This window comes from Nostoc sp. (genome assembly GCF_036917275.1).
Taxonomy (GTDB): Bacteria; Cyanobacteriota; Cyanobacteriia; order Cyanobacteriales; family Nostocaceae; genus Nostoc.
Window position 1 is genome coordinate 1 of sequence record NZ_JBALDF010000002.1, and the last position, 115343, is coordinate 115343.

General features: G+C 41.7%; 98 protein-coding genes, 2 tRNA genes and 4 pseudogenes. 55 read left to right on the top strand and 49 right to left on the bottom strand.

Annotated elements, in window-relative coordinates; translation table 11 throughout:
• From V7K35_RS00210 to V7K35_RS00220, 3 genes and pseudogenes are all read left to right on the top strand, one after another.
• Positions 1-223 (top strand): annotated as a pseudogene (locus V7K35_RS00210) (hypothetical protein); the annotation flags it as partial.
• A gap of 726 nt (positions 224-949) precedes the next feature.
• On the top strand, positions 950-3922 hold the full coding sequence (gene pruA / locus V7K35_RS00215) for an L-glutamate gamma-semialdehyde dehydrogenase (RefSeq protein ID WP_335075392.1): 2973 nt from the start codon (positions 950-952) through the stop codon (positions 3920-3922).
• A 60-nt stretch (positions 3923-3982) separates the two neighbouring features.
• Positions 3983-4459 carry a GNAT family N-acetyltransferase gene (locus V7K35_RS00220; protein ID WP_334794505.1) on the top strand — a complete coding sequence of 159 codons (477 nt, stop codon included), beginning with the start codon at positions 3983-3985 and terminating at the stop codon, positions 4457-4459.
• Between the two features lie 144 nt (positions 4460-4603).
• Here V7K35_RS00220 and V7K35_RS00225 read toward each other — a convergent pair whose 3' ends face one another.
• On the bottom strand, positions 4604-6049 hold the full coding sequence (locus V7K35_RS00225; RefSeq protein WP_335075394.1) for an MFS transporter: 1446 nt from the start codon (positions 6047-6049) through the stop codon (positions 4604-4606).
• A 384-nt stretch (positions 6050-6433) separates the two neighbouring features.
• A complete protein-coding gene (locus V7K35_RS00230) occupies positions 6434-8659 on the bottom strand; it encodes a hybrid sensor histidine kinase/response regulator (protein ID WP_335075396.1) in 2226 nt (741 codons plus the stop codon).
• Positions 8660-9225: 566 nt separating this feature from the next.
• Between V7K35_RS00230 and V7K35_RS00235 the strand changes: the two genes are divergently transcribed.
• Positions 9226-10152: a cobalamin-binding protein gene (locus V7K35_RS00235; protein ID WP_335075398.1), complete on the top strand. Its 927-nt coding sequence runs from the start codon at positions 9226-9228 to the stop codon at positions 10150-10152.
• A gap of 287 nt (positions 10153-10439) precedes the next feature.
• Here V7K35_RS00235 and V7K35_RS00240 read toward each other — a convergent pair whose 3' ends face one another.
• The 3 genes from V7K35_RS00240 to V7K35_RS00250 form a co-directional block, all read right to left on the bottom strand.
• On the bottom strand, positions 10440-10742 hold the full coding sequence (locus V7K35_RS00240; RefSeq protein ID WP_273763475.1) for a TMEM165/GDT1 family protein: 303 nt from the start codon (positions 10740-10742) through the stop codon (positions 10440-10442).
• 41 nt (positions 10743-10783) lie between these two features.
• Positions 10784-11215, bottom strand: a complete 432-nt coding sequence (locus V7K35_RS00245; RefSeq protein ID WP_334794511.1) for a TMEM165/GDT1 family protein — start codon at positions 11213-11215, stop codon at positions 10784-10786.
• 359 nt (positions 11216-11574) lie between these two features.
• Entirely contained in the window at positions 11575-11925 is a 351-nt protein-coding gene (locus V7K35_RS00250; protein ID WP_335075400.1) for a YkgJ family cysteine cluster protein, read from the bottom strand.
• A 231-nt stretch (positions 11926-12156) separates the two neighbouring features.
• Here V7K35_RS00250 and V7K35_RS00255 point away from each other — a divergent pair, with 231 nt between their 5' ends.
• Together V7K35_RS00255 and V7K35_RS00260 are read left to right on the top strand one after the other, a co-directional pair.
• The gene (locus V7K35_RS00255; protein WP_335075402.1) at positions 12157-13920 is read left to right on the top strand and encodes a mechanosensitive ion channel family protein; all 1764 of its coding nucleotides are present in this window, start codon (positions 12157-12159) and stop codon (positions 13918-13920) included.
• Between the two features lie 221 nt (positions 13921-14141).
• Entirely contained in the window at positions 14142-14843 is a 702-nt protein-coding gene (locus V7K35_RS00260; protein WP_335075404.1) for a hypothetical protein, read from the top strand.
• A 243-nt stretch (positions 14844-15086) separates the two neighbouring features.
• Here V7K35_RS00260 and V7K35_RS00265 read toward each other — a convergent pair whose 3' ends face one another.
• Complete coding sequence (locus V7K35_RS00265) at positions 15087-15716, bottom strand: hypothetical protein (protein ID WP_335075406.1); 630 nt, start codon at positions 15714-15716, stop codon at positions 15087-15089.
• A 276-nt stretch (positions 15717-15992) separates the two neighbouring features.
• Here V7K35_RS00265 and psb30 point away from each other — a divergent pair, with 276 nt between their 5' ends.
• Positions 15993-16136 carry a photosystem II reaction center protein Ycf12/Psb30 gene (gene psb30 / locus V7K35_RS00270; RefSeq protein ID WP_190939758.1) on the top strand — a complete coding sequence of 48 codons (144 nt, stop codon included), beginning with the start codon at positions 15993-15995 and terminating at the stop codon, positions 16134-16136.
• 126 nt (positions 16137-16262) lie between these two features.
• Here the strand turns inward: psb30 and V7K35_RS00275 are convergent, their stop codons facing one another.
• The 7 genes from V7K35_RS00275 to V7K35_RS00305 form a co-directional block, all read right to left on the bottom strand.
• On the bottom strand, positions 16263-18386 hold the full coding sequence (locus V7K35_RS00275; RefSeq protein WP_335075407.1) for a single-stranded-DNA-specific exonuclease RecJ: 2124 nt from the start codon (positions 18384-18386) through the stop codon (positions 16263-16265).
• Between the two features lie 76 nt (positions 18387-18462).
• Positions 18463-18888: a hypothetical protein gene (locus V7K35_RS00280; RefSeq protein WP_335075408.1), complete on the bottom strand. Its 426-nt coding sequence runs from the start codon at positions 18886-18888 to the stop codon at positions 18463-18465.
• Positions 18889-19150: 262 nt separating this feature from the next.
• Positions 19151-19978 (bottom strand): phosphate ABC transporter ATP-binding protein PstB, encoded by an 828-nt coding sequence (gene pstB / locus V7K35_RS00285; protein WP_335075410.1) that lies wholly within the window; start codon positions 19976-19978, stop codon positions 19151-19153.
• Between the two features lie 52 nt (positions 19979-20030).
• Entirely contained in the window at positions 20031-20930 is a 900-nt protein-coding gene (gene pstA, locus V7K35_RS00290; protein ID WP_335075412.1) for a phosphate ABC transporter permease PstA, read from the bottom strand.
• A 7-nt stretch (positions 20931-20937) separates the two neighbouring features.
• Positions 20938-21879 carry a phosphate ABC transporter permease subunit PstC gene (gene pstC / locus V7K35_RS00295; protein ID WP_335075414.1) on the bottom strand — a complete coding sequence of 314 codons (942 nt, stop codon included), beginning with the start codon at positions 21877-21879 and terminating at the stop codon, positions 20938-20940.
• 38 nt (positions 21880-21917) lie between these two features.
• On the bottom strand, positions 21918-22919 hold the full coding sequence (locus V7K35_RS00300) for a PstS family phosphate ABC transporter substrate-binding protein (RefSeq protein ID WP_335075416.1): 1002 nt from the start codon (positions 22917-22919) through the stop codon (positions 21918-21920).
• An 84-nt stretch (positions 22920-23003) separates the two neighbouring features.
• Entirely contained in the window at positions 23004-24158 is a 1155-nt protein-coding gene (locus V7K35_RS00305; RefSeq protein ID WP_335075418.1) for a sulfate ABC transporter substrate-binding protein, read from the bottom strand.
• Between the two features lie 508 nt (positions 24159-24666).
• On the opposite strand from V7K35_RS00305, the gene V7K35_RS00310 reads away from it, so the two are divergent.
• From V7K35_RS00310 to V7K35_RS00340, 7 genes are all read left to right on the top strand, one after another.
• Positions 24667-24882: a hypothetical protein gene (locus V7K35_RS00310; RefSeq protein ID WP_335075420.1), complete on the top strand. Its 216-nt coding sequence runs from the start codon at positions 24667-24669 to the stop codon at positions 24880-24882.
• Between the two features lie 7 nt (positions 24883-24889).
• Positions 24890-25315, top strand: a complete 426-nt coding sequence (locus tag V7K35_RS00315) for a type II toxin-antitoxin system VapC family toxin (RefSeq protein WP_334972677.1) — start codon at positions 24890-24892, stop codon at positions 25313-25315.
• A 99-nt stretch (positions 25316-25414) separates the two neighbouring features.
• Positions 25415-26986: a metallophosphoesterase family protein gene (locus V7K35_RS00320; protein WP_335075422.1), complete on the top strand. Its 1572-nt coding sequence runs from the start codon at positions 25415-25417 to the stop codon at positions 26984-26986.
• A gap of 312 nt (positions 26987-27298) precedes the next feature.
• Positions 27299-28057 carry a YebC/PmpR family DNA-binding transcriptional regulator gene (locus V7K35_RS00325; RefSeq protein ID WP_335075425.1) on the top strand — a complete coding sequence of 253 codons (759 nt, stop codon included), beginning with the start codon at positions 27299-27301 and terminating at the stop codon, positions 28055-28057.
• Between the two features lie 427 nt (positions 28058-28484).
• Positions 28485-28772, top strand: a complete 288-nt coding sequence (locus tag V7K35_RS00330; protein ID WP_335075427.1) for a hypothetical protein — start codon at positions 28485-28487, stop codon at positions 28770-28772.
• 610 nt (positions 28773-29382) lie between these two features.
• A complete protein-coding gene (locus V7K35_RS00335) occupies positions 29383-29538 on the top strand; it encodes a hypothetical protein (RefSeq protein WP_335075430.1) in 156 nt (51 codons plus the stop codon).
• 225 nt (positions 29539-29763) lie between these two features.
• Positions 29764-31041, top strand: coding sequence for an FAD-dependent hydroxylase (locus V7K35_RS00340; protein WP_335075432.1), 1278 nt, complete (start codon positions 29764-29766; stop codon positions 31039-31041).
• Here the strand turns inward: V7K35_RS00340 and V7K35_RS00345 are convergent.
• Together V7K35_RS00345 and V7K35_RS00350 are read right to left on the bottom strand one after the other, a co-directional pair.
• Positions 31023-31643, bottom strand: coding sequence for a Uma2 family endonuclease (locus tag V7K35_RS00345; protein ID WP_335075434.1), 621 nt, complete (start codon positions 31641-31643; stop codon positions 31023-31025). The two genes, V7K35_RS00340 and V7K35_RS00345, sit on opposite strands and share 19 nt — an antisense overlap.
• Positions 31644-31679: 36 nt before the next feature.
• Positions 31680-31886 (bottom strand): annotated as a pseudogene (locus V7K35_RS00350) (tyrosine-type recombinase/integrase); the annotation flags it as partial.
• Positions 31887-31992: 106 nt separating this feature from the next.
• On the opposite strand from V7K35_RS00350, the gene V7K35_RS00355 reads away from it, so the two are divergent.
• The 4 genes from V7K35_RS00355 to V7K35_RS00370 all read left to right on the top strand — a co-directional run bounded on the left by V7K35_RS00355 (position 31993) and on the right by V7K35_RS00370 (position 38852).
• Complete coding sequence (locus V7K35_RS00355; RefSeq protein WP_335075436.1) at positions 31993-33987, top strand: MASE1 domain-containing protein; 1995 nt, start codon at positions 31993-31995, stop codon at positions 33985-33987.
• Positions 33988-34018: 31 nt separating this feature from the next.
• The gene (locus V7K35_RS00360) at positions 34019-34354 is read left to right on the top strand and encodes a hypothetical protein (RefSeq protein ID WP_335075438.1); all 336 of its coding nucleotides are present in this window, start codon (positions 34019-34021) and stop codon (positions 34352-34354) included.
• Between the two features lie 78 nt (positions 34355-34432).
• The gene (locus V7K35_RS00365) at positions 34433-35827 is read left to right on the top strand and encodes a carotenoid oxygenase family protein (protein WP_335075440.1); all 1395 of its coding nucleotides are present in this window, start codon (positions 34433-34435) and stop codon (positions 35825-35827) included.
• Between the two features lie 808 nt (positions 35828-36635).
• Positions 36636-38852 carry a lytic transglycosylase domain-containing protein gene (locus V7K35_RS00370; protein ID WP_335075442.1) on the top strand — a complete coding sequence of 739 codons (2217 nt, stop codon included), beginning with the start codon at positions 36636-36638 and terminating at the stop codon, positions 38850-38852.
• A 533-nt stretch (positions 38853-39385) separates the two neighbouring features.
• Here V7K35_RS00370 and V7K35_RS00375 read toward each other — a convergent pair.
• Complete coding sequence (locus V7K35_RS00375) at positions 39386-39790, bottom strand: hypothetical protein (protein ID WP_335075444.1); 405 nt, start codon at positions 39788-39790, stop codon at positions 39386-39388.
• A gap of 1195 nt (positions 39791-40985) precedes the next feature.
• Between V7K35_RS00375 and V7K35_RS00380 the strand changes: the two genes are divergently transcribed.
• Positions 40986-41270: a DUF427 domain-containing protein gene (locus V7K35_RS00380; RefSeq protein WP_335075446.1), complete on the top strand. Its 285-nt coding sequence runs from the start codon at positions 40986-40988 to the stop codon at positions 41268-41270.
• Between the two features lie 266 nt (positions 41271-41536).
• Here V7K35_RS00380 and V7K35_RS00385 read toward each other — a convergent pair whose 3' ends face one another.
• Positions 41537-42373, bottom strand: a complete 837-nt coding sequence (locus V7K35_RS00385; protein ID WP_335075448.1) for a PEP-CTERM sorting domain-containing protein — start codon at positions 42371-42373, stop codon at positions 41537-41539.
• 619 nt (positions 42374-42992) lie between these two features.
• On the opposite strand from V7K35_RS00385, the gene V7K35_RS00390 reads away from it, so the two are divergent.
• Entirely contained in the window at positions 42993-43178 is a 186-nt protein-coding gene (locus V7K35_RS00390; RefSeq protein WP_335075450.1) for a hypothetical protein, read from the top strand.
• 52 nt (positions 43179-43230) lie between these two features.
• Here V7K35_RS00390 and V7K35_RS00395 read toward each other — a convergent pair whose 3' ends face one another.
• The 7 genes from V7K35_RS00395 to V7K35_RS00425 all read right to left on the bottom strand — a co-directional run bounded on the left by V7K35_RS00395 (position 43231) and on the right by V7K35_RS00425 (position 52258).
• On the bottom strand, positions 43231-43425 hold the full coding sequence (locus tag V7K35_RS00395; protein WP_335075452.1) for a hypothetical protein: 195 nt from the start codon (positions 43423-43425) through the stop codon (positions 43231-43233).
• A 266-nt stretch (positions 43426-43691) separates the two neighbouring features.
• The gene (locus V7K35_RS00400; protein WP_335075454.1) at positions 43692-46727 is read right to left on the bottom strand and encodes a hybrid sensor histidine kinase/response regulator; all 3036 of its coding nucleotides are present in this window, start codon (positions 46725-46727) and stop codon (positions 43692-43694) included.
• A 262-nt stretch (positions 46728-46989) separates the two neighbouring features.
• The gene (locus V7K35_RS00405; RefSeq protein ID WP_335075456.1) at positions 46990-49818 is read right to left on the bottom strand and encodes a methyl-accepting chemotaxis protein; all 2829 of its coding nucleotides are present in this window, start codon (positions 49816-49818) and stop codon (positions 46990-46992) included.
• Between the two features lie 61 nt (positions 49819-49879).
• Complete coding sequence (locus V7K35_RS00410) at positions 49880-50377, bottom strand: chemotaxis protein CheW (protein ID WP_334797399.1); 498 nt, start codon at positions 50375-50377, stop codon at positions 49880-49882.
• A 4-nt stretch (positions 50378-50381) separates the two neighbouring features.
• The gene (locus tag V7K35_RS00415) at positions 50382-50759 is read right to left on the bottom strand and encodes a response regulator transcription factor (RefSeq protein ID WP_335075458.1); all 378 of its coding nucleotides are present in this window, start codon (positions 50757-50759) and stop codon (positions 50382-50384) included.
• 34 nt (positions 50760-50793) lie between these two features.
• Positions 50794-51159: a four helix bundle protein gene (locus V7K35_RS00420; protein WP_335075460.1), complete on the bottom strand. Its 366-nt coding sequence runs from the start codon at positions 51157-51159 to the stop codon at positions 50794-50796.
• A gap of 31 nt (positions 51160-51190) precedes the next feature.
• Complete coding sequence (locus tag V7K35_RS00425) at positions 51191-52258, bottom strand: response regulator (RefSeq protein ID WP_335075462.1); 1068 nt, start codon at positions 52256-52258, stop codon at positions 51191-51193.
• Positions 52259-52913: 655 nt separating this feature from the next.
• On the opposite strand from V7K35_RS00425, the gene V7K35_RS00430 reads away from it, so the two are divergent.
• Entirely contained in the window at positions 52914-53171 is a 258-nt protein-coding gene (locus V7K35_RS00430) for an HAD family hydrolase (RefSeq protein WP_335075464.1), read from the top strand.
• Positions 53172-53301: 130 nt separating this feature from the next.
• Here V7K35_RS00430 and V7K35_RS00435 read toward each other — a convergent pair whose 3' ends face one another.
• From V7K35_RS00435 to V7K35_RS00450, 4 genes are all read right to left on the bottom strand, one after another.
• Positions 53302-53598, bottom strand: a complete 297-nt coding sequence (locus tag V7K35_RS00435) for a hypothetical protein (protein ID WP_334797403.1) — start codon at positions 53596-53598, stop codon at positions 53302-53304.
• Positions 53599-53929: 331 nt separating this feature from the next.
• Positions 53930-54073 (bottom strand): hypothetical protein, encoded by a 144-nt coding sequence (locus V7K35_RS00440; protein ID WP_335075466.1) that lies wholly within the window; start codon positions 54071-54073, stop codon positions 53930-53932.
• A gap of 121 nt (positions 54074-54194) precedes the next feature.
• Positions 54195-54611, bottom strand: coding sequence for a Pepco domain-containing protein (locus tag V7K35_RS00445; protein WP_335075468.1), 417 nt, complete (start codon positions 54609-54611; stop codon positions 54195-54197).
• 28 nt (positions 54612-54639) lie between these two features.
• Entirely contained in the window at positions 54640-54852 is a 213-nt protein-coding gene (locus V7K35_RS00450) for a DNA-binding domain-containing protein (protein WP_298910263.1), read from the bottom strand.
• 120 nt (positions 54853-54972) lie between these two features.
• On the opposite strand from V7K35_RS00450, the pseudogene V7K35_RS00455 reads away from it, so the two are divergent.
• A pseudogene (locus V7K35_RS00455) lies at positions 54973-56824 on the top strand (SUMF1/EgtB/PvdO family nonheme iron enzyme).
• Positions 56825-57263: 439 nt separating this feature from the next.
• Here V7K35_RS00455 and V7K35_RS00460 read toward each other — a convergent pair.
• Positions 57264-57345, bottom strand: a tRNA-Leu gene (locus tag V7K35_RS00460).
• A 90-nt stretch (positions 57346-57435) separates the two neighbouring features.
• Positions 57436-58623, bottom strand: a complete 1188-nt coding sequence (gene alr / locus V7K35_RS00465) for an alanine racemase (RefSeq protein ID WP_335075470.1) — start codon at positions 58621-58623, stop codon at positions 57436-57438.
• Between the two features lie 249 nt (positions 58624-58872).
• On the opposite strand from alr, the gene V7K35_RS00470 reads away from it, so the two are divergent.
• The 12 genes from V7K35_RS00470 to V7K35_RS00525 all read left to right on the top strand — a co-directional run bounded on the left by V7K35_RS00470 (position 58873) and on the right by V7K35_RS00525 (position 72279).
• Positions 58873-59370 carry an HNH endonuclease gene (locus V7K35_RS00470; RefSeq protein WP_334797409.1) on the top strand — a complete coding sequence of 166 codons (498 nt, stop codon included), beginning with the start codon at positions 58873-58875 and terminating at the stop codon, positions 59368-59370.
• A gap of 641 nt (positions 59371-60011) precedes the next feature.
• Positions 60012-61295 (top strand): DHH family phosphoesterase, encoded by a 1284-nt coding sequence (locus V7K35_RS00475; RefSeq protein ID WP_335075472.1) that lies wholly within the window; start codon positions 60012-60014, stop codon positions 61293-61295.
• A gap of 626 nt (positions 61296-61921) precedes the next feature.
• Entirely contained in the window at positions 61922-62416 is a 495-nt protein-coding gene (gene sixA / locus V7K35_RS00480) for a phosphohistidine phosphatase SixA (RefSeq protein WP_335075474.1), read from the top strand.
• A 108-nt stretch (positions 62417-62524) separates the two neighbouring features.
• Positions 62525-63661, top strand: a complete 1137-nt coding sequence (locus V7K35_RS00485) for a citrate synthase (protein ID WP_335075476.1) — start codon at positions 62525-62527, stop codon at positions 63659-63661.
• 387 nt (positions 63662-64048) lie between these two features.
• Positions 64049-65167: an NADH-quinone oxidoreductase subunit NuoH gene (gene nuoH / locus V7K35_RS00490; protein ID WP_334797416.1), complete on the top strand. Its 1119-nt coding sequence runs from the start codon at positions 64049-64051 to the stop codon at positions 65165-65167.
• Positions 65168-65261: 94 nt separating this feature from the next.
• Positions 65262-65846, top strand: a complete 585-nt coding sequence (gene ndhI / locus V7K35_RS00495) for an NAD(P)H-quinone oxidoreductase subunit I (RefSeq protein ID WP_334797417.1) — start codon at positions 65262-65264, stop codon at positions 65844-65846.
• Positions 65847-65979: 133 nt separating this feature from the next.
• Entirely contained in the window at positions 65980-66594 is a 615-nt protein-coding gene (locus V7K35_RS00500) for an NADH-quinone oxidoreductase subunit J (RefSeq protein ID WP_334797419.1), read from the top strand.
• A 59-nt stretch (positions 66595-66653) separates the two neighbouring features.
• Positions 66654-66959: an NADH-quinone oxidoreductase subunit NuoK gene (nuoK, locus tag V7K35_RS00505; protein WP_006199065.1), complete on the top strand. Its 306-nt coding sequence runs from the start codon at positions 66654-66656 to the stop codon at positions 66957-66959.
• Between the two features lie 6 nt (positions 66960-66965).
• A complete protein-coding gene (locus tag V7K35_RS00510) occupies positions 66966-67886 on the top strand; it encodes an NAD(+) kinase (RefSeq protein ID WP_335075478.1) in 921 nt (306 codons plus the stop codon).
• 398 nt (positions 67887-68284) lie between these two features.
• Positions 68285-69079 carry a GNAT family N-acetyltransferase gene (locus V7K35_RS00515; protein ID WP_334797422.1) on the top strand — a complete coding sequence of 265 codons (795 nt, stop codon included), beginning with the start codon at positions 68285-68287 and terminating at the stop codon, positions 69077-69079.
• Positions 69080-69647: 568 nt separating this feature from the next.
• The gene (locus V7K35_RS00520) at positions 69648-71333 is read left to right on the top strand and encodes a glycosyltransferase family 39 protein (protein ID WP_335075480.1); all 1686 of its coding nucleotides are present in this window, start codon (positions 69648-69650) and stop codon (positions 71331-71333) included.
• A 226-nt stretch (positions 71334-71559) separates the two neighbouring features.
• Positions 71560-72279, top strand: coding sequence for a DUF4079 domain-containing protein (locus V7K35_RS00525; protein WP_335075482.1), 720 nt, complete (start codon positions 71560-71562; stop codon positions 72277-72279).
• 368 nt (positions 72280-72647) lie between these two features.
• Here V7K35_RS00525 and V7K35_RS00530 read toward each other — a convergent pair whose 3' ends face one another.
• Together V7K35_RS00530 and cobU are read right to left on the bottom strand one after the other, a co-directional pair.
• Complete coding sequence (locus V7K35_RS00530) at positions 72648-73067, bottom strand: hypothetical protein (protein WP_335075484.1); 420 nt, start codon at positions 73065-73067, stop codon at positions 72648-72650.
• A 97-nt stretch (positions 73068-73164) separates the two neighbouring features.
• The gene (cobU, locus tag V7K35_RS00535; RefSeq protein WP_335075486.1) at positions 73165-73737 is read right to left on the bottom strand and encodes a bifunctional adenosylcobinamide kinase/adenosylcobinamide-phosphate guanylyltransferase; all 573 of its coding nucleotides are present in this window, start codon (positions 73735-73737) and stop codon (positions 73165-73167) included.
• Positions 73738-74050: 313 nt separating this feature from the next.
• Here cobU and V7K35_RS00540 point away from each other — a divergent pair, with 313 nt between their 5' ends.
• The 5 genes from V7K35_RS00540 to V7K35_RS00560 all read left to right on the top strand — a co-directional run bounded on the left by V7K35_RS00540 (position 74051) and on the right by V7K35_RS00560 (position 78547).
• A complete protein-coding gene (locus V7K35_RS00540) occupies positions 74051-74875 on the top strand; it encodes a hypothetical protein (protein ID WP_335075488.1) in 825 nt (274 codons plus the stop codon).
• Positions 74876-75075: 200 nt separating this feature from the next.
• Positions 75076-76008 (top strand): glycosyltransferase family A protein, encoded by a 933-nt coding sequence (locus tag V7K35_RS00545; RefSeq protein ID WP_335075490.1) that lies wholly within the window; start codon positions 75076-75078, stop codon positions 76006-76008.
• Between the two features lie 23 nt (positions 76009-76031).
• Positions 76032-76988, top strand: a complete 957-nt coding sequence (locus V7K35_RS00550; protein ID WP_334797430.1) for a glycosyltransferase family 2 protein — start codon at positions 76032-76034, stop codon at positions 76986-76988.
• A gap of 10 nt (positions 76989-76998) precedes the next feature.
• Positions 76999-77586: a hormogonium polysaccharide biosynthesis acetyltransferase HpsU gene (gene hpsU / locus V7K35_RS00555; protein WP_335075492.1), complete on the top strand. Its 588-nt coding sequence runs from the start codon at positions 76999-77001 to the stop codon at positions 77584-77586.
• Between the two features lie 484 nt (positions 77587-78070).
• Complete coding sequence (locus V7K35_RS00560) at positions 78071-78547, top strand: hypothetical protein (RefSeq protein WP_334797433.1); 477 nt, start codon at positions 78071-78073, stop codon at positions 78545-78547.
• Positions 78548-78670: 123 nt separating this feature from the next.
• Here the strand turns inward: V7K35_RS00560 and V7K35_RS00565 are convergent, their stop codons facing one another.
• From V7K35_RS00565 to V7K35_RS00575, 3 genes are all read right to left on the bottom strand, one after another.
• The gene (locus V7K35_RS00565) at positions 78671-79066 is read right to left on the bottom strand and encodes a nuclear transport factor 2 family protein (protein WP_335075494.1); all 396 of its coding nucleotides are present in this window, start codon (positions 79064-79066) and stop codon (positions 78671-78673) included.
• Between the two features lie 38 nt (positions 79067-79104).
• The gene (locus V7K35_RS00570; RefSeq protein WP_335075496.1) at positions 79105-80112 is read right to left on the bottom strand and encodes a zinc-binding dehydrogenase; all 1008 of its coding nucleotides are present in this window, start codon (positions 80110-80112) and stop codon (positions 79105-79107) included.
• A 312-nt stretch (positions 80113-80424) separates the two neighbouring features.
• Positions 80425-81219, bottom strand: coding sequence for an aspartyl/asparaginyl beta-hydroxylase domain-containing protein (locus V7K35_RS00575; protein ID WP_335075562.1), 795 nt, complete (start codon positions 81217-81219; stop codon positions 80425-80427).
• Positions 81220-81336: 117 nt separating this feature from the next.
• Between V7K35_RS00575 and V7K35_RS00580 the strand changes: the two genes are divergently transcribed.
• Complete coding sequence (locus tag V7K35_RS00580) at positions 81337-82857, top strand: amidohydrolase family protein (protein ID WP_335075498.1); 1521 nt, start codon at positions 81337-81339, stop codon at positions 82855-82857.
• 4 nt (positions 82858-82861) lie between these two features.
• Here V7K35_RS00580 and V7K35_RS00585 read toward each other — a convergent pair whose 3' ends face one another.
• From V7K35_RS00585 to V7K35_RS00595, 3 genes are all read right to left on the bottom strand, one after another.
• Positions 82862-83764 carry a DUF4437 domain-containing protein gene (locus V7K35_RS00585; RefSeq protein WP_335075500.1) on the bottom strand — a complete coding sequence of 301 codons (903 nt, stop codon included), beginning with the start codon at positions 83762-83764 and terminating at the stop codon, positions 82862-82864.
• A gap of 17 nt (positions 83765-83781) precedes the next feature.
• Entirely contained in the window at positions 83782-84081 is a 300-nt protein-coding gene (locus tag V7K35_RS00590; protein WP_335075502.1) for a protealysin inhibitor emfourin, read from the bottom strand.
• A gap of 164 nt (positions 84082-84245) precedes the next feature.
• The gene (locus V7K35_RS00595; RefSeq protein WP_335075504.1) at positions 84246-85331 is read right to left on the bottom strand and encodes a M4 family metallopeptidase; all 1086 of its coding nucleotides are present in this window, start codon (positions 85329-85331) and stop codon (positions 84246-84248) included.
• Positions 85332-87191: 1860 nt separating this feature from the next.
• On the opposite strand from V7K35_RS00595, the gene V7K35_RS00605 reads away from it, so the two are divergent.
• The 3 genes and pseudogenes from V7K35_RS00605 to V7K35_RS00615 form a co-directional block, all read left to right on the top strand.
• Positions 87192-88424: a sedoheptulose 7-phosphate cyclase gene (locus V7K35_RS00605; RefSeq protein ID WP_335075506.1), complete on the top strand. Its 1233-nt coding sequence runs from the start codon at positions 87192-87194 to the stop codon at positions 88422-88424.
• 4 nt (positions 88425-88428) lie between these two features.
• Entirely contained in the window at positions 88429-89262 is an 834-nt protein-coding gene (locus V7K35_RS00610; protein WP_335075508.1) for an O-methyltransferase, read from the top strand.
• Positions 89263-89690: 428 nt separating this feature from the next.
• A pseudogene (locus V7K35_RS00615) lies at positions 89691-89959 on the top strand (ATP-grasp enzyme); the annotation flags it as partial.
• Positions 89960-90143: 184 nt separating this feature from the next.
• On the opposite strand, the gene V7K35_RS00620 reads toward V7K35_RS00615, so the two are convergent.
• The gene (locus V7K35_RS00620) at positions 90144-91139 is read right to left on the bottom strand and encodes a nodulation protein NodZ (protein WP_335075510.1); all 996 of its coding nucleotides are present in this window, start codon (positions 91137-91139) and stop codon (positions 90144-90146) included.
• A gap of 577 nt (positions 91140-91716) precedes the next feature.
• A complete protein-coding gene (locus V7K35_RS00625) occupies positions 91717-93987 on the bottom strand; it encodes a RelA/SpoT family protein (RefSeq protein ID WP_335075512.1) in 2271 nt (756 codons plus the stop codon).
• Positions 93988-94281: 294 nt separating this feature from the next.
• Between V7K35_RS00625 and patD the strand changes: the two genes are divergently transcribed.
• Positions 94282-94635: a heterocyst frequency control protein PatD gene (patD, locus tag V7K35_RS00630; RefSeq protein WP_335075514.1), complete on the top strand. Its 354-nt coding sequence runs from the start codon at positions 94282-94284 to the stop codon at positions 94633-94635.
• Positions 94636-94791: 156 nt separating this feature from the next.
• Here patD and V7K35_RS00635 read toward each other — a convergent pair whose 3' ends face one another.
• Positions 94792-95388 carry a TetR/AcrR family transcriptional regulator gene (locus V7K35_RS00635; protein WP_335075516.1) on the bottom strand — a complete coding sequence of 199 codons (597 nt, stop codon included), beginning with the start codon at positions 95386-95388 and terminating at the stop codon, positions 94792-94794.
• 299 nt (positions 95389-95687) lie between these two features.
• Between V7K35_RS00635 and V7K35_RS00640 the strand changes: the two genes are divergently transcribed.
• The 10 genes from V7K35_RS00640 to trxA all read left to right on the top strand — a co-directional run bounded on the left by V7K35_RS00640 (position 95688) and on the right by trxA (position 107559).
• Entirely contained in the window at positions 95688-97277 is a 1590-nt protein-coding gene (locus V7K35_RS00640) for a DHA2 family efflux MFS transporter permease subunit (protein ID WP_335075518.1), read from the top strand.
• 759 nt (positions 97278-98036) lie between these two features.
• Positions 98037-98762 (top strand): phosphoadenosine phosphosulfate reductase, encoded by a 726-nt coding sequence (gene cysH, locus V7K35_RS00645; protein WP_335075520.1) that lies wholly within the window; start codon positions 98037-98039, stop codon positions 98760-98762.
• A 417-nt stretch (positions 98763-99179) separates the two neighbouring features.
• Positions 99180-100202 carry a helix-turn-helix transcriptional regulator gene (locus V7K35_RS00650; RefSeq protein ID WP_335075522.1) on the top strand — a complete coding sequence of 341 codons (1023 nt, stop codon included), beginning with the start codon at positions 99180-99182 and terminating at the stop codon, positions 100200-100202.
• A 454-nt stretch (positions 100203-100656) separates the two neighbouring features.
• On the top strand, positions 100657-101514 hold the full coding sequence (locus tag V7K35_RS00655; RefSeq protein WP_335075524.1) for an AMIN domain-containing protein: 858 nt from the start codon (positions 100657-100659) through the stop codon (positions 101512-101514).
• Positions 101480-101920, top strand: a complete 441-nt coding sequence (locus V7K35_RS00660) for a TonB-dependent receptor domain-containing protein (RefSeq protein WP_335075526.1) — start codon at positions 101480-101482, stop codon at positions 101918-101920. Before V7K35_RS00655 ends, V7K35_RS00660 begins: the two co-directional genes overlap by 35 nt.
• Before the next feature lie 237 nt (positions 101921-102157).
• Positions 102158-102346, top strand: coding sequence for a PepSY-associated TM helix domain-containing protein (locus V7K35_RS00665; protein WP_335075564.1), 189 nt, complete (start codon positions 102158-102160; stop codon positions 102344-102346).
• 446 nt (positions 102347-102792) lie between these two features.
• Positions 102793-104046: an exonuclease SbcCD subunit D gene (locus V7K35_RS00670; RefSeq protein WP_335075528.1), complete on the top strand. Its 1254-nt coding sequence runs from the start codon at positions 102793-102795 to the stop codon at positions 104044-104046.
• A 661-nt stretch (positions 104047-104707) separates the two neighbouring features.
• Positions 104708-105238, top strand: a complete 531-nt coding sequence (locus V7K35_RS00675) for a YdcF family protein (RefSeq protein WP_335075530.1) — start codon at positions 104708-104710, stop codon at positions 105236-105238.
• Between the two features lie 511 nt (positions 105239-105749).
• Complete coding sequence (locus V7K35_RS00680) at positions 105750-106913, top strand: GuaB3 family IMP dehydrogenase-related protein (protein WP_334726358.1); 1164 nt, start codon at positions 105750-105752, stop codon at positions 106911-106913.
• A 322-nt stretch (positions 106914-107235) separates the two neighbouring features.
• Entirely contained in the window at positions 107236-107559 is a 324-nt protein-coding gene (trxA, locus tag V7K35_RS00685; protein WP_273763647.1) for a thioredoxin, read from the top strand.
• 154 nt (positions 107560-107713) lie between these two features.
• On the opposite strand, the gene V7K35_RS00690 is transcribed toward trxA, so the two are convergent.
• Complete coding sequence (locus V7K35_RS00690; RefSeq protein WP_334797457.1) at positions 107714-108307, bottom strand: MarC family protein; 594 nt, start codon at positions 108305-108307, stop codon at positions 107714-107716.
• 210 nt (positions 108308-108517) lie between these two features.
• Between V7K35_RS00690 and V7K35_RS00695 the strand changes: the two genes are divergently transcribed.
• Entirely contained in the window at positions 108518-109330 is an 813-nt protein-coding gene (locus tag V7K35_RS00695) for a carbon-nitrogen hydrolase family protein (RefSeq protein ID WP_335075532.1), read from the top strand.
• Positions 109331-109572: 242 nt separating this feature from the next.
• On the opposite strand, the gene fba is transcribed toward V7K35_RS00695, so the two are convergent.
• The 7 genes from fba to V7K35_RS00730 all read right to left on the bottom strand — a co-directional run bounded on the left by fba (position 109573) and on the right by V7K35_RS00730 (position 115306).
• Entirely contained in the window at positions 109573-110652 is a 1080-nt protein-coding gene (gene fba, locus V7K35_RS00700; protein ID WP_334726355.1) for a class II fructose-bisphosphate aldolase, read from the bottom strand.
• A gap of 674 nt (positions 110653-111326) precedes the next feature.
• Positions 111327-111875, bottom strand: a complete 549-nt coding sequence (locus V7K35_RS00705) for a hypothetical protein (protein WP_335075534.1) — start codon at positions 111873-111875, stop codon at positions 111327-111329.
• Positions 111876-112186: 311 nt separating this feature from the next.
• Positions 112187-112372: a hypothetical protein gene (locus V7K35_RS00710; RefSeq protein ID WP_335075536.1), complete on the bottom strand. Its 186-nt coding sequence runs from the start codon at positions 112370-112372 to the stop codon at positions 112187-112189.
• 63 nt (positions 112373-112435) lie between these two features.
• Positions 112436-113770, bottom strand: a complete 1335-nt coding sequence (locus V7K35_RS00715) for a PAS domain-containing sensor histidine kinase (protein ID WP_335075538.1) — start codon at positions 113768-113770, stop codon at positions 112436-112438.
• Between the two features lie 343 nt (positions 113771-114113).
• Complete coding sequence (locus V7K35_RS00720; protein ID WP_335075540.1) at positions 114114-114275, bottom strand: hypothetical protein; 162 nt, start codon at positions 114273-114275, stop codon at positions 114114-114116.
• 29 nt (positions 114276-114304) lie between these two features.
• Positions 114305-114376 (bottom strand) — tRNA-Lys (locus V7K35_RS00725).
• Between the two features lie 60 nt (positions 114377-114436).
• On the bottom strand, positions 114437-115306 hold the full coding sequence (locus V7K35_RS00730; RefSeq protein ID WP_335075542.1) for an aldose epimerase family protein: 870 nt from the start codon (positions 115304-115306) through the stop codon (positions 114437-114439).
• Positions 115307-115343 lie beyond the last annotated feature (37 nt).

Genomic DNA, 115343 nt, shown 5'->3' on the forward strand with positions numbered 1-115343 from the left:
AATAACAAATGGGTTCGCCGAAATAACAAATGGGTTCGCCGAAATAACAAATGGGTTCGCCGAAGCAGCAAATGAGTACGCCGAAATAACAAATGGGTTCGCCGAAATAACAAATGGGTTCGCCGAAATAACAAATGGGTTCGCCGAAGCAGCAAATGAGTACGCCGAAATAACAAATGAGTACGCCGAAATAACAAATGGGTTCGCCGAAGCAACAATTTAGCTTTGTCACGCCAGCGTAACGCACCCTTTGGGTTCAGCAGTCGCCTGCGGAAGGGTTTCCCTCTCGCAGCGCTGCTTCACCGCAAATCTTTGGTGGATGAAGTTTTTCCGACTTGTGTGTACACCGTTGCTTACTTGCAGGGAAGGGTTAGGAGTGAGTTCATGCGGATATATTTACAAGTTATAAATCAATGAAACTTTGAACGCCCAATCAACATCTGGACAACGGAAGATTCATTAGACCTCTTGCAAAAATCCTTGAATCACCCCTCCCCGTATGTATTGGGGAGGGCGCAAGATTTCAAGTTTCCCCCCAATATATCGGGGAGCGACTGCGTTGCGGAGGTTCCCTCCGTTGTAGCAAGTGGCGTGGGATTAAGGGGTAATACGGTTCAGTTAAGCATCTCTTTCTTGTCTCTGCGTCCTCTGCGCCTTGGCGGTTCGTTAAAAAATTGACTTTAACAGCAGAGTTTTAGCCTTAACTGAACCGGATTGGATTAAGGGGGGTCTATTCGACTTATGCAAGAGGCGACGCGGGGGAAAAGCTGATGTAGAAGCGTTTACACCTGATGATTTTAGAAGAACTTTTATCGGTAATCTATTCACCTTTGGCGAATATTCCGAATTACGAATTCAGCGTTATGGTGACAACTAAATGAAAGAGTCAAAATAGAAGACACAGGCTTTCGACAAAAAGCCTTGCCTTGATTAACGGAGTTTATTATCAGTGGTATTACAAGTACAAGCAAGCACCTACGAAGCTAAAACCCAAGAAATTGCTAAACAACTTCTAGCAGCAACCCAGGAAAATCGTTCATTTTTTTCTTCCCTGCGGGATCAAATGCGCTGGGATGATAAATTACTAGCTTGGGCGATGAGTAATCCTGGGTTGCGGGTGCAACTATTTCGCTTTATAGATACGCTACCGGCTTTGCATAGTAAATCAGAAATTGCCTCACATTTACAAGAATATCTAGGAGATGAATCTGTAGAATTACCGGCAGCTTTGAAGGGAATGCTAAACTTTGCTAACCCCGACTCTATGCCCGGACAAGTTGCTGCTACAACCGTTGGTACAGCAGTCGAAACTCTTGCCCATAAATATATTTCTGGGGAAAATATTAAACAAGTCATCAAAACAGTTGAAAGACTGCGAAAAGAGAAAATGGCTTTCACCATCGATTTACTTGGTGAAGCGGTGATTACCGAAGCCGAAGCGCAGTCTTATCTAGAACGCTATTTAGAATTGATGCAACAATTGGTAGAAGCATCGAAAAATTGGGCAGTTATCCCGGCTATTGATGAGGCTGATGGCGAACTAATCTCAAAAGTTCAGGTTTCTGTGAAGTTAACGGCGTTTTATTCCCAATTTGACCCTTTAGATGCTAAAGGTAGTGAGGAGCGAGTTAGCAATCGCATTCGGATTCTCTTACGTCGTGCCAAAGAATTAGGCGCAGCTGTGCATTTTGATATGGAACAGTATGCTTACAAAGACATAACTCTCAGCATCCTGAAAAAACTGTTACTAGAAGAAGAGTTTAAGCAACGCACAGATATTGGCATAACAATACAGGCATATCTGCGTGATAGTGAGCAAGACACCAAAGACCTAATTTCTTGGTTGAAACAACGTGGTTATCCCCTAACAATTCGCTTAGTGAAAGGCGCATATTGGGATCAGGAAACTATTAAAGCAGCGCAGAAGCATTGGCCACAGCCAGTTTACAACGACAAAGGGGCAACTGATGCTAACTTTGAAACTATCACTCAGTTATTGCTAGAAAATCATCAATATGTATATTCTGCCATTGGTAGTCATAATGTGCGATCGCACTCTCGCGCCATTGCCATAGCTGAAAGTTTAAATGTCCCTCGTCGTCGCTTTGAATTGCAAGTCCTCTACGGCATGGGGGATAAAGTTGCAAAGGCGTTGGTTGACAAGGGTTATCGAGTCAGAGTTTACTGTCCCTACGGTGAATTATTACCTGGAATGGCGTATTTAATTCGCCGATTGTTAGAAAATACAGCTAATAGTTCTTTTTTACGGCAAAATCTCGAAAATCGACCAATTGAAGAGTTATTAGCACCGCCGATTGTCAAACAGGAGAAGAACTCTTTTACTCCTAACTCTCATTTCCTTGGGGCGGCAGATACCGATTATGCGGTGGATGAGGTGAGAAGGAAAGGGGTGCAAGCTTTCCAAAGCGTTCGTCAACAATTGGGTAAAACTTATTTGCCGTTGATTAATGGAGAATATGTTAATCCGCCGGAATTTGTTGATTCCCTTAATCCTTCTAATTTTAGTGAAGTAGTCGGTAAAGTTGGGTTGATTAGCGTTGAACAGGCTGAACAGGCGATGCAAGCAGCTAAAGCGGCGTTTCCTGGGTGGAGGAAAACACCAGCTAAACAACGCGCTGATATTTTGCGGAAAGCGGGTGATTTGATGGAACTCCGCCGCGCTGAACTTTCAGTTTGGATAGTTTTGGAAGTTGGGAAACCAGTTAAGGAAGCTGATGGAGAAGTTTCTGAGGCGATAGACTTTTGTCGGTACTACGCTGATGAGATAGAACGCTTAGATAAAGGTGTTAATTACGACATTGCTGGCGAAACTAATCGTTATATTTACCAGCCCCGGGGTATTGCTGTAGTGATTTCTCCCTGGAATTTCCCGCTAGCGATCGCTTGTGGAATGACTGTAGCAGCTTTAGTTTCAGGCAATTGTACTCTCCTAAAACCGGCCGAAACATCTTCTATCATTGCTGCCAAACTCACAGAAATCTTGGTAGATGCTGGTTTTCCCAAAGGTGTATTTCAATACGTACCGGGGAAGGGTTCGCAAGTCGGCGCTTATTTAGTAAATCATCCAGAGACTCATGTAATTGCTTTTACAGGTTCCCAAGAAGTCGGCTGTAGAATTTACGCAGAAGCGGCAACTTTGAAACCCGGACAAAAGCACATGAAACGGGTGATTGCTGAAATGGGCGGCAAGAATGCCATTATCGTAGATGAAAGTGCTGATTTAGACCAAGCTGTTGTGGGGGTAGTGCAATCGGCATTTGGTTACAGTGGCCAAAAATGTTCTGCTGCTTCCAGGGTGATTGTGCTGGAACCGATTTATGATACCTTTGTGCAGCGATTGGTGGAAGCGACAAAATCCTTGAATATTGGCGAAGCAGAGTTACCGAGTACACAAGTTGGGCCGGTAATTGATGCCAATGCCCGCGATCGCATCCGCGAGTATATTGAGAAGGGTAAGGCAGAAGCGCAATTAGCTTTGGAATTATCAGCACCCGAACAAGGATATTTTATCGGGCCTGTCATCTTTAGTGAAGTATTGCCAAATGCAGTAATTTCCCAGGAAGAAATTTTTGGCCCTGTGCTGGCGGTAATTCGGGTGAAAGATTTCCAGGAAGCGTTAGCAGTCGCCAATGGAACTAACTACGCTTTGACTGGCGGACTTTATTCTAGAACACCTTCGCATATTCAGCAGGCGCAGACAGAGTTTGAAGTTGGGAATTTGTACATCAATCGCAATATTACCGGAGCGATCGTTGGGCGGCAACCCTTTGGCGGATTCAAACTTTCTGGAGTCGGTTCTAAAGCAGGCGGCCCCGATTACTTACTGCAATTCCTGGAACCACGCGCGGTGACAGAAAATATTCAGCGCCAAGGTTTTGCACCAATTGAAGGTGCAGATTAAAGTATAAAAGTAGGGTGGGAAAAAACCCACCTTTTTTTATTTATTAACTGTATACATTTGATGAGTAATTTAGTCATAAAAGTCGCTGATTTACCTAAAGAATTTCCAGCAATTCAAGCAATTAGAATATCAGTTTTTCAGCAAGAACAAGGGGTAGATCCTGCTTTAGAGTTTGATGGAAAAGATGGTATATCTGACCATTTGATTGCTTATTTAGATGGAGAAGCTGTAGGTACTACTAGAATTAGATATTTAGATGAAAAAACTGCCAAGATAGAAAGACTTGCCGTTTTGTCTACAGCTAGAGGACAGGGTATTGGTAAGAAAATTATGGTAGAGGCATTACAGGTTATAGCTAGTAAAAATATTCCAGAAGTTGTGATTCACGCCCAAGAATATGTAAAATCTTTATACCACAAATTGGATTTTGTAGAAGAAGGAGAAATTTTTCAAGAAGCTGGTATCGCCCATGTGATAATGAGAAAAAATTTTATATTGCAATCCGGTTCAGTTAAGCCGAAAAAATATATTGCGTAGGTTGAGTTGAGGAACGAAACCCAACCTACAATTATCCTTAGCTGAACTGAATTGTTTTATATTGGACAATTCTTCTTATAGGTAGAGAAATCCCAGTCTGAGTGCAACATTGTTTATTCACATCTGTAACCAATCAATTTCGCCCTATTTACCCAGATCCTTTTTAACAATGAGTGGGATAATTGACGCTAGTCGTAATATACCAGACACAACGAACACTTCCACTATGCCAAAAGACCCAGCAAATTGAGCGATAAAGCCACCTATAGTTGCTCCTAAAGCACCACTCGCCCCACCAACAGCAGCAGCGATCGCAAAATAGATAGACTGATTTTTTACTGATGCAATCTCTATCTGGAGATTATTGCTGCACAAGTCAACTGCTCCCCAATTAACTCCAATAAAAATGTGCAATAGCGGAAACCACAGCCAGAGATCGAGGGGACTAGAACCAATCGTCAGCCACAGCCAGGGGATGACGGCAATTAGAATTCCACAATAAATTAGAATCGAACGATTGCCTATTTTATCTGCTAATTTACCCCACATGAGGAGCAGTAGCAGATGTGCCCCTGATCGCAGACTGCTGTAGAAAGTTACCCAACTCACATCCAGATTCAGCGTATCTAGCAAGTAGAGGTTAAAAAACGGGGCACTTAGGTTAACAGCAAATCCCCATAAGCCGAAATAAAGCAGAAAGACCACAAAATTAGAGTTTTTCCAGATGCTACTATCTATCTGATTTTGAGGGGTTGGCATTTGCGGGAGATAGATTGCTTCAGATATCTCATTAGATTCATTTGGTGCTGAGTCTAACTGAATCTCACTTGTTTGAGATAGACTTGCATAATAGGTGTTTTGTAATTGGGGATTGATATCTACCTGGAAATACTGACACCACAAGCTCACTATTCCAAAGATAATGCCAAGGAACAAAATCACTCCATAACCTTGGATAGTCCCCCCATACCAATGTGATACAGCTAGACCGGCTATTGGCAAGGTGAGTAACTCGGTGAGGTTGGCAAAGCTATTGCGTAGCCCGAAATATCTACCTCGTAATTGCCGTGGGACTAACATTGCTATCCAACTGAACCACGATGCAGTTCCTAATCCTCCTAAAAGATGACTGCATACGAGAATCAAGAGCGACAATATCACCAATTGGTTTGAATTAAGCCCTCCCCAACTAAAGCTAGCAATGCCAATTATTAAAATCAGCCACAGTAGCCGAGCAATTCCATGAGTGCGAAGGGAATTCTGAAGGCGGCTAGTGCTGCGTTCAGACAAGTAAGCACCTATCGGCTGAAAGAGATTCGCTAACATGGGGATAGAGGATATCATGCCAAACACCACCGGACTAGCATCCAACTCCACCAAGAAATTACTCAGCAAAACCCCGCCAGTGGCAATATTGAAAACTGCTGCGAAGATACCATCGACAGTGGAGGCTTTCAAACTGGTGCGAATAGCATCTTTGGAAATTCGCGGGATAGGTGTTGAGGTAGGAGTGAGTGTTGTTGATGGCGAAGCAATCTGAGCAATTTCTAGAGTTAGAGGCACACCTGTCTCAGGTTGAAAAGAATCCATAAATTTAAGATTTAAGAGTATAAGAGGTTGTTTGAAAAGTGGTTGGCTGTGATTTTAGGCACTTATCGATCCCCCTAGCCCATACCAGTCGCTCCACTTGGGGAAACCCCATACGCTCTCGCGTTGGCAGACTCGTTGGCAGAGCCTCTAGTAAAGTTGAGGCTGCGCTATGTGCATTAATACTAATAATTATTAATGATTTACGATTGCTATTTAACCGCCATTAGCGAGATATTGGAAATCTTTGTGTATTACACTATGAAGTGCGAAATGTGGCATAAAATGCTAAACCAGTAAAAGTATTGCACAAAATACTTAGAATATAGAATATAGATGCTGTATTGGCGAATTGGAACTAAAAATATGAATGCGATCGCGTAGTATTTATATTGGTGTTTCGTTCATCCGAAAATCGCTATGATTTAAACATCGCATCAATATTGACTCTAATTGAACTACTTGAATTGGTTTGAGAAGATAGTCGTTAGCACCAGCTTGCACAATAGAAAGCTTCTCTGGAGGTTCACTAAAGCCCATCATCACCACCTGCATATGTTGCAAAGAAGGTTCTTGTTTGAGAATATTTAGCAAATTCCAATCCCTAAGATCATCTACTAATTGGACATCCAAAAAAATTAAATCTGGCTGTAGGGTTCGCACCTGTTCCAAAAATTTGTTTTTGTTGTCTATCCACTTGACTTGGTAGCCAATTGTCTGGAGATAATTTTGCAACACTATGCCAGTGTTTTCTTCTTCGACTACCAAAATAGTTTTATTTTTGGGAAGAACTAGGGAGGATGAGGAAGATGTTGCTTCAGTATCTTTTTTAGCTTCATCTGCTGCTCCCAGATGGACTGGGTTTGGTAGAAACAAAGTAAACTGACTCCCTTCTCCCAAAATCGATGTAACACTCACATCTCCACCATGCAAACGCGCTAATTTGCGTGTTAAAGCTAAACCCAAACCTGTGCCTTCATACTGCCGATTTAACTGACTGTCAAGCTGTTTAAACGGTTCAAATAGAAATTGAAACTGATTTGAGTCTATACCAATTCCAGTATCTGAAATTGTAAAGGTCATTCCTTGCGATACTTTTTTGACTACCAGCGATACCTGACCGGCTGGGGTGAATTTAATGGCATTAGTAAGTAGGTTGAGTAGCATTTGCTTAAGGCGCCGCTCATCAGCAATTAGAATATCCGCTTCTAGGTCAATTTCATGTGTGAGTTGCAATCCCTTTTCTAAGGCGCGATCGCGCACTGTCCATATGGCATAATTACATAAATCTGAAACTGGCAAAGGTGAGAGTAACAGTTCCTCTTTGCCTGCTTCCACCTTAGATAAGTCAAGGATATCGTTAATCAGTTCTAGTAGGTGTTCACCACTACTATATATACAACTTACATATTCGTTCTGCTTTTCATTGAGAGAGCCAACTATTTTTTGTTGCAATAACTGTGATAAGCCCATAATTGCATTCAGAGGTGTCCGCAACTCATGGCTCATAGTTGCTAAAAATTCACTTTTTGCCCGATTAGCAGCTTCTGCTGCTTCTTGAGAGGCACGCAGTTTCAACTCTATTTGCTTGCGTTCAGTAATGTCCTCAATCATCGCTATAAAAAACTCCGGTTCACCATTGCTGTCTGGTATAACAGAAACAGAGATATGAGTCCAAACTAAGCTACCATCTTGATGCAGGCAGCGTCTTTCCATTTCAATGCGATGTCTATCGACTAGTTGTTCCTGAAGTTCGGAGTGTTGAAAACCGAATCTAGAAGTTTTCCCTGAATTTGTGCGAATTCCTGACACCAATTGTTTGTAACGTTTTAAATCCCCCCTTTGTATAGAAATGTAATTTATAAAGTGCTTGCCGGATAACTCTTCTCGGCTGTATCCTAAAATCTCGCACAGTACTGGATTGGTATCAACTATCTCCGCTTTCATATCTATAAGTCCAATGCCGATAGGAGAACGCTCAAAAATCGCCCGAAATTGCGCCTCACTCTGTCGCAGTGCTTCCTGGACGACGTTTCGCTCGCTTGCTTCTATAGCCAGGGTCACGAAATCTGCAATCGAGCCAGCAAAAGTCTCTTCTTCTAAAGTCCATTGGCGACTTTCGCCTATGTGTTCGTGACAGACTACCCCCACCAAACGACCCTCTAGCCAAATTGGTGCATCCAGCAAGGATGTGATCCCTAAAACAGAAAGATAAGACTCAGATAATTCTTTGGTTCTTGTATCGTTTCTGGCATCATTTGCGGCAATAATACGTTCCTCTTCTAAAGCCTGGAAATAAGCTGGATAATTTTTTTGTGAAAGCGAGTTACCAAAGCTATGTTCTTTAGTACTTACATCATATAAATCCATGCATTCAATTTTTGAACGTTCTTGATTATATAACCACACCCCAACTCGCTCTACCAAGAGCGTCCGAGCAGTAGTTTCTGTGATTTCTCTTAAGACCGCGTTGAGATTACCTTGCTGAAATGTCTTGCTTCTTGCTAGTTCCACCAGTGTCTGACTTTGTTTTCGCCGACCATTTTCTTTGATTTGTAAAGCCTCTTGGGCCTGCTTGTGCTCTGTAATATCTCTAGCTAACACTACCTGCATTAGTTGCCCTCAAGAAAAAATAATTTGGCCTTGCAGTTCTAAGGGAAAATAGAACCGTCTTTGTATAACTACAATTACTTCATAGGGTTTTTCATAACCGGAAAGTATATTTTTTCTGATCAAATTTGATGATTCTGGATGAGGAATTCCAAACTAGATTTTGCTCATAACTTCTATTACTTCATACCAGTGATTTTTGCTAGGGGATAATTAATATTTAAAATAATTTCACTATCAAGTAATTCTACTATTAAGTAGTATAGTAGTATTTTGAATTTGGGTCTAGGAAACTGTAGGAAGTATGAAGTATGGAATGGTGTAGTTTCATTACTTGAAAAGCGATGTAAGTCAATTTGTTGCTTAGTGCTAATACCAATTCTTTGTGAAACTCCACAAAGCCAGGCTTGGTGAGACGAACTTGGGTCAAAATCCCCAAGTTTCAGGAGCAACCTCACAGATAATCGGTATGACGACCAAAACAACCTTGATTCTCCTAGAGAAAGATACCTAATGACTCAAATTTTGCCAAAATCTAAGATGACGGTAGCTTTTATGCAGGTGAAGCGATGACGGATAGTAATGTGAGAATAGTTTCCCTAATTCCCAGTGGAACAGAGATTTTAGCGACACTAGGGTTGGTTAATGCTATTGTGGGGCGATCGCACGAATGCGACTACCCTCCAGAAATCCACAATCGCCCCATTTGTACCCAAGCCCGCTTAAACTCTAATGCCTCCAGCAGCCAAATTAATGATGATGTGAACAATTTATTACAATCTGCTCTCAGTATCTATGAAATCAAAACAGATGTTTTAGAGCAGTTGCAGCCTACCCACATTCTTACGCAAGACCAATGTGATGTTTGTGCTGTCAGCTTAGATGAGGTTGAAAAGGCAGTTGCCACACTCATTCATAGTAAACCTCAGATAATTTCTTTACAACCTAATATTCTCCAAGATGTTTGGGCTGATATTGAGCGAGTCGGCAACACCTTTAAAGTAGACTCGGTTAAAGTTCTAGAAAACTTAGAAGCTCGTGTCAAAATTTGTCAGCAAAAAATCCAAGGACTTTCTTTAAATGAAGTGCCTACTGTCGCCTGCATCGAGTGGACTGATCCTTTGATGATCGCCGCCAATTGGATTCCTGAATTAGTTAACTTAGCAGGAGGGCACTCTCTGTTTAGCGTTACAGGTCAGGCTTCTTCTATCTTACCGTGGGAAACACTAATAGCAAGTAACCCAGATATCATTGTTTTTATGCTTTGCGGCTTTGATTTAAATCGCACTCGTCAAGAAGCCAAGTTGTTAACTCAACGTTCAGACTGGGAAAAACTGCACGCAACCCAAGCCGGTAGGGTGTACATCACTGATGGCAATTCTTACTTTAATCGTCCAGGACCGCGACTGGTAGATTCTCTAGAAATTTTGGCTGAAATTTTGCATCCAGAAATTTTTCAATACGGCTACAAAGGAATCGGTTGGGAACCTTTGTAATTTAGCTGGATGTGCAACCCTGATCATTTAGTTAAGGTGAGTTCGATAAACCTCTCCTTGACTTGAATTTTAGTTCAAGTCTGTCCTTCTGGGACTCCCAGAGGGACGGTCTTGGGTAGTAAAATCTCTGGTATTTTGATTGAGTTAGTACCGCGAGGCGGAAGTCACTCATTCAAAAGTCAAAAGTATTATGGAATAAGCTCTTTAGGGATTTTAAATGGTTGCTCTATTTACGCCGTGGCGTACTAGTTAGGCAACACTACATGAGCCGTCGAACTCACGTTTGGTTATGGTGTTTGTTCAGAATCCGTCGATGGTTCATTGTTAAATAACAGCAGGCGTGCAGCGAGGACGGCAAATCCCACAGCAGCGATCGCTTTTAATAAGCGTGTAGGTAATAATTCTGCTACTGCTCCCCCTGCTAATGCTCCCAAAAGGCTTGTCAACAGCAGTGCGCCTGCTGCGCCAAAAAAAACTGCACGCGGAGAATTAGAACGCCCTGAAAGTGCGATCGCTGCTAGCTGACTTTTGTCACCCAATTCTGATAAAAAAACTGTAATAAAGCTCAGTCCTAAAAGATGCCAATCCATATCATTAAGGGGAGAGTCGGGAGTGGGGAGTTTTCTTATGACTAATGACTAGTAAATATATCCCAAAACAGCATTAGGGAAATCACCAACAACATCACACCTGCTGATTTCTCTATAGTTTTCGGGCTGAGTCGGCTGGCTATCCAACTACCTAAAAGCACACCTAATAAGCTGGTGGTTATCAACGCAGCCGCAGATCCGATAAATACAACCCACGGCGAATGAGATTGTGCGCTCATTAACAGCGTGGATAGCTGAGTCTTATCTCCAATTTCTGCTAGAAAAATAGTTACAAAAGTTGTACCAAAAACTACCACCACTGATTGCTGCTTTTGAGGACTATCCGCAACTACAGCCTGAACTGGCTGGGCGATCGCTGGAGTTAAGTTAAAATCAGTGCTGTCTTTCAGTTCTAGCTCAATCTCAGTCTCAGATATGCCAGAAATGTCCAAAGGAGCAGAGTCAAGTTTCACGAGCAGTAGTTTTGTTGTTAGGTTGCTTTCATATTTCTATCATATTCTCAGATTGTTAATAAATTGCAACTCTACAGATAAATATAGGACTTACGCACACTCTACGAATTCTCGGCGCTCTTAGCGTCTTGGCGGTTCGATAAATTAAGCTTTTTGGTAATTTTTGCGTAAGTCCTAAAATATAAAAAAATGATCGGGCGTCTTTGCGTCCTTGCATACTAGACCTCTTGCATAAGTCGAATAGACCCCCCTTAATCCCCCCTTATAAAGGGGGGAAACTTGAAATTTTGCCCCCTCCCCTTCATAAGGGGAGGGTTGGGGAGGGGTGATTCAAGGATTTATTGCAAGAGGTCTACTCTTCACAGCCCAATAGTTTTATTGAAGCGGAGTATTTCCAGACTGCGATCGCCATATACTCCCTCTATTTGCTGGCGACAGCAGTCAATGGCAAAATCGTTGATTTCTTCTGGTTCAACCCCATACATATCTTGAAACACTTCTGATTCCACACGGCAGAAGCGAGGACGATTGGAGTAGATGCGGCATTCTCGCGTGGTATGGTCGAAATTAATGCACCATCCCCCTTCACCTACCATGCTGAGGTAGAGTTCTAGTTCTGGTGGTGAGAGATACTCATCCAAATCTGGACGCTCTGCTGGATCAAGATTACAGCAGGCTCCACATTGCTTTACACATTGCCAAGTTGCCATTTTGGATTAGGGAGTGGGGAATAAGGCGAGTAAGACATGATCTAGAATCGGTCACGGTCTTTGACATTGGCTTTAGCAAGATGCTCCATGATAACCTACTTTGAGGAAGTTGCAGGCAGCACGAATCTTAGTTTTAAAAGCTTCCCTGCACGCTGCATTAGGAGAAAAAGTGGGATTCATCACAAACGCGGCTCCTACATCTATTAGCTACTCAATCACTTTCCCATAGATATGTTCCTGTTTAATCGCTTCCTCCATTCAGTAATTCGGTTTGTGCTAGTCAGTGTGATGACGATCGCAATGGTGCTTGGTTGGAGTGCGATCGCTCACAGTCAACTGCCTTCATTACCTACCGCAGCCTCCAACGATCCGCACCAGCCACCTAGTGGTGTTACCCGCCTCGGTATGTATGAAATTGCCTCTGTGTATTCACCCTTAGACAGAGACTCCTTGTTTGAGATTGTCTCTCCCACTGTTTTTAATCGTAGCCAACCGCCAGATGGATCTCTTCCAGTAGAGGTACGTGCCGAAGAAATAACGCAACGGCTGATGCGAGCGCTCGACCGAACTAACAAAGCTAAACAAACTCCTCTGGTTTCTATTGCCATTCTAAATAAGGATTTAATCCTCCAGCTCAGTGACGATCAAACGACTCGTCCTTTAAGGCTGGTGACTGTAACAGAGCCAGATGCTGACTACCACGAAAAAACTCTGGAGGAATTGGCGCAGGAGTGGCAAAAAATATTACAAGCAGAAGTGGAACGTATTAATAGACTCTTCTCGCATAAAATATTGTGGCAACGGATTGGACAGGCAGTGCAAATCAGCTTCGGCTTAGTGTTGGGGAGTGTTGTGTTGTGGTTACTGCGGCGAACTTTAATTCGCAAACAGACGGCTTTAAAAGCTCGCCATCAAGAGCAGAAAGCTGCCGTAAAACAGGGTGTGGTCAAGCGAGCTGAGGCAGAAACATCCACAACTATTCACACAATAGAGACCAGCGAAAAGAAAACAGATGCAGACACCATCGCCCATCAGCGATCGCAGTTTCTAGAAATTATCCAGCGACAGTTCAGCCTCAAGAGCCAACTGGGGATCTATTCTTTGCTGACATGGCTACTGTTTTGGGCATTTATTCTGATGTGGTACATCGGGATTGTGGTGATCATGTATCGCGTCCCCTACCTCATGAGATGGTGGACGCAGGCTTTAGCCAGACCCCTGGCGCTACTGATTATTTGGTTTTTCATCAGTTTTATTATTCGGATCGGCAAAACCTTAATTGACCGCCTCACTGATGTCTGGACAACCCATTCCTCTGTTCCTTTGAGTGAAACTCAACGGATTGCGCTACGAGCTGCAACAGTTTCTGGGGCACTAAAAGGACTAATCACTTTTGTTTTCATCACCTATGGTATCTTGCATACTCTAAAAATATTTAATATGCCCACCAGTTCAATTTTGGCAGGGGGCGCTGTCATTGGTATCGCCATTTCTCTTGGTTCCCAAAGTCTGATTAAAGATTTGGTCAATGGCTGTTTGATTTTGATGGAGGATCAATTTGCTGTGGGAGATGTAATTGAGATTGGGGATAAAAGCGGACTAGTGGAAAATCTCAACCTGCGGGTGACTCAACTACGTAATAACGAAGGTAAATTAATTACCATTCCCAATAGCAATATCACGAATGTCAGCAATTTAACCCGTCTCTGGTCGCGGGTAGACTTTTCTATTGTTGTGGCGTATGAAAACGACCCCAAGCAGGTTTTAGAGATTCTCAAGCATGTATGCAAACAATTGTATAGCGAAGTAGAATGGCGCGATCGCCTGCTAGAATCGCCCCAAGTGTTGGGGATTGATGACCTATCCCATACAGGTATGTCAGTGCGCGTCTGGATTAAAACTGCACCTATGGAACAATGGAGCGTTGGGCGAGAGTTTCGTCTACGAGTACGGCAAGCCTTTGAAGCCAACAATATTCAGATGAACGCAAATTGAAGATTGTCAGCCAGAAACGAATAACTTATCATAACCGCTAAAACCTTTTGCTGGACAACGTTCTGTAAATAAAGTTAATAACTTATTATCCAAAAACAGTATCATAGGCTATTATTTTTTGGCGTTGGCAAAACTTTTCGGTTTACTGATACCATTCAACCTCCTGGTGATAGAGCGATCCAATCAATTCATATATATTCAAAACAACAATCAACATAACAATGAAAACATTACAAGCTTTAACGCCGATCGCGCTGGGTTTACTTACACTTACAGTCGCGAGTTCTGTGAATGCTCAAGCGATAATTGACACTGTAGACAACGGTAATTTCAGTGTGACGGGGATGACACGAGGAAGCGGTTGCACTGTCCTTTTTAGCCCTCGAGGGGAGCTAGTTCAAAATGGTCGTTCCTGTAGTTCAAAAGAAATTGGTAAAGCTCAAGCTGCAATTGATACCTATCTCCGGGAGCAAGGCGCATCTGAGCGCAACAGTAACGACTCAACGCGCCAAAGACTGACCTTAATCTGCTACGGTGAAGGTCGCAAACCAGGTATTGAAAACCGCAACAGCTATGAATGGAACTCACGTCGCGATCGCTATGAACTGCAAAATCGTATAGAGTCTTCGACAGACGAGTTCGATTCCGAGGTTCAAGTCGAGATTCGTAATATGCAGGGAAAAATTCATCTGGCCGGAAAGCTCATCCCACCAATTCATTCCGGCGGTACTGATGGATGGTGGAACCTCAAGGATCTCCGTGTCACACCTGAGCAAATCACGGGAAAATACCAAGTAAATGGACTAAATCATCCGCGTGTTGAAATCGATCGACGCAGTGGACGGATTGCCATTAATGGGATTGAGCATTTCCGTGGTACTTGCGATTCCGGCGACTGGAGCAGTGGCAGAACTCGTTTTTAGTCTGGCTACTTTTTGTCTAAGTCCCAATAAGTAACGTCAGTTCATCCTGGGCTTTGCCAATGGCGGTAGAAATGCGGTGACTGTATTTGGGAATGCGGCGAGTAACGCATCATCTAGAATTGATCGCAGTTGCGACTGCTAAAAGCAAATTTTAACCGAAGAATGAGGGTTTCAGCTTTTTCGGCTACCTTTTAAGACATCCTCTCAATGCCCTCCAAATTGGATTGTTTGTCCAGATAGCAACTAATTCTTACAATCCTGTGGACCCCCCGTATAAACAATCGATTGGTAGCGTCCTTGGTCTGTTTGGATTGTTACACAGTAGTTGGTTTTGCCTTCTAGCCAGTAGCTGTAGCCCGAATCATCACTCTTGACCCATCTATAGCCCCGTTCTTTCACTGTGTTTTCTGCCTGTCCTGCCCTTGCCCCCACTAAATCACGCAACCGAGCGACGGTAGTACCCGCTTCAGGCTGACGCCTAGCAGCAGCCCTACGATTTCTGTTACCTGAGTTTTGTCTAGAGGAAGCTGTATCCCAATAGACATAAATCGACTCAGTGGCAAAGCGATAAATCTGTCCTTTGTCACCCAGTCCAGCTTGTCGATAGGCAGCATCACCATTTTGATCGCGATAATTGCCGGGTCGATTACCCGAAGGGAGCAGGTCATAGCTACGACCATTTTCCAGTTGAATGCTAACCGCACCCTGCCGTTGGGAAAAGGTACAGGGACTAGAAGATGTAGCGCGGTCTTCTCCTTTTGGGAACACATCGCAACGGGCATTCACGGTATCGGCTTTGACAGATAGAGGAAAACTTACCGAAGCGATCGCTAATGCTACCGCTAAAAACGAATTTGAAGATTTGATCGCCATAAAACTCCTGAGTTCTGACAACGAAGATGACATTTTATATCATGCCCTAGATGTGCGTTTGCTAGTTGACATTTGCAAACCCTTCTTAAACGGACAAGGGGGACAAGGGAGAAATTAATTTCCAATGCCCAATCCCCTATTTTAGTTTTTTATGTCTTTTCTTATAATTTTGTTAAGTAAATTAAATCTAATAGGCCATGGCCAGATATGATCGATTGCGGGCTTTGTAACTAAGTTATTGAATTTTTCAAGACATTTGGGAGGAGAAGAGGAAAAATGTTTGACGCTGTGTCTGACTTGTTTAACGCTTTTACCAGTATCAATTGGGAAGTTATTTTCCAATTACTTTCTGTAGCACTAATTGTGATTGCTGGGCCAGCGGTAATCTTTTTGCTGGCATTTCGCAACGGCAACCTATAAGAGTGCTGAGTGCTGACTGAAGAGTTAGGAGTGAGGAATTAAATTTTATTCTCAATTCATAACTCATAAATCAGCACTCGCAATGTCAGAGTCGCAAATGAGAGGTTAATTAAGAATTATAAACTCCTAACTCTTAATTGATAACGCCTGAAGGGCAGCTTGGATAATATTGTCATATTGTGGCTGAGAAATATCAACTTCTTTGGCGTTTTGACGATTAGTGCCGAGCAAACCGATTGTATGTCCTGGCTGCATGGCTAAAACTTTGCCTTCAGAATTTTTAATTCTTAATTCTGCTTCAATACCGTTTTTATAGAAACCACAAGTATAATGTCGCTTGTTGTATTCAAAAGTTGTGCTTGACTGAATAGGTGGCGAAGCAAAAAATTGTTGAGGCTGAATTGGCAGTCTAACACCTATTAACTCTAGCTCGATAGTGGTGTTACCGTTAAAGTAATTTTCTCGCAGTTTGTAAGCGACATCCACTCGCGGTGGTAAGCGGAAGTAGTCGCCCCAACGCCAAGCGATCGCTTTAATTTTATACTCTTGATTATCAATAGTTTGAGCAATTGTCAGTTTAATGTGACCCTTACCAACGATTTTTTGCTCAACCACTTGAACATTAGGTGTCCAAAAAACTGGATCGGGGTTGTCCATACCGCAGGGGTGTAGAGCATTAAGCTGTTGATAAAGCTGCTGATTGATTTGATTGAGGTTGACTTCGGCATCAATTTTTAAGAGAGGCTTGAGATGTTGGGGTTCAAGACACTGGTTAGCAAACTCAATCAAACGCGATCGCAACACCTGTAAATTCTCTGCTGCCAGAGAGAATCCCCCGGCTGCTTTGTGTCCACCAAATTTGCCAAGTAAATCGTGAGAATATTCCAAAGCTTCAAACACATGAAACTCTGGAATTGAGCGTGCTGAACCACGTATATGTTTTTCATCCTCATAAGTACCGATAAATACAGGAACACCGTAACGTTCCACTAAGCGGGAGGCGACAATCCCAATAACGCCGTGATGCCAATTGGGTTGCACAACAATTAATACACGGTCTTGCTGTAGAGAGGCAACAAATTCTGTCTCTACATAAGCGATCGCTTCTTGTTCAATTTGCTGACACATTTCCTGACGAGAGGCGTTGATTTGTTCGCACTGCATTGCTCTTTCTAGCGCCACCCCCATATCATCCGTAGTCAGCAATTCAATCACAGTCTGGGGATTACCAATCCGACCAATAGCATTAATTCGTGGCCCCAGGCGAAACCCGATATCTTCAGGCTTTAGTGATTTGGGATTTGAGGAGTTAGGAGTTAGGAGTGAGGAGTTAGGAATATTAAATTTTTTCTCCTCTGCTCCCCTGCTCCCCTGCTCCCCCTCTCCCCTCGCCTGCACGCCGCCTACCTGAATCAACGCCTGCACCCCAGCTAAGTTGGATTTGGGTAAATGCTGTAAACCACGTTTCACCCAACGGCGATTTACGCCAGTTAAGGGAGCTAAATCTGCGATCGTTCCCAATGTAAATAGTGCTAGCATCGGCTGGATCAAGCCCTTAGTTTCCCCTAGCTGTTGTGCTAGAGACACTGCCAAAATGTAGGCAACACCAACACCAGCAACACCCCGATAAGGTGAGGATTCGGCTATTAGCTTAGGGTTGAGGATAGCGTTAGCTGGCGGTAATTTTTGGGGGATGTCGTGGTGATCGGTGATAATCACTGCAAGACCAAGTTCTCTAGCTCTAGCAACTGGTTCAAACGCAGATATGCCATTATCTACAGTGAGAATTAATCCCACTCCTTCGCTGTGAAATTCTTCAACTATGCGTTTATTAATACCGTAGCCTTCGTGCATCCGGCTAGGGATAGCATAATCTACTTGTGCGCCTAAAGTGCGGAGACTACGTAAAAGTAGAGCAGTGCTGGTCATCCCATCAGCATCGTAGTCACCACAAATAGCAATTTTTGTTTGAGAAGCGATCGCATTTTGCAACAACTCCAAACTAATCGCCAAATCTGGGAAATCTTCCAACGGCGAAGGTAAGACTAAAGACTCTGGATTTAAAAATGCTTGTACCTGTTCTGGTGTTTCCATACCCCGATTAATCAGCAGTTGACTGACAATGGGTGAAATATTTGTCAAAACCGCCAGCTTTTGGGCAAATTCTGGTTTTTGTGGATAAATTTGCCAGCGCTGATCAGGTAAGCGCTTGCTAGGTTTTGATAGTTCAGATACAGCTCGGTCTAGCACAATAGAAGTTAGGAGTTATAAATTAGGAGTTTTTAATTAAAAGTTATTTCTTAACTCCTAACTCCTAACACTTATGTTAAAACACGTTGATTCTACCATCATCCATAATATATAACGAGCGATCGCCCGGAGAGCGCAAAGTCGGACGGAGTTCAAGCCGCAATGTGCCAAAGTTAGGTTTCGAGACAATTGCTTGTAATGATAGACCTTTTTCGCTCCAAAATATCAGAGATGTATTTGGCTCCGTACCTTCTATTTGTTCTAAATTTAATTTCTGTCCTGGACTCAAGGATATTGCATCAGTCCCAGAGGGTTTTTGGATTTTAATCAGATTGGGTGTGCTATTTACAACTTCAACCCGGATGTGTTGCCCAGGTGTAAACTGAATCGGGGACGAACCACACTTAGAAGCACAAGTTCGAGCTAAAGTATTGCTGGGATTATTTATTGATGTCACTAAAACGGTAGCTGCAACTAAAGCAAATGACAAAGGCTTAAACATAATACACAGTATAAGTACTAAACTGAAATATTACTTTGATTTAGTACTATTAAGCCTCAGCATATTTTCCAGAATTAACGTAAATTCGACAGCTTATATAGTAATCAAAAAACCTCTCCTTGGTTTTACTACGCAAAACCGTCCCTCTCCGACTCGGAGAGGGACAGACTTGAACTTTAGTTCAAGACAGGGAGAGGTTTGTCAAACTCACATCAGAATTAGAACTACAACGCATTCCCTACCGTCATTACGAATTACGAATTTAACCGAAACGTCCACTGATATAATCCTCAGCTTCTTTGGTTTGAGGAGAACTGAACATTTGCGCCGTAGGATTAAACTCAACTAATTTTCCGCGACGTTTACCATGCTCGTCAATTTCTGTGTTGAAGAAAGCTGTGAAATCTGCGACTCTCGAAGCTTGCTGCATATTGTGAGTCACCATGATGATGGTGTATTGTTGCTTGAGTTCTAAGCAGAGTTCTTCTACTTGGCGGCTAGAAATTGGGTCTAAAGCAGAACATGGTTCATCCATTAATAATACATCTGGCTTCATAGCGATCGCTCTTGCAATGCAAAGTCGTTGCTGTTGTCCGCCAGATAATGCAGTTCCCTTCTCTTTGAGTTTGTCTTTGACTTCATCCCAAATAGCAGCGCGTCTGAGGGAATCTTCTACTAATTCGTCAATGTTACCTTTATAACCATTAGCACGCGGCCCAAAGGAAATATTTTCGTATATTGACTTGGGGAAAGGATTCGGTCTTTGAAAAACCATTCCGACTTGTCGTCTTAATTTTACAGAATTTATCTTGGGATCGTAAATGTTGCGATCGCGATAATTCAGTCTCCCTTCTACCTTAGCTCCAGGGATTAAATCATTCATCCGGTTGAAGCAACGCAGTAAGGTACTTTTACCACATCCTGAAGGGCCAATAAAAGCAATAATTTGTTTTTCAGGAATCTTTATATATACATCTAAAAGTGCTAGAAATCCACCATAGTAAACCTTGACACCTTCAACATTGAATACGCCATTTTCTTGGTCTATTGTGGCACTATCTGATTGACTTTTACTATTACTATAAGTCATTTTGCGTATCTCCTAAATATTCATGAATGTATCCAATTAGATATTTAATTACCTAATTTATTGAGAAGCGTTGCCTGATATAAATTGCTACACCATTTAAAACTAAAATCAAGATTAACAACGCAATAATTGTCGCTGCTGCTGCACTAGCGAAACCTGGTTCAGGACGACTGATGTAACTATAAATTTGAATGGGTAATGCCATAAATCTCTGAAACAAACCAGGGTTAAAGGTGAGAAAACCCACAGCACCTACAACAATCAGAGAGGCTGCATCACCAATAGCACGAGATATAGAGATAATTACCCCCGTCAAGATACCAGGAACAGCATAGGGCAACACGTGACTGCTAATAGTTCGCCATTTTGTGACACCTAATCCGTAAGAAGCATTTCTCAAGGAATCTGGGACAGCGCGAATTGCTTCTCTAGCTGTCACAATAATTACTGGTAAAGACAACAAAGATAAAGTCAATGCACCGGAAATCAAGGCAGGGCCAAACCCAAGCAAATAATTGAAAACCCCTAAACCCAGCAATCCATAGACGATAGAAGGCACACCCGCCAGATTACTGATATTAATCTCAATAATCGCTGTCCACCAAGCTTTAGGTGCATATTCTTCTAGATATAGAGCTGCTCCAACACCAATTGGCACAGTCACTAAAATCACAACAGCTCCTAAAAGCATACTGCTGATAATCGCAGGACGAATACCACCTTGCTCAGGAAAACGAGAAGGAGTTTCTGTGAGAAAGCCGGGTGATAAAAATCTGCCTAATCCGTCTTTAAAAATATCAAAAAGTAGCAATGCTAGGATGAATAAACCAATCAGCAATCCTAACAAAAAAAGTACTTCAAATACTTTCCCTAATTTATCTCTACTCTCAACATTATCCGTAAATTCTGCCGCAGATTCTAAAGAATCATCTTGTTGATAACTTGTAGCCATATCTATATTAGTCGTATTTTTCTTTAAAGCGATTAGCAATCCAATAACTAACAATATTCAAAGCAAGCGTAAGTAAAAACAGAACAGCGCCTACAGCATATAATGTCTTGAAATTAAGACTACCACGCGGACTATCTCCACCAGAAATTTGCGCCATGTAAGCTGTCATGGTTTCTACTGATTCCATAAAATTAACAGTTAATCTTGGTTGTTGTCCGGCGGCGATGAGGACAGTCATTGTTTCACCTACAGCGCGAGAAATACCCAAAATAATTGAGGCTATGATTCCAGAAAGTGCGGCTGGTAGAACTACTTTAAAAATGGTTTCCAGTTTAGTGATACCTAAAGCATAAGCTCCTTCTCGCAAAGAACGGGGAACTGCTCGAATAGCATCTAAGCTGATAGAACCAACAGTAGGAGTAATCATTACCCCCATCATTAACCCCGCACTCAAAGCGTTGAATATTTCCAGAGGGATAAGATTTCGCAGCAATGGTGTAAGAAACAACAGCGCAAAGTAACCATATACTACTGTTGGTATTCCTGCCAAAAGCTCCACTGCTGGACGTAAAATTGCTGCAACTTTAGGTTCAGCATATTCACTCAAATAAATAGCAGAAGATAAACCCAAAGGAATAGCAACTGCCATCGCAATAGCTGTAGTCAAGAAAGTGCCATTAATCAATGGCCAAACACCAAAATGTTTATCGGCAAATAGAGGTGTCCATTTAGTATCAAGAAATAATTTTGCAAATGAGACTTCTTGGAAAAAACTGAATGTCTCCTGAAAAATGATTACGACAATACCAAAGGTAGTCAAAACCGAGACTAAAGCACAAGCAAATAAAATCGCCGCAACAATCTTTTCTGAAATATCTTCAGATGCATTTTTTTCTAATGACTCTCTGGGTTGTAGATAAGCATCGTTTTGATAATTGGTATTCTGCATAAACAGTAAATTTTTTACTCCAATGACTGAGACTTTATTTAAATAAACTTTGTAATTGGTTCACCTGGTTTTGCTTTTTTAAACTTTGTCCCAGTTTCACCAGTAGCAAATTTTTGTTTGACTTTGAGATAAGCTTCATCCGGTAGTGCCACATAACCAACACTATCTACCCACTTCCAAGAATTTTCTAGATAAAAATCTACAAATTCTTTTACTGCTGACTTATTGTCTAAGGATTTTTTACTAACATAGATGAACAGAGGACGAGACAAAGGTGTATAGATGTTTTTAATTACATTATCCACCGGCACTGGTTTTTCACACTTTCCTGCAAGACTTTCTACAGCAACTAGATTCAGTTTTTGTTGATTTTGAATATAGTAAGATATTCCTACATAACCCAAGGCTGTTACATCACCTGACACTCCTTGCACGAGAAGGTTTTGATTTTGAGTGGCAGTGTAATCTGTACGGCCATTCTTGGCTTTACCAGTCACAGCTTGAGTCATATAATCGAATGTTCCCGTATCCGAAGATGGAGCATACAGCTTCAGCTTTTCGTTAGGAAACTTGGGATTAACTTGATTCCATCTCAATACTTTACCGTCTGATTTGCCACCCCAAATCTTACCTAGTTCCTTAATAGTTAAACATTTGGCAAAGTTATTTTGACGGTTGGCAATCACAGCGATGCCATCTAAAGCTATAGGCAACTCGACAAATTCAATATTCTTACTTTTACATTTTTTGATTTCTTCATCTCTAATAGTGCGAGAAGCACCAGCTATATCAATATCACCATTACAAAATTTACTGAAACCGCCACCAGTACCACTTGAGGCAACGCTGACTTTAGCTTCAGGTTTGACTTTACCGTATTCTTCTGCAACTGCTAAAGAAATAGGAAAACCTACAGCAGCACCATCAATACTCACTTGACTTTTCTTTTCCTCGTTGCTACTACAAGCAGTGATACTGCTGGCAATAAACATTAAAAATATCAGGAAAAAACTATCCTTAAATCTGCTACGAAAGCTCATAAATTATCAATGGAGTAAAGTGACTTAAAATTCTTTATGCTTGGCTATCTGCTAATAGATAATTTTGCACGAAAAGCATAGATATCATGCTTTGCTAGCAGCCTTAACTTTGTCAAAAATAGCCCCATCTCCAAAAAACTTTTTCTGGATAATATCCCAGCCACCTAAATCTTGAGATGTGAATAAAGTTTTGATTGGCTGATATTGTGATGCTACTTCTTGGGTGACAGTGGGGTTAACAGGACGATATTGTAATTTAGCAAATTCTCGTTGAGCTTCTGTCGAGTAAAGAAAATCAACAAATGCATGTGCAACTTCCCTTGTACCATGTTTATCAACGTTTTTATCAACTACGGCTACAGGATTATCAATGGAAATATTGACTTGGGGTACAACATAAGGTAGTTTAGTCCCATTTTTTCCTGCTAAAATTACCTCATTCTCGTAGTTGATTAAGACATCACCCTGATTTTGTTGAAAAAATAAATTGCTAGCTTCACGAGCATCTTTCGTCAGAATAGGAGTGTTTTTATAAACTTTGGTGACGTAATCTAACGCTGTTGCTTCGTCACCTCCGGTTAAACTCACGGAACCCCAAAAAGCTAAGAATTCCCAGATAGCAATACCAGAAGTTTTTGGGTTAGCGGCAATCACTTTCACGCCATCTTTTGCTAAGTCTGCCCAAGTATTGATGCCTTTGGGATTGCCTTCGCGGGTGACGATCGCAGCAACCGATTTACTAACAATACCACTTCTCGGAGCTTTGGTTTCCCAACCTGATTTAATCAAACCTGCAAGAGCAATTTTGCTGACATCCAGAGGAAGTGCCAAATGTACTATATCTGCTTCTTGCGAACCAGCAATGACAGCCGCCGCTTGAGCGCCAGAACCCCCATAACTTTGCTCAAATGTGACGTTTTGGTTGTGTTCTTGCTTCCATTTTTCTATAAATTTGGGGATTATCTGGTCATGAGCTGCTTTGGTAACAGAGAAAGAAACGAGTTTCAGCTTGACATCATTTTTGCTAGCTGAACTGCTTCCAGAGCAGGAGGCAACTGCTATACTCAAAAAAGTACTTACTAAAAACAGACTCACAAAGCTTTGCACAGTGTGTCCATTCAACCAACTTTTAATTGTCTGTTTATACGATTGTATAGTCTGCAAAGCTTTCATGGCATAAGCCTGCATTCCCTCAGTTAGGAATTTACTTAATTGTGTCAGTTGTTGCGACTTGCTCATCAGAATACACCCCTAAATCTACGGTATTTCTAGACGAATACCGTAATTAAAAGAATTATAGGATATATAGAACATTAGTTCTCATCTGCTGCAATTTTTTTTTATTAAGTCAGGATTTGATCATCAAAGTAGCAAAAGTAGAGTCTAAGCCCTGTGTTCTGCCCAACCCCAAAAAGCTGATTTATTTACAGCCTACATAGGTTATTTGTGTATAGAATTGCCACAATAATTTGTTGGTAAAAATTGGGAAAAAGCGAAAATTTTTCCCCCTTTTGTGCGTAAAAGACCAAGACCAGTACAACTTCACAGACCCAGAATCTCGGATTATGATAAATAGCAGAGATTAGGGATTTAACCAACATTAGTTGAGTTGGTGACTTAGGCAATTCTGAAAAATCGATATAATTCGTAAGACAGCTATAAGTATCTTCACTAGTTATTGCGTTGTCTACTCTACCCGTATTGTCACAACCAGCTTAGGATAGACTAAAAGCACTTTTTGCGAAAAATGGTAGAAAAAATCACAGCTGTATTTAATGGCAAAGTGTTCTATCCGGCTGAACCGATCGCACTGCCAATCAATACCCGCGTGCGAATCAGTATTGAAATTTTACCGCCAGGTGAACATGAAACGGTATCATTTCTGCAAACAGCGCGATCGCTCAACTTAGATGGACCACCTGATTGGTCTACCAATATAAATAAATATTTATACACTAAGTAAACTTTCCATGCATTCTGAAGTCTTTCTTGATACATCATTTGCCATTGCCTTATCTGCACCGAGCGATCGCTTGCATGACCGAGCCTTACATCTGGCTAAAATGTTACAAGCGGCAGAAACTCGTTTGGTGACAACACAGGCCGTAATGTTAGAAATTGGCAATGCCTTATCCCAACAACCTTATCGTCAGGCGGCAATCATATTATTAAATTCTCTAGTAGCAGACTCAAAAGTAGAAATTGTCCCCCTTTCCCAGGAACTCTACGAACGTGCTTTCGAGTTATATCGGGAACGAACAGAGAAAGAATGGGGATTTGGGGATTGCGTATCTTTTATTGTGATGCAATATAGCGGAATCACTGAAGCGCTGACTGCTGATGAGCATTTTCAACAAGCAGGCTTTCGAGCATTATTGCGAGAAAATTTGCCTTAAAGATTGGGAATTGGTTATTCACAAATCACAAATAACTAACGACAATGAAATATTTCGTTACAATCGGCATGTGCATTAGGCATTCAAGAGTTATCAGCCATGAAATTGATTTCCGATCCACCGATTCCTGTAAAAATTCAAAAGATGAAGGAACGGGTGCGGTGGATGCATCCAAGTTTTGGGCAACGGGGAATTGACCAAACCAGTATGGTTATTGACGATCGCAGGCAGGATAGTCCAGAATTTTCCTTTATGGTTATCGGTGATTCTGGCACCAAATCCCATTCTCAACATCACCCCCAACGAAAAGTTGCCGAACTGATGTTGACTCACCGCGATGATTGCAGTTTCGTTTTACACACAGGCGATGTAATCTATGTGGTGGGTTCCCAAGAGTATTATTCAACAAACTTTATTGAGCCTTACCGGGAATTTCTTGTTGGTGGCGACAACCCGAAAAGCATTCCCTATGATCGCATGGTGTTTAATCTGCCGTTTTTGCCAGTACTTGGTAATCATGATTATTACGATGTACCGTTAATGTATCGTTTATTTACTGGAACAACATCTTCATTGCGTCGCCTGTTCCGCTACAAAGATATTGAGATTGGCTGGCATGGATCATATCAAGGTAATGCCTATGCGCGAGCATTTATGGACTATACCCAGGCGATCGCTTCCCCACAAGAGTTAGAATGTCATTTAGATCAACACTATACTGCTAAGACCAACACAGGGCGCTGTTTGCGTTACGAACCGGGAAATTTTACCCGTTTACCTAATCGTTATTACACCTTTCGTTACGGCGGTATTGACTTTTTCGCACTGGATTCTAATACCTTTAATACACCATCACCCTTACCTGCAACTCAAGAGGGAGAAATTTACCGCCGCCAATTGCAAAAGCGTCGCCAGGAAATAGATCAACAAGAATTGCAGATTTTGGAAATATGCGATCGCCTCAACCCAGATAAACCCACCGAAGCAGAACAACTTGATGAACTTAGCGCCAAATTAGACCAAATAAATGAGATAAAAATCGATATTGAAAAACAATTGGCATCTGATGAAATGCCTGCGATCGACTTTGAACAACTTGAATGGTTGCGAAGCAGACTCATTGAATCTTGGAACACCTCCGAGGTGCGCGGACGTGTAATCTTTTTCCACCATCCGCCCTATGTCACAGAGGCTACGAAGTGGGATCAGGCACAAACCTTGGCGGTTCGCCACCGCTTGCGCTGGGTGTTTGAACAAGTGGCACAAACTCTTGGTTCTCTAATTAAAGAACGTCCCATAGTCGATTTGATTTTAAATGGTCACGCTCACTGTTTGGAGCATCTTTGCACAACTGATACCGGATTTGCTGACTCCAACATTAACTGTATTATCTCTGGTGGTAGTGGTCATCGTCCCCGTTATCAACGGCGAAAGGGAACTGAATTGATGGAGACTTTTACCGAAATTGCAGGTGAACCTACTCGGAAAGTTGCTGATTCAATGCTTTTTGTAGGTCGTCACGACTACAATTACCAGAACCGCCTGCCTTACTCATGTGTGCGGATTGATGTTCTTGATGGTAGTCCACCCAAATTTATCATCAGACCGTTGATTACTGAACGTATTAGAGATGAGTGGTATAACCGCGAACTTGAACCTTTTGTGATTTAAACAGAATGCGATGCCTACGGCGGTAAACTACATCACTTGAAAATTAAATCTAGGCGTTATGTTGATAAAAATGATTGGTCAATTTTTCTCGTATACCACGGCGTAAATAGAGCAACCATTTAAAATGCCTAAAGAGCTTATTCCATAATACTTTTAACTTTTAACTTTTGAATGAGTGACTTCCGTGTAGCGGTACTAGTTCCCTCACAACAACTTTGCCACTTTGATGGATAGTTGCACAATTATCTAAAGTTATGCTTTTTGCAAGCGTTTATATCATAATCTTGAATAAAGTTTTGATAATTTCAGATTATGGCAGGACATAGTAAATGGGCAAACATTAAGCGCCAAAAAGCGGTAGTAGATGCAAAAAGGGGAAAAACCTTCACTCAGTTATCGCGGGCGATTATCGTTGCGGCTAGAAGCGGTGTACCAGATCCGGCGCTGAATTTTCAACTTCGCACAGCAATTGACAAAGCAAAGGCTGCAAGTATCCCCAATGATAATATTGAACGAGCGATCGCTAAAGGTGCAGGTACTTTTGGCGGGGATAATGCTACCTTTGAAGCGATTCGCTACGAAGGTTATGGCCCTGGTGGTGTAGCAATTTTAATCGAAGCCCTCACAGATAATCGCAATCGTACTGCTGCTGACTTGCGTGTAGCTTTTAGTAAAAATGGTGGCAATCTTGGTGAAACAGGTTGTGTTAGCTGGATGTTTGACCAAAAAGGCGTTTGTGTGGTGCAGGGTATGGTTGACGAAGAACAGCTTTTAGAAGCATCCCTTGAAGGCGGTGCCCAGTCTTATGAAATGACTGAAGATGAGATGGCTGAAGTATTTACTGACATTGCAAATTTAGAAACCCTTAGCCAGATACTCAAAGATCAACGCTTTAAGGTGACTGATGCCGAATTGCGCTGGATTCCCAGTAATAGTGTAGAAGTTACTGATCTGGAGCAGGCGCGATCGCTTTTCAAGTTAATTGATACTCTAGAAGGCTTGGATGACGTGCAAAATGTTACAGCTAACTTTGATATATCAGAAGAATTGATGGCTCTCAGTATTTCTTAATTAAAATCAATACAGCCATCATACCCCTATCAAGCTACTCAGACGCGACACCGATAGCATACGCGCAGCGTCTCGTCAAAGAGCGTCATAGCCCATCGTAGACATCGCTGCTCAAGTTAATCGATACCCTAGAAAACCCACGCAATGTGTAAAATGTTACATCAATCTTCTCATGCGTCAAAGTTAGATGGCAACAAGTATCACATATAGGAAAGTATTGAGTATAAACCCAGATGCTTCAAGGCTTTGAGCAATTAAAAGTATCCTAGCACACGTGATTACACTAATATTAAGGTATTCAATTAAAGTCATCTATCTTTAAATAGAGATAATTTAAAAATCACACGTAAGATTCACACAAATTACAAACTAATGACATATCGCTAGTAGATAGTTAGGCGATTGGTTATTTGATGAGGAGTTTCAAATGAATAAGTTCGCTAAAGCCTTACTTTTGGCTCTAATGTTTGCTGCCCCTGTAGCTGTTTCTGCATCCAGTGTTCAAGCCAAAACTACTTCTAGCCCGACTACAACTTACGCAACTGCTAAAGTTGCCAAATCCAAGACTGCAAAACGTAAGCATCATAAACACCACCACCACGGCAAAGCTGTTAGAAGTAAATCCTTAGTTAAACAATCCGCACTTAAAAAACACGTTACTCCAACAGGTACAACTACCCCACCCGCAGCTACACCAACCACCCCAAATAACTAATTTAGGACTTAGGCATTGAAAACCTAAAACCTCTATCCCCTTTCACAAGGGGGATATTAAAAGTATCCTTTAAAAGAGATTTTGGAAATCTATTATGTGTAAATCCTAGAATTATTGATGGAAATAAATAGTTTTTTATAAACTCATCTTTTGCAAAAGTACCAAACGTTTATTCGATATCTACTTAATAATTAAATTACGTAGGCTATAGACCGTTATTCATGAGTATTTTACTACTCAAGTATGACTTATATAGTTGCTATTAGCTTTAGTATTTTGTAGTGGTTTTATAAAATATTTATTTTCTACTACTTTCTAACTACGTACCATATTATTTAGACCTGCTATGGATCACAGCAGGTTTTTTTAATTGATATTTTTTTTTAAAACAAGAGAAATACCTTTATTTAGTCCAAAAAGTAATTTTTAATAATTGCCTAAAAACCTTCGTAGTTTTTTCTCTGTGGACTAATAATTTTCCAGATGTACATAGATGCTAGTATCGGCAAAAATCTCCACAAAAACTTCATATAAATAACAAGAAAACGACAAGTGTCTTTGTCATATTTAATTTATGGGTTCACTACAGAAATGGAATTAAGGAAATCACATGAACAAGTTTGCTAAAGGTTTAGTTCTAGCTCTAGTACTTGCTACTCCCATAGCTATTGCTGCACCAATGTTTCAAGCTTCACCAGCTTCAGCTGCTGTTAAGCATCATCATAGATATCATCACAAAAGACATCACATCTACAAACATAGGTAGACATCTCCTGCTGTCAAACACAGCATATTTAATGATTAATTACCCTTAGTAATAGTTGGTAGTAGCTCTGCAATAAAATTTATACTTTATTTATCTGCAAAATAAGTAAAGCTGTGTTACCTCGCTGTTGTCTTTAGTCATCAGCGGGGTTTTTCAATGTTTGCTTGCTCTAAAGGGCGCGATCGCGTCAAAATAAGAGTTAAGACGCTGTAACCTAACTTAACAATGGCCCTAACGCAGCTTGAGCAAATTTCCCCTCAACCAACACCGCCAGACTTGCGGGGATATGAATATGATTTGGTAATTGTCGGCGGTGGGATTATTGGGTTAACTCTAGCCTCTGCTTTAAAAGATTCTGGCTTGAGTGTCTTGCTGATTGAGGCAAAAGTGGCATCGGCGGCTGTAGCTAAGGGGCAAGCCTACGCAGTTCATATGCTTTCGGCCCTAATTTATCAAGGAATTGGAGTTTGGGACAAAATGTTGCCTCAAATAGCCAAATATTGCCGAGTTCATCTTTCTGATGCCGATTCTCCCAATGTAGTAGAATTTGCCACAGATGATATAGGTACACTAGAGTTAGGTTATGTGGCAGAACACCAAACGCTGTTGCAGCCTTTGCAGGAGTTTGTCCAAAATTGTTCAAATGTGACTTATCTGTGTCCGGCTGAAGTAGTAAATACGCAGTACCAGAAGGATATAGTAGCGATAGATATTAAAGTTGCCGATCAGCTACAGACAGTCAAGAGCAAATTACTGATAGCAGCAGATGGGGCGCGATCGCCGATTCGTCAAGCTGCTGGGATTAAAACTCAGGGCTGGAAATATTGGCAGTCTTGCATAGTTGCATTTGTTAAACCAGAAAAACCGCACAACAATACTGCTTACGAAAGATTTTGGTCTAGCGGGCCCTTTGCGATTTTACCTTTACCAGGGAACCGTTGCCGCATTGTCTGGACAGCCCCCCACGAAGAAGCAAAAGCTTTATGTGCTTTAGATGATGAGCAATTTTTGGTAGAACTCACCCGTCGCTATGGCAATCAGATGGGGAAATTGGAATTACTAGGCGATCGCTTTGTATTTCAGGTACAACTCATGCAAAGCGATCGCTATGTTCTCCCCCGATTAGCATTAATTGGTGATGCAGCGCACAATTGCCATCCTGTCGGCGGACAAGGTTTAAATCTGGGGATTCGGGATGCAGCGGCTTTAGCGCAAGTAATCCAAGCAGCGCACCTAGCGGGTAAAGATATTGGCGATATTCAGATTCTTAAAGGTTATGAACGCTGGCGCAAGCTAGAGAACCTGACGATTTTAGGTTTTACCGATTTGTTAGATCGGATGTTTTCTAATAACTTCTTACCTGTGGTGGTGGTTCGTCGTCTGGGTTTATGGTTTTTGCAGCGAGTACCTGTATTAAAAGTGTTTATGCTGAAGTTAATGATCGGCTTGAAGGGACGGACTCCAGAATTGGCAAAAGATAAACGCTACACCACAGCAGCTTGAAAAATCTGGTTTGGGGTGAGATTCAATTCGGGAAAAGTTTGGGAAACAATGAGATCGCTATCTCGATACTTACTTATCTGATATTCCCCATCAACTAAGTTACAAACGGTGATTGTTGGTTGTTTAGGATTACCGATAAAATTACGTCCACCCAAGGCAGCATAATCGAGAATCCAGTATTCCAGGATACCCATCTCTTCATACTCAGCATATTTTAAATAGTAATCGTCTCGCCAGTTGGTTGATACAACCTCAATCGCCAAAGGTATTGATGCACCTAAACTAACGATAGATTCTTTTTTCCATAATTTTTCATTTGCCAGATTTGCACGGTTTAGCACCAACACATCTGGGATGTAACCAGAATCTTTTTCAGCAGGTCTAACTATAACTTGGTTGGGCATGAAGTAGGACAATCCTAGACGTTGGATTTCGACAGAAATTTTGATACCTAGAAATCCTTTAACTTCTTCGTGTTCCCCTACTGGTTGTGCGATCTCAACAATTTCTCCTTTATGTAGTTCGTAACGGACTCGTCGATTTTCGGGTAGCCAATCGACAAATTCCTCAAAGGTTACTAGCTTGGGTATGGCTTGAGTCATGACTTTTGAGAATTACTGATGATAGAAATATTATCTCTAATCTAGGAGACTGCGGACAGCTTTTCCACCACGGTTAAGAGCCAGGGTATAAATCATCCTAGTTTTCACATATTTGTGTCTGAATAATTCCTGTATTGTGTGGATGTCATAGCCATTTTGCAGTAAATTGGTAGCGAAACTCTGGCGAAATGCATGACAACCCACCTTTTTTTGAATACCAGCTTGATGAAGCGCTTGTTTTAATGCTTTTTGTCTTCTACTTTCATGGCTGCTTTATGTTCCGACTTTAAGGGAAAAGGGCATTCTATGTAAAGACTAGCAACGTTGATATCAAACAGCCACTAAACAGATGATTCGAGAAAAATCCCCTATATTCCCTCATGGGCTAAGGCAAATTGGAGGCATCGTTGTTTTGGCGATCGCCTACTATCAAATGGCTGAAATTTCACGCCATCTTGCCTCCACACCGAACAATGTGACTCCAGTTTGGCCCCCGGATGGAATTGCTGCTGGGGCTGTTTTGTTGTTTGGTAACTGGATTGGGTACGGTGTTTTACTGGGTTCATTTCTTGCCAACTTCTGGGCATTCCGAGATCCAACAAGTTTATTGTCCCTGGTGATTTCAACGCTGCCAGTTCTTTTCATTGCGATCGGAACAACCTTGGGGACTATGTTGGGTGCCTTCCTGCTGCGGAAAACTACCAACCAAAGCTATCCCTTAGAACGTGTCACCAACGTGTTCAAATTTTTGCTCTTAACCGGCATGGTGGGGCCAAGCATCAATGCAACTGTTGGAGTGGCTTGCTTGGCGTTGAGTGGTAAAGTTCCCTGGACAGCGTGTGGGACAGTTTGGTTAACCTGGTGGATTTCTAATGTTTCGGGAATTTTCATCGTCACTCCGATTCTGCTTAGTTGGGGGCAATTCACTCAAAAAAAGCGACGTCCAATCTGGCAATGGTTATTCCTCAGTTCAACGTCAGAGGATTGTGAAAATCTCTCTCATATTCGCCACTCAAGAGCAAACTCACGCCCTTTAAAATTCTGGTTAATCCTAGTAGAGCCAGTTATCCTGATCGGGTTGGTCATTCTTATCAGCAAAGTTGCTTTTGGTGAGGGATATCACCTGGAGTATATGTTGATTCCGATGTTGATCTGGTCTGCCTTTCGACTGGGGCAACCGAGTACAATGCTGTTAACTTTTATTGTGGCTGCGATCGCTGTGATCGCAACTGTCAATGGTAAAGGTAGTTTTGTGAGTAAGGATCTCGACCAATCTTTGATCCAACTGCAATCGTTTATCGGCGTGATTACACTCACCATTCTTATGCTAACAGCGACGATCGCAGAACGAACACAAGCAGAAACCAAGCTGCGTTTAGCTTTTGCCGAATTAGCCAGAACCAATGAAACTCTGGAAGTTCGAGTTCAGCAGAGAACTGAAGAATTGAATGAAAAGAATACGACTCTGAACCAAACTCTACAAACGCTTAAACAGACTCAATTGCAGATGCTTCACAGTGAAAAAATGTCTGCATTGGGACAAATGGTGGCAGGGGTTGCCCATGAAATCAATAACCCAGTTAATTTCATTAATGGCAACTTAATTTATCTTTCTGAGCATATCCAAGGTCTGCTGAGAGCATTGCAAGCTTACCAACAGCACTATCCAAATCCACCTCTTGCCCTGCACGCAGAATTGGATAAACTTGAACTGGACTTTTTACGGGAAGATGTTACCAAGATTCTTGAGTCCATGAAAATTGGTACCGAGCGGATCTCTTCTATTGTGTTATCGCTGCGGAACTTCTCGCGTTTGGATGAAGCAGGATGGAAAGCTGTAGATATTCATCAAGGGATTGATAGTACCTTGGTGATTTTACAACATCGATTGCAATCAACAGCCAATCGTCCCCAGATCCAGGTTATTAAAGAGTATAATCAGTTACCACTGATTGAATGTGATGCTGGCTCCCTTAATCAAGTGTTTATGAATCTTTTAAGCAATGCTGTAGATGCATTAGAAGAATCTAATCAGGGGCGTTCGTTCCCAGACATTTTAGCTAACCCCAATAACATCTGGATTCAGACTCGTCAAATCGATACAAATCAAGTAATGATTATGATTTCTGACAATGGAACAGGCATTCCAAAAGAGATTTGCTCTAAACTATTTGATCCTTTCTTCACCACTAAGCCCGTTGGCAAAGGCACTGGTTTGGGTTTGTTTATGAGCTATCAAATTGTGACCCAGAAGCATGACGGTAATCTTTGGTGTGATTCCACACTGGGGCAAGGCACAAAGTTTGTGATTGAGATTCCTCTAAAAGCTAAGAGGATTGCTTGAGTAAGCACAATTTAGAGAATTTCGAGAAGCGATGCCTACGGCTGGCTACGCCTACGCATTTGCTATTTCGGCGTACGCATTTGCTATTTCGGCGTACGCATTTGCTATTTCGGGGTACGCATTTGCTATTTCGGGGTACGCATTTGTTATTTCGGGGTACGCATTTGTTATTTCGGCGTTCGCATTTGTTATTTCGGCGTTCGCATTTGTTATTTCGGCGTTCGCATTTGTTATTTCGGGGTACGCATTTGCTATTTCGGGGTACGCATTTGCTATTTCGGGGTACGCATTTGCTATTTCGGGGTACGCATTTGCTATTTCGGCGTACGCATTTGCTATTTCGGCGACTCCATTTGCTATTCGCTAAGACATTAGCAATTTGTGATGTCTACAATAAAAAGCAAACACCAAGCTAGAGAATTAGGCGCTTTCATCAGGAAAACAAATGGTAATAACAGCAATAAATCCTTATCTTGATGGTAACTTTGCACCAATTCATCAAGAAATTACCACTGACACCTTGCAAGTAATAGGTGAACTACCACCGGATTTATCGGGGATATTTGTCCGCAATGGTGCTAATCCACAGTGGAAGCCGATTGGTCAGTATCACTGGTTTGATGGAGATGGAATGTTGCATGGTGTGCGAATTCACAATCGCAAAGCAATTTATTGCAATCGCTACGTTCAAACCGAAAAATGGAAAATAGAGCAAGCAGAGGGTAAGGCCATCTGGTCTGGTTTAATGGAACCACCGCAAATGGATAATCCTTATGGGTCATATAAAAATACTGCTAATACAGCTATTGTTTGGCACGCGGGTCAACTATTAGCATTATGGGAAGGAGGAGCGCCTTATGCTATTAAGCTGCCTGAGTTAGAGACAATTGGCGAGTACACCTACAATGGTAAGTTAGCTTCTGCCTTTACTGCCCATCCTAAAGTAGACCCAGTTACGGGCGAGATGATGTTTTTTGGCTACTCTCCATTTACACCGCCTTACTTACAATATGGCGTGGTTTCAGCAGCAGGCAAGTTGTTACGGACTGAGCCAATTGACTTGCCAATAGGAGTGATGATGCATGATTTTGCAATCAGCGAAAACTATACAATTTTTATGGATCTGCCCCTGACTTTTAATCCACAACGGGCACAACGAGGAGAATCTCTGCTATTATTCGAGAGCGATCGCCCTAGTCGCTTTGGCATCTTACCACGTCATGGAAATAATGGTGATGTCCGTTGGTTCGAGAGTTCAGCTTGTTTCGTACCTCACACTCTCAATGCTTACGAAGAAGGAGAAGAGATAGTCTTAAGCGGTTGTCGAATGAAGAACTCAGGACTTTTAGAACCAGTCCAAAGCTTTGATGAACAAGAAGGAGTTGACAGACCTCTATACGAGTGGCGATTCAATCTCAAGACTGGTTTTGTTAAAGAAACAATGTTAGATAATGTACCCATTGAATTTCCCCGTATCAATGAACAGCTACTAGGGAAAAAAACACGATACGGCTACAGTGCAAGAGTCGCTAATAATCCAGTTCTCTTGTTTGATGCGCTGATCAAGTACGATTTTAATCGTGGTAAATCCGAAACATTAGAATTCGGAGTTGGGCGTTATGGCGGAGATATCGTTTTTGTACCACGTCCTCACGCGACAACAGAGGATGATGGCTGGCTCCTAACTTTAGTTCATGATGAGGGTTCAGAAACTTCTGAATTAATCGTAGTAAATGCCCAAGATGTCACGTCCGGGCCTATAGCGCAGGTACTAATTCCCCAGCGAGTCCCCTATGGATTCCATGCTGCTTGGATTGATGAAGCGCAATTCCAAACTTGAGCAAAACTAACGTTAGTGGTTGATGTGAGTTGGTGAGCCAACCTGCCCTTGGCGGTTCCCACGCCACTTGCTCCCCGTTGTAGCGACTGGCGTTAGCATTATAGGACTTACGCACACTCTACGAATTCTCGGCGCTCTTGGCGTCTTGGCGGTTCGATAAATTAAGCTTTTTGGTAATTTTTGCGTAAGTCCTACATTAGAGTAATCCAAGTAAAAAAATGCCCAATTGTCATTGCGGGAGCCTTCGCGGTAGCGTCTCGTAGAGAAGCGGAATAAAGCAATCTCTGATGTGATTGCTTTGCTCCACTGCCTTGCGTACCCTACGGGGAAGGCATTGGTGTCAACTTAAGTTCAAATGCATGAGGCGTTTTACCCCCCTTAATCCCCCCGATGTATTGGGGGGAAACAGGAAATTTAGTTCCCTCCCCAATCTATCGGGGAGGGTTAGGGTGGGGTGACGCGGATCGTGATGGGAAGCCAGAGAACTGAATATCACGTCTTGACAAGGGTTTCACGTTAAGTTGACACTTATGACAGGAAGGCTTTGCCTACGCAATGATAGACTTTAGATCATTTATTTATTGGAAGACTCTTAGCGTTGGAGCGTCACCCGAAGGGTAGTGCTTCTCTCATCAGATAGATGTAATAGGATTTAATATATGCTATCTACACAGTACTGCTAACTGTAGGATTGAAAATTAGGATTTTTCTACATAAAATTAAAAATCTAAAATTAAAAATTGGTAACACTGATGGTTAGGAGTGCTAGAGTTTCAAGAAATTCACCGGAACTTTTCAGCGGGTATTCATGCTGAAGAAACTACAGAAAAAGCAAATTTCGATAATTGCGGGTGCAGCACTGTTTGCCTTTTTAGCTGGGGCAATGGTATCAGCACCTGAGATTGGCAAATCTTTGGGGAAATGGCTCAAACTGAGTCAGAATCAAGCAGGGCAAACATCAGAGGGTAGCATTGCTCAATCAGCCGTCTTTCCACTGATCTCACAATCCCTGCCAGAACGGGCGGCAAAACTAGCAACGATCGCCGAACAATCGCGATCGCCAGACCGAAATCGCGCTCGTTATCTTTTGGCGAGTGATTACATTGAAAGAACCCAAGCTAAAAAAGCGCTGGTTTTACTGGACGGATTAGATAAAGACTATCCCCTTCTAGCGCCCTACATTTTGCTGAAACAAGCTCAGGCACAGGATATCCTGGGCGAGGACGGCAAAGCCTCGGATCTGAGGCGAAGTGTGCTGAAACAGTATCCCAAAGAAGCGGCCACGGTGAAAGCGCTATATCTAATTGCCCAACCGAAGCAACAAGAAACTGCGATCGCTCAATTTCCTTCCAATCCTCTGACTTGGGAAATTATCCGCAAACGCTTGCAAGATAATCCCAATCAGCCACAATTACAATTAATTTTGGCTAAATATGCCTATGATCAACCAGGCATAGTGGGCGTTTTAGATCAGCTAGTAAAACAGCCTACCCTCAAACCCGAAGAATGGGAACTAATTGGTACAGGCTATTGGGAAAATAGTCAATTTTTGAAAGCCGCAAATGCTTATGCCAAAGCACCCAAAACATCGCGCAACCTCTACCGCACTGCACGGGGGTTACAGGTAGGAGGCAAAGATAAAGAAAAAGCGATGCCTGCGGCGGGCGTAGCCATCGCCACCTATAAACAACTAGTGCAGCAATTTCCAAATACTGAGGAAGCTGGGACTGCACTACTGCGGTTAGCAGAAACCGCAAAAACTCCTAAAGACGGCTTACCCTATCTTGAGCAGGTAATTAGTAAATTTCCGAAACAAGCTAGTACTGCACTGGCACAAAAAGCCAAAACTCTCCAAACCCTTAAGGATCAAAAGTCAGCTAGCCAGGCGTGGCAATTACTCATAGCCAAGTACGGAAATTCTGATGAAGCCGCAGAGTATCGCTGGAAAATCGCCCAAGATAAAGCCAATACCAAAGATTACGTCGGTGCTTGGCAATGGGCAGAACCAATTGTCACCAATAATCCCAATAGTATTTTGGCTCCAAGAGCAGGCTTTTGGGTAGGTAAATGGGCAGCTTTACTAGGCAAACAGCAGGAATCTCAAACTGCTTATGAGTATGTGATTAGCCAGTTTCCTTACTCTTACTATGCATGGCGAGCAGCGACGATGCTGGGGCTAAATGTTGGCAACTTTGACAACGTGCGCGTCATGAACCCAGAAGTAATCGCACAAGAGCGTCCATTACCACCTGCTGGTTCTGAGACTTTAAAAGAATTATATCTGCTAGGTCAAGACCGCGATGCCTGGTTACAATGGCAAACAGAATTTCAGAATAAAATTCAGCCAACGGTAGCAGAGCAATTTACTGAAGGGTTAATTCGGCAGGCAAAGGGAGAAAATCTCATTGGAATTGATAAAATTTCTAAATTGGAAGATCGGGAAACACCAGCTGAACTTGCCCAATATCAGACTCTGAGTAAACAGATCACTTACTGGCAAGCGCGTTATCCGTTTCCCTATCAGCGAGAGATTGAAAAGTGGTCTATTGAGCGTAAACTGAATCCTCTGCTAGTCACCGCTCTCATCCGTCAAGAGTCGCGGTTTGAGCCAAAAATCAAATCCGTTGCTAACGCTACTGGCTTAATGCAGTTGTTGCCGACTACAGCTCAATGGATCGCTCCACAAATTAAGTTGGATATCAAAACAATAAACCTCGAAAATCCCAACGACAATATCATGCTGGGTACATGGTATTTGGATCATACCCATCAGCAATATAACAATAACTCCTTGCTAGCGATCGCCAGTTACAACGCTGGCCCCGGCAATGTCTCCAAATGGCTACAAACTCTAACTACAAAAGATCCGGATGAGTTTGTTGAAGAAATTCCCTTTGATGAAACCAAAAATTATGTGCGTCAAGTTTTTGGCAACTATTGGAATTATTTGAGACTTTACAACCCTGAGATTTCTGGTATTGTCGCAAAGTACTCGACTACACACCCAAAATTGCCGGCGCAGTGATATTACCCAATTCGGTAGAAATGACCAAGCAGGGAGAAGAGGAGCAGGGAAAGCACATATACAATTTTACGTGAGTTCCATGAACCTCTCCCTGCCTTGAATTAAAGTTCAAACCTGTCCCTCTCGCCCGTCGGAGAGGGACAGGTTTTATGTAGTGAAACCTCTTAAAGGTCTTTTTATTCGACTAATTAGTAGATATAGCAACAGCCAAAATGGTTAGGAGATTAACAGATGATAAAACTTAGACACAAAAAGGCTTTTCACCCAGTCCCCAGTCCCCAGTCCCTAGTCCCCAGTCCCTTGCTATACATCAATTGCCGTAAGGGTTTAGAGGATGTTTAAAAAGTGTTTGACTGTGATTTTTATCACCCCCCTTAATCCCCCCGATATATTGGGGGGAAACCAGAAAATCCAGTCCCCTCACCAATATATCGGGGAGGGTTAGGGAGGGGTAAAAAAATATTTAATACATCAATCACGACTTTTCAAACAACCTCTTAGAGTTTCGCACTCCTGACTAGTCTAAACTCTAGTTAGTTATTTAAATCATTAATATTACTCAATGATGTCAACTGCGACTCGACCGCATTGAGATAACTTTGATCATTCAAAACTTGTGCTGGTAATTTGTTAGCCTTGACAGCAGCCTGAACCACATCTTTTGCAGTCACTTTTCCTATTTGGAATTCAGATACCAAAGCGCCCCCACTAGGAATACCCTGCTCTTTGAAATAACCTTGATAAGCTAGAAAGGTAGTATTGAAAGGTTGAAGATACCTGGCATTTGGGGAATTAGTACGTAAAGTATTAGGGTTGACATATGTGTTTATTTGTCCGGCACTATTGTTATTATTAGCTGTTTGAGCGCCAACAATTCCAGGTATAAAAGCAATACAAGCAACGATAAATGCAGAGTTGAGCAAGTTTGTAACTTTCATAATTTTCTTCTCGATTTAACTATTACTAAGACCCATCATGTGATACGCAATAAAGCTCGTATCAAAGGATTTGAGGTAATTTACATTCGGGGAATAGCTAGATAAAGTGTTAGAGTTAACAGCTGTGTTTTTCGATGCGCCACTGTTGTTATTATTGGCTGTATGAAGGCTAGTAATTTTAGGCATAGAATTAATCCAAGCAACAATATGTGCAGAATTTATCAAGTTTGTAAGTTCATAAGACCTCTTGCAAAAATCCTTGAATCACCCCTCCCCGATGTATTGGGGAGGGCGCAAGATTTCAAGTTTCCCCCATTTATAAGGGGGGATTAAGGGGGGTCTATTCGACTTATGCAAGAGGTCTGTAGAGTTATCCTCAATTAGAACAAAGTACAATCAGTCTGTGATATCTAGTAATAAAGTCCACTGTTTTATAAATCTCAACCTCCTATACTCAGTTCATTTGATAGCTTAATTTGTTAATTATCCAAACGGCTGAGTCAAATTGACCCCAATATCAAAAATTGGGAATTCGTATAAGGTTTAGTAAGTAATAACTCAGAAAAAGCAAAGATTCACTAGATCAAATCTTTGATTTGCAAGCATTTATAGAAGGTGCGATCGCTCACATATATGTAATTATGATCTTCTCTTCTAGATATTTTTTGCTTTCGGCTAGAAACTGAAATCCAACTGTGTTTTAGCTAATAAAGTTTCCATACCAATATGCTAGAAAGTCTTTCTAATAAAAGCAAATACTTTTACTTCTTAACTTGATAAATAAAAGTGATGTAAATTAATACTGGCATTGCAAAGTTTTCTATAAACCTTACTGACCATTCATTTGAGTTTGCACGGACTTTCGTGTAACAGGTTGTTTGAAAAGTGGTTAACTGTGATTTTAATTGCGTTGTTACCCCCCTTAGTCCCCCCGATATATTGGGGGGAAACAAGAAAAATCCGGTTCCCTCACGCCACATGCTTCTCCCAAGGGGAGACGCTGCGCGAACAAGTCGGGCATTGCCCGCCCAACGCAGTGGCTCCCCAATATATCGGGGAGGGTTAGGGAGGGGTAAAAAATATTTTATACATCATTATGGACTTTTCAAACATCCTCTAAGGTAGCCGTTCAGGAGGATAAAATAAGCTGATCGTGTCAAAATGTTAAATGTATACTTTATTTGCAAACTCATTTATGCCAAAAGCAATTTGGAATGGAACAGTTTTAGCTGAGAGTGATAATACCGTAGTTGTGGAAAACAACCATTATTTCCCTGCTGACACCATTAACAAGCAATACTTCACAGACAGTAACACCCACAGTACTTGTCCTTGGAAAGGTGTTGCCAGCTACTACAGTATTGACGTTGATGGGAAAGTCAACAAAGACGCCGCATGGTACTATCCCAGTGCCAAGGAGAAGGCTAAGAATATCGAGGGTTATGTCGCCTTCTGGAAGGGTGTAAAAGTTGAGGCTTAATAAAGGTTCCTGGAAGTATTTTATTTTCAGGGAGATTAATATTATGTCCGGCTAATTGCCTATTAAATAATTAGCCCGCGCAGGCGGGCTAATTATTTAAACTGTTCTTGTCATCACTTGTTTGACGACTATAGACAAGGATTTTGGAGTGTAATCTACTGAAGCGATCGCTATCATCAACTCTAATCCGAAAAGCACACAGAGGATGATTTGGTTACACCATCTCAACCAATGCAGTTCAAGTAAAACTTTATTTTGAGACGTAATTATACCTTTGCTTTGCGAAATGCTGCTTGCTTTTTCTGCGCCAGCCAAGCCAGACTACCCGCAAGTATAATACCAGCGATCGCACTAGGTTCGGGTACTGGTTTTGATATAATAGCATCGGGTGGAAGAATTATGCCGATTGTTAGTAGAGCTAGGTTTCCTGCTAGACCAGCGCTGATTTGGTCAGGATTGCTGCCGTTGACGTTGCTGAGGGCAATGTTTAGGTTTTTAGTAGAGATAGTTAAATTGCCGGCGTTAGTGGTGTTACCTAGAGTCGTTATTTTACTTATTTTACTACCATCGAGCAGCAAATCTATATAATCCGTAGTATTGATATTTACAGTATTGTTACCGCTGATGATCGTATTGATCAGCTTTAGTCCACGACCATTAATATCTATCTTAAAATTGTCGCCGCTAATTGTGCTATTGGTAAACGTTAGGTTACTAAAATCGTGAGCATTGAAATTACCAGCGATCGCCAGCCCAGAAAGTGTAACATCGGCGGCGCTAATGTCAAACACGGGGAATTGATGATTACCATTGATGGTAAGTAAATTAGCACCTGGGCCATTAATAGTAAGATTTTTAGCGATCGCAATTGCCCCACTCGTCAGGGTAATTTTACTGGGGTTACTTCCCAATAAGAACTCTACCACGTCATTGCTATTTGCAATGTTGATAGTGTCTCGCAACGAGCCAACGCCACTGTCATTGAGATTGTTAACCGTTAAGGTAGCAGCTTGTGCTGATTCCACCTGCATTATTACCCAGCCCAGAGCAACAGCTGTGGAAATAGCTTGAGCGAGAGCCTTTTTTCTATTGTTTTTTATCATCTGAAACTCCTTGTATTAATTTATCAAAATTCCCAAAACTTCGGATATTATTCATACATCTTAGAGGTTGTTTGAAAAGTCATGATTGATGTATCAAATATTTTTTACCCCACCCTAACCCTCCCCTTATAAAGGGGAGGGAACTAGATTTCCGATCTCCCCCCTTGACAAGAGGAGCCACTGCGTTGGGCGGGCAATGCCCGACTTGAAGCATGTGGCGTGAGGGAACTAGATTTCCGGTCTCCCCCCTTGACAAGGGGGGATTAAGGGGGGTAAGGATGTACTTCATTTAGATGCAAAATGCTGTAAGCTGCATGGCGAGTTGAAGAAATTGAAGTTCCTCTAAGCTACAAATGAGTATCCATTTATAACTAATGCTTAATTTATTTGACTAAATTTGAAGCATTTATTATGAATGCGACAGCATTTGTTATAAATGAGTAGACAATTGCTGTAAATGAGTATCCATTTATAACTAATGCTTAATTTATTTGATTAAATTTGAAGCATTTATTATGAATGCGACAGCATTTGTTATAAATGAGTAGAGAATTGCTGTAAATGAGTATCCATTTATAACTATTGCTTAATTTGTTTGATTAAATTTTAAGCAATTGTTATGAATGCGACAGTAATTGCAGCAAATGAGTACGCATTTATAGCAAATGCTCAAACTGTTGTTGCTAACATACCAATATTCGTAACATCTGCCTCTATCTTTGGAACAAATGGGCAAGCTATCGGTTACTACCGCAAATTTATTTGTAACGTCGCTGCTGCAAAAGTATTTAAATTATTCTTGTGAAGAGGATTTTCTTTAAGCTTCGCATTGTACGAGTAACAACATTATGCTGAGGCTAAGCTTGATAGAAATCGGGGTAAGGCATATTCTGGGCGCATTCCCAGGCTAAATAGTAGTATTCATCATTCAATCGCCAATAACCACTTAAACCTTTGACTACCTCAAAGCGATGCTGATTATCCTGTAGAATTTTCCCTAAGCTTTGCTTCTTCTTTGATTGAACTCGGACTATCAATTGTCCACTTGACAATTTGTGTTCCTATTTCCTATGCTCTGAAATAATCCCTAAACTCTGCAATTCCTGCGGCAGCTAAAAAATAGGCGCGATATTTATAAAATTTTTGACATTCATCTTTCAAATTTACTAAACGCGTTGGGCGGGCAATGCCCGACTTGAAGCACCTGGCGTACGACTTCTAGTCGCCAAGGCATTATAAGTTAAAACAAGCGGTACGTTAGCCAAAGGCTAACGCACCCTATGAAAATATCTAAAACCTAATTATGAATTATCAATTATCAATTAGAAGCTGCCTTTTCTGCGACATTACGAATTATTTCCTCCAGCGTTTGGAGTAATTCTTGCTCGTTATAAGGTTTAGAAAAGTAAGCCCGCGCCCCCAATTGCATAGCTAATTGCCGATGTTTATTGCTACTACGAGAAGTCAGCATCGCAACTGGAATATCTTTTGTATCAACGTCTGAATTTACCTTACCTAAAAAGCCATAACCATCTAGGCGAGGCATTTCAATATCACAAATTACTGCCTCAACTCTTAATCCACTATGGAGTTTATCTAAGGCATCTTGACCATCTTTAGCTTGTTCTACTTGATACCCTCCTTTTTCAAGGGTCAGGGCTAAAAAGCGGCGAACATTAATTGAGTCATCTACGATTAAAATTGTGCCTTTCTGCTTAATAGACGCTGCTGATATTTTTTCTTCATCAAATATCAGGAACGGTGTTTTTAATCTTGCTGATGGTAATTGAGTTTCTTTGGAAGTCCGTCGATTCGTAGCAATCCAATATAGCAACTCATTGACATTAACTAGTGGCACTACTCGACCATCACCGAGAATCGTACAATTGCTGAAGCCTTCAGGTAAAGGTATATTTCCCTCGACTTGACGAATAGCAACTTCCTGTTCACCCCAGCAACGGTCTATTTGGATTGCTACTGGCTGATTATTCCCTTTGACTACTAACACACTATTAGCATTAATCGCTGCCGGAGTCTCTAATTCTGAGATATCGTAGCGCAGGCAATTAAACTCTAAATAAGAAGTCAAGCGAATCAGTGGTAGCATAGTTCCTTGCCAATTTAGGACTTCGCTACCTGCCATTTGGAAAACTCGCTCGTCTTGGAGTAAGGATATTTCTGAAATAACATCTGTGGGAAATGCCAATAGCATTTTGTTGATTTCTACCAGCAGAACTCGCGCTACAGAAAGTGTAAATGGTACTGATAGGGTGAAGGTAGTACCAACTCCTGGTTCCGTATCAACTTTGACATCTCCCCGAATTAGTTTGAGGTTGTTGCGAACTACATCCATACCGACACCGCGGCCAGATAATGCTGTGACTTGCTCGGAGGTGGTAAAACCTGGTTCAAATATTAGTGATAACAGTTCTTCATCACTAGCATTAGCGAGGAGAGAAGCATCCAATCCCATAGCTAGGGCGCGGATGCGAATTTTCTCTAAAGAAATGCCCCAACCATCATCACGGATAGTAATCAGGGTACGATTACTGCGGTGAGTAGCTGTAATTTCAATCAATCCTTGTTCTGGTTTACCCAAAAGGCGGCGGGTGCTAGAGTCTTCGATACCATGATCGAAGGCGTTCCTTAACAGGTGCATTAAAGGTTCATTTAATGCTTCTAAAATGCTGCGTTCAATTAAAGTATTGCCACCTTCAATTTTTAACTGGACATTTTTCCCATACTCTACATTTAAATCGCGCAAGGCTCTGGGAAAACGTTCGATTAAATCGGACAGCGGCCGCATTCGGATGTGATTTAGCTTTGTTTGTAACTGTTTTGATGTTTTGTTTAATTTCCGAGCAATTTGGTCTGTATCATCTACACTGAGTTGCACATCAGTTGTGACTTCCTGTACCTGAACAATGGTTTCCATAACTTCCTGCGATCGCAGGTTGAAATCGTTATAGCGATCCATTTCTAAGGAATCAAATTCTCTGTCTGTGCCTTGTATTTGGTGGCCATTTTCAGCTTGCGGTTGCACCCCAAGAGACATGGCAGCTTCAGGAGAAATTTTGTCGTAGGCTGTACGTAACTCCTGGTTTTCTTGGTCGAGAACTTGGACTCGCTGCTTCAGGTTACGAACGAGTTTGCGTAATCTTTCTAATTGCGAGTTTAACCCATTCCGCTGAACAATCAGTTCACTAAATAAATCATTAATTTGCTCTAGTTGTTTGCTGGGAACTCGGACACTATTTTCATGAATATCCCGCTCTTTCCCAACACCATTTGGCTCTCCTTTGCCTTCGCCAAATCTGGTATCTTGAGGATTATGTTCTCTAACAAATATTGTATTTTGCTCTGTGACATTGACAGCATTAACGTCATCAGCAAATTCTGCATCCAAAAATGTAAAATTGGCAGCAATACCTGCGGCGGGCTGCGCCAACGCTTCATGATTAATCCAATTTTCTCTAGTGTTTTCTGGTTGCCAAACAGATGTTGATACTACTTCTGTATTTGTGTCAATAACCTGTGGTATTACTTCTGCTTGTAATAGTGGCTGTGATTGCGTATAACTACCCAAGTCAATTTCTGTAGGTAAGTTATCTAATTGATTTGTCAGGATCAAAGCTTGCGATCGCCGCCATGCTTGCAATGCTAACTGGGCAATTTCTGGAATGCGCGAACTGCTAACAATTTCTAATTGCTGCGTTATTGACTCACAAAGCTTGGTAAAAGCAGCCAACTGGAGCATTTCCCCTAAACCGCCCAATTCAGTTGCCATGATCACAACTTCTTCATGCAAACCAGGCTGTTCACTATCTGCCAATATAGATTCTAGGTGCTGCAAACACTCTTCTACTTCTGTGCCAAATAGCAAGGGGATAATGTCTTGCCCATCTTCTGGGGATAGCATGGTTGAGGCATCCTCAGGGGTAGGGTCACCCAAGCGATCGTGCAACTGATCAAAAATTGGGTAACAAAAGGTTGCTAACCACTGATCTTCGACAACATTTCCTTCTGCAAGCAATTCTACAATCTGACGCAGCCAGTCAACTCCAGATAGCAATAAACTTTGTAACTGAGTATCAATTTCTAGAGAATTTTTTTTAGTTTTTAAAACTTTAAAGGAATCTTCTAGACGGTGAGACAAATCACTTAGCGATTTAAATCCCATCATCCCGGCGCCACCTTTGATAGAATGAGCAGCCCGGAGTGCAGCATTGATTTTATCCAAATCGATCCGGTTAGTAGTATCAATTTCCAGTAATACTCCTTCCAGGATATTTAAGTAATCAGTTGCTTCTTCCAGAAACTGCATCTGGATTTCTAATTCTTTGTCTTGCAGCATAGTTTTTGTTAATAGTCAAACAATTTTGGATTTTAGATTGTAGATTGATCCATACCTAAATTCACAGGCTTGCTATTTAATTTTAGATTTTGGATAATAGAATTATTCTCCTGTTGAAATTCGCTTGCTCCAGACATTTTTATATTTTGAATCTTCTCTATGAGAGGCTCCGCCAACAATTCCAAAATTCAAAATTTAAAATCTAAAATTCGACCATTTGTCAGTAGTAAGTAGTGAAAACTAAACAACTGACAAATGACCGCTAACTAACTTTGAAAGTCTCGACAGTCTCTTGCAATTGCTGGGAAATCTCCACAGTTTGTTGCAGAGATTCGGAAACTTGGCGAGAAGAATCGCTGGTGCGTTGTGATACAGCCGCAATATCTTTCATCAATTGGGTGACACTTTGCGATGTTTCTACCTGAGATGCAGTTGCAGTGGAAATTGACTGCACTAAGGAGTCAATTTGATGCGATACATCCAAAATTTGACTCAGACTTTGTTTAGCTGACTCCACAATTCGAGTCCCTTCTACCACTTGGGTGGTTCCTATTTCCATTGCCTGCACCACTTCACTGGTTTCTCGTTGGATATTTTCAACAATTTGTTCAATTTCTTGGGTTGCTGCGGCACTCCTAACTGCTAATTCCCCGACTTCTTCAGCAACTACGGCAAAACCTTGACCTTCTTCACCTGCACGCGCTGCTTCAATACCAGCGTTGATGGCAAGCAAGTTGGTTTGGATGGCAATTTGGTTAATCAAGGACACCACGCGAGAAATTTGTTGAGAAGATTCTCCAAGGCGTTTCACTTTTTTAGCAGTTTCACCCACAGTTTCCCGCAAAGAGAGAATATTTTGTACTGTCAAATCCATTGCGTGTCCACTCTGAGTGGCGGTGTGGGCGGCGTGGTTGGCAATGAAAGCAGCTTTTTCGGCGCTTTCGGCTACGGCTTTCATGGATTGGGTCATTTTGTCAACAGCATCGAGAGTGCGGTTTATTTCGGCAGCTTGGGTGAGTGCTTCCTCTGCTAAGTGGCGGATGGCTCCTTCGTTAGAGCCAATAGCACTATTCACGTAGATAGCAGCCTGTTGAACTTGGGTAACAATATCCCGGAGGCTTTCCACAATGGAGTTGAAAAAGTCGGCAACAGTGCCTATTTCCCCAGAGGTCACGTCTGCACGCACTGTCAAGTCGCCTCTGGCTGCACTTTCTACGTCGTTGAGCAGTTCTAAAAGTTGCTGTTGCAGTGTTTCTTTTTGATGCCGTTCATCGTCAGAACTGATTACTACAACATTCCTAGCTTGTTCTATCTCCTCTAACAACTTGGCTTGTTCTAAGGCATAGCCAATTTGAGTTGCTATCTGTTGAAACAAGTCAATTTCCGGCTGTTGCCAAATACGAGGAGTTTCGCAATGATGAGCAATTAATAAGCCGAGAAGTTGCTCTTGGGCTAGAATCGGTACAATCAAATGACCTTTGACAGCAAATTCTTCCAACAGTTGAGTGTATCCATTGGCATTTTTCAAGCTTTGGTCTTGATGAATGTTAGCAACTGCTTGCACCCGGCGATCATGAGAAGTTTCTAGATAACGTTCCCGAAAATAGGGGTCATCGATTTGGACTCGGATCATTTCCGGCCAATTACCAGTTACCGATTCAGCAATGACGACGCCATCCCAAGTATCTGGATTCAAACTATAAATGATTACTCGGTCTGTTTTTAGCGATCGCTGAACTTCTTTTACTGCTGCGTGATAAATATCTTCGGTCTTGAGAGTTCTCCGAATTTGTTGGGTAATATCTGCTAATAATTTTACGCCTTCAACATCCAGTTCTTGTTCCTTAACTAAGACCTGCAATTGTTCGGCCATCTGGTTGATATTTGCACTCAATACCCCTAATTCGTCTTCTCTTTCAATTTCCAGACGGGTGTTGAATTTACCTTGCCCAAGCTTTGCTAATGCCGCAGTCGCATTGATAATTGGCTGTGTAGTAAGTTTAGCTAACTGAGATGCGATCGCAGCCACAATCAATGCTGTCAGTGCTGTACCAATAGCTATAATCCACAACAATTGTCTTTGCGGCTCAAATAAAATTGCTGTATCTGTGGATAAAAGTACTTGCCAGTTTAAATCTGGCAAGCCGTTTAACTTACTGGCTGGTACGTAGCTGACTAGTTCTTGTTTTTTGTGAGTTTTGGGAACTTCTATAAAACTATCTACTTTTTTGGCTGCAAGGAGTTTAGCTAAATTAGAATACTCTCCCTTTGCCTGTTTCCCCAATAATTCTTGTTGTGGACTCAAGAAAACTGTTCCCGAAGCATCGAGCAAATGGTATTGTTGTCCATTGGCTGCATAGTTTTTGATGACTTCCTCTAAAGATTTTACGGGCATACGTGCTTGTACCACGCCAATAGTTTGGCCCGTCCTTGTCTCTTTCACAGGTACAGCTATATAAATACTTACTTTACCTGTATTTTTTGCTGCTTCAGGTTTGCTGATTATAGGAGTATCTTTTTGTAAAGCGTCTTGAAAATAAGTACGGTCTTTTTGGTTTTCCAGGGGTTCGCCTGTGGATTGCACAATCAAGTTACCTTGGCGATCAAAGACAGCAATACTGTCATAAGCTTTGTAGGCTTCGACAACACGATCTAAGACTGCTTGTTTTTCTCGAGTGGTGATATCGGCACTAGCTGGAGAATTAGTTAAAAAAGGCAAACTTGATATTACCTGAATATCACCGTAGCGTCCCAACATAAAACGGTTAAGTTTATCACTTAAACCAGTGGCTTCGGCTTGTTGAGATTGAGTAATTTGCTTAGTAATCGACTTGTTGGCAAAGCTAAAAGCGATCGCGCCTATGCCCAATACTGGTATTGTACCGATTGCGATCGCCAAAATAGTCGCTTTCTTAATCAATCCTAACCTTGTAAAAGAGGCAATAGCCTGATTTAGGGAAGAATTATTAGTCCTTTCAGTAGTAAGCTTACTTGGTAGCTTTACTACACTACCAGTGATTTTTTGGGATGAAATCAGCGATGCTCGATTTTGAGCGCCACTACCTTGATTCGTGTTGGTTTTATTAAACATAAAAGTAGTTCTCCTAAATACGTGAATAAGAACACTAAAAATCCTTTTTTAGTAGTACACCCTAATCACTCTGGAGAATAGAAGACTGCACAATCGCCTGTGCATCTAATACCAGTAATATTTCTTCTTGTTGCACAACGCACCCACATAAATAAGGAACTAAACTGGATGCCACTTGTCCTATAGGAGAATGAATAGCATCAACTGCGAACTTAGTTGTACCTTTTATTTCTTGGACAACTAAGCCTAACACCAATGATTCCACCCGAATAATGAGCGCATTGTACTGTCGCAGTCGATAATCTAGAGATTCTAAATTGAGCATTCTTGGTAAATCAACTACCCAAATTATCCGACTCCGCCAATTCATTAACCCTAATATGCAGGGGGGCATATTAGGCATTGAGGTGATAGATTCAATAGGCACAATGATTGCTTCTTGCGTATGTTTCATTGATAAAACAGCAGTAGTCTGTTGATTTAGCTGAAACTTTAGATAACCATCTGCTAAATTATTTAGGATTGGTTTTGAAGGAAGTGTAATGTTTGTACTAGTCATTGATTCAAATTACCACTGATTTAATAGTACGCAGGAGATGTTCGCGGGTGTATGGTTTAGTTATATAGGCATCTGCACCTTGTTTCATTGCCCACAAACGGTCAATTTCTTGATTTTTAGAACTACAAATTACAATCGGCACTTTTACAGTAATCGGATTTCTTCTTAGAGAACGACACAATTCAAATCCACTCATTTCGGGCATTACTACATCAGTAACGATCGCATCTGGTTTTTCTAACACAGCTTTTTCTAAAGCTTCTTTTGCACCAGAAGCTTTAATGACGTTGTAACCACTCTCTTTAAGATAATGGCTCATCAATTCCAATTCGCTGGGGGAATCTTCTACAATCAGAATTGTGCCAAGTAAAGTCAGGCTCACTATTAAATCTCCTAAAAAGAAATAGGATAAAAATTCAGGAGTCAGAATTCAGAATTGAATTAGCATAGCTTGTTAGTAACTTACTAACTTCCTCAAGTTTAAATATTAATCCCGAAGCATCACCATATTCCAAGTCATTTGAAAGAATTAGATAATAACGACATTCTTCCAAAGAACCTTGTGCAATGTTTAAAAAACGTCCTTTATCTGCTAATCCTTTTTTCTTAAATCCATCTGCTATATTTGCTGGTATAGAAATTGCTGCCCTTCTAAATTGAGAGGTAAGCCCATATATTTCTGATTTAGGAAAGTGAGCAGTAAATGGATATACTAATAAAATAAATTGATGTGCTTTTTGCCAAACTATCAAGTCTTGAAATGTTTTTGCTAGTTGTCTCATTTCTTCTGACTCCGGAATTATGAATCCTAAATTAACCAAGATGCTTAAAAACCATTTTTAGCAATTCTGATTGTGTAAAAGGCTTAGTCAAATATCCTGATGATCTGACTAACTTAGCCTTTGCCCTGTCGATAAATCCTGTTCTACCAGTCACCATAATTATCGGTGTATTTTTAAAAGCCGAATGTTTCCGTAATAAAGAACATAGCTCGTAGCCATCTAAACTTGGCATTTCAACATCTAGCAAAATCAGATCGGGCTTACTTCGGAGAATTTGCATTAAAGCTTTTACCGGATCATTGATCATCACAACTGAAAAGGTGTTTTCATCCAAAAAGTGTTTGATGGAATTCAAAACTGTTTGGCTATCATCAATACAGGCAATTGTATATAGTTTTTTGCTAACAGTTGGCTGAGTAGTTTTATTATTCTCAGGAATATCAAAATTGATTTGAATCGGCAATTTTTGCCCAAGTTTTATTTGCAGTTGTGGCTGAAATTGAGACGGTTGTATTGTAGACAAAACTTGGGAACCTCTACCAGCCGGAATTGATGACTGGATATTTTGCCGATTTCGTAACTGCTTTTGACAGTGTTCAACAAGTAACCGCAAATCCAGGGAACAGAACTTTGGTAGTTCATCCAAAGAGCTTTCAGGACTGAATTCATAACTACCTTCTTTTAAGCATAGAAATGATTCCAGTACTTCTTTTGCCAATTCGTCTATCAGCCTTGCTGCTTGCACAGAGGTGATATAGTCCTGATTTACTAACCAACAAATAGCTTGGTAATCCGCATTTGGTATTGATTGATGTTCATTCTTCGTCTCAAACATCAGCCGCATCTGCACGCGAGTAGCGCTGTTGAGAGCAGGAATTTGCTGGCTCAAGCGTCGCAAGTGACTGTCAAGGCGCTCAAATAGTTTATCTGAATAGGAGGCATAAGTAAGTTTCCCCTCCTCTAGATAGATTGACCAAGAAACTATTTCAGTAAATATATTTAAGCAGCCTGTAGCACGCCGACTAGTTAATTGTGCCAACAGAGATAGCGGATGTAGTTTCTGGAATAATCTGTAGCTACCTATAGGAGTTGTGCTCATTTTACTTTTACTTCAGCTAAATTCGATAGGTGTAAGCTAAATTTGTGCAGAGTTATTCCACAATTGCAATCAAGTAAAAAGGATAAAACACCTGTATTTTAAAATACATTTAGTTTATATTTAGGGATTGTGGTGAAACTCAACGACAACAGCGTTATTTTCAAATGATCAAATCTCAGTAAATTCGTAAATTATGATTAATTTACTTCCTGTTACCGAGATTTACAGACATCTTTGAAGAATAAGACATAAAAATGTCAAGAGTATATGAAGCCACTTTCCATTGAGTAACCCCTATCTGACCACAGGAATAATACCGATTTTATTGACGGTAATACATTTGAACTCCTGTATTTACACTTAAGTAAAATCTAGTCATTAACTAGCTAAGGGCTAGATGAAGCCACTTTGTATCGAGTAATTTCAATTTGACCATAGCAATAATACTGATTTTTTTAACAAAAATAAAACATAATTCAGAAGAGCTAATGACAATACTAGAAAAAGGCGTGAAATTAATCGGCGTCTCCAGGTGAATTGTTCTATTTGTCCGAAAAACTTGCGCGATCGCCAAGTCAAGCCCCTGTCAGTTGGGCGTGTAATTGTTGCCACTTGGCATCCCTAAGAAACCATAGTTTTAGAAACTATCCGTCAGATGGGATTAGAATTACAAGTCATATTAAATAAAGGGGCGGTGATGGTTCTACCGTCAGGAATTAACAAAGCCACAGGGTTAGCCGCCGCCTTGGATGAGATGCAGTTATCACCTGAAAATGTAGTCGGCATTGGCGATGCAGAAAATGACCATGATTTCCTCAATTTTTGTGGTTGTTCAGTAGCAGTTGCTAATGCTTTGCCAACGCTCAAAGAGCGTGTGGATTTTGTGACTATAGTCGGGGGGATGGTGTTATAGAACTAATTGAAAAACTAATAACCTGAGATTTAGCTGAATTCGGGCATTAATTTGAGCAGGTTTATATAAATAAAAAAGGAGAGTATTGCTACTCTCCTAACGTAATATGAGTGAGTTAAAATTTATTTTCTTAGTAATGAAGTCTTGCTTGACGTTCACGCAATTCACGAGCGTGTCGTTCACGAGCTTGACGTTCACGCAATTGACGAGCGCGTTGTTCACGAGCTTGACGCTCACGTAATTCACGAGCGTGTTGTTCACGGACTTGACGTTCGTGTTGGAGTTTACTATTATTAAAAGCTACAGTATTACGATTCAAATGATCATGCTCAGATTTAAATTCAGCAGCATTAGCATTTTGAGAAAAAGTAGCAATTGAAGCAGCTGTTAATAAGCCTCCAAGAAGAATAGATTTAAAGCGGTTCATATATTTAATCTCCCTTGCATTACTTGATTTGTATATTCTCAATATAATGGGAATAATCAGGTACATGCCTGTATACAAAGTCATGTTGAAGTAGTTACTTTTGTCACTAATAGGATTTATATTTGATTTTTGAAATCAGATAACGGTCGAAACCTGTGATGACATGGGTTATACCTTAGTACAACACGGCGAAAATGGAGCAATCATTTAAAAACCCTAAAAAGCGCATTCAGTAATACTTTTGACTTTTGACTTTTGACTTTTGACTTCCGCCTTGCGGTACTAGTATGCCTAGTAAAACTCAAGAAAAGTATTAGGTGAATAGAATTCGCTACTGCGTGTTGCGATCCTTCACTTTTGTCTCGATACCTTTCTCCTGATTGCGAATTGGTGGATTGGCTGCAATTATGGGAGAATCATCGGTGAAGAGGAAAACTTGATTAAACTTGGCTTCTTGTTGAAACCAAGTTGCCATTACAGAAGCATCTCGCCTGGCAAAGTTTAGCGATGCCTGCGGCGGGCTACGCCTACGCAGATTCTCATAGTAATTAATCCCAACAACAATCGCCCAATTCCTACCCAGATTCAAGCACCAATTATTTCCGCTTGAATTTAAAAGTCATCGCTCCTTTTCCCCCAGCTTTACCACCACCAATCCCGAACAAACTGATTTGTCCTTCGCCATTGACTTCTACTGAGAGTTCCACCTCATTAAGCTGCATTTTAGAATCGGGTTGATCAGCTTCATCAAGCATTTCCCGCATTGCTTCCAGAAACCCCTTCATTTCTTGCTTGAGTTTAGTTACCTCTACTTTGTGTCTAGTAATTACTATTTCGTCTTTTTTTCGACTAACTACTATTTCTTCAGTGGTTTCAACTCCGAGTCGTCCTCCTCTATCTCCACTGCTTCTTGCTCCAATATTTCTGAATGTTTCATTGGTGGTACTTGATGTTTCAGCCGTTTCTTCGGTAATAACCCAGATGGCTTTTGGGGTGGAATTTTCTGCTGACATAAATTTTCTTATTGAAATTATTCTTGATTTAACTAGCTTTTACCAAAGCTTCTAGCACCGCCGTTCTGGCTTCCAGTTCGGCAACTCTTTGGTTTAATGGTAAATTTTCAACACATCCTAAATAGTGCGCCAAAGCGCCAACTACTACCTCAGTTTTAGATGTGCCAGTCTGTTGAGCGTAGTTGTTAAGCTTTTCTAGAAGATACGGGGGAATTCTGACGACAATTTGAGGTTTGGTCATGGCAGGCAATTATTTTTTAGTTCTAGACTATCGAACTGCATGACAGTGCATTACTATTATTCAGTAGTAACACGTAAACTGGCAATAGAGAAGAAGAGATTAGTCAACACCAACGCAGAAATGGCTAAAAATTGGGCGATCGCGATCGGCATTAATCAGTACAACAATCTTCAGCACCTAAACTACGCCAAACTTGATGCCCTTGCTATGCGCGATTGGTTTGAAAAGGAAGTGCGGTTTGACAAAGTGTTTCTGTTTACAGAGGATTCTCCCCCAATTCCCGCCTCTCCAACACATATTCCCACTCAACCTACTTACGGTAACTTGCGGCGGTTTTTACGGGCAAACTTTGAAAACCCACTATTGGCACCAGGGGATAATCTCTGGTTTTTCTTTGCTGGTCACGGATGTCGGTCAGCTGACCGAGACTATCTTATGCTGATAGATAGCGACCCAGGCGATGTAGAACATACGGCAATTCCTGTTGATTATGTTACCCAAAGATTGCGCCGCAGTGGAGCAGATAATGTAGTGTTGTTTTTAGATGCTTGCCGCGATGAAGGAAGCAGGCGAGGAGAGGGTATTGGTGAACAACATCAGGGAGTAGTCACCTTTTACTCTTGCAGTCCCAGTCAAAAGTCTTATGAAATTGAGCAGTTGCAACACGGCTCATTTACCCAGGCGTTGTTAGACGGGTTGAGGATAGCAGGTGCAGGAAACTGTGCCAGAGTAGAAAGGCTGGAGCGATATTTACAATGGAGAGTTCCCACAATAAATCAAACGCACCGGAAAACTCCACAATATCCCTATGCGATCGCTGAACCAGCTAACAAATTACACTTAATTTTGTTGCCCGATTATGCCACGCTGACTGATATTGCCACGATGAAACTTGACGCTTATCAAGCGGAAGTCAAAAAAGAGTGGGAATTAGCCAGACAGTTATGGATTCGCGTGAATGTGGCTGCTAGGGGTTCCGATATGCAAGCAATTGAGGCATTTTCTAGAATTCCCCAGCGACTTGGAGAGTCTTCTGTACCTCCAAAAATTATTGAAGTTATTACTTTATCAAGGGAAAATAGATCAGTAGTTTCTCAACCAGCACCTACAGCACATCAAGCTGGACTACAGGTTTTTCAGTTTGAAATAGTGAAGGTAAATGCAAGTGGTCAAGAGGTGAAACGAGACAGAAGTGAAGCCCAATATTTCACCGAAGACTTAGGAAATCGTGTCAGCTTGGAAATGATTGCGATTCCCAGTGGCAAATTCCTGATGGGTTCACCATCAGAGGAAGGAAGTAATTACGAAAAACCTCAGCATGAAGTGACGGTTCAATCATTCTTGATGGGTAAATACTCAGTTACCCAAGCGCATATGGAAAAGAGTAGCAGCACTACCCAAAGTTAATCGTGACTTGAAAGCTGATCCATCTTATTTCAAAGGAGATAAACGACCAGTAGAGGAAGTATCTTGGAACGATGCAGTTGAGTTTTGCGATCGCCTCTCGAAATATACAAACAAGCAATATCGTCTACCTAATGAAGCTGAATGGGAATATGCCTGTCGTGCAGGAACAAATACAGCCTTTCATTTTGGCGAGACGATAACGACTGAGTTAGCCAACTACGATGGAAATTCTACTTACGCTTCTGAGCCAAAAGGAAAAAATCGTAGAGAAACAATAGAGGTAGGCAGTTTTCCACCCAATGCCTTTGGATTGTACGATATGCACGGGAATGTCTGGGAGTGGTGTCAAGATACTTGGCATGGCAGCTATAAAGGAGCGCCTAGAGATGCAAGTGCATGGATAGATAATGATAATGAATATGGAATTCTGCGGGGCGGTTCCTGGATCGACGATTCTAGAAACTGCCGTTCTGCGTCCCGCGGCAACGACGATAGGGCGGTGCGCGACTACTTCTTCAACGTTATTGGTTTTCGTCTTGTCTGCGCGGTTGGGAGGACTTTTTAGCCCTTTACACTTTAGCTCTTTTGCCCTTTGCTCTTATTTTCTTTACCCTTTTTGAGTGTAGTGAAGCGGAACGATCTAATTTTTTTTGAAAATCAAAGGTTCCATTATAGAGAAAATTAATTAGGACTTACGCACGGATTACGATTTTACGTCATTACGAACGTTGGCGCAGCCTCTCGTAGAGAAGCGAAGTAATCGCAAAGGCTTGGTTTTTCTTCACGATTGCGTAAGTCCTATTAATCTTACAGCTATTTTCAGGTAAATACACCACACGGTAGGGGCACAGCAATGCTGTGCCCTTACAACAGATGTGGTTCAAATACATGAAAACTGTAAATTTATCTCAAATATTTAGAGTGTCTTAGCATGGTGTAACACAGCAGATTCTCAAAGCAAACCAGCGTTTACTTAATAACTGAGCGATCGCAAATTTAATAAATGCGGATAAAAGGACTTGAACCTTCACTCCTTTCGGAACTAGAACCTAAATCTAGCGCGTCTGCCAATTTCGCCATATCCGCATCAGTTTACTATAATACCATAATAAATTATTTATGGAAAGGGAAAATGTGGGACAAGGGAGAAATTAATTTCCTATGCCCCATACCCAATTACATGACTGCAACACGAGGCAGACGATGTTTGAACCCGCAGAGAATTTCCCATGAAATAGTGTTTAATTCTTCTGCCCAATCGTCGGCTGAAATTTGTTCTTTTCCCTGTTCTCCTAGTAAGGTGACTACTTCTCCTTCTTGGATATTGGGTATGGCACTCACATCCAGCATCAACTGATCCATAGTAATTGTCCCAATTTGCGACACTCGCTGACCGCGAATTAACGCCTGCATTTTGTTGGAAAGACCGCGAGGAACACCGTCAGCATAGCCAATTCCCACGACAGCGAGGCGAAGTTCACGCGGGGCAATAAATTGATGTCCGTAGCTAACACCAGTTCCTGCGGCAATTGTTTTAACTTGGGTGACTCGTGCTTTAAGTTCCAAAACGGGCTTCAGGTCGATCGCATTTTGTAAATGGGTTGCTGGGTAGAGTCCGTAAACCGCTAAACCTACTCGCACAATGTCGTAGTGCAATGCCGGATTTGTGAGTGCAGCCGCTGAGTTTGCCAAGTGCAAGCAAGGCACTTCGATTCCCATTGCTTTGATTTGAGCGATCGCTTCCTCAAATCGTTTATGCTGTTCTTCCATTACCGTAGTATCAGGATCATCTGCTGTTGCCAAATGGGAATAAATACTGGCAATAGATAGATGTGGTAAGCGTTGCACTAATTGCACAAATTCACCAGCTTGCTGCCAATTAGTTCCCAACCTGGACATTCCCGTGTCTAATTTGATGTGTACTGGGATAGGGGAACCATAATTCATGGATTCTAAGGCATCAGAAAATACCAAAGCTTGTTTAGGGCTACAGAGTGTCGGCTGAAGTTTCCAGTGAGCGATCGCATGAATCTGCTCTGGTGTATGAGTTGCTCCTAAAATCAAAATGGGCGCTTGAATTCCGCCTTCTCGCAATTGAATAGCTTCTGGAACTGTCGCTACTCCTAGCCAACTAGCTCCCGATTGGATTGCAGTTTGGGCAACTGTTACCGCTCCATGTCCATAAGCATCAGCTTTTACTACCGCCATCAACTGGGTACGCGGTGATAAAAACTGCACCAATTGTTGTATATTGTATGACAATGCCCCTAAATCAATTTCCACCCAGGCTCGTTGCGAAAACCACGCGTAGGTGTCGCACTGCTGATTAGAAACTACACCAGGGATTTCTTTGCGACTTAACATTTGTACTGACTCCTATTCCACCACGGCTAAACTTCCAAGTTATCTATCTATACACGCTCCTAAAAGCGATATCAGATTAAATAGGAAGTTTACCCTTCATATTGGAATAGATACAAGGTGTTGCGGCACTAACTCTCAACTCATAACTTAATTTCCGAATTCTCCCGAAAGTATAATTTATTCTCATCTCCCTAGCAGGGTGTATTTGTGTTAATATTTATGTAAAGCTAATACCCTGAGCGCAGATAAATGGGGAAGGTTTTAGTCTTAAACGCATCTTACGAACCTCTCAATATAACGAGTTGGCGTCGTGCTGCGGTTCTGTTAATCAAGGGCAAAGCAGAACGCGTGGAACATAACGGTAAATTCCTTTATTCAGATTTCCCGTTGCCGACCGTAATCCGGTTACGTCATTATGTACGCGTTCCTTATAAAGAAATTCCTCTGACTCGCCGAAATATATTGCACCGTGATGGTCATGGCTGTCAATACTGTGGTTACACAGGGGATGAGTTGACTCTAGACCATGTGATACCGCGATCGCGCGGCGGGGGCGATACCTGGGAAAACATTGTGACCGCTTGTGTCCGTTGCAATGTCAAAAAAGGCAGTCGCACTCCCCACGAAGCTCATATGCCTTTGCGTCATCCCCCCCGCCAACCTTATAGCAGCCTCTATTTCGAGGTCAGCAAACATCTTAAGAGTGGACTACACAAAGAGTGGCAAAAGTATGTTATAGGGCTTTGACATACGTAACCTAATCCTAAAAGCATAAAGAAATAGTCACAGGTTGGCGTTTGTGATTATTTTAGAGTCTGGCTAAAATTGTGTTGGACACATTTGCCTTAACAAATTGTCTGTTGAATCAGGTTTGTTCAGGCATTGTAATGCACATTTTTTGGCAGAAACCAATGCAGTAGTCTGCATAAATCTAGGCAATAAAGACAGCAGCCGACGTTAGTGGGTTGCTAGCCCTGTTCATTAAAAATAATTGTTAATTGCTCAATAGTCACAATAATGAGAATATTGAGCATAAAAATATTTCAAATATAAAAGACTAGCCTGAAAGTATAAAATAGGAAGTATACCCTAAGCGAAATAAAAATTTCGCTTATTCAATTTACAGAAGAGAAAAAAGTTCCTAAAACAGATTATATGCTGCCAGATACAGCCCGATATCTTAAACTTCCATTGTTTCCAGCGCTTATACACCCTCTAGTGGAATTTAGTTGATTCTTAAGCGCTGTTACGGATAAAAAATATACTTAGATGTATAGTGCAATGTCTTGATATTTTTGCGAAGATCATAAGAAAGTGGCTAAATTCAGTGAATTGCTGCTCGTAGTATTTCTGAATTAAAGGAGCCTCACACTTTAAAAAAGTTCCCTATGTACTTGAATTCTCCCGTTACTCATTTAGAGAGTTTGTCATTGACCACAGAGCCAAACCCAGAGGAACCTGAAATCGAGAAAGCGCCAGTGGAAGTTGCATTTAAGAGTCCGTCATTACCGCCATCGGTAGGTGAAGGAGCTATATATCTCAATCACCGTGGTAATTCTCTGGTACAACAAAAGTCAGAAGAACTGCAAAAAACCTTTCTGGCACACCGACACGATCGCCAACTGATAATTCTGCAAGATTTTCCTGACCCTGATGCCCTTTCCTGTGCCTGGGCTTACCAGTTAATTGCCCAGCAATATGATATCAAATGTGAAATCATTTATGCTGGCGCATTGAGCCATCAAGAAAATATTGCCTTGGTGAGGCTGACTAATTTACCTATCCACCGCTGGACGCCGCAAACCTTGAAAACCAAAGATTTGTCATCTTATCAAGGTTTTGTATTAATCGATAACCAGGGAACCACTTCACAGCTACTATCATCGGTGCAGCAGGCTAAAATCCCCCTAGTAGCCCTGATTGACCATCACAGTATCCAAGGTGATCTCCAAGCAGAGTTTGAGGATATCCGTCCCTATGTAAGAGCGACAGCAACAATTTTTACTCAATACCTGCAAACGGGATTACTGGCATTAGACACTAGCATAAATCAACACGTCAAATGCGCTACTGCCTTGATGCACGGCTTGCGATCAGATACGAATCGGCTAATGCAAGCGCAAGAAGAAGACTTTATGGCAGCTGCATATTTGAGCCGATTTTATGACGCCCAATTGCTAAACGCCATTTTACAGGCGAACTGTTCCAAGCGGGTAATGGATGTGATCGAGCGATCGCTCAAAAACCGCATCGTTCAAAATAACTTTTCCATTGCTGGTGTTGGTTACCTACGCTACGATGACCGCGATGCCATCCCCCAAGCGGCTGATTTTCTCGTCACCGAAGAAAACGTCCACACCGCCGTAGTTTACGGCATCGTTCATGATGAAGACGAAGAACTAGAAATAGTCATCGGCTCCTTGAGAACCACCAAACTTACCCTTGACCCTGATGAATTCATCAAAGAAGCGTTTGGACAAGATAGCGCCGGGCGGTTTTTTGGCGGTGGAAGGACAAGCGCAGGCGGCTTTGAAATTCCAATGGGTTTCTTATCTGGCAGTAACGAAAATTCCGCCTATGCGAAAATGAAATGGGAAGTATTCGACGCTCAAATTAAGCAAAAATTGCTGAGGTTGGTTAATCCTAGAGATAACCCGATTCAGTCAGAATAGAAGGAGATCAAGGAGATGGGGAGAACTCCTAACTTATGCAGCAGTCAAAGTGTTTGGTCAAATAGCATCCCTAAGTCATTCGTTATCAACATATTTCCCGACTTTTCTAAAAGGTCGGGAATCTTGTTTTTCTCAGGGAGACTGAACTGATTGTGGATGTAATTTGTGCCTAATTTTAAGTAGGTAGGCACAAATAAAATTAACTCGCATGTACCTATTGTATAAGTGTAGATATGCCCGACATATCAGGAGTCATTTGTTAAAATTACTGTAAGTTTGTTAACTAATTATCAAGATATGCACTTGGAATGCGAATAATATATTTTGAATTTCTCATTCCCAGACGACCTGTTTTGTTACAGACAAAGAAAAGATAAAATCTTCAGGCATGGAAGAATTTTGTGGCTTCTTTAGTTCCGGCAATGCTACCAGATGAGTTTTTGACAAGGCTATCTGAGTGATACCAAATCCATAACACTTAGAACGTCTAACGCCACGTTGCACTGAATAGATGGCAGATCAACGAATACGTAATAATGATTAAGATTAGGATAGGTTAATTAACATCAGACGTAACTCCTAACTAAGCACGGGCTACACCCCGCTACGCTAACAAAATTTAAAGTATGGAACTATACTTAATTCGTCATGGCATCGCCGAAGACAAGGGATTAGGCATCAAGGATGAGGAGCGCAGCCTTACCAAAGAAGGAAGGCAAAAAACTGAGAAAGTTGCCCAGAAACTTGTTAAATTGGGTTTAAGCTTTGATTTGATTCTCACCAGTCCCTTAGTGCGGGCCCGCCAAACGGCTGAAATCCTTATAGCAGAAAAACTAAGCTCCCAGTTAGAGGAATCTAGCCACCTCGCCCACGATGGTCAAATTTCTAGTTGGCTAAAAGACTGGTTAGAGCCAAGGAATTATTCCCAAAATACCCAACTGGCGCTGGTTGGACACGAACCTGATTTGACCAATTGGGCAGAAATTCTCTTATGGGGAGAATTCAAAGCAAGCTTGGTCTTGAAAAAAGCAGGTATGATTGGGATAAAACTACCAGAAACAGCTTCTCCTCTGGGTCGTAGTCAGATGTTTTGGTTGACACCACCCAAGTACCTGCTATAACAGTTTTTCAACATTTTTGATTGTTGTTAGAACGGCTACTGTTATGGCGACAATAAATTTCTGGTAAGTTAGCTTGATCAGATATTTCAAAAAGCAAATGGTGTTGCCATGATGGTGTGCGAATACAAGCCTGGTTTAGAAGGCATTCCCGCCGCCCAATCAAGTATCAGCTATGTTGATGGGCAAAAGGGAATACTAGAATATCGTGGCATCCGGATTGAAGAATTAGCAGAAAAAAGTACATTTTTGGAAACTGCTTATCTCTTAATCTGGGGCGAACTGCCAAGCAAGGAAGAACTGGAAGGATTTGAGCATGAAGTTCGTTTCCACAGGCGGATAAAATACCGCATTCGAGACATGATGAAATGCTTTCCAGAAAGCGGTCATCCAATGGATGCCTTGCAAGCCTCTGCTGCTGCTTTAGGCTTGTTTTATTCGCTCCGCGATTTACACAATCCTGCCTACATTCGAGATTCGGTAGTGCGCCTGATAGCAACCATTCCCACGATGGTGGCGGCGTTCCAACTGATGCGAAAAGGCAATGACCCGGTACGTCCTCGTGATGACTTAGACTACTCCGCCAACTTTCTGTACATGCTCAATGAGCAAGAACCCGATCCTCTGATGGCGCGGATTTTTGATATCTGCTTGATACTTCAGGTGGAGCATACAATGAATGCTTCCACCTTTAGTGCCAGGGTGACAGCTTCAACCTTGACTGATCCTTATGCTGTGGTTGCTAGTGCTGTGGGAACCTTGGGAGGGCCTCTGCATGGTGGAGCCAATGAAGAAGTGATTCAGATGTTGGAAGAAATTGGCTATGTGGAAAATGTACGCCCCTACATAGATGATTGTCTGCAACGCAAAGCGAAAATTATGGGCTTTGGGCATCGTGTTTACAAAGTGAAAGACCCACGAGCCACAATCTTACAAGGTCTAGCAGAACAGCTGTTTGAAAAGTTTGGGCATGACAAATTCTATGACATTGCCCAAGAGATGGAACGTGTGGTAGAGGAAAAACTTGGTAGCAAAGGGATTTATCCCAATGTTGACTTTTATTCGGGTTTGGTGTATAGAAAGATGGGGATTCCCACAGACTTGTTTACGCCAATATTTGCGATCGCCCGCGTTGCCGGTTGGTTAGCCCACTGGAAAGAACAACTAGCAGAAAACCGGATTTTCCGTCCTACCCAGGTTTACAATGGTCGGCACGAAGTTACTTATACCCCCATTGACCAACGTTAACTCACATTAGGCATTGGGGAACCAGCGCCGTGGGCGGGTTTCCCGACTTGAGGCGACTGGCGTCATTGGGCATGGAAAATCGAACCAATGCTCCATACACTATGCGCTTTTTGGGCGGTCTTCACAGATCGCATCACTGCGTAAGTCCGGAAATATATATTCTCCCCTTGTCCGCTTAATAGTCAATCTCAATGCCTACCATAAGTAGGAGTTCTCATCTCGCTTCAGGGTGCTCAAACCATCCAACGATATACTAGGCATGGGAATTGGCAACAAATCTTCAATCGGGCGTGATCACGGCAAAAATTATAAATGGGTGAATTTACAGGTATTAATTCAACTAATAGTTGTAACTCACCATGACTCGATGTCTTAAAGAGCGGAAACATGAACTCAGGAATTGACCTCCAAGGAACTTTTATTGAATCCCTCCGGGATTTAGGTATACCAGCAGGAACAGCCAAAGCGATTTGGATGCCCCTGCCAATGATACTGATGCTGATTGGGGCAACAGTGGGGGTATTAGTTGCTACTTGGCTAGAACGGAAAATTTCCGCCGCAGCACAGCAGCGAATTGGTCCAGAATACCAGGGGCCTTTTGGGTTGCTGGTGCCTGTAGCGGATGGTCTAAAGTTGGTATTTAAAGAAGATATAGTGCCAGCCAAGTCTGACCCCTGGCTGTTTACCCTCGGGCCAATTATTGTTGTAATTCCGGTGTTTCTGTCGTTCCTGATTGTCCCCTTTGGGCAGAATATCGTAATTAGCAATGTGGGCATGGGCGTATTCTTGTGGATTGCCTTATCTAGCATTCAACCCATTGGCTTGTTGATGGCTGGCTACGCATCTAATAACAAATACTCCCTCTTAGGGGGCTTGCGGGCAGCAGCGCAATCTATTAGTTATGAAATTCCTTTGGCACTAGCGGTGTTAGCGATCGCTATGATGTCTAACAGCCTCAACACTGTTGATATTGTCAATCAACAGTCTGGCTATGGCATCCTGGGCTGGAACATTTGGCGACAACCCGTCGGTTTCCTGATCTTTTGGATAGCCGCCTTAGCTGAATGCGAACGATTACCCTTTGACTTACCCGAAGCGGAAGAAGAAATCGTAGCAGGCTATCAGACTGAATATTCAGGCATGAAATTCGGTCTGTTCTACCTGGGTTCCTACGTTAACTTGATCCTTTCTTCCCTACTAGTAGCAATTCTCTACCTGGGTGGTTGGGACTTTCCCCTTCCCCTCAACCTCATCGCTAGTTGGCTGGGAATCAGTGAACTAAATCCTGTGTTCCAGATAGTAACTGCGGCTTTGGGGATCACGATGACCGTGTTCAAAGCTTATTTACTAGTATTTGTCGCTATCTTGTTACGCTGGACAGTGCCACGGGTACGGATTGACCAACTGTTAGATTTAGGATGGAAGTTTTTGTTGCCAGTTGGCTTGGCTAATCTCCTATTAACCGCCGCCCTGAAACTAGCCTTTCCCTTCGCCTTTGGCGGGTAAACCAATTTTAGATTTTAGATTTTAGATTTTGGATTAAGTCTGAAATCTAAAATTCAAAATCCAAAATCCAAAATCCAAAAGAGAGAGACACAAAATGCTAAAGTTCCTGAAACAAGTTGGTGATTACGCCAAAGAAACAGTACAAGCTGCGCGTTACATTGGTCAGGGACTTTCTGTTACCTTCGACCACATGCGGCGGCGTCCGATTACCGTACAGTACCCTTACGAGAAACTGATTCTTGGGGAACGATTTCGCGGTAGAATTCACTTTGAATTTGATAAGTGCATCGCCTGCGAAGTTTGTGTTCGCGTTTGTCCGATTAACCTGCCTGTAGTAGATTGGGAATTCGACAAAGCCAGCAAAAAGAAAAAACTTAACCACTACAGCATTGACTTTGGAGTTTGTATCTTTTGCGGTAATTGTGTGGAATTTTGCCCCACTAACTGTCTATCCATGACAGAAGAGTATGAGCTTTCCACTTACGATCGCCATGAATTGAACTATGATAGCGTGGCGCTGGGCCGTTTGCCCTATAAGGTAACAGATGACCCAATGGTTACACCACTACGCGAACTAGTTTACCTACCCAAGGGCGTCCTTGAACCCCACGGACTGCCTGCGGATGCGCCACGTGGGGGTGCGCGTCCAGAAGACCTTGTGGAACAAACAGAAAAATAAATGTCATTTGTCCTTTTCCTAGTGACCAATGACCAATGACCATGCAAATTTGTGATTAATGATTTTGGATTCAAACAAAAATCTAAAATCTAAAATCTAAAATCCAAAATTGATTGATTAAGGACAAAAAACAGTGAATCTAGCGGAAGGAGTACAGTTTGTATCGCTTGGCATACTGGGCGTGATGATGATTGGGGCAGCGATTGGCGTGGTACTGTTCTCCAATATCGTTTATTCTGCTTTTATGCTGGGGGGCGTGTTCATCAGCATAGCGGGAATCTACCTGTTGCTAAATGCTGATTTTGTTGCAGCTGCACAAATACTGATTTACGTTGGGGCGGTTAACGTGTTGATTTTGTTTGCCATTATGTTGGTGAACAAGCGGCAGAATTTTGTAGCATTTCCCAACTCTTGGGTGCGGAAAGTGCTAACAGGTATAGTCAGTGTAGGATTGTTTGCTCTTTTAAGTACGATGGTGCTGGCTACTCCTTGGGCCTACTCAACTGCTCCTGTGGTGGGTGGTGAAAGTTCTATAGTTTTAATTGGAGAGCATTTCTTCACTGACTTTTTATTGCCTTTTGAATTGGCTTCCATTTTGCTGCTGATAGCGATGGTAGGAGCAATTATTTTGGCACGTCGCGAGTATTTGCCAGATCAAGTGACGCTATCCGAACTACCGCAAACCATTTTAACTTTGCAAGAACGCCCCAGAGAACTGGTATCAACAACTAGCGAAACAAAAGAATAAGATTTGCGACCTCAGTCGCAGAGAAAGAGCCAGTTTTTACAGGAGGGATACTCAGATTCATGCAACTCCAGTACTTTTTATTACTAGCAGCAGCTTTATTCTGCATCGGCATCTACGGTTTAATTACCAGCCGCAACGCTGTGCGGGTGCTGATGTCAATTGAGTTACTGCTCAATGCTGTTAATCTGAATTTAATGGCATTTTCCAACTTCCTCGACTCAACATTAATTAAAGGTCAGGTTTTCACAGTATTTGTGATTACCGTGGCGGCGGCCGAGGCGGCGGTGGGTTTAGCGATCGTGCTTGCCATTTATCGTAACCGTGATACCGTCGATATGGAGCAGTTTAATCTCCTGAAGTGGTAATTGTGCGTGCAACTCAAGCAGGTAATCATTGCTTATAAAGCGCGGGATGCCCAGAGTAAACAATGGGCAGAACTCTGTGCTAAACAACTAGAAAGTCGCCAGTGCCATGTGTTGATGGGGCCTAGCGGGCCGAAAGACAACCCCTATCCAGTCTTTTTGGCTTCGGCGGTTCAACCAATCGATCTCGCTTTGGTACTCGGTGGCGATGGTACTGTTTTAACTAGTGCCAGACATTTAGCCCCAGTTGGCATCCCAATTCTGGGAGTGAATGTGGGAGGTCATCTGGGGTTTTTAACTGAGTCAGTGGAGGAGTTTCAGGATACGGAGAAAGTTTGGGATCGGCTGTTTGAGGATCGCTATGCTATCCAACGACGGATGATGTTACAAGCTGCTGTGTACGAAGGTCATGGGTCTAATTTGGAGCCAGTGAGTGAGCATTATCTGGCTTTAAATGAATTTTGTGTCAAACCCGCCTCCGCTGACCGGATGATTACTTCAATTCTGGAAATGGAAATCGACGGTGAGGTAGTCGATCAATATGTCGGGGATGGGATAATCATTGCCACTCCCACAGGTTCTACTGGTTACACCGTTTCTGCCAATGGGCCAATTATGCATGATGGTATGGAGGCGATTACTATCACTCCTATTTGTGCAATGAGCCTTTCTAGTCGCCCCCTGGTTTTACCCCCTGGTTCTGTAGTGAGTATTTGGCCTTTGGGGGATTACGATTTGAGTACCAAGCTGTGGACAGATGGGGTTTTGGGGACTTCAATTTGGCCAGGACACCGCGTTGATGTGCGGATGGCAGATTGTCGGGCTAAATTTATTATTTTGCGCGAGAACAATTCCTACTATCAGACGCTGCGAGAGAAGTTGCTTTGGGCAGGTACAAGGGTTCACTACAGCAATAATCACCGTAATTGATTAAGTCCTGTTAGAGTGCATTTACCGCAGATTGCGATCGCGTACCCGTCCACTATAGGCGATGTCTACGCAATGCCCAAAGCACATCGCAACCAAAATTATCCAAGCCCCTGGATTTATCCGGGGGCTTTCTGCCCTGATTTTGACTTTCTTTGCTGATTTGCATTTATAGCGGATATCAAAGGAAAATTTTGTATCTTATTGCCAGATTTTTGGGAAATTAATGTCGATAATAAAAGCACTCTACCCCTAATCCAAGAGAGTAAAAAAGCTCTCTAAAGGTTCTTTTATCGAAAACCGTCTCAATCACCCTTCGACACATTAATGCATAATGTGAGCTATTTGTATAGTGCCTAAATCCTAGTAGGATATTTTCGTAAATCTAAGTAGGAAGATAGATGGAAGTTTCTGGACGCAACATCAATTACTCACTGAATCCTCCTCTCCCTTTTGAAGATTTTCCCGTCCTTCAAACTGAAAAATATACCCTACGGCTAGCGTCAACTGAAGAAGAATTAGAATCAATTTTTCGGTTGCGGTTTGAAGTTTTTAATCTGGAACTAGGGTTGGGATTCTCTACTTCTAACTTTACCCAGATGGATATAGATAAGTTTGATGCAGTTTGCCATCATTTAATCCTGATCTCCAAACAAACGGGTAAAACCATTGGAACTTATCGGATGCAAACCTATACAATGGCTTCTCAAAGACTAGGCTTTGATGCTGCCGATATATTTAATCTTAATGCAATTCCCCATTCTGTGCTTCAGGCATCAGTTGAAGTTGGGCGTGCATGTATAGCTAAAGAATACCGTAACAGTCAGGCACTTTTACTGCTATGGAAAGGGTTAGCAAATTATCTCATCTGGAGTAGAAACCAATATTTCTTTGGCTGTGCATCATTACTAACACAATGTCCTTGGGAAGCTACTTATGCTTATAATTATTTTCAGCAGAATGGCTTGATGCATCCAAGTATTTTGGTTTATCCAAATTCACAATCTTGTCTAGAAATGCCTCAAGATTTTCCAGATTCATACAATGTTGAAATTCCCAAAATTTTGCAGGCATACTTGAATATTGGAGCTAAAATATGCAGTATTCCAGCTATTGACCGACACTTTAAGACTATTGATTTTTTAGCTATATCTAATACCAAAGACTTTGCTAGATGGCGTTACCAAATATTGTAAAAATTATCTTTTTACGTAATGGTGCTCAGTCGCGGTTACAGGAACAAAGTCTGCATACACGGACTGGAAGAATAGGAATATTTATGATATTTTACTCTACATCTATATTTTTGCTGGAAAAAAAAGGTCAGTTTTGCCGTATTTGATACAATCTTGTGCAATTGTTTTCATAGTTAATAGAAGAGAGGTATTTATTGTCAATATCTAAAATTAGATGACTCTCAATCCGCTTCGTTTAAGCTGCACAATCCTTAAAGATTCCCCTTTTTAAGGGGAAAATAGAGCCATTCTTAGCCTCACATTTTAAGGGGAATTGGGGAGATTGAGTCTTATCATAACCGTATTGGGACGACTTGGCGACTGTTGAAAAAACCCTTGTCCTATATCGGTACAAGCCCCTGTCTAAAGATTATGGAATACAAAAAAAGATTTGGCAAAAGACACGTAGTGCTAGATACAAGGTGTCCATATTTCAAGCTCCAATATTAGATATGGGGTTGTCCCAATAGTCCCAATAGTCCTCTTTGCTGACTGAATTATTTTAGACAAGTTATTAGGAAAACTACTTATGCACCATCTCAAATTTGCTCCGAGTTGGTTGCGATTTTTAATTATTTTCTTATTAGTGATAGGTATATTATTTCGCTTTTTTAACCTTGATAGCAAAGTTTATTGGCATGATGAAACTTATACCTCATTACGAATTTCTGGTTATACAATAACTGAAGTAAAACAGCAAATTTTTAATAATCGTGTCATTGCTGGAGAAAGTTTTGCCCAGTTTCAAGGTGCAAATCAACAAAAAAACTTAAATGACACAATCATGACTTTGGCAAAAGAAGATTCTCACCATCCACCGCTTTATTACATAATAGCCAGATTGTGGATGCAAATCTTTGGTAATTCGGTGACGGCGATTAGAAGTTTATCTGTATTCATCAGTTTACTAGTTTTCCCTTGTGTTTATTGGCTATGCCGAGAATTATTTAATGTGCCATTATCGGTTCCTGGTGTAGCCATGCCTGCGGCGGGCGTAGCGATCGCACTTATGGCAATTTCTCCAATTCACCTAGTATACGCTCAAGAAGCACAAGAATATATTCTCTGGTTAGTCACCATATTGCTATCTAGTGCATCTCTGCTGCGAGCAATGCGGCTGGAATCACAAGACAAAGATGAGCTAGTAAAAGAACGACAACGACCAGATTTATTCGCTATCTGGAGCATTTATGCAGTAACTTTAGCCATCAGTCTTTATACATTTCTTTGGAGTGGATTTGTAGCAGTTGCTCACGGAATTTATGTAATGAGCATCGCTAAATTTCAGTTGACGGCAACCGTCAGAACTTATCTGTTAGCATCACTGGTAGGTTTTTTAGCTTTCATGCCTTGGATAACAATTGTGATGGGCGACTTTTTTCAATTTTTGATTTCAGCAGATAAGATAACAACGCAATCATCTTTTGTGCCTATATTTGCATTTTTGCTGATGCAGTTGAGCCGGATTTTTTTTGATATAGACCTTAGTTTAGAAAATTTTTTAGGCTATTTAATTACACTATTATTTTTAACTTTAATAGGATATTCAATTTATTTTCTTTGTCAAACAACTAATTATAAAGTCTGGTTGTTTATCATCATATTAATTATAGTGCCAGCACTACCCTTAATACTGCCAGATTTAATTGCTGGGGGTATACGATCATCTAGCGAACCATATTTAATACCATCTTATTTAGGAATCCAAGTGGCTGTTGCTCACCTACTAGCTACGCAACTATATAATGGAAACGTGTCACGCCGGAGCATTTGGCACATAATCATGGCATTAGTAATTATTTGTGGTCTAATTTCTTATAAGGTGAGTTCCCAGGCAGAAACTTGGTGGAATAAGGGTATGAGCTATGGCAATCCACAAGTTGCCCAAATCATTAACCAAACGACTCGTCCACTTTTGATTAGTGATGCTTTGGGCGACAATTATGGGAATGTCTTTTCTCTGAGCTATCTTTTGGAACCAAAAGTGCGATTTCTGTTGGTGAACAACCAAAAAATTCCCAAAATTCCTGATGGGTTTGCTAATGTGTTTTTATTCAATCCTTCAGATACTTGGCGCGAAACAATCGAAAAAAAGTATAAAGTAAAGACAGATGTTGTTTACAGCGACAAATATTATTTGGTTTGGAAATTGAGTAAATTCTCTAAGTCGCGCCGACGTAATATCCCACATAATAATAAGTTATCTGCCAGTTGATAGCGTGGAAAGCTATACATTAGATGCTTCATGCAGATGGGCAGAACAACTGTTCATGAAAGTTATAATCTATTATAAAATATTCAAATACTTGCTTTATTAAAATAATCTAATAATCATAAAAATAAATATTAAACAGATTCTCATCTAAAATTAATTTAAGTAATAGAATAATATTTTATATTATCATTTGATATTAATTTAATGATTGCTTGAAAGGTGTTGTATGCAATTAACAGATTTTCTTGGTCTTTTACATCCAGCGATCGCAATTATATTCGTATTTCCACTCATCGGTACAGTGGTTAATTTTGCTTGGCAAACACGCCAACGCAGATTGCAAATTTTAGCCGGGAGTAAGAGCAAAATTCCTCCAGTGGTGGGTGGAGAACATAAGCAGTTAGGTGAAAGACTAACAAGTGCAGTTGTCGGACTAACTTTAATCGGATTAAGCTATCCTATTGGCAAAAATATTATCAAAAATCAATTGTGGAATAAAACACCTTTTAAAGCTGTTTTTATCGTGTTAATGTTTGCTGCTACTATCGCCTCTTTAGTATTTCTATATCGGGCAAAGCAGCGGTTGTGGCGGGCAGTTTTTGCAACTTTAACTGGTGCAGGTTTAGTAATTATAGGCTGTCAGGATGGAGTATATCGCCTGACGAATGAGTGGTATTGGTCACATTATTATATTGGCATTACCGCAGCATTGCTGATGATTTTTTCATTAGCAATTGTTCAAGATATTTATCAAGATAAGTCCAATCGCTGGCGCATCGTCCATACGATTTTAAACTGTATTGCTTTGTTGCTATTTATTGGACAAGGCATGACAGGAACGCGAGACTTATTAGAAATTCCTCTGAGTTGGCAAGAACCATATATTTATCAGTGTGATTTTGCTAATAAAACTTGTCCAACGCCAAATTCCCAAGCACCAAAGTGAACTAACCTGGATTTCTCACAAATGAGAAAAAACCATGTACAAAATCCTAATACAGTTCAGTTAAGCATTTTTTTTCTCTCTGTGCCTGGCCAGTTGCTACAACCGGGGGAACTCCCGCAACGCACTGGCTTCGCGAACTAATAGAAAATCAAGATTTTGAAACCCGTATGGTGCGCGGAGTGCAGCACAAGTACGATAGGCGGGTTTTGTTTGTGTAGACGCGGTTTCTTTCTAACCGCCTTTTTAACTGTGCATCCCTAGCACAAACATACAGAAATTCTGTGGTGGGACTAAAAGCCACTACAGAAGAAATTAAAACAATCAAATAATTAGAAAAAACTTGTCAGATTTACAAATTGGTTGTTTTTTTATGCAATATTATCTACAAGCCGATCGCGAATTGTTTTGAGTTGGTCTTGAGTCTTAATTGGCTCTCGCGGTGCTGGCAATTCGGTATTAGGCCAGTTAGGTAAATTATTGCAGGGGCATAACAATGTCGGCATCCCGACGTTTCGCGCTGCTACTGGCATACTACATCGGCTGCAAGGTAGCATCTCCCATGCTGGTGTCAACAGTTCAGCAATGGTTTCATGTGTACCCTCTAGGTAACAATCACCCGAATCGGGTAAGAGAATTTTTTGCCAGCACTCTTCAAATTCTTCACTATAGCGATCGCCATCTAGCACCAATTGGGGCAAAAAGCTTGCCTTACCGTTGGCCGTAATCAATTTCTTACCCAACTGAAACCAGTAGGCGAGGTATCCTCTAACTTCTTGTTTAGTTGCCATATTACAATTTTAGATTTTAGACTTTCCTGCGGAACGCTACGCGAACGACTTCGCTCAGTCGAACGATTTTAGATTTTGGATTAATTTGAATCAAGAGTTAAGAATCTTGACTCCTCACTCCTGCTTCCCCTCTATTTGGCAATGGCGAACCAAGGACGCCCAGATTGAGAACATGACCACCAGTAACTAAATAAACAGTTTCGCTGAACGCACTTAGCTGGCGCACCAAAGAACCCAGGCGATCGCGGAACGTCCTTCCAATGGGATAAGCTGGCACCACACCCCAGCCCACCTCTTCTGCTACAAACACCATATCAGCAGCAACAAGATCCACCGTTTCTAACAACTCTGTAAGGATATTTTCCCAGGTAGCTTCGTCTTGTTCTAAGAAATTAGCAACCCAAGTTCCTAAAGAATCAACTAAAAGACAGGTATAGGGTTTCGCATCAGCAAGGGTAGCAGACAGTTCCACAGGTACAGATAAAGTTACCCAGTCTTGGGGACGACGTTGTTGGTGTTCTAAAATACGTTGATGCCACTCTTGGTCATCTGGGTTATCGGTGGCTGTTGCTACGTAAACAACTGCTTTTCCTGACTGCATGGCCAGAGTTTCCGCCCATTCACTTTTACCAGATCGTGCTGGCCCTGTTACTAAGATGATTTTACCCAAAGTTGTTTCCTGAGTATCTTAACAATAAGTAGCTAGTACAGCGGGCGCGTAAATTCGGCTACTATTTCAATTAGCAAGACTTGGGGATTTTGCCCCAAGTTTAAGGTAGGCAAACTTTCACCACAGTGTACTAATTGCAATTTATCACCGCAGTTTTTACTTTGTGGGTGAGGTTTTTGGTTTCAAATAACTTTTAAGGGATAAAATTAGCACCAGCATCATTGATGTTACAACTGGCAAAAGCCGAAAATCCCAACAACCCCATTCTTAATTATTCAACACCATTGGGGACAGCAAACTTTAGGATGTCTTTATGAACGCAGGTTTAAAACGTATTGAAGCAACTCTACACGATTTAGGGAATCGCGGCACTGCCTCTGCCGCCGAAGCAGGTGATTCGACAAAACGACCTTTCTCTTTTAGGATCAGCGTCGGAGCCAACGAACCCACAGAAAGTACACAGACTCCATCCTCCCAGGATGGGGAACTTAATCCACAAGGACAAACAGTTGACCTCAGTGTAGATACTGAGAGCGATTATCCTCCTGAACAAAATTTCTTTCCTCACCATGACTCTGTGCAGACCTTTCAAGCACAAGAGAATGGTAGCAAAACACCCAGCCTACCCAAGTTGAAAACTCCGAGCTTTAGTAGCCATCGCCACGGAGCTAATCCAGCATTGGCGATGAATCTATTGCAAGAAATTCAGGAAAGTGTCGCCGATTGGCAAACAGAACTGCAAAATATCTTGGAGCAAATTCAGGATATTTACTTAGAAGGTCCAATTGTCAATGGCTGGTTAGAATCCAATCCCACCGAACCAGAACCGGGAGGAACTGCAACACTGCGCCATGCAGAAGTTGACCGCCTGATAAACTACGTAGAAGAAATTTGCGCCACTGGTGGGAAAGTATCTTATCAATCATCTATTACTGGCTATCGCCTCTGTGGTGTGGACGATGCTGGTAAAGTCTGGTCGCGCCCATGTCCAGCGGATCAGGTTGCCAATGTTAGCATGGCGATCGCACGTTACCAAAAGTTACGTCAACTGTTGGGGCGCAAGCAATCTTTGGAAACTCGTCTGAGTCAACTAGCCCAAACACTTGTAGTTTTACACAGTCATATTCAACAAACGTAAAGTTTTAAAGATTATTTCCGAAGAAACTCGGTTGGTAGATTGGTAATTTTTGGTTTAGATTGACTTTCAGTAGGTGTGCGGTGGATTTAAGATTTTTATCTAAAATCGTTCGACTGAGCGTAGCCGTACTATTTCATGGAAGCAAGCTACGCGTAGCGTTTCGCAGGAAAGTCTCAAATCTCAAATCCAAAATTAAATCTATGCCAGACACGCAAATCTCTGCCATTATCTGTACCCACAATCGAGATACCTATTTAGGGGCTGCAATAGATAGTCTTTTAGCGCAGGATTTTGCTGCTGACTTTGAGATTGTGGTAGTTGATAATGGGTCTAGCGATCGCACCCGTGAGGTTGTAGAACAAAGGGCCGACAATCCGCGTCTGAAGTATGTATTTGAACCCACCATCGGTTTATCTGTCGCCCGTAACACGGGTGCAAAAGTAGCCAGTGGTGATATTCTTGCTTATCTGGATGATGATGCCGTTGCCAGCCCTGGCTGGTTACAAGTTTTATATTTTGCCTATTACAATAATTCTAAACTAGCGATCGCAGGTGGCAAAGTCACTCTCCTATGGCCCCCAGGAATTCAACAACCACGCTGGCTATCTCCAGGGCTAGCTGCAAATCTGGGTGCATACGATTTGGGTGAGAGTAGCATTTACATCGAGCAACCTGGCTTAACACCTAGAGGCTTAAATTACTCCATCCGCCGCAGTTTCCTGAATGAAATTGGCGGTTTTGATCCTCATCTCGGTCGAGTAGGGAAAAATCTGTTATCAAATGAAGAACTGCAAATGACCGAATTTGCCCTACAACGTGCTTGGCAAGTCGCTTATCTTCCCGAAGCACTAGTCGCTCACAATGTTGCCCCAGAGCGCCTCCAACGCTCCTGGTTTTTAAACCGAGGTTGGTGGCAGGGTATTAGTGAATGCTATCGAGAACAACTCGCTGGTAAAGCTGGAATCGCTCAATTGCAGCGAGGTAGCGAACGGTTTGTGCGGGGCTTGTATAAGGCATTGCAATATTTTTCTGATCCAGCAGAACGGTTTGACAAACTTGTGTATGCTTACGGTCAGATTGGTTACTTAAATGCTGCTATTCAGGGTCTTTTATCCACATCAAATAAGAAATAACTAATAACATAATTTATACTTATATGCCATCTAAAATACCAGTTTCAGTACTAATTCCAGCAAAAAATGAACAAGTAAACTTGCCTGCTTGTCTCGCAAGTCTCATCAGAGCAGATGAAATATTTGTAGTAGATTCTCAAAGTAGCGACAAAAGTGTTGAAATTGCTAAAAGTCATGGTGTAAATGTCGTGCAATTTAGCTTCAATGGACGCTGGCCCAAAAAGAAAAATTGGTCTTTAGATAATCTACCGTTCCGCAACGAATGGGTGCTAATTGTAGATTGTGATGAGCGCATCACTCCTGAACTTTGGGAAGAAATTGACCAAGCAATTCAAAACAAGGAATATGCAGGTTATTATCTCAACCGCCGCGTATTTTTCTTAGGAAAATGGATTCGTTACGGTGGTAAATATCCCGATTGGAATCTACGTTTATTTCAGCATAAAAAAGGTCGCTACGAAAACCTACATACAGAAGATATTCCCAACACTGGTGACAATGAAGTTCACGAACATGTGATTTTGCAGGGCAAAGTTGAGTATCTCAAAAATGATATGCTCCATGAGGACTTCCGCGACCTTTACCACTGGTTAGAACGACACAACCGCTATTCAAACTGGGAAGCTAGTGTTTATCTTAATATTCTCACAGGTAAAGATAATAGCGGTACTATCGATGCCAATCTATTTGGTGATGCAGTCCAACGCAAGCGCTTTTTGAAAAAAGTGTGGGTACGCTTACCATTTAAACCCATTTTACGGTTTGTTTTATTTTATATTATTCAACGTGGTTTTTTGGATGGCAAAGCAGGATATATCTATGCACGCCTGTTGAGTCAATATGAATATCAAATTGGCGTTAAGCTTTACGAATTACGCAATTGTGGTGGTCACTTAAATACTGCAACTAGCTCAAAGGAAGGAGATGGGGAACAGGGAAGCAGGGGATCAGAAGGAAAGCTATTGACCATTGATTCCTGATAAATAACTAATGACTAATGACGCTTTCGTCGATTTACGCAAATATGACCAATCTTGGTTTGATCGGGGACGTCCAAGCTGGTATATTTTCTTATGGTGGTTTGTACAAGCGATCGCCTTTCCCCTGACTCCTCAACCGTTAAATATTCTGCGTTGTGCTTTGCTACGACTATTTGGCGCTAGGATCGGTAAAGGCGTATTAATTCGACCTACCGCCCGTTTTACCTACCCCTGGAAAGTTACCATCGGCAACTACAGTTGGATTGGAGATAACGTAGTTTTATACAGCCTCGATCAGATCCATATCGGTGAACACTGCGTAATTTCTCAAAAAAGCTACCTCTGTACTGGTAGTCATGATCTCCAAGACCCTGCCTTTGGGTTGAAAACAGCGAGTATCACTATTGACAATGGTGCATGGGTAGCAGCAGATTGTTTTGTTGGGCCGGGAGTGCAAATCGGGGCTAATGCTGTGATTGGCGCTCGTAGTAGTGTTTTTACTAATATGCCCTCTGGGCAGGTTTGTTGGGGAAGCCCTTGTTGTCCCAAGACGGTTCGGATAAAACTTGATCCCCCCACAAAACCTGTGATTTTATAAATAAACATAGTTAGGGCGCACAGCTAGCTGTGCGCCCTTAAATTTTCTACATATTTTATGCGGTTCTCAATTGCATGGAATACAGACCACTTGTAGGGGCACATCATTGCTTATATGTGTCAACTTAAGCAAAAACTCCTTTAAAATCTCGTTTCCAGCCTCTGGCTGGAAATGCAATTCATTGCGGCTCTGCCGCAAGTTAAGAGGCGGAGCCTCTGATTAGGCATTCCCAGTCTCAGACTGGGAACGAGACAAATCGCATTGGCTCCCCATGAGCAAGTGGCGTGGATTTAGGGGGAACTATAAGCGTTCGGTGTATACAAAAAACTTTTCAGACATCCTCTGAGGGAGATGAACGAGTCTCTAAGGTAGGATGAACGAGCTTCCAAGCCTCCCCTATATCCCTCAGCCTTCTGAATCCCCAAGCAAGACAGGAAGTAGCAGTGGTAATATATTTTCATGGCTGCTCTAATCCCTGCTATTGATGAACAAACTATTGGATGAAACGCTGTCAATCAAAATTGCTGAACTCATAAACAGCAGAGCTAGCACTCCGTTTGATAATGCTTACAAAGCAGTATTATCGACTGAGGGAGCAAGATATATTCAGGGATTTTTAGCTTTTGCTGGGAAGCCATACAGACCAATTGAACACAGTTGGATTGAGCTAGGTGAAGGCTCCGACGTAACCATCATCGATCCCACATTACCGCACCTGAACAAAAATCCCCAAGAACTTTGGTATTTTGCTGCACAAAGGCTGACTGTTAAAAAACTGAAAGCGATCATTGAAGAATCGAAAGAAGATTATCCAGAAGATGATCCATTGCCAATCTATGGTCATCCACCTTATGAATATTACGGTGATGTGATGTTGGGTGGTCAAGACTATTTAGCAGCATATCAAGCCGCAGAGGCTAAATGCAGAGAAATCAACGAACTCAACCCTGAAAGGAACTAAGGAGAGTGAATGAAATAATTCTTAATTACGAATTAGGTTAGCGCAGCTCTCTTCTCTACGAGAGGCTACGCCAACGAGTCCACGTCCCTTGCGTGTCTCGTAAAGAGCGTCCTTACAAATTATTTAATACGATTTCCCATCGCTGCCAAAGTATTCTCGATAGGCACAAATCTTGTCTCCACGCACATCCCAAGAAACTGCTAAACGATTTTTGTAAGGTTGTTCCAACAAACGTCCCTCATCCCGAAACTCAAAAACAACCGTTGTATCATTACTGGTACAACGGTCTAGGGTCAAAGTGAGTCCTCCTTTGAATGATTCAGAAACGTACTCGAAAAATTCTCTAGCTCGTTCTTTTCCCACATTTAACCCGTGAAATTTCCCCACCGGAAACCAAAGGGTAAAATCTTCTGTAAGCATATCTAGAAATGCTTGCCATTCCCCTGTTGCCAGACCATGTGTAAAATGCTCAAATGCTTGTTGAGCAACTTTTAAAGTATTTTCTGAATCTTGTGTCATTCTCACCCCCGACTGGATATAAACTAATACTGTGTTACTTAAAACCTCACCACCACTTTCCCACAATTCTGACCACTGAGGAGATATTCTACAGCGTCGGGTATTGATTCTATGCCTTGAAACTGTGTTGGGTCAACGGCAACTTTGAGTTTGTCTGTGTAGAACAGATTTAAGAGGCGATCGCGTGCCTCTGCTATATGTTCTTTATAATGAGGCATAAGAAAGCCTTTCACAGAAGCAGCTTTCCAAAATAGCTGGTGATAAATGCGTGGTTGTGTAATTTGTTCTACATTATTTGCGTATTCGGAGATAAAACCAACCACTACTAACCGTCCCCGCACTGCCAAGTTTTCAACACAGGTATCAAATATAGCTTTGCCTACACACTCAAAAATTAAATTAATCCCATTGGGGTATTCTTGCTTGAGGACTTGATTGAGGTTTTCTGTGCGATAGTTGATAATGCGATCGCACCCTAATTCTCTCAATAACTTTGCCTTCGCCTCAGAACTACAAGTACCAATGACATGATTACCAGCTAACTTTGCCAATTGCACTGCAATATGACCAGTTCCTCCTGCTGCTGCTGTCACTAAAACCACTTCATTACTTTTCATCTCCCCCACTTGTTCCAATGCCACCAATGCTGATACACCTGTAGGAATCAGGGTTAGAACTTCTGGTGTAGCTTCACGCACTTTGACTGCTAAGTTGGCATCAATAACCTGATATTCACGATAACCGCCGCCACGCGCTGTAGTTATGACAGCATCACCTATTTGAAAATCTTTAACATTTTCACCCATAGCCACAACTTTACCCACAGCTTCCACACCTAAATCAAAGGGAGGAATTAAGTTAACATAGGGAACATCACCACGACAAAGTAAAGTATCAAAGCCACCGTTAATGCCAGCAAATTTATTTTGAATTAAAAGTTGACTCTCAGTCGGTTTGGGAATAGGAATTTCTCCAATTTCAACAGCAAATTTAAAATCTTGATTTAGTTGCTTTGCTATTAACTTTCTGTAGTTTATTGCGTTCATATCTAAATCTTAGTTTTACCTTACTCCTCAATTATTAGTTTTAACGTAGATAGCAATCCGCTGTAATTCGTGAAAATCTCTATTAATTCTCTCTGTGGTTCGTTAGAAAAAATTATCACGAAGCCTTATGCTGTATTCATTTTTAATTTTTAATTTTTAATTTTTAATTCCGCCTTGCGGTACTAGTACAGCACGGCGTAAATAAGCAGACCATTGAAAAGCCCTAAAGAGCTTATTCCATAATACTTTTGACTTTTGACTTTTGACTTCCGCCTTGCGGTATTAGTCGCCCTTCTCAGATATCCTCTGGGCTTATAAAGCTTTATCCCACTTTAATTGATGAGCTAAATCATACTTGATAAAATCTTCTTCTTTAGCTTTATCGCTTTTACCAAAAACACCTAAGCTGTAAGGATTATCTTGCATACGTTGTGTGACTTGCTCTTTTTCAAATTGGATAACTTCCTCTCTGGGTTTATCCGGTTTAAAAAAGTCTACAACCAAGACAGTTCTGTCATAATTGGTGTAATTATGCGGACAGTGTGGATAGCTGTGATCTAAAACCAGAAATTTACCTTCATGCCAATAAAGCTGCTCATGGCATATTTTCATAGCCACATCGCCCTCTGGCACAATCAATCCTAGATAGCCACGATTCATATGAGGATTATAGTTCACATGTAGCTTGATATCCAAGCCTGGATGGAATGTACCAAAATACACATTTCTGAGTACACCATCATCGTTAAAGTTTACTTTTTCTATCACCTTAGCCAAATTTGGGAAATACTTCTTTCTTAATGCAAGTGCTTTTGCTGATGCATCATCTAACCCATAATCAGGATATTGTATTTGATGTGCTTGAATATATTCTTCAATAAATATACCTTGAAATAAAATACCAAAAGCAGTGTATTTTGCATTACCTTTCGTTTTAATCGTTTTATTTTTAGGGCCGAGAATCTCGTAAGTGAGTTTTAACTCTTCATTAGATGCATTATTAATAAAGCTTGTAAACTCATCTCTAATCACTTGCCAGCTATCTTGGAAACTTTTGAGAAAAGTAAATTTATTTGGGTCTATATGATACTCATTAAAACTTTCCATTGTCTTTTCTCCTGAAGATGATTTCATAAAAAACCGTTATATAATGATGGGATTTGGTCTTCGTCACGATTCGATGTTGGAATTCCTGACTAAACTCATTTTAGTGTGAGGTCTACTGTGTCTGAAAGTCCCGTATTAGATCAAATTATCAAAAATGTGCGCGTAGTTCGTCCCCATCAGGATGCGATATCTACGACGGGCTACGCCTACGCACTATTTGATTTAGGAATTAAGGATGGAAAATTTGCTCAGATTGCCCCTAATATTAGCCCAGACACAGCTAAAGAGGTATTTGATGGCAAAAACCTGCTAGGCTTTCCTGGGGTCGTGGATGCCCATATGCACATCGGTATCTATCAACCCCTCGACCAAGATGCTGTGACTGAAACCAAAGCAGCCGCGATGGGAGGTGTGACTACCAGCCTGAATTACATCCGTACAGGGCAGTATTATCTTAACAAAGGCGGCTCCTACCGCGATTTTTTTCCAGAGGTGTTAGCGTTATCCGCAGGTAATTTTTTTGTAGATTACAGCTATCACGTTGCACCTATAGCTAGCCAGCATATCGACGAAATACCTCTATTGTTTGAGGAACACGGTGTATCTTCGTTTAAAATCTTCATGTTTTATGGCGGTTATGGGTTGCATGGTTTGTCAGACCAGCAAAACCTCTTTTTGATGATTAACAAAGAGGAACGGTACGACTTCGCCCATTTTGAATTTATTATGCGCAGTATAACTCGCTTGATAGAAAAACATCCAGAGGCGCGAGATACTATCAGTTTGAGTTTGCATTGCGAAGTTGCAGAAATTCTCAACGCTTATACCAAAATAGTTGAAAATGATTCTAGCCTTGGCGGATTACATGCTTATAGTGCAGCGCGTCCTCCTCATTCTGAAGGTTTAGCAATTTGCATTGCTTCTTATTTGGCACATGAGACTAACTGTGCAAATATCAATTTGTTGCATCTGAGTTCGCGTAAAGCAATGGAAGCAGCTTTGACTATGCAAACTGCTTTTCCCCATATCAATTTTCGGCGAGAAGTTACTGTTGGACATTTGCTATTAGATGTCGATACCCCTAATGGTACTTGGGCAAAAGTCAACCCTCCTATTCGTCCTCGTGCCGATGTGGAATACTTATGGAAAGCAGTACTCAACAATCAAGTAGATTGGATAGTTAGTGACCACGCTTGCTGTTCTGCTGAACAAAAAAGAAGTGCTAAAGACCCGAATAATATTTGGTTAGCAAAATCTGGTTTTGGCGGTACAGAATATTTATTTTCTGGTGTATTTAGTGAAGGTAGCAAACGGGGGATGTCTTACAACCACATGGCTAAGTTGCTATCTTGGAACCCATCCCGGCGCTTTGGTTTGTTAGAAAAAGGTGATATTGCTGTTGGCTATGATGCTGATTTGGTGTTGGTAGACCCGAATGAAAGCTTTGTGGTACGTGCGGCTGAGTCGGAGTCACAACAAGGTTATACACCGTTTGAAGGAGTAGAGTTAACTGGGCGGGTGAAGAGTACCTTTTTGCGCGGAAATTTGATTTACAACAATGGAGAGGTTCTAGGTTCACCTATTGGGCGCTATTTAAAAAGACCTTCTAGTAATCCACACGGAAACCTTGCTGCTTAAAAACCTATGTGTCTTGAGGTGCATATGACAAAACTGTTGCAACTTGTGATAAATCTCTATCAACTCTGACAAAGAACAAGCCACCATCATCCGTGATATGTCTAGGAACAGTGCTAAAACTAGAACAATAGGCAAGGTGATCCTTTACAAATCGGTAATTTCCTATATCACAGTATCCAACTAAACAGTAAGACTCTTCATTATAAGATTGAATCATTGGATACATACTGTCGTAATGTGGCAAGATGGCAAGCAGCCATACTCCACCCCCGTTACTATCTTTCCTTAACCATTTCTTACTTGCTTTCAGAAATTGAACTGTATCAGTTTTGCCCCACGGTAGTAATTTGCTATCCAATGCTGGGATGAATTCGTGTAACCTAGCATCTGGATGATCTTTTAGTGCTTTTTTATATTCAAGAAAACCGTTCTCCATCCAGAGGATTTCAACTTCTTCACCGCCTAACACTTTCCAAGGACCTACTCTCACGCCTGCGGGGATAAAGGAGTAACCATGCTTGCTTAGTTGCCATTCACCTAGTTGGATTGCACCCCTCAGTACAAATATCTCTAAATCGGCAGTAAAGAAGCCAGACGGTACTTCAAATTCAGGTAGTAGCACTACTCTTGAAGTGGATGCACCACAGTCATGCCAAGTCAGCAATCGACTTCTTCCAGGTGCTACATTCTCTGGCATTCCGGGCACTCGCCACCCGTTTTCTTCTTGTACAGTATTTATGTCAAAGAACTGATATTGGCGAGGTACGTATTCTTTGGAGATGGCTGTGCGTCTCCCTGATAGGTTCATGCACCCTCTTCCGTCTCCACCCCAATCTTCCTTAACAGGCGCTATATGCAAAAAATCACCAGTTTCTTGTTCGGGTGCAGAGTTGTATTTATTTTCCATTTAACTTATTAAGCGAATTATCTTTTTTGTGCTACAGTCTGTAGCCATTCAATTAAAGGTCTTAAGGTTCCTGGCAATGCTGCTTCACTGACAGTCACTGTATGCTGCTTACCGTTATCTTCTACTGTCAACTTATACTGAAAGCGATCGCTCTGGGGATTTGGCGAAGTAATTTGTTCAGGTAGTCTAAATAAATCAGCAGCTTCCACTAGGCAAGAAAGTGTGGCGGCTTCATTTGGCGGGAGAGTGTCTGTATCAACGGTTGTTTTCTTGGTAATCCCAGCAAAGCCACCCGTGCGTTCAAAGGATATCCGCATTTTTTTGCTCTCCGTTGTGCTACTTAATTAGGAGAAATACGAAGACTGGAAAATGATAGTTTTCACCTCCCAGTTTAGCAACAACAAACAACACATCTAAAAGTAAAGTTAAGAGTTAAGAGTTAGGAGTTAGAAGTTAAGAAAAAACTCCTTACTCCTTACTCCTAACTCTTAATAACTCCCACCTTTTGCCAAGCGCTCTGCACAGCTTTCTGCTCATCACTCCCATCACCGTAGAGTTCGCCAGCAACTTGAATGGTGACGTTGGCAGCTTTTTTGAAATCTGCTTTAGCACTCAGGCGATCGCGTAAAGCTATGTACCATATTTTACCAACTTTTTCCCAGGCATAGCCTCCAATTTCCACAGCCGCTAGATAAAAAGCATAGTTAGGAATTCCTGAGTTGATATGCACCCCGCCGTTATCATCAGAACCAGTATATTTATCTTTCACATGGGCTGGTTGCGGATCTTTACCCAGTACTGGATCATCGTATGCTGTTCCCGGTGCTTTCATTGAGCGCAGGGCAATACCTTTGACAGTGGGTGCCAAAAGACCTTCGCCAATCAGCCAATCAGCCTCTTGTGCAGTTTGATTTTTGGTCTTTTGTTTCACGAGGGAACCAAAGACATCAGAAAAGGATTCATTCAGTGCCCCTGGTTCGCCATAATACTGTAAACCCGCTTCATACTGGGTTACACCATGAGTTAGCTCATGCCCAATCACATCAATTGACTTCGTGAAGCCTTGAAACAGTTCTCCGTCCCCATCACCATAAACCATTTGGTCACCGTTCCAAAAGGCGTTGTCATATTTGACGCCATAATGCACAGTGGAGTCTAAACGCAGTCCTTTGTCATCAATCGAATTGCGATCAAATATCTCATGAAACAAGTCATAAGTAGCACCAGCAGCATCATAGGCTTCATTCACTGCTGTATCACTGCTAGGAGGATCGCCCTCAGCACGCACCAATGTGCCGGGGAGTTGCTGCCCATTTTTAACATCGTAAATAGTGCGGCGCTTCTCACCCGGAGAAGGTGCAAATGAGACATTACCTATGACATTTCTCCGTCCCAGAAATTGTGCCGAAACATTTAATGTATGAAAAGCCCAACTCCGCTGCTGGGGGTTGCCATTCACCGCTACATTTTCCAGCATGTGGGGCGGAACAATACAACAAATGGGGCACCTAGAGGCAAGTGGATGCTCATACTTAAACCTAGCTGATTTCTTTTTATTTCGAGCCATCCAAGATATTCTCCTTTTAAAACTAAGTGATGGCAAACAGTGGCTTTCACTGCACTGGAGAAAAAAGCAGAAAAACGAATGCAAATCGCGTCTTCCTGGTTTCTTTTCTGAAGAAAATTTTCTCCTTTGTATTTTCAGATAGGTGTGTGGAGGATTGATAGTACCCGTAAGGGTACTTCTGATGTGTAAATATTGCATAAAAATACAAGGATAGCTTCGATACCGCAAGTTTCAGCTAAAATCCTTGCATGAGTTAGCAAGACCTCCTTTACAGACCTAACACGTTTATATATTAGTTCTGATCAAGGGAAATAATCTTATTTATTACTGTTTTGTTACCATAAGGCTGCTAATTCTATAAATACCGATTGGGGACAGCTAAATCCCAAATCTAGGCATCCAAAACCTCAAATTTTCATAGCCAGCCACCAAACAGCGCCAGACGATAATATTTCCAAGGCACTGTAACTATCTTAAATCCAGCTTTGGTCAATATTTCTAAATGAGCATCCAAGGTAGCTAGCTGGTTTTGACTGGAGTAACCTGGGGTGCTGCTGGTGCCAAGCTTCGCGCGAATATTTGTTAAATTAGTTCCCTGTTGAACTGACTATTCTTCTCGTGCTACTTTTTGACGCTCCCACCCCTTCAAGGAGTGGGATTCTTGTTTCATCCAGCCAACTTGTCTAGAGGAGTTTATGTGGACTAGAAGTTACTTCTGTGGCACTGCTGGAGACGCATCAAACGAGACGATCTAATTCTAAAATACGCCGACTTGGGCAAAGTAGACACCGGGTAATTCCCTCCAATATCTCATCGGATCTGGGTAACAGTTGGCGAATACCAGTGTCAAAATCAGCAGTGTTGGCAAATACCTCTCCAAGATATAGCTGTTGCATGGGGATTAGAACAAATACACACACTAATCAATATTAATCATCCATCATTACTGAGATCCGCGTTACATCGTAGGAGTAACTTTTAGTATTAAAAAATATTCACTCAATATACTTTTAGCAGAATACATTTGTCGCATTTTATGTTATGTATCAGCAAGTTATCTCTCAATTTAAGCTGAAATCCCATGATTTTGAACAAAAAAGCCAATTTAACTCTTTTTTAAGATTTGTAAAGATAAAATTGCTCATGTATTGAGTTAAACTGATATGTATAATTAGTAACTCTGATAAATTAAAATTTTTGGTTTTCAAAAGTTACTGAACTTTGGTATATTAAATACTGAACAGAAAGTTAACTCAATCAAATTAGAAGTCCACTGCCATTCTAAGTAAAACAGAGTGTAGCAAGTTTAGCGATAAAAGGTTCGAGACTAATGCTAAAAAACAGCGAACTGAAGGTTAATCAGGGCTGTAATCTCAAATGGAAGCCCGGAGATAAACTATTTATCCAGTTTTCTCTATTAGAAATTTTGCGAATTAAAACAGTTGTAAAACCTCTATATCTATAGATGGATATAACATAGTTCATCGTGAAGTTAATCTGCATTCAGGTGAATTTACTATAAGTCAATACTGGAGTTAATCTAAATTAAGGTTAACTTGCTGAATTTAGGTCAACAATCCCAAAAGAGCGCAAGTGTCATGCCTATATTTTTGAATGGGACTAGTTGATTAGTCTTGAGGCGACCTCGAATAAGAGGATAACAGAAATTTAGCTAAATAACGGTGTTAATTAGTAACATCGTTTGCTAATAGTAATAAGCTTTTATTGAGAAAGCTTGCTTTAGGGTGGCAAAAGTTTTCGGTGTTTATAAGCCTCATTTTTTATTGCCATACATCAGGGTGAGTCTAAAATTTTGCCTGAATTTTCACAAATTTTTCAATTAGATCAAGGTTAACAGCAATGAATAATGTTCAAGCATCGTTTCAAGCAACGGAAGCTGAGTTTCGCGTAGAAGGTTACGAAAAAATTGAGTTTAATCTTGTCTATGTCAACGGTGCATTTGATATCAATAACAGAGAAATTGCAGACAGCTATAAAAAATTTGGTCGCTGTCTAACTGTGATTGATGCGAATGTCAATCGACTATATGGGAAGCAAATCAAGTCATATTTTAGACACTATGACATTGATTTAACTGTAGTTCCGATTGTGATTACTGAGCCAGCTAAAAACCTTGCAACCTTTGAAAAAATTGTTGATGCTTTTTCTGACTTTGGCTTAATCCGCAAGGAACCAGTCTTAGTAGTGGGTGGTGGTTTAATCACTGATGTAGCTGGGTTTGCGTGTGCTGCTTACCGTCGCAAGAGTAACTACATTCGCGTTCCGACAACACTGATTGGTTTGATTGATGCAGGTGTGGCGATTAAGGTTGCAGTCAACCATCACAAGTTTAAAAATCGCTTGGGTGCATATCATGCTCCTTTGAAAGTTATCCTTGATTTCTCCTTTTTGCAAACATTACCAACGGCTCAAGTTCGTAATGGGATGGCAGAGTTAGTCAAAATTGCTGTTGTTGCTAACTCTGAAGTATTTGAATTGCTGTATGAGTATGGCGAAGAACTGCTTTCCACTCACTTTGGATATGTGAATGGCACAAGTGAACTGAAAGCGATCGCTCACAAACTCAATTACGAGGCAATTAAAACTATGCTGGAGTTAGAAACTCCTAACTTGCATGAATTAGACCTTGATCGCGTCATTGCCTACGGTCATACTTGGAGTCCAACCTTAGAATTAGCTCCGATGATACCCCTGTATCATGGTCATGCAGTCAATATAGACATGGCTTTATCTGCAACCATTGCAGCAAGACGTGGCTACATTACACCTGAAGAACGCGATCGCATTCTCAGCTTGATGAATCGTATAGGTTTATCAATAGATCATCCTTTACTAGATGGGGATTTGCTCTGGTATGCTACCCAGTGTATTAGCTTGACGCGAGATGGCAAACAACGCGCAGCTATGCCGAAACCCATTGGTGAGTGCTTTTTTGTCAACGATTTTACCCGTGAAGAATTAAATGCAGCTTTAGCTGAACACAAAAATCTGTGTGCTACATACCCTCGTGGTGGAGATGGGATTGACGCTTACATAGATACTCAAGAAGAATCCAAACTATTGGGAGTGTGAAAACATGACCAGTATTTTAGGACGAGATACTGCTAGACCGATAACGCCACACAGCATTCTGGTGGCGCAGTTACAGAAAATCCTCAGAATAGCAGAGGAAAGTAATATCCCTTTAGAGATATTGACATCTCTGCGCCAAGGGTTGCAATTGGCGGCGGGTTTAGATCCTTACCTGGATGATTGCACTACCCCCGAATCGACAGCATTGACAGCACTAGCGCAGAAAACCAGCAAAGAAGACTGGAGTAAACGCTTTAGTGATGGTGAAACAGTGCGTCAACTAGAGCAGGAAATGCTCTCAGGACATCTTGAAGGACAGACACTGAAGATGTTTGTGCATATGACCAAGGCCAAAACCGTTCTAGAAGTGGGAATGTTCACAGGATATTCAGCTTTGGCGATGGCAGAAGCATTACCAGATGATGGACGACTGATTGCTTGTGAGGTAGATTCTTATGTTGCCGAATTTGCCCAAACTTGCTTTCAGGAATCTCCCCACGGCGACAAGATTGTTGTAGAAGTGGCACCTGCTCTACAAACACTCCACAAGCTGGCGGCGGCACAAGAATCATTTGATCTGATCTTCATTGATGCCGATAAAAAGGAGTATGTAGAGTACTTCAAAGTTATTTTGGATACTCACTTACTAGCTACCGATGGGTTAATCTGCGTAGATAATACTTTGTTGCAGGGACAAGTTTACTTACCATCTGAACAGCGGACTGCCAATGGCGAGGCGATCGCTCAATTCAACCGTATTGTCACCGCAGATCCTCGTGTAGAGCAAGTTCTGTTACCCATACGAGATGGTCTGACTTTAATTAGACGCTTAGTGTAAGAGGTGCAAAGAATTGGGGTAGTTCTCAATTCAAAGCATCAGAAAAAGGCGATTTTATCGCGGTTCTCATTTGGATGCAATATCCAATAGGGGCGTACAGTGTCAACCTAGAGCTAGGGCGAATAGAATTCGCGGCTATACAAACTCTCGTTTGCCTCCGTGGAGTAAGGAAAAATTGAGGGTTTGTAAACCCACGCAGGTGGGTAAAATTTGTGTAGACGCGGTTTCTAACCGCCGTAACGTTGAATTGACACCAATGTACAGCTGTATGCCCCTACAAAAGACCGCATTCCCCGCAAAGGAATAAAATTAGTTTATGTACCCGTATGCACCCCTGTAGCTAGTTATTACGACTCTTTGGCAAAGTCTGCACTATCAGAATACTGTGAGGTTTTCCACTTCGATGCTGATATAACCAAGATGCTGGATGTAATCCTCGCACCCATTCGGCAATTACAATGTTCTAGAATCACCCAGTGCAGAAGCCTATCTTGGTAAAACTCCTCTACCTGCACCCCTAGAACCATTAACTAATAGCAAGCCTACTTACTGGATATATCACGAAATCTGGCGATTGACTGAGATTCATTCTAGAAAACAATTGCAAACTTGGTTGAAGAACTTAGTCCGAGGCACAGATACCGTCTATCGCATGGATGATCCTCTACCATTTTTAACTTTGCACCATTGTAAGCTTTTTGGCTATTTTTGCATAAGTTATAAGCTTATCTCTATCAATTCAAAAACAAAGTCCAATATTGCTGAAAGGTTGATGAAGTCGTCAGGCTAGGTATAATTATGTGGAATTGGGGTTTCAAACTCAAATTCCACAACGCCAAATCACCAATCTGTTACACCTGAATTGAGAACTGCTATAGTCACTAAAGAATTTCCTTTTCTCTGAGCCAAGAAATTAAGTTTTTCACTTTTCCTCTTAAAGTGTATTGAGAAGTTTCAATTACATTAGTTTCTGGGATATCAGAAATTAACTTTGCAACTACACCAAATGTAGAAGTTTTGTCGTATATTAGATAATTACATTTGCTTAATAGATAGATATCTACTAAAGCTTGAACACCATTTTCAAACCTATCTGGACATTCAGGATTCTGATGTAAAGAAGATCCTGACATTGGATACCACTTATCTGTTACTAAAATATTAGTATATTTAGTTCTAAAAAAATCTTCTACTTCCTTATTGTCAGTCGCTAAAAATATCAAAATCTTAGGATCTTTTTCATAAATCTTATCAATAAAATTTAAGTATGTATTAATCGAAGATTTTCTGTCAGTATATCTAACATGAACCCCAATTACGTTATCTTCAAAAGAATTATCTATAGTTTTTTTTATAGTTGCTTGAATACTAGGTTGTAAACTCAGATTTTCTCTAATTATCTTTTTTAAGATAGTTTCATTACTTAGTTTTTGTAGATAAGCAAAATCACCTGAAAAATGTTGTCTTAGCTTATAAGTCTCTGTTACAAACGACCATCTAATCAAAATATCTTCACTATAATCGATGCGCGACATATTAGTAGTATATTTTGACCATATTCTAGGGTTATTGTATCTCAAATCAGCTTCAGATTCATATAATAACAATAATTCATTCACAGATTTCTCTAAGTTATTCTTCCAGAAATTTGGATTGACAGATTGAGTAGAAGGTATTTCTGAAGCTTGAGTAATATGATGAAGATTAAAAAAATTAGGAAAAACATTGCTGCGATTATTGGAGTAAGTCTCATCGCTCCAATCAACAATTATCTTTCTATTAGTAAGCTGAGTATATAAAATACTGTCCAAGAGAGCGAGAAAACGATTTCCCATCCCTGCTTTTCCTTTCGCTACTAAAAATTTGTCTCCAACCATTTCTAATTCCTCCTAACAACTTTAAAATCAAATAAGTGATCGTTCATCGGGTGTAATCAACATAAAACACCTTTGATAGAATCAATAATGAACCAACAAAACTAAGCATAAGTAAATAAATTGTCCTGATCTTACGCTTGAGGGAGCTTTTTCCAATCTTCTGACGAAACTAGGACTTACCCATTGATAGGAAATACCAAATATGGGTAATTTGAAAAACCACACCTGCCATCGGGGCACAGCATTGCTGTGCCTGTAGGGTGCGAGTCTATTTACCCCTAAAGAATGATTAATAAAAGCCTAAAACGTCCTATTTTGGTAAATGCATATCATAATTGATTTGTACAGTGCGTAAGCCAGATAAATTTCCTTTCAGTAAACACAGCTATTTTGCTCAATGTTTTATAGTTTACCAAAATCATGTCATTAATGATAACCCAAATCAATGATTGACAAAATTACCAAGTTAGGTGTTATCTCTTTAAACCTAATTTCTAGCCACCATATTGAGTTTCCCAACAGGCTACTAGGATGTTGGCAAGAAAAGGTTTTTGTTATGCGGATACTGATATCCCTACTACTCGTCAATTTGACCAACGCGGCGGATATTCAGAATGTCGCTCATTTTCTTAATTTGGACGAACACTTGCTCTAGTTGAGAGCGATCGCGTATATCTATTCCTAAGTCCATCAATGCAGGTTGACCAGTAGCGGTTTTCACCTGGGCATGGCGGACATTGATTCCTTGGTCACTCAACCGTGACAAAATATCCTTTAGCACCCCTACACGGTCAAGGGCTTCAATTTGAACATCTACTGGGTAAGTGTGCGGGCGACCACTATTTTCGGCGGCTGGGTTCCACCTAACTGGTACTAAACGCTCATACTCCACGCTCTCCAGATTATGGCAGCCTTGGCGATGAATTGAAATCCCCCTACCTCGCGTCACCACACCAATTATTGGTTCACCAGGAATCGGGGTACAACACCCAGCTAAATAATACACCAAACCTTCTACCCCAACAATTGGCGAATCTGTGGAGCGGAAGGTAGTTAGAGGTGCATCTCGCAAAGCTTTTGATGTAGTTGGCTCTTTGGGGAGAAATGGGGGCACAGTGGAAACTGGTTGTTGTCCCTTGGCCACTTCTCGCCAACGATTTAGCACTAAATTCAATGTAACTTCACCGTAACCCAAACCGGCAAGTAAATCTTCCACGCTGTGGTAGTTACACTTTTCGGCGACAATCTCCATTGCATCCGACTTCAGCAGACTATCAAAACCAGTTTTACCAAGTTCCTTTTCTAACAATTCCCGTCCACGGGCGACATTTTCTTCCCGGCGCGATCGCTTGTACCATTGTTTTATCCGATATTTCGCTGCCGAAGTTCTAACAAAATTCAACCAATCCAAACTCGGATGGCTGTTCTTTTGGGTGAGAACTTCTACAATATCGCCATTTTGCAGCCGTGTTGACAGAGATACCATTCGCCCATTCACCCGCGCCCCGGAACAATGGTTCCCCACTTCCGTATGAATCCGATAAGCAAAATCTACAGTAGTAGAACCGGGACTTAAAGGAACAACATCACCCTTAGGGGTGAAGACATAGACATCATCTTCAAATAAATTATCTTTGACACTATCAAGATATTCTTGTGCATCCTTGAGATCAGTTTGCCATTCCAGCAGTTGTCGCAGCCAAGTAAACTTGTCATCTGTCGCTGTCAAATGGCTAATACTAGAACCTCCTGTTTCTTTATACTTCCAATGGGCAGCAATCCCATACTCAGCGATATGATGCATTTCGATTGTCCGAATTTGCACTTCCAAAGGACGGCCAGTTAGTCCAATCACTCCAGTATGCAACGACTGGTAACGGTTAGGCTTTGGCAATCCAATATAGTCCTTAAATCTCCCAGGAATTGGGCGAAAAGCATCATGAACCACCGCCAACGCCCGATAACATTCCTCATTGGTCTGGACAATAATCCGCAACGCAGCCAAATCGTAAATTTCATGAAATTCCTTTTGCTGGCGGTACATTTTTTGGTAAATGCCATAAAGGTGCTTAGGGCGACCGCTGAGTTCTTGAAACTGGATTCCGGCTTGCTGCAAACGCTCTTGCAAAATGTTCGTAGTTTTGACCAATTTCTCTTCTCGCGCCGTCCGTTTTTCGGAAACATACTCCTGCATTTGGCGGAAAGCTTCCGGTTCCAAATACTTAAAAGCCAAGTCTTCTAATTCCCATTTAATTCGCCAGATCCCCAGGCGATTGGCTAAAGGCGCGAAGATATCTCGCGTTTCCTGGGCACTGCGGCGGCGGCTGGCTTCTGACATGTATTGTAAAGTTCGCATATTATGCAAACGATCAGCCAACTTCACCACAATTACCCGAATATCTTGTGCCATTGCCAAAAACATCCGCCGGAAGTTTTCCGCTTGACTTTCAGTTTTGCTGGTGAAATTGATTTTAGAGAGCTTGGTGACACCTTCGACCAATTGCCGCACTTCTGGCCCAAAGCGTTCTTCTATTTCTTGACTTGTAACTTCTGTATCTTCAACGACATCATGGAGAAATCCAGCTGCTATCATAGCAGCACTACCTCCCAAGTCACGCAGCAAGTCAGCTACAGCGATGGGATGAGCAATGTATGGTTCTCCCGATTTGCGATATTGACCTTGATGCAGTTGGTAGGCAAATTCAAATGCGCGACCAATTAAAACTGCATCATTATGCCTTCGGTCATCTTCAGCTTCACTGCTAATTGTCGATGACTCCTTCAAACATTTTTTTAACCATTCTGGAATGCTTAGATCAACTGATGAATTTATAGCTAGGCTGCTCATACAATTGGGTTTAGAGTGGATCGGTAGATAATGTGAATGATAAATAAAACTGGCAGCATCGCCCGAAGAAGATGCTGTCGCCCTGTGGTCGATTACGTAAAAACAGTGTAAGGATGATTCTCCAATTACCGTTGGTAGTCATCCGGTGGAAGTTTCAAGGATCATAAAGAAAATCCATTGATGGGAAACAAAGCCTCAAACCATGATTTGAGGCTTTTAGTGCTGATAAGTCTTTAAGAAAGTTTATTGTAGAAGAAAAATTACTTGACATTAATATATCTTAATTAGTACTAGATGTCTTTAAACTGTGAGAAATATCTGGCACTCGTAACCTTGTTAGAGCAATTACGCTCCGATGCCACGACTACCCAAATCGTTGCGCCCGAACTGCGAGTGCGTGTAGCCTCGTTGCAGCAATTTTTCGGGCAGCAAATTGTGCCTTTGGCTGATGAAAACTGGCGAGTGCAGTCTTATCAAACGGAGATGAGCAAGCAACTGCGCCTGTTGGAAATAGATGTGATGTTTTTGCAAGGAGCGCGGCAGGCTTCTACTGCACAAACGAGACTTCAGACGATTACCGATCGCTTGACAACTCTCATTCAATACTGTGATGCCATTTTGCAACCAGAAGTGGAAGGAGAAAAATAACAATTCTTTACCTTTTTCTCTAATTAATCCATCATCTCATTTACGACCGTTAGTGAAAAGTTATTTTGGCAACAAGTTTCAAATCTGTAAAGGGGAATGGGGAGTAGGGAGTAGGGATTTAGGAGTGAGAACTTTATAAGAATTCTTCCCCATTCCCTATTCACCATTCCCAATACCTTTGAAGAGAAGATTCATTGTGCGGCGCATGTACGCTTCTACTGGCTCTGTTGTAGGTTTGAAGATCAGTGCATAATATAGTGACCCGCTCACAAGATCGATAATTAAGTCTACGTCTGCATCCTTGTGAATTTCGCCTCTAGATTTGGCACGCTCAAGTACTTTAGAAAAGGCTTCACGTCGAAGTTTTGTATATTTTGTCCAGTAAACCTCTGCAAACTGAGGATTGCTAGACGCTGTACTAATTATCAAGGCGAGTGTCTGACGACCAAGGGGACTATCTATTTTTTTGGCGGCATTATTGATTAGGATATCCATGTCTCCCCAAAAGCTGCCAGTATCGGGGATCGCTAAATCATCCCTCAGACTTTCTATCGCGTCTGCAACTAGTTCTTCTTTGGAAGTATAACGCCGATAGATGGTCGTTTTACCAACTCCAGCCCGGGAAGCGATCGCTTCTATACTCATACTTTCATATCCTACCTCTGCAAGCAAGTCTAAAGTCGCTTGCAGAATAGCTTGGTCAGCATGGATGCTGCGTGGGCGTCCAGAAGGGCTGTTGATTTGGTTACTCATAAAAATATCATTCCCAAGCAATATCTTCTTAGCCATTTGCTTCTACTTTTGGGCATAGAACATACCCGATGGAAAAGAAATAAGCCCTATGACCCAATTCTTATACATGAAAACAGCAGGAGTGACTATCCATCTTTAGCATAGGTATTTCTGCCACTTTTCATTGAAAACTCTCTTGACCGTTTTTATATGATACGCTACCGTAGCGTATACATACAATATTTAATTTTAGCTTTGGGTTGGGCTACGCCAAAGCCAGGTATCGCTTTTACATCCTCCAAATATTATTTGTGCTAACAATGGCTACCAACATTAAACATTCAACTTTTGATCAATTTGGTTACGTGCAGGGGCCATTGAAGTGGGCGATCGCTTTCACGGCTTCCCTTGGTGCAATCTTAGAAGTGATTGATACCAGTATTGTTAACGTTGCTCTGACTGACATCCAAGCTAGTTTGGGTGCAACTGTTAGTGAAGTTGGTTGGGTGGTGACTGGATATGCGATCGCTAACGTCGTTTTAATTCCCTTATCTGCATGGTTGGGAGATTACTTTGGGCGCAAAACCTACTTCATCTTCTCGTTGATTGGCTTTACCCTTGCCTCGGTTTTATGCGGGTTAGCATTTAATTTACCAATGCTGGTTTTTTCTCGAATTCTTCAAGGTTTATGTGGTGGTGGATTGCTAGCTAAAGCACAGGCAATTTTGTTCGAGACTTTTCCACCTGCTGAACAAGGTATGGCCCAGGCAGTTTTTGGGGTAGGTGTAATTTCTGGCCCAGCCATTGGCCCAACTTTAGGGGGATTTTTGGTAGATGGTTTGGGCTGGCGCTGGATTTTCTTTGTTAATATTCCCTTTGGGATCATTGCAGTAGCGATGTCCTTTGTATTTTTGCTCAAAGACAAAGACAAGAGCCAGACACAAAGCCAAGTCGTCGATTGGTTCGGGATTGGGTTTTTGGTCATCGCTGTTGGTTCAGCGCAAACTTTGTTAGAGCAAGGAGAGACAGACGATTGGTTTTCCTCCGGCTTCATCACCACGTTGGCGATCGCTAGTATTATCAGCTTGGGACTGTTTATTTGGCGAGAACTGAAAACAGATCACCCGGCTGTGGATTTGAGAGTTTTGCGTCACCGTTCTTTAGCTGCGGGAAGCGTTCTCTCAGCACTGGTGGGTATGGGGCTTTATGGCACACTCTTTGCTGTGCCGATATTTGCTCAGAGCGTGCTGCACTTTACGGCAACGCAGACAGGACTATTGTTAGCACCTGGGGCTTTAGCGTCTGCGATCGTTATGGTTTTATTAGGCAAACTGTCTAGTAAAATTGATGCCCGATTTTTAATTGCAATGGGCGCTGTCGGATCATCTGGAGTCATGTTTCAACTAGCAACAATTACCCCACAAACCGGCACAGATGATTTATTTTGGCCATTGGTATGGCGTGGGGCTTTTACTGTGTTGATGTTTCTCCCTTTGAGTTTGGCAGTTTTAGGCCCGCTACCTAAACGAGATGTTTCTGCCGGGTCGGGTTTCTACAACCTGACTCGACAACTAGGTGGTAGCATTGGCATTGCCCTACTCACCACTTTGCTTGATCGACGAGAAGCCTTTCATCGAGCCATCTTGTTAGCAAAACTTACTCCTTATGACCCTGAAACCAATCAGCGCCTCGATGCACTCAACGGGGCACTCCAAAGCCAAGGCACGGATGCGATTACAGCTCAACAACAAGCACTAACTATATTAAGTCAAATAGTAGATACCCAAGCTGCTGTTTTATCTTACGCAGATTGCTTTCGAGTCGTAGGTGTGGCCTTCCTTTGCTCATTACCCCTGTTACTATTCCTGGGTAAAGGCGCTGCAGGAGCGAAAGCGCCAGTCGGTCACTAGGGGTAAAGTAAATAGCGATCGCACCCCCATTTTAACGTGAGTTCGACAAACCTCTCTCTGCCTTGAACTTTAGTTCAAGTCTGTCTCTCTGGGAGTCGGAGAAGGACAGCTTTTGCCTAGTCAAACCTCTTAGAGGTTTTTTGATTCAACTAACTAGGCAGACATGATATGACCTGTCGAACTCACGTAATCTTAAATTCTCTAATTGCAAAATTACGTAAAAACACGGTTTAAAGATTATTTTCTCCCAGAAGTCACTGAAGAGGCTTAATATATACCGATATATGTGGCTCAGAAAAGTAAAAGCCCTGCTCAGTTTTGAGCCGGACTATGTGAAGTTTTATTGCTAAAATTAGAAATCTTTATCTTAGAAAAAGTTCATTATTGTAATAATGCTTACGCTGGTCAACATCATTAAAGCGCCCATAATAATAGATTCACCTAAGGGATTGCGGGATTTTGAATTGTTCATCTAAATAAAATCCTTTTTGTTAATAGTTCCTTAACCATATCAACATCAGTATAAATATCCATAAAAGTATTGTAAAACTTAAGAAACCGTAAAGTTTCTTAGTAAATACTACATTAATAACTAATGTATTAATTTTTACTTTTAATCGGTTATTCTCCTGGTTTCTCCAGTTCCATAATGTAGTAATTTCCGAATAGAATAATTACCTGAACTCCGAGCGGAATACGCGTCTTTGTGAGCTAAAATAAATCTTAATCAAGGTAAAAATATTTGAACAGAAGATTATCATGACAGTCTCCACGGCATCTAGAAACCAAACGATCGCTTTTGACTTAGACAAATTAAATGAGCAATTTGAAACTGCCACTCCAAAAGAAATACTGGCATGGTCTATAGACAATATCCCAACGGGACTGGTGCAAACGAGCGCCTTTAACGTGGATGACATGATAATTACCCATATTCTTTACAGTGAACTGAAGCATCCCGTTCCTGTGATATTTCTCGACACCTTGCACCACTTTGACGAAAGCCTAGAATTAGTTGCCAAAGCTAAACAAGTCTACAACCTGGATTTGCAAACTTACAAAACTCCAGATGTAGACACCCGCGAAGCCTTTGAAGCCAAATACGGCGACAAACTTTGGGACAAAGATATTGCCCAATTCCACCACGTTACAAAAATTGAACCACTGCTACGGGGTCTAGATGAACTCAACAGCGTCGCTTGGATCACCGGACGCCGCCGTGACCAAGCTGTAACCCGTGCTAATATGCCCATATTTGAATTAGACGGTAAAGGTCGGCTGAAAGTAAATCCCATAGCCACCTGGACACGCCAAGACAGCTGGGTTTACGTGGCTGAACACGGAGTCATTTACAACCCTCTACACGATAAAGGTTATCCCAGCATTGGCGATCAACCTATCACCACCAAAGTAGGTCAAGGCGAAGACGAACGCGCCGGACGCTGGCGGGGAAGTGAAAAAACAGAATGTGGAATTCATATTTAAGGGGAAGTAGAAAGTAGGGAGTTGGGGAATAATAAGAAAAGAAGAATTTCCCCTGACTCTCCTCTGCTTACTCTGCGCCTCTGCTCAAAGCGCTGCCAAGGACTGCTCGCTAGTCCCGAAGAATAAACTTCACTTTTTTCGGTTTCAAAATCAGAGTGGTTTTTTATCAGTAGATTAGACAAATAGTCGGCAGACATGGAAATACCAATATCCTCTAGATGACTATTACCATTACAACACCAAAAGAAGGGGACAGAAGTTGAAAGCTAAGGAAATTTTGCTTTCCTGTCTGGAGAATCCGCCAACATTGGTGAAATTGGCACAAATGTTAGGAGTGAGCGATCGCTGCTTCGACTAAAAACAAAGTCGCTATTCTGCAAGATACTAAAGATACTTGTGGTTGAGCAGTCAAAGGCTATGGAGATAATTACATCAGCACAATACCATCAACAGCATGTAGAAAGCCGCAAGGAGTATGAGGTTGTCTACAACACTGAAGGTTACGATCGCATTGTCAGATATAGCGATCGTTACGTTACAGGCAGTTATCGAGAAGTTCAACTCAGACATGGAGTCCTTCTGCTACTGTATGATGGCAGATGGCTCAATGACTTAAGTGTAGAGAGCTTCTACGACAAGCATCAATGGATTGTAGCAAGATTTCACCTGGCAGGAAGTAGTAGGATAGTGATTTCTGGAAATCAAGATAAATCCTTCAAAGCTGATTATATACACCAAGCGGGTAAAAATTATTTATTTTATTTGTCAGATATTAAACAAATTGACGAAGTGGCAGTAGGTACAGAACTGACAATTCTAATTCTTTTCAACTTCGATTTCTTTAGGTCATTTTCTACAGGTTCAGAAGTTCTACCTGAACCATTACAAGTACTGCTAGAGTCTGATACTCTACCTCTATTCCATCGTCAAGTTGGTCAAATCACCCACCAAATGCATTTAGCCTTAGAGCAAATCTTGCATTGTCCTCATCAGGGGATGATGAAGCGGATGTATTTAGAAAGTAAAGTCATCGAACTTCTATCGTGGCAATTGACTCAGTTTGTCGAAACTGAACAGGGACAGTATCCAGTTACTAGTCTCAAGCCTGTTGATGTGGAAAGGATTTACCAGGCTAAGGAAATTTTAATTCAAAATCAGATCGAGCCACCTTCACTTATGGACTTAGCACAACTTGTTGGGCTGCATCATATGAAGCTAAAACTTGGCTTTCGTGAGATTTTTGGCACAACTGCATTTGCTTGTTTGCGTTCTTACCGTTTGGAACAAGCAAAGCAGTTTTTACAAGAGGGCAAAATGACTGTAGAAGAGGTGGCAAATGTAGTTGGTTACTCACATCTAGGTCATTTTAGAAACGCTTTTAAGCGCAAGTTTGGTATTACCCCTAGTGCTTGTCGAGCCGGGAAGATTGTTATGGAATGATCATGTAAAAGGGATTAGGAATAAGAGTGAAAAAATTAACCTCAGTGCGATGAATCTCACTCTCCTACAAGACTACGGTGTACATATAAGTCTGGAATAATTTACACATCTGGGTTTTAGAATAGGTTTTACCCCATCCTAACCCTCCCCGATATATGGGGGAGCCACTGCGTTGGGCGGGTAATGCCCGACTTGTTCGCTCTTAGCGTTCCCGCTCTTTAGCATGTGGCGTGAGGGAACTAGATTTCCGGTTTCCCTCCTTTATAAAGAGGATGAAGATGGGTAAAAATTAATACTACGCTCTTGCCGCGACTAGTTAAAGCTCGTCCTTTGTGGCCTAATTTTTGTCCTCTATGGCCTAGATTTGTGGTTCTGTAAATGTGTAATCTCCTTACAATAGTTGCAAATTATTTTTAATAAAAATTTGGACTAAATTTCTGTGAGGAGCAATATCTTGCAAAAACCTTGGCGATTTTTTATTTTTAATTTAGGGATTGGGATTTTCGCCCCTCTATTACTGACTCAAGCAGCCTTCGCTAAATCAAAAGGGAGTCAAATAATCACTGAAATACATACAGGTGTTGATTCACAACCTCTCTCAACCACTGCCAAAAACTTGTTATCTCAAAATACAGACAATGATTTAATGGTGAAAATCACTCAAGTTAAGGTGAACACCACAAATAAAGGAATTGAAGTAATTTTGGAAACAACTGCATCGGACAAATTGCAAGTAGATATTAAAAGTCAAGGTAATAACTTTATTGCAGATATTAAGAATGCTCAATTGTTTCTGCCATCAGGTAACAAATTTAGCCAACAGCAACCAGCACAGGGAATCACGACTGTAACTGCCACTAATTTAGATGCCAATACTATCCGGCTGACAGTAACGGGTGAAGCGAGTTTAGCAGTTGTGGAGTTGTATGATAGTCCGAAGGAGGGTTTAGTTTTTGCTGTTGCCAGTGCGGCAGTTTCTGGGCAACTTGGGCAACAACCCCAAACACCACAGCCTGAACCTGAACAGCCAGCAAACCAGACACAGCCAGAACAACCATCGGCAGGAAATGATGAACCAATTGAATTAATGGTAACAGGGGAGCAAGATGGGTATCGCGTACCCAATGCTTCCGCCGCCACCAGAACCGATACGCCCCTGCGTGACATTCCCCAATCGATTCAGGTAATTCCTCAAGAAGTTCTGCGGGATCAACAAGCTACCAGTACTGCTGAGGCGCTCAAAAACATCACTGGTTTGACTCTAAGCGGTGCCGGTGGTGCCAATACTGGTACTACTGGGACTGTCTGGTGAAATCTTGCCGGGATGGAAATTCTATGGTGGCTATGCCTACACTGATGCTCAGATTACAGATGATACCAATTCTAGTATTATTGGTAATAAATTGAGCAATACGCCGGAGAATTCCTTTAACCTGTGGACAACCTATGAAATTCAAAAAGGTTCTTTGCAAGGGTTAGGGTTTGGCCTGGGCTTTTTCTTTGTCGGCGACAGGCAAGCCGATTTGGAAAATACCTTTAAATTACCCAGCTATTTCACGACCGATGCTGCCATCTTCTACAAACGGGGACAGTTACGCACACAGCTCAATTTCAAAAATTTGTTTGATGTAGACTACTTTGACACTGCCCTTAACCAGCTGCGTGTTTTCCCTGGTGAGCCGTTCACCGTACAGGGTACAATTTCGTGGGAGTTTTAAGCTTCCCTAACCCCCTGAAAAAGCTACTGTGTATACACAAGTTTTTTTACCAGGGTAACAAAAACTAAACCAGAAGAAGTCTTAACAGTTAGCTTTAAGCTGACTCAAGAAGATGTAGACTCTGGTGAAAGCACTGCTTATCTTGACCAATATAGTGGTAAGGTTTTGCGAGTAGATAGTTCTTTGAAGTTATCGTTAGGCGATGTCTAGCGACAAGCCGCAGAGCGGCTACGCATTATCAATTCCTTTGTCCCTCTGCACTACGGTACTTTCTGGGGACTGCCATCCCGAATTTTCTACGTCTTTGTCGGACTTGCACCGTTGGTTTTGTTCATCACTGGCTTTGTCATGTGGCGATATCGCTATCAACCAAAAACTAGGATAAGCGATCGCTCAATAGAACTGTCACATTCACGCCACAATTAACTAACAATACGCGATCGCAATCCTGATTTGAGGTTTTTCGTATTAAATAGAACATTTAACTGGATTAAAAATCTGACAAAACTGATTTTGAAAACTGAGCGTGCGGAATGTGGGTTTTAAGTAAAGTTTTGGCGAAAGCGCATATTTTTATCCAATCTTTCTCAGACTAAAGTGGTAAAAAATACAATAAGCCCAAGGGAAAAATGTAGAATATTGACGAGTCATTGGTAAGTTTGAGACATTTAGACAGTTCTCAATAGCTTAGGACTTACGCACACTCTACGAATTCTCGGCGCTCTTGGCACGGCAGTTGCTTCAAGTCGGCAGAGCCGCAAGGGCGCACTGCCTCGTCTTGGCGGTTCGATAAATTAAGCGAAGTTGGTAATTTTTGCGTAAGTCCTATAGCTATTTGTCATTAATATGTAGACAAAGAACGAAGGACAAATATGATTAAAATCCTCCACCTCTCCGACATCCACATGGGAAGCGGCTTCTCCCACGGACGAATTAATCCCGCGACTGGATTAAATACACGGTTGGAGGATTTTGTCAACACCCTGTCTAAATGTATCGACCGAGCGCTGACAGATGCCGTCGATATGGTGATATTTGGTGGCGACGCTTTCCCGGATGCTACACCACCGCCCTATGTACAACAAGCTTTTGCCAGCCAGTTTCGCCGTCTCATGGATGCCAATATTCCAACAGTGCTATTGGTAGGCAACCATGACCAACATTCCCAAGGACAGGGAGGAGCGAGTTTAAATATTTACCGGACTTTGGGAGTGCCAGGATTTGTTGTTGGAGATACATTAACAACTCACTGCATCGAAACCCGCAATGGCAAAGTGCAAGTAATCACCCTCCCTTGGCTAACCCGTTCCACTCTGATGACTCGCCAAGAGACTGAAGGTTTGTCTTTGGCAGAAGTCAACCAACTGTTAACGGAACGCCTGCGAGTTGTTTTAGAAGGGGAAATTCGTCGTCTTGACCCCAATGTGCCAACTGTCCTTCTGGCTCACTTGATGTCTGACAATGCTGCCTTAGGCGCAGAACGTTTTTTGGCGGTGGGTAAAGGCTTTACTCTACCCCTATCTTTGCTGACGCGACCTTGTTTTGATTATGTAGCGTTGGGACATGTCCACCGCCACCAAAATCTAAATAAATCCAACAACCCGCCGGTGATTTATCCAGGGAGCATTGAGCGGGTGGATTTTAGTGAAGAAAAGGAAGACAAAGGCTATGTGATGTTAGAACTGGAGCGGGGGAGCGCTGAGTGGGAATTTTGTCCTTTGACAGTTCGGACTTTCCGCACCATTGAAGCGGATGTCTCGAAAGCAGATGATCCCCAGGCAGTATTAATGAAAGCGATCGCCAAATATGATATTCAAGATGCAGTAGTGCGGCTAATTTACAAACTCCGCTCTGAACAGATGGATTTAATTGACAGTTCTTCTCTACATACTGCTTTAAGTGCCGCTCATACCTACACCATTCAAGCAGAATTAGTCAGTCAACTAGCCAGGCCACGGATTCCTGAATTGAGTGCGAGTAGCAGCATCGACCCAATGGAAGCGTTGAAAACTTACTTGAACAACCGCGAAGACCTTAAAGACATCGCAGCATCAATGCTGGAGGCTGCACAGAAGTTATTAACAGATGATGTGGAAGTCTGGCTGGAAGCAGCAACTAGTGAGTAAAACACATGCTAATTATATTTTCATCTTTTAAGGGCAATGTCTCCTAACAAAGTTGTTTTTAGTTAGGGACTTCTAAGTAAAAAAATATTCAACTATTTCTTGTGGGATGGAGAGAAGTCTAAGCGTCGGCTTCCTGCACTCAGAACTTCGGAGTGTCTCACGATTGGTCTCAAGTTAAAGCCATCAGCTTAGAATGTCAAGAGACCTTGCGACGTTGTGTCAATGTCGTTGACCAACAGCTTAGAATGTCAAGAGACCTTGCGACGTTGTGTCAATGTCGTTGACCAACAGCTTTAAGCAAGCCCATAGAGCGCTGATGCTCGACTAGCCAAGGAACGAGTTGTAACTCTGGGTTTTGCAACAGTGGGCGGTAAAAAAATATAATGTACCACTAAATGAGGTTCTTCAACAAGCTGCTACAACCCTTTGATAGATTGTCCGATACAGGTTAGGATAATCCATCAATTAGAGGAAAAACTTCAAGCACGCTTAATCGCGCTGTAACATGAAAACCATTCAAATATAAATTTGGGCAGATTTTTGAGGAGTTTGCTACTCTACATATCAATTGTTTTTTCTAGCCAGAGAAAATTAGGGACTCAGTAAATAAAGTTATCCAGCCTTGAATAAGCTACTCTTTACAGGTAAATCTTTTCGTTTAATGGCTTTTGTCTTACCCTTAATCATCTGGTGGGGATACAAAGAAGTACAAAACCAATTTGTACAGCCGCAAGCAGTTGTAGTGTTAGGTGGTTCAACTAGACATTTAGAGCGAGAGAAGTTTACAGCAAAATTTGTTCGAGAGCATCCAAATATACCAATTTGGATTACTGGGGGTAGTCCACCTAGATTTACCCAACAAGTGTTTACCAAAGCTGGTGTTGATCGCAAACGTTTACACTTAGACTATGAAGCTGTAGATACAGTTACTAATTTTACTACGTTAGTGGATGATTTGCAAGCTCGTGGCATCAAGAGCGTTTATTTGATTACTTCAGACTTCCATATGCGCCGAGCTTGTATCATCGGCGAAATTATTTTGGGTAGTCGGGGTATTTATTTAAAACCAGTGCCAGTTCCTTCCGAAAAACCTCCTGAATCTATCGAAAAATCTATTCGCGATGGAGCCAGAGCGATACTTTGGTTAGCCACTGGTTACACTGGTGTGGATGCAGCTAAAAATAAACGATAAATCAAACCAATTTTGGATTTTGGACTTTCCTGCGGAACGCTACGCGTAGCTTGCTTCCCCGTAGGGATACGACTTACCTCGACTTACTTCGGTACAAGTCGCTCAGTCGAACGATTTTGGATAATGGAATTGAAAATCTTTATATTCAGAAGGTTTCTCGATTTTAAACAATACAAACTATTCCAATTTTGGATCATTTATAAGAATTTGTATGAGCTTGACCTTAGTCAATACAAGGAAATTAAGACAACTAATGCCAATCATCTTGACATAAACTTAGTAATAACAAACACATCAAAGTCCAATTTTTGAAAAACTAGCGCAACACTAACCTTCAAACCAATTAACGACTTTTGCTCATTTGCTTCCTTGGTACATACTTTGCGTCCACCAAAGTTTTGAGCGGCGGCTTGGGTAACTGGAATTTATCTGTATAGTTCGGAAAAAAAACGCTCCAATCTATCTCACAATTTGATACCCTAGCTTAAACAGATTTGAGAAAAGTTAAAGCGTGGAAATTCAACTTGGGCGGGGAAAAACAGCTCACAGAGCTTACGGAATAGATGAAATTGCTCTAGCCCCCGGTAACAGAACACTAGACCCCAGTTTGGCAGATACTAAGTGGCGTATTGGCAATATTGAGCGAGAAATCCCGATAATTGCCAGTGCAATGGATAGCGTAGTAGATGTTCGCATGGCTGTACGTTTGTCACAGTTAGGAGCATTAGGTGTCCTCAATTTAGAGGGGATTCAAACTCGCTATGCTGATCCAGAGCCAATATTAGATCGGATTGCCTCTGTGGGGAAAGATGAATTTGTTGCCTTGATGCAAGAACTCTATGCCGAACCAATAAAGCCGGAATTAATTGAACAACGTATTCAGGAAATTAAACAACAAGGTGGTATTGCGGCGGTGAGTGCAACTCCAGCCGGTGCAAGTAAATACGGTGAGGCGGTGGCAAAAGCTGGAGCAGATTTATTTTTTGTACAAGCTACGGTAGTTTCTACTGCACATTTGTCACCAGAGTCTTTAGTACCGCTTGATTTAGCAGAATTTTGCCGTTCCATGCCCATCCCCGTGGTATTGGGGAATTGCGTGACTTACGAAGTCACTTTGAATTTGTTGAAAGCTGGGGCGGCTGGGGTACTGGTGGGAATTGGGCCTGGTGCTGCTTGTACGTCCCGTGGCGTGTTGGGTGTGGGTGTACCACAGGCAACTGCGATCGCTGATTGTGCTGCGGCACGAGATGATTACTATAAGGAAACTGGCAACTACATCCCCGTCATCGCTGATGGTGGTTTAATCACCGGTGGCGACATTTGTAAATGCATCGCCTGTGGTGCTGATGGTGTGATGATTGGTTCCCCCTTTGCCAGAGCCGCCGAAGCCCCAGGACGAGGTTATCATTGGGGCATGGCGACTCCTAGCCCAGTGTTGCCTCGTGGCACCCGCATTCGCGTTGCCACCACTGGTAGCCTAGAGCAAATACTCATTGGTCCAGCAGGACTAGATGATGGCACTCACAATCTTTTAGGAGCCTTAAAGACGAGCATGGGCACCTTAGGAGCTAAAAATATTAAAGAAATGCAACAAGTGGAAGTTGTGATTGCGCCTTCTTTATTAACTGAGGGTAAAGTTTATCAGAAAGCTCAACAATTAGGTATGGGGAAATAAAAGAGTGGGAGTAGGGAGATGAAGGAGATAGGGAAGAAATAATTAATGCCCAATGTCTAATTTTGGAATAAATTTTTCCAGGCCCCTAAACAATTGCTGGAAAAATCCGATATGTCGCCTACAATAGAAATAGCGGAGACGCATGTTTCCGTTCACTCCTCACACCACACTCCGCCCGAACTACTGTTCGGGCGGTTCCTTATGTTTATAAATAAAATAAGAGAGCTTCTTTGCAAATGTACATCCTCGCACTTCCAAGCTGAGGTTTTTGCTATGGTAGAATTTTCACCAAGTTCAGATATTATTGGCGAAGGTTTTAGGCATGTCAACAGCCGCACAAGTTACCGATTCTAGTTTCAAGCAAGAAGTACTCGACAGCGAAGTACCCGTTTTAGTTGACTTTTGGGCACCCTGGTGCGGACCATGCCGTATGGTAGCTCCTGTTGTCGATGAAATCTCCGAACAGTACAAAGGTCAAATAAAGGTCGTAAAAGTCAATACAGATGAAAATCCTAATGTTGCTAGTCAGTATGGCATCCGCAGCATTCCCACATTAATGATTTTTAAGGGTGGACAAAAAGTGGATATGGTGGTCGGCGCTGTGCCTAAAACTACATTAGCTTCCACTCTCGAAAAGTATCTTTGAAACTCAATCGGCAATAAAATCCTCTTGAGTTATCCATGTTGTTCTAAGTTTAGGTTAATTTTTATAAACAAGTTTGAGAGGCGCGAATTTCTCGTCTTTCAAACTTATTTACATTTGTATACAGTTTGCGCTCGCGAATAATTTTAGGAGTTTTCTAGCTCAAAAACAACTCCCTAATTCCCGTACTACCAATTTCCACTGCTAGCGCCGCCAACAAAAAACCCAAAAGTTGAGTCACAATTATTCCACCTTCTGCACCAATCCACTGGTCAATCAGATTTGCTAAACGCAAAATCAACCAAGTGATAAACATCGCCCCTAAGATACCCACCCCCACAGCAATATGCGGACTCTGTGATTTCGACATCAGCAACATCACCGTTGTCAAAGTCCCCGGTCCCGCTAGCAGTGGTAAAGCTAATGGAGTAATTGCAACATCGCGTCCTTCCTCAATAATCGGCTGATCTAATTCTCCCCGCAGCATTTGCAAAGCAATTAACAGCAACAATAGTCCTCCTGCTATTCGCAAAGAGCCGATACTGATTTCCAAATAATTTAAAATTACTTGCCCTGCAAAGGCAAATAGCAAAAGAACTGCGATCGCAATGATAATTGCTTTATCTATAACTTTGTTTCTTTGGTCTGGCATCATGCCCTTAGTCAAAACTAAAACAATTGGTATATTGCCCACAGCATCTGCCAGGACAAACACAGCGATAAATGTTTGAATGAAAATAGGAATATCCACAGCGGGTAGTTTTGATCAGGGTTTAATCACAACCTAATCTTAATCTTGATCAGTTTGCTAGAATCCAGAGGAATATTAAGATCGGCAATAAAACAAGTTCATTAAAGAAAATTTTCGCTGACACATTTATAATTAAATTCCACAAATGTTTAACTAGCGATATATTTTGATAATCTATCTTCCATAAATCAACTGTTCGTTGTTGAACCTATGAAATCTTATTTAGCCGCCGCTATTCAATTGACCAGTGTGCCAGATTTAGAGAAAAATTTGGCCCAGGCAGAAGAATTAATCGAGCTTGCCGTGCGTCAAGGTGCTGAATTGGTAGGTTTGCCAGAAAACTTTTCCTATATGGGAGAAGAAAAAGACAAACTCGCCCAAGGCGATGCGATCGCTCTTGAAAGTGAAAAATTTCTCAAAAAAATGGCTCAACGCTTTCAAATTACAATCTTGGGCGGCAGCTTTCCACTTCCTGTAGACAATACAGGCAAAGTTTATAACACCACTCTACTTATCGACCCGAACGGTCAAGAACTTGCCCGCTACTACAAAGTACACCTATTTGATGTTGATGTCCCTGACGGTAACACCTATCGTGAATCCAGCACTGTTGTGGCTGGCACGCAACTACCCCCCGTCTATTTCTCAGAAAAACTCGGTAATTTAGGACTTTCTATTTGTTATGATGTCCGCTTCCCGGAACTGTACCGTCATCTAGCAGATAAGGGAGCTGATGTTATCTTTATTCCCGCTGCCTTTACCGCCTTTACTGGCAAAGACCACTGGCAAGTACTATTACAAGCCAGAGCCATCGAAAATACCGCTTACGTCATTGCTCCTGCCCAAGCAGGCAATAACTACGCCCGCCGTCTAACCCACGGACACGCCGTTATTATCGACCCTTGGGGTGTAATTTTAGCCGATGCTGGGGAAAAGCCGGGAATTGCGATCGCACAAATCAAGCCCACTAGGCTCGAACAAGTCCGCCGTCAAATGCCCTCTTTACAACATCGAGTATTCTAGGCGCTGGGGACAAAGGGGATGAGGGAGCATACAACTCTACCAGAGGCTGCGCCCTAAGCGTAGCTATGCCGGAGGCTTTACGACTGCGCTCAGTAACCAGAGGAACAGGGAGGAAATAATCAATGCCTATTACCTGGGAATAAAACAAAAAACCGGGTAACCACCCGGTTTATGCCAATATAAGAATCCTCAGTCTTTTAGGAGCATAGCAGCACTGTGCCCCTATTTATTTGTTGTCAAAATTAAACTTTAGCAGCTGACTTGGTAACAACGTTGAGTTCACCTTTAGCATACTTAGCAGCAAAATCTTCCAAAGAAATTTGCTTGATCTTGCTTGCGTTGCCAGCAGTACCAAATTGCTGATAGCGTTCAGTACAAACCTTCTGCATATATGTAATAGAAGGCTTGAGGAAGTGACGGGGGTCAAACTCCTCTGGTTTTTTAGCCAAAGCTTCACGTACAGCAGCAGTAATAGCCAAACGGTTGTCGGTGTCGATGTTTACTTTACGTACACCACTCTTAATACCTTTTTGGATCTCTTCTACAGGTACACCGTAGGTTTCAGGAATTGCACCACCATACTGGTTAATCAGTGCAAGCAAATCTTCTGGTACAGAGGATGAACCGTGCATTACCAAGTGGGTGTTAGGCAAACGGCGGTGAATTTCTTCAATGCGGCTGATTGCCAAAATTTCCCCAGTCGGCTTGCGGGTAAACTTGTAAGCACCGTGGCTAGTGCCAATGGCAACAGCCAAAGCATCTACTTGGGTTGCTTCTACAAAGTCAACAGCTTCATCGGGGTCAGTTAGCAGTTGTGAGTGGTCGAGTGTACCTTCAAACCCGTGACCATCTTCAGCTTCGCCAGCACCAGTTTCTAGAGAACCCAAACAACCGAGTTCACCTTCAACACTGACGCCCAAAGCATGAGCTACATTTACGACTTCGCGGGTAACATTAACGTTGTACTCGAAGCTAGCGGGGGTCTTCGCATCAGCTTCTAAAGAACCATCCATCATCACGCTGGTGAAGTTGTTCTTAATTGCTGAGTAGCAGGTAGCAGGCGCATTACCATGATCTTGGTGCATGACAATGGGAATCTGAGGATAGGTTTCTACGGCTGCCAAAATCAGATGGCGAAGAAAGTTTTCTCCTGCATAATTACGAGCGCCGCGTGAAGCTTGTAAAATTACGGGGCTATCTGTCTCGACAGCAGCCTTCATGATCGCCTGAATCTGCTCCAAATTGTTAACGTTGAAAGCTGGGATGCCGTAACCGTTTTCAGCTGCGTGATCCAACAGCAGCCGCAGTGGTACAAGCGCCATAGATAGTCCTCCTAATGTGGTTGTCAGCTAGTCGGTGTGAAAGAAGCGTAATAATCACGCTAAATCTTAAGAGTTTTTTCAACTTATAGGAAATTATAACTAGTGTGGTGTGTCTATGTTGAAAAACTTTACGCCATAGTTACTATAAATATGCCCTATACTTGCTCTATACTACTGTACTATGCCCCATACTTGCTGTGTATTGCTGTAGATTTAGCTACCCTGCAACTAGTAGTTTTGGTAGCCCGGTATTCAAAATGGTCATCTCAAAGCGATCGCTTCAAGCTAAAGGTACTAATTTTTGACAAATGCTGTAAGGGTGTTTTCCCCTAAATATTGCATTTGGGATTAGATTATGCGTAGTCTACGGAATTAGCCAAATTTTATCATAAAGTGGCGATCGCACTGACTGCAATTAAAAGAGCGATCGCCCTACACGATCGCTCTTTTTACAATCAAAAATCAGTATAGTGTTGTTAACCGATCGCACTGACAAAGGCAAAGTAAAGCGATCGCTTTACATCTTCAAAGCTGTCTCAATTAAAATGCTTAACAAAGACGCGACGCTAAACAGCCCGTCCTAGACATCGCACAGACACCTAAGAAGGTGCGTAAGCTTTCTTGCTAACCCCCCTTTCCAAAATCAGGCGCTCATACTGTTATTAATCAGTCCTCTAGGAACGGCTAATCCGATAGGTAAGTGTGTAATCCCAGGTAGACCAGCCCGTACCGCTTGTTTTGGACATTTTCCAAGCTCGCTCTTCATGGGAGGGTCCTGTGGAGGAAATTTCTAATTCGGTAGTACCGAGTAAATCATCTTTATCCAAAGAACCGATCCAGCTTGCTGCGGTTGTAGCTGCTGAAAGTATCGTTCCCGCAACAGCTCCTTGTGGACCTGTTGCTGCTATAGCACCTGAAATAGCACTACTAATCTTTTTAACTGTGTCACCGTACTTAGCCCAGTCTTTTCCAGCATCTTCGTCGTAAGCCTTTAGTCCGCCTTTGACGCTTTGCCCTTGTGGGATTTCGCCCTCAAATAAAACGGTTTGGTCTGGTTTGAAAGATTTGGTTTGCTTATCATTGATTTTAATCGGAGTTGTCAGAATTGCCTTGGTGGTTTCTCCTCCAACCAAACCACCGATGAGATAAAAATCGTCAGCACCGGTTACATCTTCGGTATCTCGGCAATAAACGTTAACTAATTCGACTTTTACCTTTGTCATAAGTTTCTTGGCCTCTTGTGTTTGGTGTTGTGTTTAGAAGGGCAGTCTGTTAATGAGCATCTGAATGCCTTTTTTGTTACTCACATCTATATGTCATAGCTGTGATTTTAAGTAATAATATTTATACTTAAGTGGTAATAGTTACCTCAAACGATCGTAAAGCGGTAACAGCATTCTCTCTCTCTTTGCACCTGTACCAAGCCAGCCAGTGAGCTATTTTGTCAGGTTATAAGGAAGTCGCAGGCTCAAAAGCTATGATTGCCTTCTCCTTCAGTTATCCATCTTCACACCGCATTTAAATAACCGTAAAATTACTGAAGTACACTTCCAAGTTCGTTAATTTCGCTTAATCTGTAATCTTTTTTTATCTTCAGCAAAAAGCGATGTCTACGACGGGCTGTTCGGCGTCGCTCATCTGAAAATTTTTTATTCCCCAGAGCGATCGCATTCACAATTTTTTTGATAACGATATAGCTAGCCTCGACTTTTATCCTCAAAGACTTACTAAGTCTTCAAATTCAGTAGACCGAAAAGTTCTGCACTAAAGTAAAATTAGATACTTACATTTCGGAAACATTGTTTAGACAGTTCTGTCGAATCGGGATCTCAATTACAAACTCGGTTTCCCGATCGGGTATGGAATGGCACCGCAATGAGCCATTATGCTTCTCAGTAATAATCTGGTAGCTGATCGACAACCCCAATCCAGTCCCCTTACCAACTGGCTTAGTGGTAAAGAATGGGTCAAACAATCGTTCTTGAGCGAATTTTGGGATACCAAGACCGTTATCTACAATCCGAATCTGTACTTGATGTGAATCAAGCATCTTAGTACAAATCAGAATTTGACTGGGCTGTTGCTCAATCTCGCTAAATATACGCTGTAAATCTCGTTCTTCAAGGGCATCGATTGCATTACAAATGATATTCATAAACACCTGATTCAGTTGAGAAGCTTTGCACTCAACCAACGGCAGGTTGCCATAATTCTTAACCACTTTAATTTCTTGGTCAAACTTGCCTTTCAGGCGATGCTGCAAAATCATCAGCGTACTATCAATGCCCTCATGGATGTTGACCTGTTTGATCTCAGCTTCGTCCATACGGGAGAAATTCCGTAAAGAGCGCACAATCGTTTGAATCCGGACTGCTCCAACTTCCATTGAGGAAAGTAAGTTGGGCAAATCTTTTAGCAGAAAATCTAGGTCGATCTCCTCGCTTTTGTGCTGGATTTCCGTCACTGGACTGGGATAATGCTTTTGATACAACAGTAGCAGTTTTAATAGGTCTTGAGTATACTCATTGGCAGGCATGAGGTTGGCATAGATGAAGTTTACTGGGTTATTAATTTCATGCGCTACCCCAGCAACTAACTGCCCTAAACTAGACATTTTCTCATTTTGCACTAGTTGAGTCTGCATTCGCTTCAGTTCAAGTAAGGTAGTTTCCAACTCAGTTGCTTTCTGACGCAGTTGAGCTTCTGACTTTTGCAAAGCTTTTTCAATTTCTTTACTAGTCCTGATATCACGAGCAATTTTGGAGACACCAATGATTGTACCTGTCGAATTTTTAATCGGAGAAATTGTCAGTGAGATATCAATTAGTGTCCCATCTTTGTGTTGACGCACAGTTTCAAAATGTTCAACTCGTTCTCCTTTCCTCAATTTCTGAATAATTTGGGCTTCCTCGTTGATGCGATCAGTAGGAATAAGTATTGTCCCATGTTGACCAAGTACTTCTTTTACCTTATATCCAAATATTCTTTCTGCACCAAGATTCCAGCTAATAATTACTCCATCTAAGGTTTTGCTGATAATAGCATCCTCAGAGGACTCTACAATTGCCGCTAGGCGAAACAAAGCTTCTTCAGCTTGCTCGCTTGTCAAATTTTCCATATTAATTTACTTCCTAAATTAATAGATAAAGGGCATACCTAAATTCTTGACTATTGTGCGTTCTAAATACTCTTTTTTTGTTCTTATAAAAGGAAAAGAGTCAGCCTTGCACAACTTTAGTTAGTATTCCCTTAAGTATTAAATAATTAACATTTAAGTTTTTATAACTTACGCTTTACACGTATGTACTATATAAAATTTAAGCTTTTGAGCCATGTCTAACAGCCAACACTCAAAATTAGCCTGTATCTGTTACTTCCAATTTAAAAGCTCAAATTCAGTTATTTACCTTTAGCCAGCACTAAAGTAACCGTAAAATCACTGGAATAGGTGGATAACTTAGTTAATTTCGATTAATCTGTAATCTTTCTTTTATCTTCACCAAAAAGCGATGTCTACGACGGGCTGTTCGGCGTCGCTCATCCGAAAATTTTTTATTACCCAGAGCGATCGCATTCACAATTTTTTTGATAGCGATAGAGCTAGCCTCGACTTTTATGCTCAAAGACTTATAAGATATTTTTTCCTTGAATATGGGTCGCCCGGGATTCGAACCCGGAACTAATCGGTTAAAAGCCGAGTACTCTACCGTTGAGTTAGCGACCCGTTATTTTTTTTCGCAACTTTGCCATCATAGCATATAAATCTATAGATTTGTAAAGGACTTTAGAAAAAATTCGTTGTTAACCGCACAGATGCCGTGTAGCTGCTTCCTGGCTCTAACACAGTCAGGTTTTCACCAGTATTGAGAGAGTTACGGGTGGCACTCCACGGTTCTAAACAGTAGAATTCTTTGCCCTTGACTGTCCAAAATACCAGCCAGGTAGAGAAATCATCATAATCCAAAGTGAGCTTTAACTTCCGGCTGTGATCTATCGCAGTGGCTGATTGACTCGTTAACTGTCCAAAGGCAAAATCAATTTCATCACGGCTAAAGTCAAAATTGCCGTCAAAAGAGTGAATTTCCTTAGTTTGATTGTCTTGATACTGCTTAGAGGGAATTTCAAGCTCTAACTGAGTTTTATCACCACACAGAAAGTAGGGATGGAAACCAGCCGAAAAGGGCATTGGTGTGGATGACAAGTTTTTATACTGCTGGCGGACTTCTAAAGTATTACCTTGAAGTTCATAGGTGAAAGCCAGCTGAAAATCAAAAGGATAAACTGCCTTAGTTTGCTCATTGCTATCAAGAACGACAGTGAGACTAGCTTTATCTCCAGTTTGTTGTTCTGTTGCTTTCCACGGCAATTCACGGGCAAAACCGTGTTGTTTTAGAGTATATTTTTGTCCATTATGAATGTAAGTATTATCTGGTAGATTGCCACAAATAGGAAATAAAATTGGATTCCCACCTCTGACACTCAACTCAGGATGAGTAAAGCGTTCAGTATCCAAATAGAAAATTTCTTGCCCTTGAATGCGCCAACGGGTGATGATACCACCGCGTTCTGGTACGACTTCCAACTGAGAACCTGCGGCTTCATCAGAAAGAATGTAGGTCTTGTACTGTTGCTGTTGAACTGCAATGCTAAACACAAATTTTAGTCCTGGGATTAGGGATTAGGGATTGGGG

Bases quoted from the DNA above. Each gene is read 5' to 3' on its own strand.
- V7K35_RS00220 (WP_334794505.1), top strand. From the start codon at position 3,983: ATGAGTAATTTAGTCATAAAAGTCGCTGATTTACCTAAAGAATTTCCA.
- V7K35_RS00225 (WP_335075394.1), bottom strand. From the start codon at position 6,049: ATGGATTCTTTTCAACCTGAGACAGGTGTGCCTCTAACTCTAGAAATT.
- V7K35_RS00230 (WP_335075396.1), bottom strand. From the start codon at position 8,659: ATGCAGGTAGTGTTAGCTAGAGATATTACAGAGCACAAGCAGGCCCAA.
- V7K35_RS00235 (WP_335075398.1), top strand. From the start codon at position 9,226: ATGACGGATAGTAATGTGAGAATAGTTTCCCTAATTCCCAGTGGAACA.
- V7K35_RS00240 (WP_273763475.1), bottom strand. From the start codon at position 10,742: ATGGATTGGCATCTTTTAGGACTGAGCTTTATTACAGTTTTTTTATCA.
- V7K35_RS00250 (WP_335075400.1), bottom strand. From the start codon at position 11,925: ATGGCAACTTGGCAATGTGTAAAGCAATGTGGAGCCTGCTGTAATCTT.
- V7K35_RS00255 (WP_335075402.1), top strand. From the start codon at position 12,157: ATGTTCCTGTTTAATCGCTTCCTCCATTCAGTAATTCGGTTTGTGCTA.
- V7K35_RS00260 (WP_335075404.1), top strand. From the start codon at position 14,142: ATGAAAACATTACAAGCTTTAACGCCGATCGCGCTGGGTTTACTTACA.
- V7K35_RS00265 (WP_335075406.1), bottom strand. From the start codon at position 15,716: ATGGCGATCAAATCTTCAAATTCGTTTTTAGCGGTAGCATTAGCGATC.
- psb30 (WP_190939758.1), top strand. From the start codon at position 15,993: ATGTTTGACGCTGTGTCTGACTTGTTTAACGCTTTTACCAGTATCAAT.
- V7K35_RS00280 (WP_335075408.1), bottom strand. From the start codon at position 18,888: ATGTTTAAGCCTTTGTCATTTGCTTTAGTTGCAGCTACCGTTTTAGTG.
- pstB (WP_335075410.1), bottom strand. From the start codon at position 19,978: ATGACTTATAGTAATAGTAAAAGTCAATCAGATAGTGCCACAATAGAC.
- pstA (WP_335075412.1), bottom strand. From the start codon at position 20,930: ATGGCTACAAGTTATCAACAAGATGATTCTTTAGAATCTGCGGCAGAA.
- pstC (WP_335075414.1), bottom strand. From the start codon at position 21,879: ATGCAGAATACCAATTATCAAAACGATGCTTATCTACAACCCAGAGAG.
- V7K35_RS00300 (WP_335075416.1), bottom strand. From the start codon at position 22,919: ATGAGCTTTCGTAGCAGATTTAAGGATAGTTTTTTCCTGATATTTTTA.
- V7K35_RS00305 (WP_335075418.1), bottom strand. From the start codon at position 24,158: ATGAGCAAGTCGCAACAACTGACACAATTAAGTAAATTCCTAACTGAG.
- V7K35_RS00310 (WP_335075420.1), top strand. From the start codon at position 24,667: ATGGTAGAAAAAATCACAGCTGTATTTAATGGCAAAGTGTTCTATCCG.
- V7K35_RS00315 (WP_334972677.1), top strand. From the start codon at position 24,890: ATGCATTCTGAAGTCTTTCTTGATACATCATTTGCCATTGCCTTATCT.
- V7K35_RS00320 (WP_335075422.1), top strand. From the start codon at position 25,415: ATGAAATTGATTTCCGATCCACCGATTCCTGTAAAAATTCAAAAGATG.
- V7K35_RS00325 (WP_335075425.1), top strand. From the start codon at position 27,299: ATGGCAGGACATAGTAAATGGGCAAACATTAAGCGCCAAAAAGCGGTA.
- V7K35_RS00330 (WP_335075427.1), top strand. From the start codon at position 28,485: ATGAATAAGTTCGCTAAAGCCTTACTTTTGGCTCTAATGTTTGCTGCC.
- V7K35_RS00335 (WP_335075430.1), top strand. From the start codon at position 29,383: ATGAACAAGTTTGCTAAAGGTTTAGTTCTAGCTCTAGTACTTGCTACT.
- V7K35_RS00340 (WP_335075432.1), top strand. From the start codon at position 29,764: ATGGCCCTAACGCAGCTTGAGCAAATTTCCCCTCAACCAACACCGCCA.
- V7K35_RS00345 (WP_335075434.1), bottom strand. From the start codon at position 31,643: ATGACTCAAGCCATACCCAAGCTAGTAACCTTTGAGGAATTTGTCGAT.
- V7K35_RS00355 (WP_335075436.1), top strand. From the start codon at position 31,993: ATGATTCGAGAAAAATCCCCTATATTCCCTCATGGGCTAAGGCAAATT.
- V7K35_RS00360 (WP_335075438.1), top strand. From the start codon at position 34,019: ATGCCTACGGCTGGCTACGCCTACGCATTTGCTATTTCGGCGTACGCA.
- V7K35_RS00365 (WP_335075440.1), top strand. From the start codon at position 34,433: ATGGTAATAACAGCAATAAATCCTTATCTTGATGGTAACTTTGCACCA.
- V7K35_RS00370 (WP_335075442.1), top strand. From the start codon at position 36,636: ATGCTGAAGAAACTACAGAAAAAGCAAATTTCGATAATTGCGGGTGCA.
- V7K35_RS00375 (WP_335075444.1), bottom strand. From the start codon at position 39,790: ATGAAAGTTACAAACTTGCTCAACTCTGCATTTATCGTTGCTTGTATT.
- V7K35_RS00380 (WP_335075446.1), top strand. From the start codon at position 40,986: ATGCCAAAAGCAATTTGGAATGGAACAGTTTTAGCTGAGAGTGATAAT.
- V7K35_RS00385 (WP_335075448.1), bottom strand. From the start codon at position 42,373: ATGATAAAAAACAATAGAAAAAAGGCTCTCGCTCAAGCTATTTCCACA.
- V7K35_RS00390 (WP_335075450.1), top strand. From the start codon at position 42,993: ATGAATGCGACAGTAATTGCAGCAAATGAGTACGCATTTATAGCAAAT.
- V7K35_RS00400 (WP_335075454.1), bottom strand. From the start codon at position 46,727: ATGCTGCAAGACAAAGAATTAGAAATCCAGATGCAGTTTCTGGAAGAA.
- V7K35_RS00405 (WP_335075456.1), bottom strand. From the start codon at position 49,818: ATGTTTAATAAAACCAACACGAATCAAGGTAGTGGCGCTCAAAATCGA.
- V7K35_RS00410 (WP_334797399.1), bottom strand. From the start codon at position 50,377: ATGACTAGTACAAACATTACACTTCCTTCAAAACCAATCCTAAATAAT.
- V7K35_RS00420 (WP_335075460.1), bottom strand. From the start codon at position 51,159: ATGAGACAACTAGCAAAAACATTTCAAGACTTGATAGTTTGGCAAAAA.
- V7K35_RS00425 (WP_335075462.1), bottom strand. From the start codon at position 52,258: ATGAGCACAACTCCTATAGGTAGCTACAGATTATTCCAGAAACTACAT.
- V7K35_RS00430 (WP_335075464.1), top strand. From the start codon at position 52,914: ATGGGATTAGAATTACAAGTCATATTAAATAAAGGGGCGGTGATGGTT.
- V7K35_RS00435 (WP_334797403.1), bottom strand. From the start codon at position 53,598: ATGAACCGCTTTAAATCTATTCTTCTTGGAGGCTTATTAACAGCTGCT.
- V7K35_RS00440 (WP_335075466.1), bottom strand. From the start codon at position 54,073: ATGGCAACTTGGTTTCAACAAGAAGCCAAGTTTAATCAAGTTTTCCTC.
- V7K35_RS00445 (WP_335075468.1), bottom strand. From the start codon at position 54,611: ATGTCAGCAGAAAATTCCACCCCAAAAGCCATCTGGGTTATTACCGAA.
- V7K35_RS00450 (WP_298910263.1), bottom strand. From the start codon at position 54,852: ATGACCAAACCTCAAATTGTCGTCAGAATTCCCCCGTATCTTCTAGAA.
- alr (WP_335075470.1), bottom strand. From the start codon at position 58,623: ATGTTAAGTCGCAAAGAAATCCCTGGTGTAGTTTCTAATCAGCAGTGC.
- V7K35_RS00470 (WP_334797409.1), top strand. From the start codon at position 58,873: ATGGGGAAGGTTTTAGTCTTAAACGCATCTTACGAACCTCTCAATATA.
- V7K35_RS00475 (WP_335075472.1), top strand. From the start codon at position 60,012: ATGTACTTGAATTCTCCCGTTACTCATTTAGAGAGTTTGTCATTGACC.
- sixA (WP_335075474.1), top strand. From the start codon at position 61,922: ATGGAACTATACTTAATTCGTCATGGCATCGCCGAAGACAAGGGATTA.
- V7K35_RS00485 (WP_335075476.1), top strand. From the start codon at position 62,525: ATGATGGTGTGCGAATACAAGCCTGGTTTAGAAGGCATTCCCGCCGCC.
- nuoH (WP_334797416.1), top strand. From the start codon at position 64,049: ATGAACTCAGGAATTGACCTCCAAGGAACTTTTATTGAATCCCTCCGG.
- ndhI (WP_334797417.1), top strand. From the start codon at position 65,262: ATGCTAAAGTTCCTGAAACAAGTTGGTGATTACGCCAAAGAAACAGTA.
- nuoK (WP_006199065.1), top strand. From the start codon at position 66,654: ATGCAACTCCAGTACTTTTTATTACTAGCAGCAGCTTTATTCTGCATC.
- V7K35_RS00515 (WP_334797422.1), top strand. From the start codon at position 68,285: ATGGAAGTTTCTGGACGCAACATCAATTACTCACTGAATCCTCCTCTC.
- V7K35_RS00520 (WP_335075480.1), top strand. From the start codon at position 69,648: ATGCACCATCTCAAATTTGCTCCGAGTTGGTTGCGATTTTTAATTATT.
- V7K35_RS00525 (WP_335075482.1), top strand. From the start codon at position 71,560: ATGCAATTAACAGATTTTCTTGGTCTTTTACATCCAGCGATCGCAATT.
- V7K35_RS00530 (WP_335075484.1), bottom strand. From the start codon at position 73,067: ATGGCAACTAAACAAGAAGTTAGAGGATACCTCGCCTACTGGTTTCAG.
- V7K35_RS00540 (WP_335075488.1), top strand. From the start codon at position 74,051: ATGAACGCAGGTTTAAAACGTATTGAAGCAACTCTACACGATTTAGGG.
- V7K35_RS00545 (WP_335075490.1), top strand. From the start codon at position 75,076: ATGCCAGACACGCAAATCTCTGCCATTATCTGTACCCACAATCGAGAT.
- V7K35_RS00550 (WP_334797430.1), top strand. From the start codon at position 76,032: ATGCCATCTAAAATACCAGTTTCAGTACTAATTCCAGCAAAAAATGAA.
- hpsU (WP_335075492.1), top strand. From the start codon at position 76,999: ATGACTAATGACGCTTTCGTCGATTTACGCAAATATGACCAATCTTGG.
- V7K35_RS00560 (WP_334797433.1), top strand. From the start codon at position 78,071: ATGAACAAACTATTGGATGAAACGCTGTCAATCAAAATTGCTGAACTC.
- V7K35_RS00565 (WP_335075494.1), bottom strand. From the start codon at position 79,066: ATGACACAAGATTCAGAAAATACTTTAAAAGTTGCTCAACAAGCATTT.
- V7K35_RS00570 (WP_335075496.1), bottom strand. From the start codon at position 80,112: ATGAACGCAATAAACTACAGAAAGTTAATAGCAAAGCAACTAAATCAA.
- V7K35_RS00575 (WP_335075562.1), bottom strand. From the start codon at position 81,219: ATGGAAAGTTTTAATGAGTATCATATAGACCCAAATAAATTTACTTTT.
- V7K35_RS00585 (WP_335075500.1), bottom strand. From the start codon at position 83,764: ATGGAAAATAAATACAACTCTGCACCCGAACAAGAAACTGGTGATTTT.
- V7K35_RS00590 (WP_335075502.1), bottom strand. From the start codon at position 84,081: ATGCGGATATCCTTTGAACGCACGGGTGGCTTTGCTGGGATTACCAAG.
- V7K35_RS00595 (WP_335075504.1), bottom strand. From the start codon at position 85,331: ATGGCTCGAAATAAAAAGAAATCAGCTAGGTTTAAGTATGAGCATCCA.
- V7K35_RS00605 (WP_335075506.1), top strand. From the start codon at position 87,192: ATGAATAATGTTCAAGCATCGTTTCAAGCAACGGAAGCTGAGTTTCGC.
- V7K35_RS00610 (WP_335075508.1), top strand. From the start codon at position 88,429: ATGACCAGTATTTTAGGACGAGATACTGCTAGACCGATAACGCCACAC.
- V7K35_RS00620 (WP_335075510.1), bottom strand. From the start codon at position 91,139: ATGGTTGGAGACAAATTTTTAGTAGCGAAAGGAAAAGCAGGGATGGGA.
- V7K35_RS00625 (WP_335075512.1), bottom strand. From the start codon at position 93,987: ATGAGCAGCCTAGCTATAAATTCATCAGTTGATCTAAGCATTCCAGAA.
- patD (WP_335075514.1), top strand. From the start codon at position 94,282: ATGTCTTTAAACTGTGAGAAATATCTGGCACTCGTAACCTTGTTAGAG.
- V7K35_RS00635 (WP_335075516.1), bottom strand. From the start codon at position 95,388: ATGAGTAACCAAATCAACAGCCCTTCTGGACGCCCACGCAGCATCCAT.
- V7K35_RS00640 (WP_335075518.1), top strand. From the start codon at position 95,688: ATGGCTACCAACATTAAACATTCAACTTTTGATCAATTTGGTTACGTG.
- cysH (WP_335075520.1), top strand. From the start codon at position 98,037: ATGACAGTCTCCACGGCATCTAGAAACCAAACGATCGCTTTTGACTTA.
- V7K35_RS00650 (WP_335075522.1), top strand. From the start codon at position 99,180: ATGGAGATAATTACATCAGCACAATACCATCAACAGCATGTAGAAAGC.
- V7K35_RS00670 (WP_335075528.1), top strand. From the start codon at position 102,793: ATGATTAAAATCCTCCACCTCTCCGACATCCACATGGGAAGCGGCTTC.
- V7K35_RS00675 (WP_335075530.1), top strand. From the start codon at position 104,708: ATGGCTTTTGTCTTACCCTTAATCATCTGGTGGGGATACAAAGAAGTA.
- trxA (WP_273763647.1), top strand. From the start codon at position 107,236: ATGTCAACAGCCGCACAAGTTACCGATTCTAGTTTCAAGCAAGAAGTA.
- V7K35_RS00695 (WP_335075532.1), top strand. From the start codon at position 108,518: ATGAAATCTTATTTAGCCGCCGCTATTCAATTGACCAGTGTGCCAGAT.
- fba (WP_334726355.1), bottom strand. From the start codon at position 110,652: ATGGCGCTTGTACCACTGCGGCTGCTGTTGGATCACGCAGCTGAAAAC.
- V7K35_RS00705 (WP_335075534.1), bottom strand. From the start codon at position 111,875: ATGACAAAGGTAAAAGTCGAATTAGTTAACGTTTATTGCCGAGATACC.
- V7K35_RS00715 (WP_335075538.1), bottom strand. From the start codon at position 113,770: ATGGAAAATTTGACAAGCGAGCAAGCTGAAGAAGCTTTGTTTCGCCTA.